Genomic DNA, 115,343 nt, shown 5'->3' with positions numbered 1-115,343 from the left:
GCTTCCTCTTACCCGTAGTGCAGCCGAAAACGGCAGGGTTACAAAGGGTGCTGCGCTTGCTCTAAAAGCCCGGGTAGAACTTTTTGTAAAAGATTACGCCAATGCAGCAAAAGATGCCAAGGCCATTATCGATCTCAAACAATACGACCTGTATAATAACTATGAAGGCCTGTTCTGGGAAAAGAACCAGGACGACCCGTTACGAAACAAAGAGGTGATCCTCGAAGTGGTTTACAACCCGCCCACCTGGGGCTCCTGGATCGACGCGCTGTATACCGTAGCCGAGGGTGGATGGAACTCGGTAAACCCCACGCAAAGCATCGTTGATGCATATGAAACAAAGAACGGACGGGCCATCACCAATGATCCTTCCTATAATGCAGACGCTCCGTATACCAACCGTGACCCAAGATTTTACGCATCGATCATCTATCCCGGCCAAACCTGGAATGACCGTATCTTCAATAGCCTGGAACCTGTAGGGCCTGATGAATACTACAACTCTTCAAAAGGTAACCGTTCCAGAACCGGGTATTGCCTGCGCAAGTATTGTGCCCCCACGGACTATCTTACCAATAATTCACCGGAGGAAGCCCAGGGATTGAACTTTATCGTATTCCGGTATGCCGAGGTGTTATTAACTTATGCAGAAGCATTGATTGAGCAGGGCACCAACCTGGATCAGGCGGCTGCCGCCATCAATGAAGTGCGGGCAAGAGTAAATATGCCGCCCGTAACAGATTTAAGCCAACAGAGCCTGCGGCAAAGAGTGCGTAACGAACGGAGAGTAGAACTTGCTTTTGAAGGGTTGCGGTGGTATGATATCAAGCGCTGGAAGATCGGCGGACAGGTGATGAACGGCCCGGTCTATGGCGTACGGCCCGGCAAAGTGAATATGACTACCGGTGCCATTACCTTTTCGAGCCCCAACCATATCACTGTTGGAGATGTACGCGTCTTTAACGAAGGCAGGGACTATTATTTCCCGATTCCGCAGGAAGACATTGATGTAAATCCTGCGCTTCAGGGACATCAGAATCCAGGCTGGTAAAATCCGGCTGCAGTATATACTTAAAGGCCCCGGATCAATGATCCGGGGCCTTTTTTATAAGTGCGCCAATCTTAAAAAATCAAGATGACTCGTGCGTTATTTTTTGCTTAGAATTTATACCCCACAGAAAGTCCGAATTGCATATTCTTAAGCCGTTCGCCGGTATCGATTCCATCCATCTTGTAGGCAATGTTCATGAGTCCCATCTGGCCATTCAACTGGATGGAAAACTTATTGGAAAACTCATAGCCGATCAGCAGTGCACCTCCTACATCGAAGGGCTTTGCATAAGGGATGGTTTTAAGGTTATTAAAATCAAGGTAGCTGCTGTCGGTGGATGAAACATCGCTCTTAAATTCCATATCACCGGTTTTGCTGATCGTTGTACCGCTCGAAGTTCCTTTAGCCTTCCATCTTCCGCTGATGCCATAGGCCAGGTAAGGGCCAACGCCCAATAAAAGGCGGCCGTTGCCCAGCTCCGGCTTATACATAAAATTGATGGGCAATTCAAGGTAATAAGGATGCTGGTTCAGCGTTACAGCAACGCCGCTAACCGACTCCTTGTATTGATAGCCCTTGGTATTGAACAACAGACCCGGGCTTATAGAAAACGCATCCCCCACCGGCAGGTCGGCGGTTACGCCCACATGAAACCCCGTCAACAGGTTGGTCGGCATTTTGTTGTCGTCAGCATCTTTAACAACCGCATTTGAAAAGTTTACACCGGCGCGCACACCAAACTGAACCTGTGCAAAAGCCGCACTACAGGAACCCGCTACAAAAAATAAGAGAAAAAACCGTTTTAACATAAGCATTGTTTTTAATAAGTAATAATAAATAGGTCACAAAGGTAACGACTACCGCGCAATACATTATAAGGAAATCCACCCCGGTGTATTCTGTTGTATTTATGGAACGCCTCTACGCACAAAGAATAAAAGCTTGCAGGTATTTTCCGGAGCCACCGTTGGGGTTACCCCACTTTCTCCCTGTGCCAATTGCTGCGCTCAATAAAGAAGGACATCTATGCCTGCTTCAGCAACCGGATGGCTTCAACAGGATCTGCCGCATTGAATACGGTACTCCCGGCCACCAGGGCATCGGCGCCTGCTGCAACAATTTCCGCAGCATTTTCAAGGGTTACGCCCCCATCGATGTTGATCACCGCATGAGAACCTTTTTCTACAATCAATTTTTTAATTTCCCTTATTTTGTTCAGTGTATTGGGGATAAATTTTTGCCCTCCAAAACCCGGGTTCACGCTCATCACCAAAACTATATCCACATCAGCAATAATATCACTCAACAGGCTGGCGGGGTTATGAGGGTTAATGGCCACACCGGCTTTTAAACCCATTGCCTTTAATTGCCTGATGTCCTGGTGCAGCCGCGGACAGGTTTCAATATGAATGCTGATATGATCTGCACCTGCTTTTTTAAACTGCTCAAAATACCGTGAGGGCTCTTCAATCATCAGGTGCACATCACAGATCTTTGTGGTTACTTTTTTTACAAACTCAATGATCATTGGCCCGAAGCTGATGTTGGGAACAAACATCCCGTCCATTACATCCAGGTGCAGCCAATCTGCCTCGCTCTTATTGACCATTTCAACCTCCCGTTGCAAGTGGAGAAAATCTGCTGCTAATAATGAAGGCGCGATAATTGCCATATAAAAAACTTTGGGGGCAAAATAACATTATTTATTCGGATTGAGAATCGAGATCCGAGAATTCAGATTCGGAGGTCAGTAACGGGAAAGACAAACAGAACAAGATTTAATCCCATATCCGTTGCCCAGGTTTACCGCATCTCATTTCTCGAATCTGAATTCTCGCGTCACAAATCTCATGCTCTAAAACTTTTTAACAAAATACACACCCTGTGCATAAAATAAATTCAGTACTTTACGGAGTGTTGTATAAATTTGAGAAGAAGGATTTTTAACTAAAAACAAGGAAAACATTGACAGAAGCAATTATTAACCTGGAAACAGTGAACCCCATCGATTTTTTTGGGGTTAACAACGGAAAACTGGATATCCTGAAGAAAAAATTCCCGCTACTTAAAATACTTTCCCGCGGTACACAAATAAAATTAAGCGGCGCCCCTGAACAGATTGCAGAAGCAAAAGAAAAGATCAACCTGATCGTATCCTATATCGAACGCAATGGTCATTTGAGCGAAAACTATTTTGACCAGATCCTGGGCGGTGATGATATTGAAACGATCGATCATTTCCAGGAGCGCAACCCCAACGAAGTATTGGTATTTGGTCCTAACGGAAAATCGGTTCGCGCGCGTACCGCCAACCAGAAAAAGCTCGTACAGGAAGCGGAAAAGAACGATATCCTTTTTGCCATCGGGCCTGCCGGTACGGGTAAAACCTATACCGCTGTTGCCCTTGCCGTAAGAGCTCTAAAGAATAAACAGGTAAAAAAGATCATTCTTACAAGGCCCGCGGTGGAAGCGGGTGAAAGCCTGGGCTTTTTACCGGGAGACCTGAAAGAAAAGATCGACCCGTATTTAAGACCGCTTTACGATGCCCTGGATGATATGATCCCGGCTGATAAACTGGGCTATTATATGACCACCCGGACAATCGAGATTGCTCCGCTCGCGTATATGCGCGGCCGTACGCTGGACAATGCCTTTATTATCCTGGATGAAGCACAGAACGCTACCGACCTGCAGTTAAAAATGTTTTTAACGCGTATTGGTGCCAATGCAAAGGCGATCATTACAGGCGACATGACACAGGTGGATCTTCCCCGTAACCAGAAAAGCGGTCTCCAAACCGCGTCAAGGATCCTGCGGAACATTCCCGGTATCAGTCATATTGAACTGGATGAAGAAGATGTAGTGCGGCACCGCTTGGTTAAGGCCATCATTAAAGCGTATCATCAGGAACATGAAGAGCAGGAACAGCGCTTTAACAGGGAGCACACAAAGTAACAGGGGTAGAATATTCCATTTTACCTTTAAAGGGTGGCCTTGGGGCCGCCTTTTTCTTTTGCTGCTCCTTACCGGCTGCCAGGCCAAACCAGCTCCGCCGGCCTATTACCCCCTCGCTGTGCAACACGAGCTCAACCGGCTGAAGCCGCTCTTACATCCCGGAGACCTGGTCCTCCGGAACGGAACGGATGCTACCAGCCAGGCCACCCGTAGATTCAACCGGAGGGACACTTCGTTCTCGCATTGCGGCATCATCGATGTGGCCGATGACACGGTATGGGTATATCATGCCATCGGCGGCAGCTATAATCCCGGCCAGACTTTAAAAAAGGAGCTGCTCGACAGTTTTTCCAAACCGGGCGAAACCGACCGGATCGCCGTTTACCGCTACGCGCTTGCCCGGAAAGAACAGGAGCTGCTGATGACCACTGTGCAGGAGCATTATAAAAACGGGCTGCCCTTTGATCTGTTTTTTAATTTCGATACCGATGACCGGATGTATTGCTCGGAATTTGTGTTCAAATGCGTAAATAAAAGCATGCATGGCCGCCTTTCTCCAGTGATCCTGCGGCAAAGACCACCGGTTTACATTTCCATTGACGACCTTTTTTTAAATGAATGGACTTCCCCGGTAAAAAAAATCAACTATAAGGCGCTACAATAGCTCTCTGTGTTTTTAGGGTAAACGTCCCTTATATTGGTGATCCGGCACACGGTGGCTGATAAGTACCTACATTTGCACTTTAAAACCAATTTACATTATGAAAAAAATTATTCAGTTGTTACCTATTTTCGTCCTGCTGGTAGCGGGTATCACAGGATGTCAATCGAGCAGTGACCCCAAGGCCGTCCTGGTTCATTTCTTTGAGCTGCTTGCAAAAAAAGATATCGATGGTGCCGCAAAGCTGGCTACGAAAGACAGCAAATCTACACTGGACATGATCAAAAAGGGAATGGATATGGCCCAGAAAATGGATACGGCTGCCGAAAAAACAGATCCCACAAAAGAATTTAAAGACGTGGAATTCGGCGATCCCCGGATTTCCGGTGACACGGCCTATGTGAAAGTAAGCAGCAAAAGCAAAAAACAGGACCCTTCTGAAATATCCCTGGTTAAAGAAGATGGCCAGTGGAAGGTAGATTTTTCTATGGCAGCACTCATGAAAATGGGCATGAGCAAAATGCAGGAAAACGGCGGCGCCGAAGGCCTGGAGCATCCTAATGTTTCGCCGGAGCAGGTAGAGCAGGCACAGAAAATGGCGGACAGCGTTTTAAAGAATATGGATCCCCAAAAGTTAAAGGAGATCGAAGGAATGGTGAACTCGGAACAGGCGCAAAAAATGGCGGACAGCGTGCTGAAACATGTGGATCCTAAAAAAGTGGAAGAGATCCGGAAAAGTCTCGAAAAGACAAAATAAGCAGTAAGAGAGCATAAAGTTGTTTATCTTGCAGGAATGAAAAGAACTGGTTTTTACTTTTTGTTCCTGCTTTTTTTATTGCCCGCCTGTTTGCCCGATAAGTCGGATAAAAACGAGCCCGGTGATTCGGATATTGACGCCGCCCGCAGTTTTATACAGGCTGCTCTGAGAGGCAATTTTAAAAGTGCGGCCAGCTATATGCTGCATGATTCGGCAAATGATGAACGCCTGGATGCCGTAGCCCGCATGCCACGCAGCCCGGATGAAAAACAGGGACTCTGGGATGCCTCCATCAATATCCACCAGCGCAAACTGCTGAACGATTCCGTAAGCATTATCGTTTATTCCAACTCCTATTATAAAGACAATAAGGATACACTGAAAGTAGTAAAAAAAGACGGAGCCTGGCTGGTAGACTTTAAATACCTGTTCGACCCCAACAAATAAACCCTTTACAATAAATAGCGGTTTAAAAACATTCCGATTAAAAAACTTGTTATTTTTGATTGAATCGATGACCAGGAAGTGACGATTCCTTATTGACTAAAAAACATGAATACGATGGCAACAATCACACACCCCTGGCACGGGGTTAGTTATGGAGCAGGCGCACCGGAAATTGTAAATGCAATCATTGAAATACCGGAGGGATCCCGTGCTAAATACGAAATTGATAAAGAAACGGGATTGTTAAAGCTGGACCGGGTCATCTATTCTTCCTTTCACTACCCGGTTAACTATGGGTTTATTCCCAAAACCCTGGGACAGGATCATGATCCGCTGGATATACTGGTACTTTGCTCTCAAACCATCCGTTCTTTTTGTTTGGTGCGGGCCAAGGTGATCGGCAATATGCAGATGATCGACAGCGGTGAGCGTGATGACAAGATCATTGCCGTAGCCATTGATGATCCCTCTGTAAACCATTACGAAAATATTGATGAGCTGCCTCATCACTTCCTGCTGGAAATGCGCAACTTCTTCGAGCAGTATAAAGTACTTGAGAGCAAGAAAGTAGAAATTGACACCTTCCAGGACAAGGAGACTGCGTTGTCTATTATTTCGGAAGCCATCGACTATTACAAGAAAAAGTTCAAAGAAATGCCTTAATTCCTGTTTTTTTTAAATGAAACACCTGCTTACCTTCCTGTTTTTTTTGGGGATTGCGGCGCCGGCTTCCGCACAGGACCAGTTCTATAAAGTAGTGAAAGAGTATTTCAGGGTAAATCCGTTTACAGGGCGGTTTTCAGACTTTGTGAACGCTGTTAAAACAGATCCGCAATTAACCGTTACGGAGGATACAGATAAAACAGATACCAGCCTTTTTAACATACAGGGCGATTACAAAACCTTTAACCCGTTTGCCATCCGTGCCCGGAGAGTTGAAATGCTGCTGGGGGAAAAAGAACTGGTGATCCGGCGCCGGGACCGAATACTGGATACCTTTGTTTTTTACCAGATCACCGGTTTTTTTGACAGCACCGCCCAAACGGTAAAAGCAGTACAAAGAGAATACAAAAGGATCTGCAAGAAAATAAAAAGAGATCTTCCGAATGGCGAAGAAATTTTACTGAACACGATCAAGGGCATCCGCGAAGGCGCCCTTACCAATCTTACCTCCAGCGGGTCTGCGTCACCGCCGATATCGATCGGATGGTATGTAAAAGAGGATGGAGAACTGGCCTTGCTGGTGGCACTGCGCATGAATTACGTCAATAACCGGGCAGTGCCCAGAGGTGGTTACTTTTCAATCAGACAATATATTAACTGGTCTGCGCTTCCTGTGGACTAAACTGAGGCATCCGTTTGATCAGTTTCAACTGGTGGGTACGCTTTCCGGTATCCTGACGGATGATGCCCTTTTTATCAATTGTATCGATCCGCACATTTCCCGAAGAATGAATGATCTGATCTGGTCCTAAAAGAATGCCCACGTGTACAATTTCCTGGCGGTCGTCAAAAAACGCGAGGTCTCCCGGTTGTGCATCCTGCAGCTTTTTTACCACCGTACCTTCCTGTGCCTGTTGCCAGGCATCCCGCAGCAATGCAATGCCCGCCATTTTAAAAATCGTTTGGGCGAAACCGCTGCAGTCTACCCCCAGTATGGTTTTTCCACCCCATAAATAAGGCGCGTTCAACCATTGGCGGGCATATTTTTCAATAGCCGTCCGATATGTTTCGGGGTTCGTGGCAGGTGCGGCAACTGCTCCGTTGTAATGGTACTCCCAGTGCCCAATCATGCCCCTCCCCTGTACAGGCTGCCATATACTGGCGCCCATGGGTATATGCATGGGCAACCCGTTCACCTCGATGGTATTTAAGAGATCGCCTGCCAATACAGGCAGTAACGGGCTCCGGGCCGTTTCCTTGTCAATTTCATGCAGCATGTGATGGGTAACCCAACCCTTATATCCGTCGTACAGGCTTTTTACCTTGTACCAGCCTTTTTCCTTAAAAGAAAGGATCGCCACCTTTTCACCAAACAGCAGCTGGTTCACCATTTCATACTTATGATGCGGCTTCTTACGAACCGGTGCCACCGGCATCACCACGATCCCATATTTCATAGCTCTATTTTTTTTAAGAAAGATAAAGATAGGTTCCTTTGGAATTTAAAATATCCAATGTAGCATATTAAATATAAAAGTAAAGAGGCCATTACTGTTTCGCAATCTTTCCGGAAAATGTGAATGTTCAACAGATCTCCGGGTACGAAACCGGAACTGTTTCGCCATCAGCGGTCAGCCATCGGCTATCAGCTATCAGTTATCAGCTTTCAGTATCCGGATCCGGATACTGCCCCATAATTCTGATCCCGCGCGTAAAATCATCGCTTCTTCATGTTAGTTTCAATAGCCGATATTTAATTTTTTTAATCGGATATGGAATCGCTGCATTCTTGCATCTTATAAATAGTTTAAATACCTTTATTTGTGTGAATCAAAGCCGTTATGACCATATAGGCGATCAGGACTTGCTCCACCGCTATCTGCAGGACCGCGATAACGCGTGGCTGGGGGTGCTCCTGGAGCGGTATACGTTGCTGCTTTTTGGCGTATGCATGAAATACCTGAAGGATGAAACCCAGGCGCAGGATGCCGTTCAGCAGATCTTCCTGAAGGTAATACAGGAAGTGCATAAGTACAAGATCGACTATTTTAAATCCTGGCTATACACGGTGGCCAAAAATCATTGCCTTACGGTACTGCGCGATAAAAAGCGGAACATTCCGGTAGCACTGACGGAGAACGATCAGCTGGCGGATCAGCCGGAGGAAGCGCCGGAAAAAGAAGCGATCAGTCCCGAACTTTTAAAAGATGCCCTGGATGCATTGAGCGAAGAGCAGCGGCAATCAGTAATTTTGTTCTATCTGAAGAAAAAAAGTTACCAGGAAATCAGCGCATCGGAAGGATATAGCCTGTTACAGGTAAAGAGTTATATTCAGAATGGCAAACGGAATCTGAAATTGCTGATCCAAAAAATGCTTAAAAAAGCAAAAAAAGAGAATGGCTGAAGATTTAAAAGACATATTATCCCATTTGAATAAAGAGGTAAGCCAGGAAACCCTGTTGCAGTATCTGAAAAAAGAGCTGGGCAGGGAAGATGTGCATGAAGTAGAGCGGCAACTGCTGGAGGACCCGTTCTATAATGATGCGGTAGAGGGTTTACAGGAGGTGGAAAACCCGGAACGGTTGCTGCTGATCGCAGATGCCCTCAACAGGGATCTGAAAAAACGCACAGAAAAGAAAAGAAAGGAACGGAATAAACGCTATTTGAAACCGCAATGGTGGCTTTACTTCTCCATACTCATCCTTTTACTCCTGCTGGTACTGGTATACCTGCTCCTTCATGGCAGGATGGCAGGGTGATAATGAACGTTTTACACCACAATTGTCACTTTTGTGCGTTGAATGTGCAAAAAATGACCCCAACATTAAGTTTGTATTAAGTTTACATTAATTCTTATTAACAGTGCCCGATACCGTTGCCCCCGGTTGTACCTTTGCAGCATAAATTTTTTGTTATGCAATGGAAGACTATTACATCCAGCCTTGGTAGTACCGGATTTGGATTGTGGTACAATGGTCAAAAAATGCTAACCCTCGCCTACAAACCGAAATCCGATTCGGTTTATCTGGAGTCAAAAGACGGGGAGAAAAGATTATTTCATTATAAAAAGAAAGGTCTTTTCAAGAATAAGCAGGTTTTAGAGAATGAGTACGGTGCAGAACTGGGGAAAATATCCCGGGAAGGGCGTCAGAAATATATTGAAGTAGATGATAAACGGTTTTACCTGAATTTCAAAAATGACGATAACAACGTTATTGAAATCATTGATGAAGCGGGTCAAAAACCGGTAGCCGTTTGCTCTGTAGAAGGTGAAAACCCGAGTGATGCTACCAACTATAGCCTGCTCATGGTAATGTGTTTTTACCTGTTTCAGCCGAAAAATTACAATCAGATTGCAGCAGCAAGAGCTGCCGTTTAAAGTTCGCTGTAAATCTTTTTAGCAAATTGTTCCAGCGATGGGTCGCGCGCGCCCATCAATAACAGGGTGGTGCCTGGTTGCAGATGGCTTCCCGCTGTAGTCAGCAGCTCGTCCCTGTTTTCTACAAAGTATGCTTTTTTTCCCAATGCTTTCAGGTCATTGATCAGATCGCCGGCGGAAATATCCTTGGTGGTGGTGCCACCCGCATAAAAGATCTCGCTCATCCAGATTTCATCCTGGGCTCTGAGGGCATTACCGATCTCCTCCACAAACTCTTTACGTAAAAATTTGGTAGGCGTATACCCATGAGGTTGAAACCATGCCACTACTTTATCCGAAACCGGCTGACAGGAGCGGATAGCTGCCGCACATTTAACCGGGTTGTGTGCAAAATCATCCACGACCCACACCCCGTTCTTTTGCCCAAGCACCTGTGCCCTGCGGTAAATACCTTCGTACTGTTTTAATGCAATGGCCGCGGTTTCCAGGGATACACCCGCAAGTGCAGCGGCAGTAGCTGCCGCCACCGCATTCTCCATATTATGACGCCCCAGCAGCTTCAGTTCAAATGGCTGGCCATTGAGTGCAAAGGATATCTGAAACCCGTTCTGTTCAAAACCAGTGGCCCGAAACCCGGCGCCGGTGCAGTTTTCATCTACGCAAAAATCGTTTGCCGCATCCGCCGATAATTTCCGGGAATGCTCGTTGGACCGGTTTACGCAAAACCGGTTGCTGTTATTCCTGAACGTTTCAAACACCTGCATCAACTCGTCCAGCTCTTTATGATCTTTTTCAATATTCAGCAGCAGTCCTACTTCCGGATGATATTGTACAATGGAGCCATCACTTTCATCTGCCTCAATCACCAGCCATTCCCCGGCTCCCACAAATGCATTGCCTATTTTTCCTTTTTTTATCAGCGTAACCAGCCCGGCACCGCTGATCACTGAAGGCTGCAGGCCGCCCTGCTGCAGGATATCGAATAACATACCCGTAGTAGTGCTTTTGCCGCTGGTGCCGCCTACCGCTATGGTCTTTTTGCTTGCGGCTATGAGCGCCAGCAGCTCCGACCGGCGGATCACCGGAATATTCAGTGCTTTTGCCTTCCGGATCTCTTCCACTGTATCTTCAATAGCCGTAGAGGCCACTACCAGGTCTGTATCCGGTGTAATGCCGTCCCCGTTCTGTAAAAAACAACGGATCCCTTCGGCCTCCAGTTTTTCTTTTATATCTCCAGCCTTTCCTTCGTTAAAAAACCGGTCGCTTCCGGACACGTTTTTTCCAACACCCTGTAAGTACTGTGCAATTGCGCTCATGCCGGCACCGGCAACCCCAATAAAAAAGGGGTTTCTGATCTGTTCCAAACTGGTTACCATAGATGGCAAATGTCGGTAAAGGATTAAATCTGTCAAAACAGAATTATAAAATCATTGCGGCCCTGGTTACTGCGTTGTATTCCAACCGCCACCCACGCAGAGGTCAGCCGTTGTCCTACTCACTTTCCCAAGGGCGCTTGCCGCTTGAGTAACCCGGAGACCAGACCCTAAATGTCCTACTTTAAACCGAAGCCATTGATGTATGTATTAATTGATCACCAGCGGCCGTAAATGACCTACCGCAAAGGTATCCACGGTATACTGACCGGTCGTATTTCCCAGTATGCCGATGGTAACCCTGCGGGAACCGGGAGCTGCAGCATTGAGCATTTTTACATAGATGGTATCTTTTGCCTGTTTTGCTTTTGGAAAGGTAATGGAAAAGCGACCGCCGGCATCGGGCTGAAGCGTATTGCCGTTCCGGTCTGTGATTTCAAAATCGGTGCCCCGTACCGCACGGTTGGAGATGCGGGCCGTATCTGCAATATAATAGGCTACCGCATCATAATCACGGGTAAAGGCCGAGTAAAACTGTACCGGCAGCTTTAATAAAGCCGTTTGGCTGCGCTGTACTTTAACCGTGTCATTGGTATTGGGGTAAAATACCAGGTAATAGTGGTGTGCATACTCTTCCACGCCCTTCGGATAATCTTTGTCTTCACAGGATGCCAGTATTGCTAACAGGCTAAAAGCAACGGTTATATTTTTGATCACTTTCATTGCTGAAAAAATTTAAGTCTTAAAATAAGGTTACTGCCAGTTGGGGTTTTGCACCACATTGTTATTGCTCAGGTTGATTTCATTTTGCGGCACGGGATACAGATAATCCCTGTTTGTTTTAAAAGTGCGCGCGTTTGCCGGCTCTACCACCAATACCTGGTCGCTGTTCAGTGTAAGTACGCTGGGGTCTTTTGTGGTGGTCCACTCGCTTTGGATGTATTTGGCCCCTAAAAGTGCCTGGGGCAATACTGTCTCTGCGGTTTTCCAGCGCATCAGGTCGTCGTAACGAAACCCTTCCAGTGCCAGCTCCACGGTGCGTTCTCTTCTTATTTCCTCCCGCATGCTGAGGTTGTGGGCATTCACAAAGCTGTTGCTGAGTTTTACATTCAAACCAGCGCGGGTCCGCAGCAGGTTAATCGTCTTGTCGAGGTCATCATCGGAGATGGCTTCCGCAAGTTCATATTTTGCCTCCGCGTAGGTGAGCAATACCTCGGCATAGCGGATCAGGATCCGGTCGCCGGTACAAATACTCCCCTGCCCGTTCTCCTTATAAAATCCTTTCTTGGTTCCGTATGCCGTGCGGCCGGCCTGGTTGATCTCCGGTATCCAGGGCCGGTCGAAGGAGGGCTCTTTATACAGATAAACGGTTTGGGCCAGCCGGGGATCCCGGTTTTCCAGCACCGTATTATAGGAGGTTTCATTGCCTTCAGATACAAAATAAGAGGAACGCACTGCAGAAGCATTGTTATCGGTATTAAAAGCCGGCAAACCGTCGGCGTACAGGTACATCCGGATGAGATTGCGGGTAACAGCAAGCGCCCCGTTGGAAAGCTCACTGGAATGGTTGTGCGTAAGGATCGGGTTGGTAGAACTGACCCCGTATACTTTTACAAAAATATTTTCCTTATTGGCTGCACCATCCCCTTCCAGACGGAACAGGTTTCCGTAATCGGAAAACAATGCATGTCCTTGTTTCATAGCGTTATCAGCGGCTTCTACCGCTTTTTGCAGATGCTGCTGCCAGCCCTCCTGCCCTCCGTGAAACTTTAATCTTGTGCCCTCATACAGTGCTACCCGGGCCTTTAAGGCCAGCGCTGCACTTTTGGTAATGCGCCCGTAGTCTGCCGCTGCCAGCTGTGTGAAGGAAGGCAACCAGGTTGCCGCAAAATCCAGGTCATCATAGATTTGTGTAATGACCTGCGCTCTCGGGGTCCGTGGCATATACAATTCCGGCGATCCAAAATCCAGCAACTTCAGCAACAGCGGTACATCCCCGTATTTCTGAAGGAGCTGAAAAAAGTTATACGCCCTGAAGAAGCGCGCTTCACCAAAATAGCGGTTCTTAACCGCATCGGAAACACCGGCCTTACCGCCCTTTGTTAAAATATTATTGGCCGTAAAAATAATGGTATACGGGCCAGACCAGTCGGTGCTGGTGGCTGGTATGCCCCGGGTACCGTTACTGATATCGTTAAACGTGGTTGCCCGTGCATCATCTGCCCGTACATCGTTCCAGTTGGGCAGCAGTTGCTGATACAGGCGGTTGGCGGCTCCTTTAAGATCGGCTTCCGTATTCCAGAATTCGTCATCAGGGAACAGCGACTCCGGTTTGCGGTCGATGGAGCAGGCGCTAAAACAGGTGGTAAAAAGTACAGCAGCCATTAAGGCAACAATGCTTTTTTTCATATAAATATTTTTATCGTTATTCAATTTCATTTCTATCTGAACTGTACAGTTACAGCGTCATGTTCAGGCCAACAGATACGCTCCGGTAGAACGGATAGGCCGTGGTTCGTACATCGTTGGGCACTTCCGGATCAAATATCTTCAACACCTTGGTATGCTCCCAAAGATCCTGGCCGGAAGCATATACCCGGAGGTCTTTGATTGCACCGCGCTTCATGGGTACCTTATAACCGATCTGCAGGTTCTTCAGCCGGAGGTAATTTCCATTCTGCGTCCAGCGGTCGGAGGTCAGGTAGTTAAAGCTTGCCTGCTGGTACATCCGGGCAAAATATGCATTGGGATTATCCGGCGTCCAGCGGTCCATATGTATGGTGGAAGCCTGTTCGGCCGTACCGATATAGGGTACCATGGCAGTGGGGTTTACCACAAACTTGCGGTCGAGCACCCCCTGGAAGAACACCGAAAAATCGACCCCTTTCCAGTTCAGTCCCAGGTTAAAACCATATGCATACCGGGGATTTGTGGTACCCAGGTATACCAGGTCGCCGCGATCCTGTGGCGTAGCGCTGCCGAAGTTGATCCTGTTATCTCCGTTGAGATCTACGTACCGGATATCACCGGGTGCCGATTTCACCGGGAAGCTGGCATTGGGTGGTACCTGTATGCGACTTCTGTAATCATCGGCTTCCTGCTGCGTCTGGAAAAAGCCGTCGGTCCGGTATCCCCACACCGTATTCAACGGGTATCCTTCCAGCAACGGTGTAATGCCGCCCTGGGCATTAGCGTCGAGGTTAATCACATTCAGTCCGTTGTACTTCACCAGCTTATTCTGCATATCAGAAATATTAAAGCCGATATTATAATTTACAGCCCCCCATTTATCATTCCATTTTACATCCAGCTCCGTACCCCAGCTTTTCAGCTCGCCGGTATTGTAAAAAGGTGTGGCTACCCCGATAATACTGGGCAGGTTTACTTTCGCCAGCATGTCTTTATTACGTTTCACATAATAATCGGCCGTTAACTGGAGCCGGTTCCGGAACAGTGCCAGATCCAGACCGATATTCATCTGCTGCAATGTTTCCCAGGTTACAAAGGGTGATGCCAGTACCTCCTGGTAATAATACTGGGCTCTTGCATTATTAAACACCAGGTTGTTGCCGGAGGTAAGCGTAGCCAGGTAGGGATAATAGCCCAGCGGGGAGCCGTTGCCCAGTTCACCCCAGGAGCCCCGCAGCTTCAGATCATTTACAAAAGAAAGATGATCCCTAATAAATGGTTCATCACCTAAGCGCCATGCGGCCGAAAAGGACGGGAACAACTGCCAGCGATTTTCCGGTGCCAGCCGCGAGCTGCCATCATACCGGTAGGAAGCTTCCAGGAAATAACGGCCTTTATAATCGTAATTCACTCTTCCAAACGCGGAAGCCAGCGCCCAGGTGCCGATATCCTGCCGCGATTGAAGCGTGGTAGGATCGCCAAAGTTTACATTGAACACCTCGTTGTTAAACATCCGCTGCACGCTGGTGGTCAGTGAATCGGCCCGGTATTCTTCATAAGATCCGCCCTGCATCAGTTTGATATGATGATCACCGCCAACATTCAGCTGGTAGGTGAGGTATCCCTGCAGATTGTTTTGAAAACTTTTTGCCTTGATCACCGAAATCGAGTTGGGATCGTTGATCACGCCTCTTACGGTATTCTTTGAACGGCCATACCAGAAGATGCTCCGGTTATGAGCCTCGGAGGTCAGGAAGCCCTGGTTTCTCCAGCCGATCACATCCAGCGTAAGTCCTTTTACCACATTCTTTACCTGGAAACCAAGCCTTGCCGTAAGGTTTTCCAGGTTCGACCGTTTGAGCCCTGCATTATTTTCAATATCCACGGGATTGAGCATCAGGTCGCCATTATAGCGCTGCCCTGTGGTATCCTCGTCCGGCACATAGAGGGGCTGGCGGGTGCGCCCCCGGTAAATCAGGTTGATGATGCCATCCGTACCATATGAATTTTCATCGATCACCGAGCTGATATACCCCAGGTTTACTTTCAGGCTGATATACTTATTAAGTTCTGCATTGATATTACTTCTCAGGTTATAGCGGTCGTTGTTATCCGGGCCATACCGCAACACCCCGTCCCTGTTATAAAAGCTTCCCATTACCAGGTAGTTCAGCTTATCCGTACCCCCGCTTACAGACAACGAATAGTTCTGCATATGATTGACCTTATCCATCCCCTCCTTGATCCAGTTGGTATTGGCGAAGTACTCCCAGCGATCGGTTGCGGGGTTGGGGCGGTACCATAAATTGGGATTGCGGATCCATTCCCGCTGCTCGGCATTATACTCCGGCGATCCGGTAGCATTGGCGCGCGCTTCATCAATCAGGATCTGTTCATCCCAGGAATTGAGCCGTTCCGGCATCCGGGCGTTGATGTTCCATCCGTAGTATCCGTTAAACGTTACCCGCGTTTTACCCAGCGCTGCTTTTTTAGTAGTAATGAGCACTACTCCGGCCGCCGCCCTTGCTCCATATATGGCAGAGGCCGATGCATCTTTAAGTACGGAGATTGTTTCTACTTCATTCGGATCGATCAGGTTGATATTCTGTTCAATTCCATCCACCAGCACCAGGGCACTGGCGCCGTTTGAGGAAGTGGCACCCCTGATCTGGAAGCTAATGCCTTCAGCACCCGGCTTACCGCTGGACCGGGTAACCGTTACACCGGGTACCACACCCTGCAAAGCCGCGGTAACATTCGGTACCGGCCGGTTCACCAGATCCTTACCCCCTACCTGTGCTACGGCACCGCTAAGGTTGATCTTCTTTTGGGTTCCATACCCGATCACCACTACTTCCGCCGATTCCTGCTGCTTTTCTTTTAAAACGATACTGATACTTTGAGGGGTTGTAACCGGTACTTCCACATCCTCGTATCCCACATGGGAAAATACCAGTATGCTTCCGCCTGCCGGAACGCGGATCGAGAAACGGCCGTCGCCGTCAGTAGCAATGCCGGTAGCGCTTCCTTTGATCTTTACAGAAGCCCCGATCAGTGGTTCACCCTGCTCATTTTTAACCGTTCCGGTAATGGTAATATCCTCCTGACGGGAGATGGTCACCAGTGAGGTGCCGGTTACCGAAAAACCCAGGTTGGTACCCCGGAGCAATTGCGTAAGCACCTCGTTTATCGAAGCATTTTTTACAGAAATGCTGATATTTTTTTCAACCGGTACATAGGAAGAGCTGTACACAAACCGGTAACTGGTTTGCTGTTCAATCATCTTCAGCACATTGGCAAGGTTTTCCTTCTGGATGTGAAGGGAAACCTTGTCCTGGGAAAACACATTCGCCGAAACATTCAACGCAATACAGGCGAAAAGAATCGTTAGTTTCATGAATACAATCCATTTAAAGACATTCCTGTACCGGGAATGCCGCAGAAGCAAATAATAGTTCATATTTTTGTATTTTGATCGTAATAATTGATTGAATGGCGTATGTTGGAGCATGGGCCACCAATCTCTTTCAAGTCAAAAAAGTACGGGCGGTGCGCAAACACCGTCCTTTTTTTATTTTGTTATTGTTATTTTATTTCCCTGTATGCTGTATTTAAAGCTCTTTGCCTGTTGCAAAGCAGTTAAAGCCTGTTCAATGGTTTCATTTATAAAAACGGCTGTAAAACGGTAAGACCCGATGTCCGGATCATCGAAAACAATCTCCACTCCATACCATTTTTCCAGGAGTTCCTTTACATCCTTCAGCTCCTGATCCTGGATCACAATACGGTTTTGGGTCCACGCCGTTTCTAAAATGGTGCTGTCCTTGGTAAGCGTATATGGATACAATGTCATCTCAGGAAGATTATCTCCGGTACCGGTCCTGGCGGTTTCCGTATTTTTACCGGAGCGTTTCCGGTTATAAACGATCTTCTGTCCCGGCTTAAGGGAGATGGCGGCATTACCGGTTTGGGTTGTTTCCATGGTAACCGCCCCTTTCAGCAACGTCACCTCCGATGAGGCGTCATTGTCATAGGCCTTTACATTAAACTCCGTACCCAGTACTTTTACTTTTAGGTCCCCGGTATATACATTGAAGGGCTTGTTGCGGTTGTGCGCCACACTAAAAAAGCCCTCCCCATTCAGCAATACATCCCGGTTGGTACCGTTAAATGCTTTGCGCACCGATAACCGGCTTTGCGCATTCAGTAATACAACCGTACCATCCGGTAATACGATCTTTTTCCGTTCCCCGCTGCTGGTGGTATAAACGGCCATGGGGGCTTCGTTATATACATCTGGTGCCTGGTGGCGCATCCCCAGGTACCACCCCATACCCGATGCCAGGATCAGGAATACCGCTGCCGCCCTGAACCAGGTATTGCCCAGGAGCCGCATCCCGGCACGCCGGTCCATTTTCTTTTCAACTGCAGCCAGGCGGGCATTCATCTCCGGTTTGTTGCCGCTCAGGATCCGGTACAGGCGCCGGGCTTCCTCAATAACCGCTTTCTGCTCCGGATGTGCCGCGATGTATTGCTCCCAGTAACGAATGCTCAACGCATCGGTTCCGGCACAATACTGCTGAAAACTGCTGTCGATTAAAAAGTCCTCTGCATTAAAATCTGTTCGATCAATCGTCATAACGGTTCAAAAATGGCAATAGCACCCTTTATAATATAACAGTGCCCGTATCTATTCCTTTTTCCTAAGAAAAATCAAACTTTTTTTTATTTTTTTTTTGAAAAGGTCCGCATCAGCTCCTGAAAGTACGCGGGGCCGGCTTTTAGCGGGTGGGATAAAGACCGCTGTGCGCAGATATAGATGCCGATCTTTGTCGGATGCAGGCAGCCTGCTGATAACTGCTGGCTGGCTAAGCTGCGCCCAGTTCCTTCCTTAGTATTTTCAGCGCATCATAAATGGTGTTATAGGCTGTTTTAATGGTTTGATTGGTTTGCGCAGCGATCTGTTCATAGGAAAGCCCGTCGAAGAACTTCAGACAGATTAACTGTTTTTGCCGGTAAGTGAGCTTCTCCAGGGCAGCTTTTAATTGTTCCTTTACCAGTTCGTCCGTTTGAACCCGTACAATGAACTCCTCGTAACTCATCTCCACCCACTCGTCTTCTTTAAAGGAATTTGCCAGGGCATCGTTTATTTTGCGTTTGCGCTCCAGCAGGCGAAAGATCTTACGCTTCACAAACGTGCGCAGGTAGGATTCAACCTGTTCTACGCGACCGAATGAGCGGTGCTTTTGCCACAGCGTAATAAATACCTCATCAGCCGCCTCTGCCGCTACCGCAGCATCCGCACATATGGTTATTCCAAAATTTACCAGCGGGTAATACAGTTCTTTGTACAGATCAAAAAAAGCGTCTTTGTCTCCGTTAATGATCCGTTCCCACAACAATTGACGCTTTAAATGCTGATCCCTTCCCATGTATCGTTTTAATGAGGCATTATAAATACCGGAGCCCCGGTATGGCACAAATATCGGTTTATTATTTATCCGGACGTCTAAAGACAGCTATCATTCTTTTTGCGTCCGCTTCTTTTACGGGAAACAATATCGGCTACTGGTTTTTATGCAGTTCAGAACAGGCGACCCGTCCTTCTGTTTAAATCAGCCCTCCTTATTCTTATAGAACCGGATCATCTGGCCATAATTCCATTTCCGCTGCAACCCATGTACACACCGGGCAATGCGGGTAACCTTTGTGCCATCTGTTTTTGCAGCATCTACCCATTTGCTGAAATAGTTTTGGTGCGAGGGCGCCAGGGAACGGAAGTAGGCAAGCGCCTCCGGTTCCTCCGCCAAACAATCCAGCAGTTCCTTATTGAGCTCGTATTTTTTGGTTTCCAGTTGCAGCTGCACTTCCACCATTGCCCCTTCTTTTTTACGGATGCCCTTTCGCATGGTGGCATTTACCGGCAGGATAAAATTGCCTCCGCCCATGGGCAACAGCGAAGCCCCGGCTATTTTATGATGGTCGAGAGCCCCCTTCACCTGGAAGCTCTTTTTATTACCGGGCAGCAACTCCTGCGCCAGGTCGGCCGGAATCTCAATATAGGTCCACCCGGTTTTATCGCCATTTTCCGCAAACTTCAGCAATCGCGCGGTTAAGGAAACGGTCACCTGCTTTTTCATGATGATAAAGTTCCGGTATCTGCCGTGAAATTTTCATTTCTTTGTAAAAATTTTCCGGATAAAAATCGGACATATGCAGCAAACCATCACGCTTCGCGTAAAGCCTGAAGAGGCGGAAGACGCAGTACAGCTTCTTCCTTATATTACCCGTACATTGGGTAAAAACCCGGGGACCGTCTCGGGGTATACAATTTTAAAAAGTTCAATCGACGCCCGTGGACGTCAGCCCATGATCCAGCTATCCCTGCTGGTGTATGTAGATGAGCCGGCAAAGGAACGGGAGCTGATCCAGCCTGTTTACCAAGACGTGCATAAGGCCACCCGCGAAGTGATCATTGTGGGCGCCGGACCGGCCGGGCTTTTTGCCGCCCTGCAGCTCCTTGAAAAAGGGATCCGGCCCATTGTGCTAGAGCGCGGGAAGGATGTGCGTACCCGCCGGCGCGACCTGGCGGCGATCAATAAACAGGGCGTTATGAATCCCGAAAGCAATTATTGCTTCGGGGAAGGCGGCGCCGGTACCTATAGCGACGGCAAACTCTACACCCGCAGCAATAAACGGGGCGATATTAACAAAATCCTGAACACGTTTGTACGCTTCGGAGCCGAGGAAAAAATACTGTACCAGGCGCATCCCCATATCGGCACCAATAAACTGCCCCAGATCATTACGGCCATGCGCGAACAGATTGAGGCCAGCGGCGGAACTGTTCATTTCAACAAAAAAGTAACCGGTTTTATTACCGACAAAGGCGTTCTTAAGGGTGTAAAAACGGCCGACGGCGATGCATTTACCGCGGCAGCGGTGATCCTGGCCACCGGTCATTCTGCACGTGATGTATTTCACCTGCTGCATAACGAAGGCCTGCAGATCGAAGCCAAGCCTTTTGCCCTGGGTGTACGGGCAGAGCATCCGCAAACACTGATCGACCGGGCCCAATACAAATGCGATTCCCGCGGCGAATGGCTGCCTCCTGCCTCCTACAGCCTGGTGCAACAGGTAGGCGACCGGGGCGTATTTTCCTTCTGTATGTGTCCCGGTGGTATCATTGCCCCTGCTGCCACAGATCAGGATGAGATCGTCGTAAACGGGTGGTCGCCCTCCAAGCGCAATAATCCCTATGCCAACTCGGGCATTGTGGTACAGGTGGAAGAAAAAGATGTACATGCAGTTCCCGCATTCAAAAAAGCATATGGTGCAGCGTTAAATAGTCCGCTGTTCCTGCTTTACTTTCAGCAATGGGTAGAACAATTAGCTTTTAAGGCAGGTGGCGGTCACCTGGTGGCACCCGCCCAGCGTATGGTTGATTTTTGTGAAGGCAGGCTTTCGCAATCACTGCCGGACTGCTCTTATTTACCGGGGCTTCATTCCGCTCCTTTATGGGAGGTACTGCCTCCTTTTGTAACCACAGCCCTGCAACGCGGCTTTCAGCTGTTTGGTAATAAGATCAGGGGCTACTATTCCAATGACGCCGTTATCGTAGCTACCGAATCGCGCACCTCATCACCGGTACGCATTCCGAGAGACACGGACACCCTGGAGCATCCTCAACTTGCCAATTTCTATCCCTGCGGCGAAGGCGCCGGGTATGCCGGAGGTATTGTAAGCGCCGCCATGGATGGTGAACGGGTTGCGAAGATGATTTGTTTGAAGCTGGAGAGTTGAGATTCGAGATTTGAGATTTGAGATTTGAGACTTGAGACTTGAGAATCGAGAGTTGAGAATCGAGACTTAGCATTTAGAATTTGAGATTTAGGATTTCTCCCCTAGTCTCTCGTTCTGAAATTATTACTGATCAGCCATCCCTTTTCGATCAACCGGTTTTTCCGGTAAGCCTTGCGTTCCTTACGGAACTGCTTCTTTTTATATGGTTGTGCTACCAGGCTGCCCAGATCGGGCCGGCCGGCATTTACCCAGGCGGTGTACCAGAAATCCGATAAGGCATTGGCACTGCGGATCAGCTGTTCGTCAACAGATCCTTTTAATGCTTTATGAAACGCTGTAGCAAATTCTTTAGAATAGAACCGGCGGTTCTTTCCCCAGCGGAATTCCCAGCGGTATTTCCGTGCCGTATCGGAAAAATTTTTTGACACTTCCTGCTCCGTAGCAAACATTACCGGCAGCTGGGAATGAGTATGCTTCAGGATATCCCAGATGGCATTTTCAACAGAGGGCAGGTACTGCGCCTTATGCCGGCTTTTGATTGCAAACCCTGCCAGTTCCGTTTCGGGAATGGTGGTTTCCCAAAGATCATGCAATCCCTGTTGATTGGTCAGCTGCCCGTCGTAATTGATGGATGTGTGCAGCGGCACGTGCGCATCACCAATATAATGCCCCAGGTCCGTGGCATAGAAAATAATGCTGTCCCTGTTTCTTTTGCGAAAGGCTTCCGTCAGCTTCTGCTGGGTTTCCACCACCACATAGGGCAGGGTGCCATATTTCTTCAGGGTGTCTGCCGTATATTTTGCCACGGCATCTTCCCATTTATGCGGAATGATATCAAAGGCATTATCGCCGTAATATTCTCCATCCAGGAAATGTTTATTGCCCTCCGCAGGATCTACATTTCGCCGCTGATCCGGCCGGGGTGCGTTATACACCAGGCTATCCATATGAGTATAGAAAAAGGCCTGCATTTTTTTGGGCAGTCCGTAAACAGCCAGCTGGTTAACCGTACGGTGTACAAGGAAGCCCCAGCTGCTCAGGCCTGCTACCAGTGCCATTAACAGTATTCCGATCTGTATGTTTTTCTTCATATTTTAAAATAATGCTGCAAAGGTGCGGTAAAATCTTCAAAGCAAAAACCAGCGCATACCGGTACCCGTCCTCTTATCAATTAATTAATGGGGGAAGTTACCGGTTTGCTATATTTACACTCTTAAATCACTTATATGGACTTGCTGCAGGTTGCTCATCTAAAAAAATATTTTGCCACCCAAAAGGCGGTAGATGACATCAGTTTCTCCATTTCAGAAGGACAGATCTTTGGACTGCTGGGCCCCAATGGCGCCGGGAAAACAACGCTGATCCGTATGATTACCGGAATTTTTTATCCCGATGCCGGAACCATTACACTCGAGGGCCATCCTTTTGATCCCGTTAACGATATCGGCAAGATCGGGTATATGCCGGAAGAGCGGGGACTGTACAAAAAAATGAAGATCGGGGAACAGGCATTGTATCTTGCCCAGTTGAAGGGATTGAAGAAAAGGGATGCCATCGAAAGTTTAAAGACCTGGTTTTCCAGACTGCAAATGGACTCCTGGTGGAATAAAAAGGTGGAGGACCTTTCCAAGGGTATGCAGCAAAAGCTGCAGTTTGTAACGACTGTGCTGCACCAGCCACGGCTGATCATCCTGGACGAACCATTCAGCGGACTGGATCCGGTTAACAGCAACCTGATCAAGGATGAGATCTTTAACCTTGCACGCAACGGTGCCACTATTATTTTCAGTACACACCGGATGGAACAGGTGGAGGAGATCTGTGATCATATCATCCTGGTGAATAAGGGCCAGAAAATCCTCGACGGCACGGTTCAGGGAATCAAACAGGATTTTAAAGAACATCTTTATAAGATTTCCTTTGCCGGCACACCGCCGCAAACAGCAGCCCCGGAATTGTTTACGGTAAAACAGGCTTCATCCGATGCCCTGGTGATCCAGAAACATCCTGAAGTGAGCAATAACCAGGTACTGGCACATTTTCTAAATGCCGGCAGTGCCATCGAATCCTTTAATGAGCTGTTGCCGTCGTTAAACGATATTTTTATCCGCCAGGTGGAGGGCACACCGCTGGCGCGTCAATTCCAAACGCTTCAAGACTGATTTCTATGAATAAGATCTCCTTAATTATACAACGCGAATACCTGAGCAGGGTTCGTAAACGCACGTTCATCATCACTACCCTGTTGTTTCCGCTGCTTTACCTGGCCCTGATCTTCGGTACGTCTTATCTCTCTGAAAAAGCAGGTACAAAGCTGAAGATCGCAATTATTGACTCCTCCGGAAGCTTTACACAGCAACGCATCGACAAGGCCAACAAGGATTTCCCTAACAGTACCTTCACACTGGTACAGGAAATGCCTGCCACGCTCGACAAGCAATTTGAGCAAAAAGGATTTGACGGCTACCTGGTGATCCCCGCCAATACGATGGTGAGCCACTCCCCTGACCAGCTGGTAGTAAAATCAAAAAAAACACTGGGTGCGGTATCCGATGTACAAACCAAACTGAATACGATCTGGAATGAGATCAAATACGAGAACCTGGGCATCGATACCCTCAAGCAACAATTGCTTAATGAAAGCCAGCTGAAGGTAAAATCGGAGAACATGGAACACAAAACAACGGATGCATCCGTGGCCTATGGTATCGGTTTTGTATCCGGTTTCCTGATATATTTTATCCTGATTATTTACGGCGCCCAGGTGATGATGGGCGTGATGGAAGAAAAAACCAACCGGATCGCGGAGATCATCGTGTCTTCCGTAAAGCCCTTCCAGCTGATGATTGGTAAGATCATCGGCATTGCCTGTGTGGCGCTTACCCAGTTCCTGCTTTGGATTGCCTTTATTTTTATTATTTACAATGCTACCCGGGCCGGATCCGGTATGCTGAACAACAGCGCGCTTACCGGCGCCGTGGGCGGGGTACAGCAATTGTTCACCAGCACCAATGTACCCGTCATCCTTGCCCTTTTTGTTTTCTATTTCCTGGGCGGATTTTTCTTTTATGCCTCTATTTATGCAGCCGTTGGAAGCACTGTAAATGAGGACATGCGTGAGGCGCAATCGCTTAGCTTTCCCATTACGATGATCATTATTTTCGCCTTCTTCATTATGATGACGGCTGCAAAGGATCCGGGTAGTCCGCTGGCTGTATGGGGCAGTATCATTCCTTTTACCTCCCCCCTGGTGATGATGGCCCGTGTACCATATGGGATGCCCGGCACTGTTCCCTACTGGCAACTGGCATTGAGCATGTTTGTGCTGATGGCCTCCTTCCTGTTCGTTACCTGGTTTGCCGGAAAAATTTACCGGACGGGTATTTTAATGTATGGTAAAAAACCCACCTGGAAAGAAATGATCCGCTGGGCGATGCGGAAGTGATGTTACGGGTTTGAAGTTCAAGGTTTAAGGTTCACAGCGTTCCTGTTCGATGTGATGCACCAGCTCCTGGTTCAGGAGACCGTATCTCCATTTTCAAATTTCCACATTCACAAATTTTCAAATTAAAAAATGTGCAATTGACCGCCGTTTGAGTCCCGCTTACCGATATCGGTTTTCCAAACAGCCCCGGAGTTTAGTAGATTTGTTCTATGAACGTGCAGGCATTCCTTTTAAAATACGGCGAAACGATCACCTGGAGTGCGGTATTGATCCTGTTGTTTTTTATGAACACAGCAAGCAGTTTTTCGCTTTGTCCGTTCAGGGCCCTCGGTATCAGCTGGTGTCCTGGATGCGGCATCGGGCATGCCATGCACCACACGCTTCATCTTCATTTTGGCACGGCCTGGCAGGAGCATAAATTGGGCATTCCCGCCACTGCAGTGCTGATCTGGCAAACGATCAAATCACTACCTATAACCAACAAAAACAATAATTATGAACCAGGAACAAGTATTACGGGCCATCCCGGATATTGAATACGATGAATTAGTAACAATCCTCAACATCACCCGCGATATGAGCGTACCGCAACAGGAACAGTTCCTGATGCTTTATCAGCGGAGAAGAAAATCACGCCAGGAGCTCCTGTTATTATCGCTGCTGGGATTTGTAGGCGTGGCGGGTATTCACCGGCTCATTACCGGCGATATTGCACTGGGTATTATTTACCTGCTAACAGGCGGGCTCTGCCTGATCGGGACCATCGTGGACATCATTAATATTAATGCACTTACCACCCGTTATAACGCCAAACAGGCTTACGAAGTAGCCGCATTGATTGCTGCGGCCTTTAACCAGCCCCGTAACTTTTAATGCCTGCGTAGTCCTATTGCGGCACCCAGGTAGTAATTCCTGAGCGGTGCCGCATTATAATAGCGGCCTCCGGCAGCATTGATATCATTTCCCAGACTATAGGTTTCATTGAACAGGTTATCTACACCGGCATACACATTTATATCAACCGCCTTTACCGGTTTCCGGTATCCCAGTTTTATTCCCAGGAGGTGATAGGCCGGTGCTTGCGCCGCATTGGCATCATTTAAAAAAATTGCAGCGGCGGTATAATAGTTCACATCGGTATAAATGCCGGGCTTCAGGGCCAGGCCCAGTTGAGTGTTCAGCGTATTCATGGGTACGCCCGGCACCCATTTGCCGGAATAGTCCTGGCCTGTTTTCATAAAATCGCTGTACTTAAAATGGCTGTGTGCATAATTGGCGGTAATATTCAGATAATTCAGCAGGCCTGTGGGAAAGAAATGTATATAATTCGCATACAGCTCCGCTCCTTTCTGACGGATATTTCCGGCATTGGTAAAATAATCGGCACCGGAGGAATCGCGGCGCTGCACCAGTGCCTGGCTCAGGTTAAAATAAAAGCCGGTGGCTTCCAGGTGCAACTGCCCCTTCCATAATGATTTTCTTGCCGTAAGCTCATAATTCCATCCATGCTCTGCCTTCAGATCCGGGTTAATAATGGTGGTAGAGGGTAATACCTCTGCCACGGTTGGCGGCGAAAAGCCACGGGATACGGTGCCCAGCAGGTCTACCGGTCCAAACTTTTTCAGTACGGTGAACCGTGGCGCCACTTCGTTATTATAGCGGAATACCTGTTCGGTAACCGGATAGGCGTTCAAACGGGTAAACTGCAGCCGGCTCCGGTTCAGGCTAACACCAGCGGTATAGCTCCAGCTCTTCCATGAAAGGATGCCCTGGGTAAAAATGCTGTACGTGCTGATGGTGACATCATCATCTGTTTGCAGGGTATCCGGCCGGCCGTTCCTATTATCGGACACACGGATGGTGGAATAGCCCTGTTGGGCTTCCAGGCCCGTACTCCACTGAAGACCGGTGCTGCCCCATTTCCTGTCAAAATCAAATACCGTACGGCCTCCGAAATGCGGTTCTTTCCGTTGCTCAAAGTTGCGGACCGCGCTGTTTTTAACCAGTGCGTAGGCTCCATACCCCGTTGTAGTATTGCTCCAGTAAGGCCCGAACTTTTGTTTATGGGTTACCCCTGCCGTAAGCGTTTTTTGCCAGATAGCGGCATTGATCTGTTCTGCACCCGGAAAAGCTCCTGCTTTTGGGCGTGCTGCCTGCGGATTTTGCTGATATTCCTGTAATGTAAGAGCTCCCGGTGTTTGATAATACAGATCTGAAAAAAGCACAGAGGCGATCAGTTCCTGGTTCTTCCATTTCATCCGCGTATTCCAGCTGAAATTATTGCGCTGCATAGCCGATTGCGCGCGGTACCCATCGGACTGATCGTGCGCGTAGGTAACGGTATTGATGTAGTTATCTTTAGTCAAGGTGCCTTCCGCCAGGAGATGGTGTGCATTGTACGTGCCGGTAAAATATTCCACGCCCCCACCACTCTTTGTTGCTGCGGGAGGATCGATCAGGATCAGTCCGCCGGTGCCGGCGCCATACATACTCGAAGCCGGACCTTTAAAAATAGTAATCGCATTAAAATTATTAAACGCCAGCTGGTTGAAGTAGGTATTACCACCCGGATCAGTAAGCGGAATCCCGCCCCAATACACTTTTACATTTCTTACGCCAAAAGGTGAGCGCAGCGAGCTGCCCCGGATATTGATCCGGTAGCTTCCGGGCGAACGCTCTTCCATGCGCACACCTGCTATCGTATTCATAGCCGTAACCAATGCACTTTTGCTGGAAGGCACTGCATATTCCACCCGGCGCACCACGGCTGTTGTAATATCCTCCTTTTGCTGAAAGGCCCTTACAGTAACCGTAACGGGATCGATGGTTTTAACGGAATCGGTTTCCTGCGCAGCGATTACCTGCGTGTTTAGAAGAAAAAAGAAAAGAATTAAGTACCTCACGCTATAAAAATGCAACTTTTCAGGCAAACAAAAAAGATTCCGGGCTGATATCCAGCGCGCTGCAGCTCTGCCCATATTTCAGTATCTTCACCGTAAGCACATTTACTATTCGATAAAGCGTTTACATGGGTCGATTTGTTACCATAAAGGATATTGCCAAAAAGCTGAATATTTCCGTATCAACGGTTTCCCGTGCATTAAGAGACACGTATGATGTAAACCAGGAAACCCGGGAAAAAGTACTGGCCATGGCCAGCGAACTCAATTACCGCCCCAATTTCAATGCCACCGGGCTGGTAAACCGCAGTTCGCACAACCTGGCAGTGATCCTGCCCTTTGTAACCAATTATTATTTTTCAACGGTGATCACCGGAATCCAGGAAGTGGCTTATGAGCAGGACTACAATATCATCCTGCATATCACCAACGATGATCCGGAACGGGAGCTGTCCATCGTTAAAAATCTCGCCGTATCGAACCTGGATGGGTTGCTGATCGCTGTTTCTTCTGATTCAGACGCCTACAGTCATTTCCAGCAGGTGATCGATACCGGAGTACCCATCGTGTTTTTTGACCGGGTGCCGGATGCCATCCACACTTCCAAGGTCATGCAGGATGATTACAATGGCGCTTTTGAAGCAGTGGAGCACCTGATAGCAAAGGGGTACCGGAAAATTGCCCATATTGCGGGACCCGAAGGATTGGGTTTTACCCAGAAACGAAAAAAAGGATACCTGGACGCCCTGCAAAAACACGGCTTGCCCGTAAAAGAGCAATGGATCATTCATTCGGGCTTTTCACAGGAAAACGGGCAGTCGGATGCGGCTAAACTTTTCAGCCTGAAACAGCGGCCTGACGCCATTTTTGCTGCAAACGACCGCAAGGCAATCGGTGCCATGATCGCCCTGAAAGAACAGGGCATTCAAATCGGCAAACAGGTAGGTATTATCGGTTTTACCAACGACCCCGCTGCTACCATTGTTTCTCCCACGCTTTCCACCATTGCCGAACCGGCATTTGAGATCGGTAAAAAAAGTTGTGAGCTCCTTTTAAAACATATCGGTAAACGGAATTTCATCCCCGAGGAAGTAACCCTTCCGGGCACGCTGATCGAGCGGGAATCTACCCGGCGTTAACGGCATCCCTGCTATAAACAACGCGTCCTCCGATGATCGTTTTATGGATATGCACCTGCGCATCAAAAAGCACCAGGTCGGCATCCTTACCGGCAACCAGTGCTCCCTTTTGCCCATCGATGCCCATAATACGGGCCGGTGTAGCGGTTATCATCCGCACTGCATCCGCCAGCGGAACGTCTGCCAGGTTCACCATATTCCGTACAAGACGGTCGGCAGTGGCCACACTACCGGCAAACGAACTGCGGTCCGGGAGCCAGGCCACGCCTTTATCTACAATGACCTTTAACCCGTTTGTTTTGCCCCCCAGCACACTCTCGCCCTCCGGCATACCGGCAGCGCGCATGGCATCGGTGATCAGCGCAATCCGGTCGGCGCCCTTGATCTTTACGATCAATTTTAATAACGGTGCCGGCAGATGAATGCCATCGGCGATCACTTCCACATCCATTGCGTCGATCAGGTAGCCGCTTTCAATAACGCCCGCATACCGGTAGCCGTTCCTTCTTGAAACTCCGGACATTCCCGAATAAAAGTGCGTGGCGAGTGTATACCCGTTTTCAAAAGCGGTAACCACTTCATCATATACCGCGTCCGTATGTGCAATAGCAGGAAGTACGTTCTTCGACAGGAGAAATTGCCCCAATTCGATGGCCCCTTCCAGCTCCGGTGCGGCGCTCCAGCGTTTAATAGCACGGGAGTACCCGATCACTTCTTTATACTCTTCGGGATCGGGGTTACGGATATAACGCGGATCCTGTGCTCCGCGCTGGTTCATCGCAAAATAAGGCCCTTCCAGGTGCATGCCTAAAAGCTGTGCTCCATGTGTGTTCCGTTGTTGCGCACTTTCAAAAACATCCAGTGTATCCAGCAGGCGCTGCTTTTCGCTGGTAAGGGTGGTAGGATATAATGCTGTGGTGCCATACTGTGCGTGCGTTGCCGCTATTTGAAGAAATGCCTCTTCGGTGCCATCCATAAAATCATATCCGCCGCCGCCGTGTACATGCAGGTCAATAAATCCGGGAGCCAGGAAACGGCCTTCCGCATCGATTTCCAGGGCGCCGGGCAGTTCCTGGTTTTGCTCCCCCACATACACAATGCGCCCTTCTGCGGCTATTAATGTACCCTCGTTAATGATCCGCCGGGGCGTAAGAATCCGGGCATTGATAATTTTCAGATAACGTTCCATCTGTTTGAATTTACGACCATTTTTTTATACGGTGTCCATAGAATGCATAAAAAACCAGGTAGGCATAGCAGGGCACTAATACCCAGTACGCCTCACGGGTACCATGCAGGTCTGCCAGGTGGCCGTATACCAGCGGCAGGATACCGTTACCGCACAATCCCATGATCATCACCGAAGCCCCCAGTTTGGTAAACCGTCCCAATCCGTTTATAGCCAACGGCCAGATGCCGGCCCATATAAGTGAATTGGCCAGGCCCAGCAGCGCTATAAACCAGATGGAGGCATCGATGGTATGCCCCAGGAATGTACTGCTGCCTTTAATAAGAAGGATCAGTAATGAAAACAGAGTGCCCAGCAAGGTACATACCTGCAACGCCCGTTTCTGGCTGATGAACCGGGGTATGAGGATCACGCCCAGCAGGTACCCGCAGATGGTTGCAAACAACGTATAGGAAGGAAAAACCTTTGCCTCCAGCAAGGGCATGTGCATGGAAGTGGCATAGCCGATGATCGTATCAATGGAGATTACCTGTGTACCCACATGCAGGAAGATGGCAACGGCCCCCAGGATCAGGTAGGGAAAATCGAAAATGCTTTTTTTATCCGCATTTGCCCTGGACACCTCCGGATCTTCCTTTTCCGTATTGATCTCCGGCAATGGCGATTTCAGAATCAGCAGCCCCAGCAACAACAGCACAACGCCCACCACGAAATAAGGGACCATTACCCGCTGAATGAGTTCATCCAGCACCAGCGCTCTTTCGCCGGGTTGCATCAACGGAATCCTGTTGAACAGTTCCGTATCCGTTTTACGCAAAATAACGGCTGCAAAAATCAGCGGGGCCAGTATCCCTGCGCCTTTGTTACACACCCCCAGGATGCTGATGCGTTGTGCGGCCCGGTCGATGGGCCCCAGGATGGTAATGTACGGGTTGGCCGCGGTTTGCAGCACAGACAGCCCCACTCCCAGCGCAAACAAGCCGGTTAAGAACAGGCCATAAGTACGAACGGCGGCGGCGGGTATAAACAGAAAGGCTCCGATGGCCATCACCCCAAACCCAATGGCCATTCCCTTTTTAAATCCGGTTCGCTTTAAGAGATAAGAAGCAGGCACCGAAATAATCAGGTAGGAAATATAAAAAGCGAATGTAACAAAGTACGACTCAAAGGTAGTGAGCTCACAGGCGATCTTGAAATAGGGGATCAGGATAGAGTTTACCCAGGAGATAAAGCCGATCACAAAAAATACCACGGCAATGATGCCTATGGAAACCCCCACCTGTTTGTTTGTAAGTGCAGCAGCAGATACGTTTGTATTTTTCTCTTTCATATTTATCGTCGGGATCAGCCGGTTGATGGCTTTTGATCGTTTTTGCTAAGGTATTGATTATTGATGTGCTACTTCTTTTTAGCGCCCACAAATATCCGGTAACGTTACCGGGATCCTTGCCGATAACGTTACCGTTGTTTTATTCGCCGCCCGGCTTTCATTCCTCTTGGTTAATTGATACTTTTGATCATGCGATGTATGCATCGCTTCACCTTTTAAATTAAGTTTATTGCTATGGAATTGATCATACAAAACGATAAGTATGCCCTTGGAAATGCCGCCGGAACACAAACCGCCATCCTCATCCGCCGGGCTATTGAGCAAACCGGAAAAGCAAACATCATCCTTGCCACCGGCACCAGCCAGTTTCAGACAATTGAACAACTGATCCGGGAAGACATTGACTGGAGCAAGGTAGTGATGTTTCACCTTGACGAATACATCGGGCTTCCCGTTACCCATCCTGCGAGCTTCAGAAAATATCTCAAAGAACGTTTCCTGGATAAGGTAGGCCCGCTAAAAGCCTATTATCTCATAAACGGAGAAAACGACGCCGAAGCAGAGCGCCAGCGTTTAAACGGGCTGATCCGGCAATACCCTATTGATGTTGCCCTGGTGGGCATCGGGGAAAACGGGCACCTGGCGTTTAATGATCCTCCCGCCGATTTCCATACCGAAGATCCTTACCTGATTGTAAACCTGGATGAAAAATGCCGGCTGCAACAAATGGGCGAAGGATGGTTTGCCACCATAAACGATGTGCCGGCGCAGGCCATCAGCATGTCTGTAAAACAGATCATGAAATCTGCGCATATCATTTGCTCTGTACCGGACAGCCGTAAGGCGCAGGCCATTAAGAATAGCGTGGAGCAGCCGGTAAACCCGCTCTTCCCCGCAAGTATTTTACAGGAGCACCCCTCCTGCAGCTTGTATCTGGATGAAACCTCTGCCGCTTTGCTGGCGCCCGCCTTTAAATAAAACAGATGCCGGGCCGGATCCGCCATATCCTACTGTTACTGGCTATTGCATCGACCATAGTATCGGTGCATGCGCAACCCGCCGCCAACCGGCCGTTGGGGGCCATTCCTGCCGACGGATTGCCGCTGGCGCAGATCTTTGACGGAGGTGTTCCGGATCCATCGGTATATCTTCAGCATCGTAACAAGGTATACTTTATCTGGGGCTCCGGTCATCCAAAACAACCCGGTAACATTGTGGCCAGCCGGTACTTTCCTTCAGTACGCAACCCTGACCGCAAGCGCGATATCGAATGGTATAAAAAAAATCATCCGGACTGGATCCTTTACCAGGCAGACCAAACAACACCGGCCTATGGTTATATTTATGACTTTGGCGGACTCGTTCCCCTGGATGTTTCCAACCCGGCTGTAAGGCAATATTATCTCAGCGAATTTATACTACCGGCGGTGCAAAAGGGCTACCGCGTAGTAGCAATGGACAATGTAGACCTGGGCAACTGGCCGGGAGCCGCCGGCCGTTTTGTAAATGGAAAATGGGAGCAGCTTTATACCGGTAAAAAAAATGATACGGCATTCCAGCAAAGCATGATCAGCTGGATTCAGTTTCTTGCCGACCAGCTGCATCCCCTGGGAGTAGCTGTTGCCGCCAATATTAAGGCCTCCAGCGCGCCAATGGATGTGGTGCTGCGCATGATGCAGGGCGCCGACATCTGGCTGGACGAAAATGGTTTTACGCATACCGGCAAAAACATAACGGGCAAGGCCTGGGAATGGCAGCGTACTATTTTAGAACGGATAGTGCCTTCAAAAGGATATATATCCATTAACCAGATCCGTGGCACGATGGACCAGGCAGATCCCGCGCAAATTGAATGGGTGATCGCCAACTTCCTGTTGCTGCGCGGACCACAAAGTTTGCTGGCCGTAACCGGCTTTGAAAAGAAAGCCATTTACCAGGAGTTTCATTACCGGCCGGAGCTGGATATTAGTATAGGTGCTCCGGTTGAGCAAGCGCATCCGGTACAGCAGGTATGGACCCGGCGGTATCAAAATGGAATCGTTTACGTGAACCCTTCTCCGCAGGATACAGCGCGCATTGCTGTTCCCGGGGGCCACTGGAAAACCTTAAACGGTTCCTTAAAACAAAAAACATTGCAGCTGCAACCCGGATCGGGTATGATCCTTATAAAGGAATAAGGGCAGCGGTTACTTTATTTGCCGCAGTGTTCACCGATAAAATATATGCTCCGTCAGGCCGGAGCTCCTTGATAAAAAATTACAGGCATATGAAACAACGATTGAGGCTGGTTTGTACAGCAGTCGGAATATTATTATCGTTTAAAGCCCTCACGCAGTCATCGCCACCGGTGCAAAAGGCCGAGCCCAAATGGGCCGATGACTTCCCGGTGATCATGATCGGCAACTGGGATGTAAAACCAACCTTCCGTCGGCGGGTGGGTGCCAATCCCGTATGGATGGATAGCGTGTACCAAAAGGCCTCCACCGAAGTTCAGGTAAAAAAATACAAGGAAATGGGCGCCACGATGGTGATGGCTTTTTTTTACAAAGGGTTTGGACTCGATGCCGAAAAAGAGGAGATAGATGCATCACGGAAGCTGGCAGCGCTTTGCAAAAAATACGGGCTGAAAGTGGGTGTATATGTAGGCGCCACCATGCCTTATGAAACCTTTCTGCCCGAAGTACCGGAAGCAGCCAACTGGATTGTACCCCCTTATATGGGACAGGCCGTCACCTATGGCAGCCAAACCTTCCGCAAACTGGTATACTTTCAGCATGAGGGGTATAAGGCCTATATTAAACGGGTTTTAAAAATTGCCATTGAGGACCTGAAAGCAGACCTGATCCATTTCGACAATTCGTCTATACAGGCTATCGCCCCGGTTTTTTATCATCCGCTGGCGGTGGAACAGTTCCGGGAATTTTTACGCAAAAAATATACGCCCGAGCAACGCAAACAACGGCTCGGTTTTAGTAATGTAGATTATGTAGAGCCGCCTGCTTATTCAAAAAATATCAGCATCCTGCATGATCCGCTGGCACAGGAGTGGACTGATTTCCGTTGCCAGCGGTTGGCCGATTACTACGGGGAAATGGCCCAATACATCCGGAGCCTGAATCCTGAAGTGGCTGTAGAATGCAATCCGCACGGACTCGATGGGCGTAATGCGATGTGGAATGAGAGTGTTGATTTTCCGCGCATCCTGGCGCATACCAATTATTTCTGGACGGAAGGGGAACATACGGAACTCACGGCAGACGGTACGTTGCTTTCCAAGATCCGGACCTTTAAAATGGCGCGCACCCTGGATAACCGGGTGTTTACCAATACCAGCGACAGTAAATTAAAAATGGCAGAGATACTGGCTTATAACCGTGATGGCATCGGCCTGATCGGAGGCCAGGAAGAAATGGAAGGTGGTAACCACCGGTTGCCTTTGGAACTATCAGCCGATCAAAAAGATTATATACAGTTTTTCCGTGAGCATGTGGGGTATTATAGTCATACCAAGAACATTGCCGATGTGGCCGTGCTGCATACCTTTCATACAATGGCTTTTAACAACGACCGTCCTTATCAAAGTACCTTTCTTTTTGAACAAAGCCTTATCCAGGGCAGGATCCCGTTTGATATTATTTTTGATGAACAGTTAAAAAACCTGGAGCGCTATAAGGTACTGGTACTGGCAGACCAGGAATGTCTTACCGATGAACAGCAGGAACGCATCCGCGATTTTGTGCGTAAAGGCGGCGGCCTTATTGCCACCGAGCATACTTCCTTATACACCAGCTGGCATCAACGGAAAGACAACTTCGGTCTTTACGATCTTTTTGGCGTACAGGCACCGGAATGGCACAACCGTAGTACACCGGAGACTGTTTTAGCCGTAAAAGAACAACGGCGGGCAGTTGGCAAAGGCAGGGTTTGCTACCTGCCGGAAGTCATTCCCTCCCAACCGAAACCCGCCATGGCAGCAATGTCCGGGAAATTGTTCCGGCTTGCCAAAAACCATCAACAGCTGATAGCAGCAGTTCAATGGGCCTCCGGTGATGACCTGTCATTACAGGTAGAAGCTCCTGAAACGGTGACCATGGAATTGGTCAAACAGGAACAGCAGAACCGCCTGCTGCTGCATCTGGTGAACTTCAATTACAAAAACACGGGCGTGGAAAACATCAAGGTTATATTAAAAATACCGATTGGGAAAAAGATACAGCAGGTAACGGTATTAAGTCCCGACGGCAAAACCACCAACACACCGGCTTTCCGGCAGGAAAAAGGAATGCTTTATTTTACCGTGCCGCGGCTGGCGCTGTATGATCTGGTGGTGATGCGGTTTAAATAACGGTGCCGCCATCTGTTTAGATTGCTCACAGATGGCACAGATTTACACAGAAGGGTTTTGTACCGGCAATACATCGCTGAAGATTTCCCATGTGAACTGTGCGTACAAAATTTATCGCCTGCGCGGCCCCAAAAAGTCTTTGTGTTTCTTAGCTACCTGGTGTCTTCGTGGCGCTCAACAGAGCTCACAGATGACACAGTTTTATACAGAAGGTTTAGTTACCAGAAACCTATTCATGAAGATCGTCCATGTGAACTGTGCATACAAAATTCAGCGCCTCCGCGACCGCTTAAAAATCTTCGTGCTTCTTAGCGACCTGGTGCCTTCGTGGCCCTCAACAGAGCTCACAGATGACACAGTTTTATACAGAAGGTTTAGTACCAGAAACCTATTCATGAAGATCGTCCATGTGAACTGTGCATACAAAATTCAGCGCCTCTGTGGCCCGAAAAAGCCTTTGTGTTTCTTTTCGGCTTTGTGCCTTTGTGGCCCATCACCGCTCGCTTATTTCAGGTACTTTGCTACCGGTAGCTTCAATTCTTTCAAACCCGCCTTTGCCAGGCCTGCAATTTCAGTGGCTCCCTCGCCGGAGAGATGTGTATCGTCCTTCCGCCCCTTCGGCAGCTTGGTAAACTTTCCCGGCTCAATATACAGATACAGTTTCTTTGAATCTTCGGGACCGTATTGTTGCACCAGCGCCTTCGATTTTACATTCAGGTCAACCAACGGCACTTTCATCTCTGCTGCAATTTTCCGTACCTCCGCCGCATACGGTTCAAACGTATCGGGCAACACCTTCCCCTCTTTATCAAACTTTCTGCGGGTAATAGAAGTAAACAACACCGGTATTCCGCCCTTTGCTCTCGTTTCTTTAATATAACCTACCAGGTATTGGCGATAGGTGGTCTGTGGATCCGTGTGTCGCAGCGTGTCTGGTTTTTCATCATTGGGCCCGAACATAATAAACATATAGTCACCCGGTTTTACCGCATCAATTACTTTTTGCCACCAGCCCTCATCTTTAAAACTCTTTGAGCTTCTACCGCTCCGGGCCATATTGTGAATGGTTACCTGGTCTGTAAAGAATTGCGGCATCATCTGCATCCAGCCACGGATGGGATACCCTTCACCGCCAAAGCCATCCAGGTACCGCTGGTCATAATCACACATCGTAGAATCTCCGATGGAATAGATGGTGATCTTTTTTTGTTCCTTAAATGCGAACAGCAATACAACAAGGCATAACGCAAGGATTCTTTTTTTCATACGAGAAGATTTTGTGATCAATGATTGCAGAAATATAAGCCAATGTAGTTCTTTATATACCAAATCTGAAAGGAACACCCAAAAATATCACCGGTATCGTTATCGATAACGATACCATTAATTTTTAGCAGCACTGTGTTGCCGATCTGAAACAAAAAGATCTATCTTGTCTCTGAATAGAACGCATTGCTCCGGTCAACGGGTTTTATTTAAAATTGAGCGAGCCATTAACCAGGAACGTGGTTGCCAGTCGGGTAATCATCCCAACGTCCTTACCGGGTTATTCATTTATCAAAATATACCATGAATGAAAAGAATCGTAGTACTGCTTTTAATAAGTTTTAGTTTTTTATTTGCCCAGGCACAGGACAACCGGAGCATCAGCGGCGTTATATCGGATTCTGCCGGTAATACCCCGCTTGTAGGAGCCACTGTTCTGCTAAAAGGAACGGCGATGGGTACGCAAACGAATACCCACGGAAAATTCGTTCTCCAGATTCCGGCCGGTCACTCGGAACCCTTATTGCTGATAGAACATGTGGGATATGCCGCCCAGGAGGTGCCGGTGGGCAACGAGCGCACGCTCCAGGTTAAACTTTCCAGAAACATCGCCGAGATGGATGAGGTGGTCATGATCGGCTATGCTGCCGTAAAAAAGCGAGACCTTACCGGATCCGTATCCTCCATTACCAGCAAGGACCTGAAAGATATACCCGTAAACTCACTCGCTGAAGCGCTTACCGGCAAACTTGCAGGGGTGCAGGTCATCACTTCGGAAGGCGCGCCCGGTGCCGATGTGCAGATCAAAATAAGAGGCAACGGATCCATTACCCAGGACGCTTCACCGCTTTATATTGTAGACGGTGTGCAGGTGGAGGGTGGTCTCTCTGGCTTGTCGCCCCAGGACATCGAATCCGTGGATGTGCTGAAGGACGCCTCTGCCACCTCCATTTACGGAGCCAGGGGAGCAAACGGCGTTGTCATCATTACCACAAAAGGCGGCAAGGAAACCAAACCGGTGGTGAGTTATAACGGGTTTATCGGGCTCAAAAAACTGGCCAGTGAGCTGCCCGTATTGCAGCCATATGATTTCGTGATGCTTCAGTACGAGAAAAGCAGGGCTACCGATGAAGCCCAGCAATCGTTCCGCAATATCTATGGGAACTGGGACAGCCTGGGCGTGTATCAATCCGTTCCCTTCATCAACTGGCAGGAACGCACTTTTGGCAATGATGCGCTGATGCAAACCCACAACGTAGGTATTTCCGGAGGCACCAAGGCCACACAATACAACCTGAGTTTGACCAGCAATGGCGAAGACGGTGTAATGCTGAATTCCGGCTTCAACCGGAAGCTGGTTACCTTCCGGATGGATACGCGGGTAAGCAACGCCTTAAAAGTAGGATTCAATGTACGGTACACCAATCAGCGTATTGATGGCGCCGGCACTTCCGATGCGGGGGCTTCCACGTACAACCTGCTACGGCACACGGTAAAATACCGGCCCTTCATGCTCAACAACCTGTCGCCGGAAGACCTGGACGAAGCCTATTATGATGAAACCAACGCAGGAAATGCATTAGGTATCATTAACCCCATCCAGCTCAGCAATGCCCAATACAGTCAGAAGCTCAATACCATCACCAACCTGAACGGGTATGCCAATTATATCTTCAACAAACAGTTCTCTTTTAAGTCCACGCTGGGTGTAAATTATAATACCCAAACCTACAATACCTTCTACGATTATATTACCTCAAAAGCCCGTGTACAGGGGGCCAGCATGCCTATGACAGGGGTACTCAACAATAATGTTTACAATCTTTCCAATTCAAATGTGCTTACGTTCACCAATTCCCGTTCATCCGATCATCGCATTGATGCGTTGCTGGGGAATGAATTTTACAATGTAAAAGCCAGGAGTACTGATCTGCAACTGAAAAACTTCCCGGTAGGCATCTCCGCCGAAAAAGCCCTGAATCAGCAGGGCATCGGCACCATTGTGCCTACTTACCCGCAATCCGGCAGTTATGAAAGCCACCTTGTTTCCTTTTTTACCAGGATCAACTACGCTTATAAAGATAAATTCCTCGCCAACTTCAGCCTGCGGGCAGATGGTTCCTCCAAATTTGCACCCGGTCGTCAATGGGGTTACTTCCCCGCAGGCGCGCTTGCCTGGCGGATTTCGAAGGAAGCATTCCTGGAGAACAGTACGGTCATTTCAGACTTAAAACTCCGCGTGAGTTACGGGGCCACCGGTAATAACCGGATCGACGATTATCTTTATATGAATATTTTCAGTCCTTCCGCAAAATATGCGCTCAATGAACAGGTGGTACCAGCCTACAGGGTAGAAAATCTTCCCAACAAGAACCTGTCCTGGGAAACCACCGTATCGCGCAATATCGGGCTGGATCTTTCACTCTTTAAAAACAGGCTGCAGCTGACCGCCGATGTTTATAAGAACACGGTGAACAACCTGCTCATCGATGTGCCCATTGCTTCCTCATCGGGATATGTTACACAACTGCAAAATGTGGGCAATATCTCCAATCGCGGTATTGAACTGCAACTGAGCGGCAGTCCCATACAAAAGCCCGACTTTACCTGGAATGCGGCATTTAATATCGCCTTCAACCGGAACCGGATCGAACGCCTGGCCACCGGACTGGATCACCAGTTCTACAATTCGGGTTTTGGCATATCCGGCCAGCCCGCAGACTATATTGTACAAGTGGGCCAACCGCTGGGAACCATGTACGGCTATGTATCCGACGGATTTTATACGGTGAACGATTTTAATTATGATGCGGCATCCGGCGTGTATACATTGAAAGACGGGGTTACCAATGTATCAGGCGTCATTGGTACGGCCCAGCCGGGATGGATGAAACTGAAAGACCTGGATGGCAACCATGTTATTGATGAAAATGATAAAACAGTCATCGGCGATGCCAATCCCAAATTTTCCGGGGGCATGAACCAGCGGTTTACCTATAAACAATTTGACCTGGGTATATTTGTGAACTTTGTATATGGCAATAAGATCTATAACGCTAATAAGATCGAATTCACCAACGGCTATGGGTCGCATACCAATTCCCTGGCCATTATGAAAGACCGCTGGCGCACTGTAGACGCTAATGGCAACGTGATCCAACAGGTGGTGACCGAATCCGGTCAACAGGTTGTAAAAGGTATTGCGCCCGACCAGCTGGCAGCCATCAACCAGAACGCCAAACTCTGGATCCCTATCAGCGGTTCCGGTGCATGGTATCCTACTTCATGGGCAATGGAGGACGGCTCATTCCTCCGGATCAATAACATCACCCTTGGCTATACGCTTCCGGAAACGGTGGCCCGCCGGATCCGGCTAAAAAGCCTGCGGATTTATACCACGGTCAACAACCTGGCCGTGCTCACAGGTTACTCCGGTTATGATCCGGAAGTAAATACCCGGCGGGCAACACCTGTAACGCCGGGTGTGGACTATTCGGCCTATCCCCGGAGTAAAGTTTATATTGTTGGCGTAAATGTTTCACTGTAATACATGTTGATTATGACAAAACAACGTTCTTTCATATTGTTCTTTGGTGTTGCAGCACTGCTGCTGGCCTCCTGCAAAAAGTACCTGACGCTGGAACCCCAATCGGCATTTGGTGAAAAATATATTTTCAGTACCGTAGTAAACGCCCGCAGTGCCGTTCTTGGTGCATATGACCAGCTGGCGGGAGACCAGGGCTATGGCAGCCGGCTGAGCATGATGTATCCTTATGACAACGATGAGATGATCGGTGTTACCAACGCTTCTGCGCCGGACAATAGCTCCCGCGATCTTTCGCGGTACAACCTTCAGCCCACCAACGCACAGTTGCTGCAACCATTCAACCAGCTTTATTCGGGCATTGAACGCGCGAATATCTGTATTAAAAATATTCCGGCCATGGAACTGTACAACACCGGAACGGATGCCGAAAAAACGGAGCTTAGAAGACTGCATGGGGAAGCACTCACCCTGCGGGCACAGTTTTACTTTGAACTGATCCGTAACTGGGGCGATGTACCGGCACCCTTTATTCCCTCTATTGACCAGGCCGACCTTTTCCTGGGTAAAACAGACCGGGATATTATTTACGATACCCTGCTGGCCAATCTGAAACAGGCCGAGGAGCTGGTACCCTGGCGCAAGGCCGTAGCCGCTGATGAACGCATTACCAAGGGCACCGTTAAAGCCCTGCGCGCGCGGCTGGCATTATTCCGCGGCGGTTATGCCCTGCGCCGGTCCGGAACGATGGAACGAAAGCCCGATTACCTCGATTACTATAAAATTGCGCGGGATGAATGTTATGACCTCCTGCAGCACAGAGACCAGCATACGCTAAACCCCAGCTTTCAATCGGTGTTTAAAGACGGTATCGATGCGTATAAAATTGATCCGTTTGGAGAAGTGCTGTTTGAAGTGGCCATGGCCCGTGAAGTAGACAGCAAGCTGGGATACTATGATGGGCCGCGCTTTTACATCCCGGGAAATACGGCGTTATTGGGCAACGGATCCGTACGGGTGATTCCGGTATATTTTTATTCATTTGATTCTACCGACACCCGCCGTGATGTAACCTGCGCTCCATACTACAACAACGCGGACAATTCAAAAACGGTGCAAACCCTGGTAAATATGACCAGTGGAAAATTCCGTTCCGACTGGATCACGCCGGCATTGACATCTGCGATACAGGCCACCGGTATTAACTGGCCGATCCTGCGTTTTTCAGATGTATTGCTGATGTTTGCCGAAGCCGAAAACGAACTCAATAACGGTCCTACGGCCGATGCCATACAGGCATTTGAGGAGGTACGGAAAAGAGGGTTCAAAGGAAATGAAAGCCGCATCGGTACCACTCCTTCCGATAAACAGGGATTCTTTGATGCGCTGGTGAGAGAGCGTTCCTTTGAATTTGGAGGCGAGGGCGTCCGCAAATATGACCTGATCCGCTGGAACCTGCTGGCCCAAAAAATAAGCGATGTGCGAGATAACTACACCAAGCTGATGAACTTCCAGGCCCCTTATGATAAAATACCGCAATATATGTATTACCTGCCGGGATCGCAGCAGGTAGTATTTGCCAATTCATTATACCGGCCTTCCCCTTCCAGTGCTACGGGATACACCCGGGTTAACTGGACACGATCCATCACTGCGGCCTGGGTCACCAACGTAGCCCAACTGTACAAAGCCAATCACAGTGAGCTGTTACCCATCCCGCAACCGGTGATCGACGCAAATCCGAAGATCACGCAGGACTATGGGTATTGACCGGTAACGGAACTTTTTATTTCTTCTTTTTAAATGAGGCCGGGTGCCTCATTTTTTTTTGGAGAGTTATTGGCACAGATACGCTGATACAGCAAACCGGCCATCTTCGGTACCGTCTGCACCGCTGTGGCCACAGCGAAAAAGTGCCCGATTTATTTCCTGCGATTAATACGCCTGATGTTTTAATTTTGCGTTTGGTTTCTACTAAACGAAAGACGCATGAAAAAAATATCCTTCCTCTTCCTCGCTGTGCTGACCCTGTGCTTCAGTTGTAAGCATACCGATAAAAAAAGTGATAATTCTTCGGGCAGCGACTCGTTGGCCTTGGCGCCAGCTCCGGACAACTACTACCTCCAATATGAAGGCACCATTGGCGATCAGCCGGCGGTGATGCATGTGGTTAAGTTCGGAAACACATACGATGTAAACTATACATTAAATAACGAGGGGCAAACCATAGACCTGCTCTTTCAAAAAGACAGCCTGCTCAAAAACGACAGTTTATCCTTTATCGAATTTGCACCACGCGCGCTGCAGGATGATTCGGCCGGCACCGATGCTGCATTGCACCTGCTGATCCGGACGGATGGCATCACCGGTTTTAAATTCGGCAGCAAAACGGAGCGGGTCCAGTTTCGCCCAACGGAAGGTGGTAGCGCCTTTGTGCCGGTGGGTTATATCGATTCGATCCGGATCACCGGTTTTAAAAAAGATACGCCCACAGCCTTTACCAGCCTGGTATTGCTGGAACCCGGAAAAGCAACGGATACCTGGTTTACCGGGCTGCTGAAAAAAAATATCCTGGGTGCCCAAACAACGGATACCGCATCACTGCAAACCGCGCTGACGCAATTCGGAAGGAGCTTTATTGAAAACTTCCGCGACGATATCGATACCATGAAGGCCGCAGGCAATGAAGATGAAGCACCTTTTTCAATGATGCATTATGATCAGCAGATCAGTTCAAACCTTATCTACAACAATAATGGCTATGCCATTCTCAGTGTGGGCAATTATGCTTATACCGGCGGCGCACATGGCATGTACGGTCAAACCATGCTTTGCCTGGATATGCAACAGCAAAAAGAACTGGCACTCAGTGATGTACTGCACATCGATTCTGCAACCCTTCAGCCCATCCTCGAACAGCATCTCCGGACACGCTATAAGATAGCGCAAAATAAACCGCTTACCGATATTCTTTTTGATGAGCGGCTGGCCCTTACAGACAATTTCTATTTTACTCCCAAAGGCATCGGGTTTATTTACCAGCCTTATGAAGTAGCCGCCTATGCATTTGGCCTGATTGATATATGGGTCCCCTATACGGAGCTCAGACCTTATCTGCAAACGGCGTTCATACAACGGATGGGTATCTAAAATTAGTTTTCTTTAACAAATGACGAAGAACGCACTAACTTATTTGATAGTATCTTAGCGCAAATGGTAAAACTGCTTACACTGTGTAGCTGTCTGCTGTTTGCGCTGAAGGTTTCAGCGCAGTCTGACAGTGCTGCTTACAAGCCTGCTTCCGCACAAACAGCCATCCATAAAATGAGCGATTATATTTCTGTCCGCAAAAAAAACGGCATTACCGTCCGGAACTTTTATGCCGGCATGGATATCCATTTTTTGGGAACAGATGGCTTCTCCTATGATGGTCCGATTGACGCCATTGCCCGGGATACTGTTTTTATTGCATCCTATAAAACCACGCGGTATCAGAATATACTGGGTTATGTGGTTACAGATACCTTACGGAAAGATATCATTCCCTTCCACTACAAAGAGATCAAAACCATTTATGTACCCCGGAACAGAGGAAGGAAAACCGTATGGGTGCCGCTGGGCGGATTGATGGCCCTGGGAGGTTTTGGATACGATGTATTGAATATTATCAATGGCATCCGTGCAAACGAACCTGTTTTTAAGGGCAAGAACCTGGCGGGCCTCGGTATTGCTACGGCCACCTCGGTTGCGGGCATCTGGTTACTGAAAAAAACAACCAGTACAAAGAACCGGTACCGGATCGTATATGTGGATATGCAATGATCATTGGGGTACCACGCCTAATGTGCGGAACCGCCCATCATCTTAACCCGGCATGTAACTCCGGAACTTTCAATTTGAAGATTTGGAAATGTGGGAATGACGATTCGTTGCTGTGGCACAAACGTTAAGGCATCTGCTATTAATTTTCCTACGACCTTTAATAAACCGGGATCAAAATTATTTTTATCTCTTGGCGGGGCAGTGAGGAATAATACCAGTACCTCTTATTCCTGTTGCTGCCTTTGCGGGTAGTTTGCCCTTCGCGGTTAAATTTTAAACGCAAGGGGCGACAGGATTATGCTAAGAACGAAAAGGATTTTTCCATGGCCCCTGTTTCCGGCTGCTTTGCGACCATTGCGTTTAAAAAACAAACGGCTATTCCGCCTTAATTCTGAATTTTGCTGAAGAAATCGGCCGGCCGCAACCGGATACCGAAATTATAGGGCGTATGATCCAGGCCGCGTTTGTACATACTTTTAAACGCATAGGATCCGTATAACGTAACCACTCCCAGTGTAAGATCGCCCACATAAGACAACTTCCAGGGGTCGAGCTCAAAATTATCCTTAGCCTTCAGTTTTCCCTCATCAGAAGTAATGGTCTTATTCCTGGCGGCATATAAGTACCCCACGCTAACGCCCGCACTCAGCTCAAAGGGATACAAACGGTCCGGGGTAAAATTAAAATTCAGCATCAGCGGTATGGTAATATAATCGGCCGCAAGTTTATTTTTCCGGTAGCTCCGGCCGGGCGTTTCATCCATTGAAACCACCGGAGGGTTTACCACATCTGTTGCCGGACGCGGATTAAACCGTACCGGGTTTTTAAACCGGTAATTGTTCAGTTCAAGCCCCAGCCCGTATTTCAGGTTTAAAAAATGATGGATCAAATTATACCGCTGGGTAACGATCCACACATTGATATTCCTCGATTTGAAATACTTCGTAGTAAACCATTGTTCATTACTTCCGGGGGCATAGGCCTGTGCCGCTTCACCTGCATAAGCAGTACCATCCACAAAATTCGACATGCCAATATCTACCATTCCCCACTCGGTTGTTATATTCCTCAGGCTCTTTTTTGTGTTGATGCTTTTTAAAAAACCCTTCTTGGGTTCCCGCTCCACCGGCTTATTATCGCGGATGATGGTTACGCCGTTTATCACAAGGGTGTCCGGTGTATCCTGGGCTCCGGCAACGGCTGCCCACGCAATCAAAAAAGCTAGCAGTAATGTTCGTTTCATCTTTATACAAATCAATGGCATTACAAATCTGTTTGCTGCAAAATCTGGTTTATTCAATAAATAAAGATAGGAAAGAACTTGTTTATAAAATTATAAACCTACACGTACGCCAACGGTATACGGCGTAAGGTCCAAGCCACGTTTAAACATGCTCTTGGTGGCAAAAGATCCGTACACCCCCAGGTAACCCAGGTTTACCTCGCCTACATAAGAGATCTTCCAGGGATTTAAACTGAAATCGTCTTTGAACTTATGTTTCCCTTCATCCGAATTGATGTATTTGTTACGGGCCGAGTAAAGATACCCGGCACTGATACCGGCACTGAATCCAAATTCTTTGCTGGCCTTTATCCGTACGTTTTTACGGTTCACCTCTACCACTTTACGGTTCTTAACAGGGAAGGATACATTCAACATCACCGGCAGTGTAAGATAATCCGCTGCAAGCTTGCTTTTTTTGTAGGTACGCCCGGGGGCTTCATCCAGGTATACCACTGCAGGAATGGCGGCATCCGTAGCCGGGCGGGGGTTTAACCGTACCGGGTTCTTGAACCGGTAGTTGTTCAGCTCCAATCCTAACGAGTACTTCAGGTTCAGCACATGGCGTACCATATTGATTTTTTGCGACAGCAGCCAGATGTTTACGTTCACCGACTTTCCGCTCCTCAGGTCCAGCCAGGAATCGGTCGCTCCCGGGGCAAATGCCTGTGTGGCTGCATCCGTATACAGGGTATTGTCTACAAAATTTGCAAACCCCAGGTCGATGCTGAACCAGCTGGTGGTTACATTTTTTACCCGGCTGGCTTTTACCCAGGGCTGGCCGTTTCCGGTGATGATTACCGAGTCCTTTTTACTCGTAATTATCTTTACACTGATTTCGGTTGTATCCGCACCTTTTTTATCCTGCGCCTGCAGGCAAAAGGGTGCCATTAAAATGGTCCATACAATGATCCTGATCGTTTTCATTTTTTCTATTTTACGTTCACTGCAAAGCCTGCAATGGTTACCTGGCCGTCACCGTCTGTCAGCGCTCCCGATACCCGCTCCTCAATGCGTTGCGTTAACTTTTTGAATAAGGATTTTTTTTCTTTCGGTTGTTTTTCTTCGTTAGTTACAACGGCCTGATGTACGGAAGGATCCTGTTTCAGTACAGCCGGCGGGGTGTTTTCCATGTTGTTGATGGCTACGTCTGCATCCGGGCGGGAAACCACATCGGTACTGCGCAATACCGGTGCGGGTGGCCCTGAAACAGCGGGGGTTGATTTCGCCGGCGCTACCGTTGCAACGACAGCTGCGGTTGTGTTGCCCTCTTTTTTGGGCCTCCGGCTTTCATTTCCAGACTCATCCGGCGCTTTGTAAACGGCAATTGCGGTTTCCCTGCCAGGCGGTGGCACCGTATCGGCTGCAGCACTGTCCTCCCCAGGAAGGCTGGTCCTGTTGTTTCCGGGTACACTGTCCTGCGGCCGCTGAGGTTTCCCTTCCGCCAGGGTTGCACGATTGTGTTGCTGCTGCATCCATAAAGCAGCGCCCACCGCCATCATCACCAGGGCTGCTGCCGCAGCTACCCTCCACATGTTGAGGGATATCCGCTTGGAGCTCCTGTACAGACGGGCCTTATCCGGAAATACAACGCTCAGGTCCGGCTCAGCGATGGTTTGCTCAAATGCCTGCAGCCGCTGGGCCAGTTCCGGAGACGGATGCTGCAGCGCTTCCGAAACAGCTGCCGGAACAACCTCTTTATCCAGGTAAGACAGCAGCGCTTCATCGGTAATGGCTGCTGCGCCGAAAAGCAATTTCGATTTACCGGGAAATACCATTTCAGGATCCGCAACCTGCCGGGTCCGGAGCAATTCGTCCAACAGCGGCTGGGTTTCCGGGTGCTGTTGCAGAAATGTTTCCACCTCGGTCCGTTCATTTCCGCTCAGTTCATCATCCACATACAGGAGGAAATACGTTTCATAATTGGTCGGATTAATTTTTCCTTGCATGGTTATAATACGTTTTCAATTTTAACCAAATACGCTTTCAGCTGCAGGCGCGCCCGGTGCAGGTAAACCCTTACCTGGCTGGCCGAAAGCCCGGTAATACCCCCAATCTCCTCGTAACTATACCCTTCATAGTCTTTCAGCAACACCAGCGACCGTTTGGTATCATCCAAACGCTCCAGCGCCCGGTTCAATACCTCTTTTAGATTCCGGCTCCCTTCTTCGGTATACCGGTCATAAGCGCCCATAGACTCCTCATAAATCATCCGCTTATGTTTACGGATGTGATCGATCATTTTCCGGTAGGCGATGGTAAAAAGCAATGATTTCGACTTTTCAGCCTGCACTTCGCTCCGCTGCTCCCAAAGCGCCTGGAATGCAGATTGTACCACGTCTTCCGCATTTGCGGCATGTTTCAGGTTTTTTACAATAAACCGGTACACATTGTCCGCATACATTGTTACACATTCGTTATATTCCTTATCCGTCATAGATCCAGTAGCAGGGTTGTAGTTATATCTTTTAAAACCGGTTTATAAGTAATACGGGCGATGCAGTTAAAAAGTTACAGGAAAATTATTTTTTTGAAAAATTTGAAAATTGACAACGTGGAAATGTGAAAATCAGTGAATGAGGCAGGGATGCATCGTATATGGACACCTTTAGCGGTCAGCCTTTAGCTATCAGCCTTTAGCGGCCAGCTATCAGTATTGCACATCAAGGCAGGTACAAAAACGAACGTGGAACTTTAAACTCTGAACGTTAAACCTGGAACCGCTCCTACCGCAGCACCATCTGGCGGTCGGCATCAAGCCGGATGAGGATAAACAGCAGGATGGTAAAGGTAAGCAGCGAGGTACCGCCATAGCTGATAAGTGGCAGGGGAATACCGATAACCGGAGCCAGCCCGATGGTCATGGCAACATTTACGGCAATATGAAAGAAGAATACCGAGGCCACACCATAGGCATAACAGCGGCTGAACGTACTTCGTTGCCGTTCCGCGATCCGTATGACCCGGAACAGCAGCAATATATAAAGCCCCAGCAGGGTAACACTTCCCACAAATCCAAATCCCTCCCCGATGGTATCAAAAATAAAATCCGTACGCTGCTCCGGCACAAAGCCATAACGGGTTTGGGTGCCGCTCAGCAACCCCTTTCCTGTTAATCCACCGCTTCCTACCGCAATTTTAGACTGCTTTACGTTGTAATCAGCCGTGTTGTTCTGCTTGCCGGTCTTTGCATCAATTTCGCCCATATTGCCCTTCAGGTATTCCTGTGGAATTTCCTTACCGATCGTGCTGTAGATCCGTTCTACCTGGTGTTTTCCCAGTACATGTTCAAAAAGGAAGGGCACTCCGAAGCGCTGGATGCCTACGCACAGTGCCCACACAAGAATGATCTTAACCAGCAGTGTTTTATCCCGTTTGATCTGGCGTAAACTGAATAATACAACCACGCCGGCGATGAGGGTAAGAATGACGGCCAGTACATTTTTATCAAGCAGCAAGGTAGCTACCACCAGGGCCGCTATTGCAAAACCGATCACCAGCACCATCGCGGGCAATCCCTCACGATACATTACAAAAAAGAAGGAGCAAAATACAAGGGCCAAACCGGTTTCTTTTTGAAAAATCGTTAATATGGCAGGCGCCATCACAATAGCGGTTGCAATCAGCTGAGACCGGGTTTTGGTAAAATCGAGCTCCGGATCCGAAAGATACTTGGCCAGGGCCAGCGCCACCGTTACTTTACAGAACTCTGCCGGCTGAAACTGAAATGCCCCCAGCCGGATGATGGATTCGGTTCCCTTTACAGAAGAGTGAAACGGAAATACCAGTAACAGCAGCAACATACCACCTGCATACCAGAGATTGGCTGTGGCCGGGAAAAACTTACTATCCGTTAAAAGAATAAACAGCCCCAGCAACAGCGAAACACCGGCAAAATAAAACTGCCGGCTATAGTCGGTTTTAAAGCCCAGGAAACTCTGCACCACCGGTTCGCCTTCCGTATAGGTTACTCCAAAGATGGCCATCAGCCCAATGGCTACCAGCAACAGGTATACAATTACAAGTATATAGTCTACCCCTTTGGATATTTCGGCTTTTTTCTGGCTCATATAATTTCTTCGGCAACGGTAACGGGTCTGCGGTATTTTCTATCTTCTGTTAAAAAGGTGATCAGCGCCGGAGTTTTTTTCTGCGCTGGTTTTTCTGCTGGTTTTGGTTGGGTTCCTGTATGCACCGTATCCTTTTTGGGTGCCGCCTTCAGCCCTCCCCTCAGGTACCGCCGCAGCTGGGTACTATCTCTCCGGATCTTGGCCCACTGCTCGGCTCTGGAGGAATCGGTTATATACTGTAAGCGGTCGTAATAAGACGGCATCAGGTTGGTGTTGGAAATCCGCTCCAGGTCTGCCTTGCTTTTATTGGTCAAACTGTCCAGCAAATATTTTTCCATCAGGATACGGGCGATCGGCCCCGCCCAGGTAGCACCATACCCCGCGTTTTCAACAGCTACGGCAATGGCGATTTTAGGATTGTCCTTCGGCGCAAAACATACAAACATGGAGTTGTCTTTCAGCTTGATCCTTCTCCGGTCCAGGATGGTATAGTTTTCTGCGGTACCGGTTTTTGCGCAAACATCAATACCGGGGATCATGGCCACCCTTGCTGTTCCGCGGGTTACCACATCATTCATCCCGTTGATAATGGCATTGTAGGCAGTGTCCGAAATATGCGTCAGCACCTCATGTTTTTCCCGGTATCTTGCCAGGAAGGGGGCATCCGCAGCTGTTTCGCCATCGATGCTGTCCACAAAGTGGGGCGTATAATAATACCCTTTATTTGCAATGATGCACATGGCATTTGCCAGCTGGAGGGGCGTAGCCAGCATTTTATCCTGGCCAATGCCCAGGGTAAGATTGGTACAGGAGTTCCAGGAGCCTCTGTATTCTTTATCGTATACAGCTACCGTTGGAATATTTCCTTTGTCCTCGCTGGGCAGGTCTACCCCCAGGCGCACGCCCAGGCCAAACTTATGCATATAATCCTCCCAGCCTTCATACCCTTTGCGCATATTGCCAACCCTGGGGTTATCTACCGCCATCCGGTACACCTGTACAAAATAGGAGTTACAGGAATTGGCAATTGCCAGGCGCAGGTTGGCAGCATGACCGCCGCCGGAGTGTGTACATGCAGGCTTGCCCGCGCCGCAGCCATAGTACCGGCCCGGACAGGGATAGCCATAAGACGGTGTGATCACGCCCTCATCCAATGCCACCAGTCCACCCAGTGGTTTAAAGGTGGAACCGGGAGGATACCGTCCTTTAATGCCCCGGTTTAATAAAGGAGCGCGCACATTCAACACCATTTTGGCATAGTTGGCATTTTTTTCAGGACCGGTCAAATCATTGGGGTTAAAGACCGGACCGGAAGCCATGGCCAGGATGCCACCGGTTTTGGGATCCAGTGCTACTACGGAACCCACTTTATTGGTCAGCAATTTTTCTGCCAGCACCTGCAGGTCTACATCCAGGTGGGTTTTCAGCCCCCGGCCGGCAACTGCCGTGGTATCGAATTCACCATTTTCATAATGGCCCACCAGCCGGTTTTTGTTATCCTTGATCATGTACTGTACCCCCCGCTGGCCCATCAGTACTTTTTCATAAGCGTATTCCAGGCCGTTCTTGCCCACGTAATCGCCCATACGGTAAAAGTTACCGGAGCGTTCTATGTCTTTTCCGTCCACCTCGCTGATATATCCAAGGATATGGGCACCTACATTATATGGATAGGTGCGTACCGGACGTTGCTGCAGTACAAAACCCGGAAAGCGCCAGCTGTTCTCTTCAAAGCGGGCCTGCATTTCGGGCGTCAGCAGCGAATGAAAAATCGATGGCCGTACTCTTGAATTTTTGACAATGGCGTTTACGATCCGTGCACGGAATTCAGCCGTATCAATCTGCATCAGGTTGCAAAATGCAGCGGTATCCAGGTTCCGCACCTCGGCCGGTGTTACCATCAGGTCGAACATTATGGTATTATTCAGCACGGCCTTTCCGTTGCGGTCGAAAATAATCCCTCTTTCGGGGTAAACGATTTTTTGAAATACGGCGTTGTTCTTTGCAAGTTCCAGGTACTTATTGCTGACCAGTTGCAGGTTGGCCAGCTGTGCAATAATGACGATAAATACGGATAGAAAAATGATCCGTATAATATAACTTCTCGACTTATTAAACACCGACATACTTAACTGCTGGAAACTTTTATAAGAAAAGTCAAAAATAGTGCAAAACTGTTTACGATGCCAGATTTGGGAATTGAGAATGCAGATTTCAGAATCCAGCTTTGGGAATCGGGTTGTCAGCGGTCAGCTATCAGCCTTCAGCAATCAGTGGCTGCGCCAAAAGGTTGCGTCAATCACCCCCTTCAACAAAATCCTACCCGGGCTGAAAGCCCCTGATCCACAATGGCCAACGGCACTCCTGCGCAATTCCGGACCCCCAACGCCCGATTCTCAAATCTGAAATCTGGATACTCCGATCTGGATTCCCGGCTCTCGACGCTTAAATCTGAAATCAAGGTCCTCGCCCCTACGCTGTATTTGTACGGTACCGCTGTTTGCGGAAAAAGAGCAGCTCGGTAATAAAGATCAGCAACATGCTAATGGCGGTGGTGGTAAGTACTTTCATCAGGAAGTTGATAAAGGCACCAAAAGACAACCATTCTAAAAACAGCAGGTAAAAATTATGTGCAAAGGACAGCAGCAGCGCGTAAAGACTATAAGCGCTCCACCCCATGGCCCTGGGCGAAGGTTCCTGGTAGGTATATCCCACGGCGTCCTTGGGGGAAAGGAGGTGAAGGATGAATGGCCGCAAAAACGCTACCAGCACACAGGCGGCGGCATGCAAACCCGGCGTCATGGTGAAATAGTCAACGGTCATGCCCAGTAAAAAGCCCAGCAGCAACAGCCAGCCGCGTTTTATGGAAAACGGCAGCCAGAGCAGGTACAAAAAGTACAGATAGGGCGTAATCAGTTCATGTAAGTGGGGCATGATGTCAAACACATATACCTGTACAAACACGAACAGCGAAAAACGGATGATATTTTTTACAAGATCGCTCACTTATTTCCAGATTTTGCTTCAACCTTCCGGCCGGTTTCCGCACTCAGCTGCTGCAGCGCGGCATAGTTCAGATTTTCTACCACAAATACCTGTTGCAGGGTTCCGAAATTAGCCGCAGGTTTTATTTTCAGAATGAGAAAATTGGTGGCCTCATCTTTCAATATCCGGGCCACGGTACCCACCATTTTTCCCGGGGGAAAGCTCAATGAATAGTTGCCGGTAAGGATGGTATCCCCAATGCGAACGGAATCGGTTTTCGAAATGCCGTTCAGCGTAAGCTCTGTAGGCGTTCGTCCATCCCAGGAAATGATGCCGGAGTTACCGGTCTTTTTAAGCTGTACGCTGAGCTTGTTCATCACATGCAGCAGCGTCATTACTTCACTAAAATCCTTTCCGGCGTTTACCACCTTTCCTACCAGGCCCCCGTTGGAGCTAAAAACGCCCATATCACTTTCCACGCCGGAGCTGGTGCCCCGGTTGATCTGCAGGTAATTTTTATCACTGTTCACCGTAGTGTACAGCACCTGGGCGGTTCGCCAGATATAGCGTCGTGCCTTACCGGTGGTGTCTACCGATGCCGTGTCGTGTACCAGGATGGCATTGGTGTCGATCTGCACAAAATTCTCCTTCATCAGGTTCATGAGAGAATCATTCAGCTGGTGTACCCGCTTATTTTCCGCCTTCATGCGGAAAAAATCTTCCAGTGCATTGTATTTGGAGTTGAAATAACTGGTAACCTTTCCGGCGGTTTCCATCCCTTTAACCCGGTGTAAACGATTGTACGTAAAAAGGTTATACAAGCAGATCCCCTGTAGGATAAGAAAACCTATGAAAACCGAGAATCGCCTGATGAACAAAAATATATTACGCACCGGGTGTTAAATTAAACGCCTGTGTTGCCAGGCCAAACAAAACGGTTAAAGAATTAACGCATTACAAAAGGATAACGGTCGTAGTTTTTCAACGCAATCCCGGTTCCTCTTACCACACTTTTCAGCGGATCATCTGCAATATGAACCGGCAGTTTGATTTTTTGGCTGAGCCGTTTATCAAGGCCCCGCAGTAAAGCCCCGCCACCGGTGAGGTACAACCCTCTCCGGTAAATATCACCTGCCAGCTCGGGCGGCGTTTGTTCCAGGGCCTTCAGGATGGCTTCTTCTATTTTAAAAATGCTTTTATCCAGGGCTTCGGCAATTTCCTGGAAACTTACCATGATCTGTTTCGGAATACCTGTAACCAGGTCGCGCCCGTTTACCGGGATATCATCCGGGGGATTTTCCAGGTCCTTCATGGCTGCTCCTACCTGTATCTTGATCTGCTCTGCAGTACGTTCTCCAATCAGCAGGCTATGGTAACGGCGGAGCGCTTCCATGATATCCGCCGTAAATTCATCACCCGCAATGCGGATGCTCTGGTCACACACAATACCGGCCAGCGCAATAACGGTAATACCGGTGGTACCGCCGCCGATATCGATGATCATATTGCCCACCGGCTCTTCCACATCGATACCAATACCCAATGCTGCAGCCATCGGCTCATGAATGAGATATACCTCCTTGGCCCCGGCCTGCTCGGCACTGTCTCTTACCGCACGTTTTTCTACCTCGGTAATGGAAGAAGGAATGCAGATCATCATCCGCCAGCTGGGGGGAAACAACGGTTTTTTTGGATAAACCAGCTTAATAAGCTCCCGGATCATCAATTCCGCCGCATTAAAATCGGCGATCACTCCATCTTTCAAAGGCCGCACGGTACGGATACTTTCATGCGTTTTTTCATGCATCATCAATGCACGCTTTCCAACGGCCAGCACCTCTTTGGGATTATTGCGGTTCAGCGCCACAATACTTGGCTCATTTACAGCCACTTCGTCGTTATGTATAATGAGGGTATTTGCGGTACCCAAATCCATTGCTATTTCTTGCGTAAACCAGTTGAAGAGTCCCATTCCTTAATTAAATAAATTTCTTGTGTTTTCGTGAGGAGCAAAGGTGAAGTAAATAATCCAAACTAACAAAGCAAAACTCCAAGTACAGCAAGGATTTTTAAGCTTATCGATTCATTAACAAAAAGCCCTTCAGACCCGGGTCTGCAAATTGCTCCGGCAGACGATGTAATTTCTTCAAATATAAATCAATCTGCCCTAAAACTTATGCAAGATTCTTTAGCAGAAACATTACTTTTGTAACCTCAAAAATAAATTATGGCGTTAAAGGATATTCAATCTACAGGAAAAAAAGATACCCGCAGCGGTTTCGGTGACGGTATTGTGGAAGCAGCCCGCAAAAATGATAAAATTGTGGCGCTGACAGCCGACCTGCTTGGCTCGATGAAGCTGAACCAGTTTATTAAGGAGTTTCCCGACCGTTTTGTACAATGCGGTATTGGGGAAGCCAATATGATGGGCGTGGCAGCTGGTTTAACCATCGGCGGACATATTCCTTTTACGACCACTTTTGCCAACTTCAGTACCGGCCGTGTATATGACCAGATCCGCCAGTCGATTGCCTACAGCGGTAAAAACGTAAAGATCTGTGCGTCCCACGCCGGCGTTACATTGGGTGAAGATGGTGCTACCCACCAGATCCTGGAAGATATCGGTATGATGAAAATGCTGCCGGGCATGTCGGTGGTAGTCCCCTGCGACTATACGCAAACCAAGGCAGCCACCATGGCGATTGCCGAAATCGACGGACCGGTGTACCTGCGTTTCGGACGCCCGTCCTGGCCGATCTTCACCAACGAATCCGATTTCGTTTTCGGAAAAGCCCAGCAGCTTTCTGAGGGAACGGATGTCAGCATTTTTGCCTGCGGACACCTGGTATGGAATGCAATCCAGGCAGGTATTATCCTCGAAGAAAAAGGCATCAGCGTGGAAGTGATCAATATCCACACCATCAAGCCACTGGATGAAGCGGCCGTAATTGCCTCTATCCAAAAAACCAAATGCGCGGTTACCGCGGAAGAACATAATATCATCGGTGGTTTGGGAGATGTTATTGCCCAGTGCGCAGCCCGCAACTTCCCCATCCCGATCGAATACGTAGGTACCATGGATACGTTTGGCGAAAGCGGTACGCCCGACCAGCTGTTGAAGAAGTACCACCTGGATGTGCCGGATATTGTGGCAGCAGCAGAAAAAGTGATCGCCAGGAAGAACGGTTGATTTTTTTAAACATATTATTGAAGAAGACTGTCAGTGGCAACTGGCAGTCTTTTTTTGTGCGCAGTGGACATGCAGGAGATCGCTCACCGGTCAGGAAAGGGAGCACGACCAGGAACCGTTCTGCCCTCCGTTGTCAGCTATCCGTTTTCAGTAATGCTTCCTGCAAAGCGTAATCAAAACCAGGAGCAGCGGGCATTTCATCGAACAGGAACGCCGTCAACCTGGAACTTTAAACCTGGAACGTTAAACTTTTACCTATCTTACCGGTCAAAGAATACCGGACGTCTGAATGGAACAGTTTCAAAGTGATGAGTCGTTGCTGGCACTTTTTCGCAATCCCAATACGAAAGAGCAGGCATTTACCGCTATTGTAAATAAATATAAAGAGCGGCTTTACTGGCATATACGGCGTATGGTGATCATACACGAGGATGCAGATGACGTGCTGCAGAATGTATTTATAAAAGCCTGGAAGGGCCTGGATCGCTTCCGTGAGGAAAGCGGGCTCTATACCTGGCTGTACCGTATCAGCACCAATGAAAGCATCACGCACCTGCAAAATCAAAAAAAGAAAAAAGCGATCGTTGCTTTTGGAAATGAACAGGACCTGACGGAGCAGATCCGCGCTGATCCACATTTTGATCCCAATAAAATAGAATGGAAATTACAGCTGGCCATCCAGCAGTTACCGGAACAGCAGCGGCTGATTTTCAACCTCCGGTATTTTGATGAAATGCCTTACCAGAAAATGAGTACGATTCTGGGGGTTACAGAGGGCGCTTTAAAAGCCAGCTATCATCACGCAGCAAAAAAAGTTGAAAATTATTTACGGAACAGTTAAACAAAACAGCAAAATTTCCGTCTTAAAATTAAGAGAAATGAAACAGGATGCCTCATACGATATCTTGAACGGGATCCGGGAAACGCAGCAACGGAGTCCGGCATTTACCCTTCCGGACGCCTATTTTGAATCCTTTACAAACCGGCTGATGGAAACCGTACGGGCACAGGAAAATGATACTGATGCCTTGAATGTTGCGCTGGATACCGCTTCCAGGGAAATGCCCTACAGTATTCCGCGTGACTATTTTGCCCGCTTCAGGGTAAACAAGGGCGAGCGGGTAATTCCCTTTAAAAAAGGACTGGCTATTGCTGCCAGTTTTATCCTGCTGGCGACGACGTCCATCTTCCTGTTTACGCAAAAATTACAGACCACCGCTACCTCCCAGGCCTCGGTTACTGCTACCGTAAACCAACTGACCGATGAGCAGCTGGAACGCTTTATTCAACCGGACGAGGCGCTTTTACGGGATCAGCCGGTGCCCGCACAGGCAGCCGGTACTCCAAAAGCAGATATTACCACCCTGTTTAAAAATGTTCCCGATGCAGAACTCTCCAGCTTTTTAAAAGAAACTGCAGAAGGAAATGAAGATATATTCTTAAACTGATGAAACGGATTCTTATTCTCCTGTTAACACTGATCACACTTCAGGGACCGGCGCAAACCCAGCCCGCTCCAAAGTCCAACCGCGTACATGATGTATTCCTGGGTTACCTCACGGAAAAATTCAATCTGACGCCTGCAGAAAAAAAACAGCTGCGGCCCATAGTGATCCAGTACCTGGCCGATTCAAAAAAAATCAGCAAAACAGAGCAGGATCCCCTGCTTCGTGAACAGGAACGTATTGCATTGAAGATCAATTACCGTAAGCGTTTTACACCGGTTATCGGAGAGCCCCGTGCCACCCGCTTTTTTTCCGAAGAACAGGTTTTCCGCAAAAAGATCCGCGAAGAGCTGAATAAAAGAAATGTTAAAGAAAACTAAAAATTAACTAAAACCAATGTTTAAACAATTATTTATGTACAAATATTTGTTTTTTAACAAAGCTGTATATATATTTGCATTGGTGTTTTTCATAGGTTAGCAACGGCCAGCTCTTTTTAGGGCAGGCCTTTTTTTATGGCCTGCATTTAAGATTCGTTTTCAGGATTTGCTACCGGCCGGCGGGTATCATGATAAAACAAAAACTGCCATCCCTCCTGTCTTCCCTTTTCCCACCATTGGGTACGCAGCTCCATCGCTTTTTTACCATCGTAATCATATTTCGCTGCAAACCGGTGCTTCATCTGCTGGTACTGCGGTGCATCATCGGCCCCAAAAAACAAGCGCTCATTCCCCTCTCCAATCCAAAACACCTGGTGGTATCGTGAGTGAGCACCGGTTACCTGGTAACGGATATAATCATCAATAACGCCCTCATCCGCTTTAAGCAGTACCACATTGCCTGCCAGTACCGGTTCAAATTTAGCGGTATCATAAGATGCGCCGGCATGCTCCCGTGCAAACTCTACTTCCCGCTCCTGGATATAATACACCGCATTTTCAAACGTGGGCTTACCCGTAGCAGGGTTCACCATTCCCCCGGTATGGTCTTTATGCAAATGACTCATCAATACTTTTGTAATATCCCCCGTCTGAATTCCCTGCTCCGCAAGATGTGTTACGATCTGCATCTGGTCTCCGGAATGATGTGACATGCCCAGCCCTGTATCCAGCAGCAGGATATCTTTTGAGGTAATGATCAAAAACGGTTGTATTTCTACCAGCAGGCTCCCGTGCGTACGGGCGCTCATTTCGTCTTCTGACAACCGGAAGGGAATAAATTTTTTTGTAGCATCTACGGTGAAGCTTCCTTCTGATAACGGGATTATTTTCATACTTAAAATTTCTGGCTGCTAAATTAGAACAAATAAACCCGTTGTGCAACCTTATGCGTGTTGAAACCCGCGCGCGCCCTCGCTATTCAAGTTTAGCCGCGTTGAAGATCAGCGGCATCCATGTTTGAAACGTAGAGGCTGCAGCACCGTTACCGGCAGTGGCATAATCACAAAGAGTAACCACAACCGGCGGATCCTTTTGCTCTTTATAGTTCTCTGCCTGAAACATGGCCTCAACCTGTAACCAGCTGTCATCCGCTTTAATGGCAACCTTTTTAAGATCGATGAACGGTTCGTTTTCTTTTAGCGGAGTTATCACTGTTCCCAGGTTAGTACCGGTAAAACGTGTATCCCTTGATAACACCAAGGGGCCGGTAAGCACCGCAAAATACTGAGACTGTTTGCCCATTACTTTTACGCGGCCGCGCATATCCAGTTCCAGGAGCATCATATCCCCGGTGTTCCATTTCCTTTTTAGATTTACATAAATACCCGATACTACATCCTTATAAAGCACACCATTTACCTGCAGTATTGTTTGCCGGCTCCATTCCGGTATGCGGAGCTGCAGCACCATGTCTTCGGGCGCCTGCATCTCCAGCCGGATCGCAATTTTACCGGATGCCGGGTAGTTGGTGGTTTGCACCAGTTTTACCGGCTTCCCTGCCGGAGATGTTAACGCTGTTGTTCCTTCTGCAAAAAAGTTAACGGCAATACCTTCCCTGCTGCGCATTGCAACGAGACCCGGCATGGCAAACAACCCCCTTGGCCCGTTGGCGCTGCAGCAGTTCAGCTCCATGCCGCACTGGCCACTGCCGGGCAGCCGCTCACCATTCAGTGGTGTGTATTTTGCCCAGGTGAATCCGTCGCTTTTCAATGCTGCCATCAATGCGTTGTAATACGTGGTTTCGATGGCATGGGCATATATTGCTTCACCGGTTAATTTTAATAAGGCCATGCAAAGCTGCATCCAGGTTACGGTTACGCAGGTTTCCTGGTAATGGAATACCGGCGTGGTTTGCCGTTCCCTGCCGCCAAACCACATTTCTGCAGAGGCGCCGGAACCGGCAATATTGATCTCTGTATCCTGTATGTTTTTAAAAACATGCACTACAGCCTGCTTATAGGTTTCGTTACCCGTTAGTCGGTACAATGCGAGGAGCCCTTCGTAACAGGACATCATTTCGTAGGCCTTTTGGCCCTGTTCCGGGCTGTACCATTCCTTGGGCCGCGGAAAACGCTCCGCTACATTTACAGCAGCCTTACTGATCAGTTGCGGACCGCCAGGTGTTTCCCATTGCTTTACGATCGTTTCGGCAAAGCTGCGGTATTTCCGGTTACCCGTTGCCACGCTTAACCGTACCATGGGCAACAATACAGAAGAGGCGGCCATGCCCCTGTAATTGCCCTTGTTAACAATAATACCGCCCTGCCGGTCGATTTGCGCCATCAGATAGTCGGCCAGTTTTACCGCTGCATAAAGACTTTTTTTATCGCCGGTGAGATCATGATAGTCCAGCAACCCCAGCAGGCAGTATTTCATACCCCAGATATCCCATTGCTTCAACCTGCTTTCTGCGTTGTAATTTCCAATATACCCATCCGGTGTTTGCGTAGCAATGAGGCCGGTTACTGCTGCATCCATTTTTGCTTTTAGCCGCGGATCGGGTTTGTATTGATACGCCAGTACAGATGCCATCATGCATTTCCCCCAAAACTCCGACTGCCAGCGATGTGTTTCCGTTCGATGCCGGAAAGGCCCGATAAGATGATCAAAATTTTTGGTGAGGATATCATTTTGAAAACACTGGTCCAGCCTGCTGCCCATATATCCCTGCAACAGGGCTGTACCGGCCGTTTCAAACCGGTTGGCAATCAGGTAGCCGCCGGTGCTGCCTGCCTGCCGGGCAACCAAGCCGGGTGCCAGTACACCGGCAACTGCAGTCATACCTGTTTGCTTTACAAAGGTTCTTCTTGAAAGCAGGCGCAGCGAGGGCATTTCTTTTTTACTCATTCATTTTATTTTTCTACCTGAATGCTCACCGGCCCTAACAGTCCGTTGTTTGTTAATGCGGCCGCTGAAGAAGGCCCGCTGATCGTCCATGTTTTCCGCTTGTCTTCCGGCTGACCGGCATCATATACCAACCGGTTAAACCAGGTGCTGGTCACTTCGATCTTCAACGTATTTGTTCCGGGCCGGAGGGCCTTTGTAATATCCAGCTTGTAGGGACTGGTCCATAATGCAGGAAAGTGCACTCCGTTTAACGATACGGAAGCGATCATATTCACCTGCCCCAGGTCCATCACATATGTTGCTTTCTGTTGAATGGTATCCATCCGGAAGCTGGTTGTATAAACGGCGGTACCTGAAAAAGCTTTTCCTTCACCGGAAAGCTCCAGCTCCGGCCAGGGTTTTAGTTCCCCCACCTCAACAGCGGCTGGTGCACCCCAGCCTTCCGGAAAATGAATGGTCCAGGGCTTTGTAAATGCAATGGATGTAAGCGGTGGCGGTGATACAGGAAATTTATTTTCTTTTAGTGCCGCTTTATGATTAAAAACTACAAAACCGGCGCCGGCCTCGGGAAGATCTAGTGTAACAACGGTGCGGTCTCCCTGCCTTTTTGCGGCCAGCGGCAACACCTTACCTGACACAGGGTCCCATAACGCAACATCTCCAGTATTGCGGAAACTGAGGGTGCCTGCAAATGTTCCGCCCCTGGGTGCACACACAAAATACCAGTCTGCATCTTCTGCACGGCGGTGCAACCACTGTACCGGCCCGCCGGAAACATCGGGCGCTATCTGCAGTTGCTGAAGCGCGTCTGAGAGGGTCATGCCCGAAACAATTTGTCCTTTGCCTATGTTGCGGATACCGCGTTTTGCTGCATTACCCCAAATGGCGGTCACAATCGTATTCAGTTGCTCCTGGGCAGCGATGCCGCCGCTAAGGGTGGCAATGCCGGAAGGAGCATCTCCAACCACGGTAGCACCCGCCTTAATGAGTGAGGCAATTTTCGCTGCTGTTTTTGGCAGCATCCGGATGCTGGCCGGCAGCCACAGTACCCGGTACCGGATCCCTTCGGGTGTGGTAATGTAGCCATCCTTTACGGCTAGCCGGTTCCATAAAACATCCGTATTACAATAGTCATACTTAAATCCTTCGGGGAACGGCGCGTTCTGATCCGGTTTATGATCAATCTCATCACCCAGATACCATAATACGTCCGATACGGGTTTGCCTCTTTCCAGCAAATAATTGCAGCGCGCAAAGTAATCTGTAAATGCCGGCATCGCCTTCCACCAGGTTTGTCCCCTTAAAAACGGCGTGCCGATGCCTGCACCAAAAGAAGTGCCCGGCTGCGGAAAATCTGTTTGAGGGTTGTGGGTATACGTATGAAACACCAGGTGCGTGATGCCTTCGATCATATTCACATTTGCCACTTCCTTCAGCATCTGCCATTGTTCGTTCCAGGTAAGTGCAAAAGAGGTAAACGCTTCTGCCGACACACGGGGTTTGCCGTATAACCGGGCCGCAGAAACGGTTGGCTTCACCGGTTTAAAATTCAGCGATCCCACATAACCTTCTGTAAAGGGCTGCCAGAACTCGCACATGGGTACATCGGCATACTTGTAATACTCCATGATATCTGCAGGAAATACATCACCGGCAGCTGTTTCATAGGTAATGGATAAATTACGGGCTTTCGCCAGTTCCGACATCTGTCCGTAAAACTGATGAGTAAACAAATCGTTGATGGTAGCCCGCCAGTCCCTGAGAAAACGGAACGTGGTTGCCTCATCCTTTATGACATATCCAAAAACAGCCGGGAGCCATTTGCGGAGCGGATAGGAAGTAACCCGTTCAAACTCCGGCTCCATATCCTCCGTCCAGGTTTGTGTTTCACATTCCCAGCTGTCTAAAAGCATTCCGTTAAGCAATCCGTTTACAGGACCCTTGCTGCCCGAGAGCCGGCCGATATATCCCTGAAAATGGGCCTGTGCCCCTTTCACCGATAGTTTGTTGCATTCCCAGCCGGTGCCTGCCGGAGGCGCCGGACCGTTTTTGCGACCGGTATTTACATGCCCGATCCGCAGGATCGTCCAGTTGCCCGCGGGTGCTTTCCACTGCAGTTCCCCGTTGCGATCCATAAGCGCAGTGAGGTCCTGTATCTGATCCGGGTTGACATAAGTATCTATCGGGTGGGAATACGCATCCCCCGATCGCTCAATGGTCCGTAAGGTCCACCCAGCCTCCGATTCCCAGTTATTTTTCCGGGCGGCAGTAAACAGTTTTATGAAACCCAGCTGCATATCGTGCAGGTTCACGATCTCAAACCGGTATCTTTTTGCCCCCGGTGTTTCCTGACAGGCCAGGGTCATCGGTGCCCGGTCCTGCCAGTTGCTCTGGGGCAGCACTGCGTTCAGGATCTCCTTTGCCTGGCCGTTTTCAAGAACAGCAACCGCCCTGATGGTAACGCCGGGCTCGTAACACCAGGCATGATTAAAACTATTAATGCTGGGGAGGGTAATAGAGCGGATGGTAACGGGGGTATTAAAATCGATCGTTATCCGATAAGGATCAGATGGACCGGAAGGCGCAAGCTGAACAGGTTTGTTTCCGTTCGTTGAAAAAAGACCGCTCCACAATACATCCGAACTGCCGGTTACCGATGCCGGTACCAGCGGGTCGCCGGTATCATCCTTTGGCGTAGGAAACGCCAGTACGGCCACCTCCCGGTAGTCGCGCCAGGACTCATTGATCCCGTCTGGTTTTGCTAAAGCGATCTTTTTAGCCACCCCTGTTCCCTGCACATCCTGACGCTTCCACACCAGGTGGCGCATCGCATTCTCCGGCTTGATCCACGGTCCGCCGGCCATGGCCCAGCCAGGACAATTTTGCAGGGTGAAGCGGAGGCCCAACCGTTTGCATTCTTTAGCCGTAAAGTGTAACGCATCCTCCCAGGCAGGACTCAGGCAGATGATCTCCGGACCAACGCCCGGCCATTTACCTCCAAACTGGCCATGAAAAAGCTGAACACCTGAAATACCTGCTTTAGCAATGGCTTCCAGATCTGCAGTAATGCCCTCCTTTGAAATATTTCCCCCGATAAAATGAAACCAGGTTTCCGGATGATAGCCTGGTGACGGCGCCTGGAATACCGTCCGGTCATGCGCGCCGAAACGGCCATTGAGTTCCCGTACCTGCGGCGCAACAGGAGCTACCTGTGCCGTTGCCGGCAAGACATTTGCAATCATCCATACATTAAAAAGCAATCCGCTTATTAACCGCTGCATCATTTAAAAATATGCTGTTATGGCTCAAACAGGGCGCTTATTAAATATAGGCCGGGTTTTTAACAGAACCATCCTGTACTATCCTGAAAATAATTTCACGTAACTTTTCCGGCTATTTTGCAGGTACAAATACTATTTTGTTCTGATAATATTGCGCATATGACTTACAAACAGGCCCTTCTGTTGTTATTGGTTTTAGCCGTGGTTCCGCTGTGGGTCCATGCTCAGCAAGTTACCGATCTCCGGTGCGAACACCTGGAAAACCCGCTGGGCATTGATAATAAAACACCTCGTTTTAGCTGGACCCTTGATGATCCGCAGGCGGGCGCGGCACAAACCAGTTACAGGATCATCGTTTCCAGGGGAACCGGTGAAGAAGTATGGAACTCGGGGATTATGGCCGCTTCCGATAACCTGGTTACCTATAAAGGTAAAGCCCTGGAACCTTTTACAAAGTATACCTGGAAAGTGCTGCTTACCGGTAAAAACAACCGCTCCTACGATGTATCACCGGCTGCCTTTTTTGAAACGGGCATGATGCAGCAACAGCATTGGAAAGGCGGATGGATCAGTGATGGCAATGATACCCGGCTAAAACCCGCGCCCTATTTCCGCAAATCGTTTATCCTGAAAAAAACAGTTCGGTCTGCAAGAGCTTATATCGCTGCAGCGGGCCTTTATGAGCTTTCCCTCAATGCTTCGTCCGTAGGAGATCACCGGCTCGATCCCATGTATACCCGCTATGACCGGCGCAACCTGTATGTAACCTACGATGTAACTAAAGCGCTGCAGCCCGGTGAAAACGTGATCGGCGTACTGCTGGGAAACGGCTGGTACAACCATCAGTCTACGGCGGTATGGTATTTCGACAAAGCGCCCTGGCGTAACCGACCGGCATTTTGCCTCGACCTGCGTATCACGTATACCGATGGTTCTACAGAAACCATTACCACCGACCGGAGCTGGAAAACAACACTAAGCCCTGTGATCTTTAACAGTATTTATACTGCCGAACACTATGATGCCCGGCTGGAGATAGCAGGCTGGAACAAACCCGGTTTTAACGATTCAAAATGGGCAGCGGCTACTGACCGGGCGGCACCCGCGCCGCTAATCACCGCACAGGTACTGCACCCGGTGCGTGATGTGGTTACCATCAGCCCGGTAGCCTTAAAAAAATTCAGCGATACCAACTATGTGTTTAACCTGGGACGGAATATTTCCGGTGTCAGTGAGATCCGTGTTTCGGGTACCGCAGGAACCGTGATCCGGCTCATTCATGCCGAACGCATTCATCCATCCGGCCACGCCGATCTTTCCAATATTGATGTGCATTATAGGCCCACCGATGACAGCGATCCCTTTCAAACCGATATTTTTATACTAAAAGGGGGCGGCACGGAAACCTTTAAACCACGATTCAATTATAAGGGCTTTCAGTACGTAGAGATAGTGAGCAGTAAACCCGTGCAGCTCAGCAAGTCAAATCTCCAGGGATATTTTATGCACAGTGATGTGCCGCAGGCCGGCACCATTGAAGCCGGCAACCCGCTTGTCAACAAGATCTGGCAGGCTACCAATAACTCCTATCTTTCCAACCTTTTCGGGTATCCTACAGATTGCCCCCAACGGGAAAAGAACGGCTGGACGGGTGATGCAGTCATTGCGCTGGAAACAGGGTTGTACAATTTCGACGGCATTACCGTATATGAAAAATGGCTGGCCGATCACCGGGATGAGCAGCAACCCAACGGTGTGTTACCGGCCATCATCCCCACCAGCGGTTGGGGATATCAATGGGCCAACGGGCCCGACTGGACCAGCACCATTGCGATAATTCCATGGACGCTTTACCAGTTTTACGGGGATCCCAAACCCCTGGCAGATAACTATGAGAACATAAAGCGTTATATTGATCATATTGCGGAACTGTATCCCACCGGGTTAACCACCTGGGGATTGGGCGATTGGGTGCCTGTAAAATCCAAATCGCCGGTGGAATTAACTTCTTCGCTTTATTACTACAAGGACGTAATGATCCTTGCCAAAGCCGCGGCGCTTTTTAACCGGAAAGAAGATGCCGGTTACTACGCGGCATTAGCAGAGCAGATTAAAAAAGCCATCAATGATAAATACCTGAACACAATAACCGGCATCTATGGCTCGGGCCTGCAAACAGAACTAAGCACTCCGGTATACTGGGGCGTTGTTCCGGATGATGTGAAGGCCAAAGTGGTGGCCAACCTGGCAAAAAAAGTGCAGGCAGACGGTGTACAACTGGATGTGGGCATCCTGGGTGCCAAGGCCGTATTGAATATATTGAGCGAAAACGGCTATGCAGACCTGGCCTATCAGCTGGCAACGCGCAAAACCTATCCCTCCTGGGGCTGGTGGATTGAAAACGGGGCTACTACGCTTTATGAAAACTGGAAGGTAGATGCAGAACGGGATGCCTCACTGAACCACATCATGTTTGGTGACATCGGTGCCTGGTTTTATAAGGGGCTCGGCGGCATTTTTCCCGATCCGGAGCAGCCAGGCTTCCGGAACATCCTTCTTAAACCCAATTTTGTAACCGGGCTGCCGGTCTTTAAAGCCACGTATAACGGAGCGCAGGGGGAGATCCGTTCGTCCTGGGAAAGAAAGGGCAACCGCCTTCGCTACACCTGCCGCATACCCGCCAATAGTACCGCTACCTTTTTTATACCGGCCTCCTGGCAACCGCAAAAAGGCCGGCGCATGCCGGGCATTAAAAATACAGATGGCAGCTATGCATTGCCTTCCGGAACGTATACTTTTTTATTACATGCAAAATAGTAAATGGAGCGGTAAGGATCCCAACGCAGCAGCAGGACTGTCTGCATGCGATTTTATACTCCGGCAGATTGCGGTGCTCTGTTAACGCATCCATACAGAATTGAGTGCAACGTTGCATGGCCCTATATCTTCACATTTGCGGCATTCCCATATTTAATACTCCACACCGGGTGTTGACGCCGGTCTTTTCAATGATCCATACAAAATTTGAATCAGTGCAGCGCGGCAGCACATCCATATCTGTGCAGCTGCGGCAATCCTGTAAATGCAGTGGCTAATAACCGGATTACCGTAAGAAACAGGATGGCAGCGCCATAACGAATGTTTCTTTCACATTCGAAGTCCTTTATTGGATATTTTAAATTCCCGAAGCGCTAAGCCGAATTGCGGCCGGCATTAATGATACCAAAAGAGCAGCGCATCACCAGTTTTCCATAGGCATCGCGCAATGCCTCATCCAGGTCATCGCCGCCTTCACGCAATTTTACCAGGGCATATTGCTGTATCGTAACCAATGGTTTTACAATACGCTCCCGCATGCGGATGGAAAGCTTATCCACCGGGTAGGAAGCCATCAGCGTATCGTGACCGGAGAGTTTATATAAGTATTCTTTAGTGAGTATATACTCATCATAGATCATTTTCCAGATGCCACCAAACTGCTCATCCTTTTCCATGTAGGCGGTAATGGGAAAATAAGATTTGGACATGGCCATTTCGCAGTTATCCAGCAGGGTCTTAAAATACAGCGATTCTTTATAAAGACTTTTCAGCTCTTCAAAACGGCCGATGTATTCCATTTTTTTCAGCGCGGTACCTACACCGTAAAAGCCCGGCACATTTTGCTTTAGCTGGCTCCATGCTCCGGCAAATGGAATGGCCCGCAGATCATTCAGCGAAAAAGAAGATTGCGATCCTCCTCTTTTTGCCGGACGGCTGCCGATATTGGTTTCATTATAAAAACGAAGCGGACTCATTTCATACAGGTAGTTGGCCAGTTGCGGATGCTCCTTTAATTGCTTGTATGCATCAAAGCCATAAGAAGCCAGTTCCTGCATCAGCTCTTCCTTTTTGCCGCTTAAAGGCGGATACCGGTCTGTAAACAATGAATTGGATACCCCCGCGTTAATGAGTTGTTCCAGGTTGAACTGTGCCGATTCAATGATGCCGAAATTGGCGCTTACCGTTTGCCCCTGTATCGTCAGCTGAATTTCTTTATTGGAAATATGACTACCCATGGAAGCATAGAACTTATGGGTTTTACCGCCACCTCTTGAGGGAGGACCTCCCCTGCCGTCAAAAAAGATCACATCAAACCCATACTGGCGGGTAATGCGTGTAAGCTCTTCCTTTGCCCGGTAGATGCTCCAGTTGGCCATCAGGTAGCCGCCATCCTTGGTACCATCCGAAAAGCCCAGCATGATGGTTTGCGTTTTACCACGCCGGTTCAGGTGCTCTTTATAGGATGGAATCGAATACAGATCCTTCATGATGGCGCCTGCATTCTGCAGGTCTTCAATCGTTTCAAACAGCGGTACTACATCCACTTTAAAATCTTCACCGCCGATACCACTGAGCCTGAACAAACCTACCACTTCAATAATATTCAATACGCTAGTGCAATGGCTGATGATATAGCGGTTACACCCTTCTTCTCCATTCGCCTTTTGTATCGCGCAAACGGCGTCTACCACCTGCACGGTGTCCTTTACCACATCATCTTTTACAAGGGCCGTTACATCTGCCTGCTGCAGTTCCAGCAATAATGCCACTTTTTGTTTTTCGGTCAGTGCATTATAGTTGGCCGGCAATATACCGGAAGCCGCCAGCTGTGCATACAGTTTCTCATGTATGGAGCTATCCTGACGGATATCCAACGATGCAAAATGCAAACCGAAGATCTCGATCTTATTAATGAGGTTCTGGATCTTTGTTACAAAGAGTCCGTTATGTTTCTCATTCACCACATCCCTAACCGCCTCCAGCGTACCAATGATTTCCTGCGTTTGTATCTTCGATTCATACCCCGGCACAAAAACCTCATCGTATAATTGCTGCTCCAGTCCGGCCAGCTCTTCTTCCACACCCTGGAATGTAAGCCTGCGGCGCAACCGGCGCACATCCATGTAGTAACATTTCAGGATGGCACCCCTCAATGCACCCGCCACCTGGAGGGTGGTATCGGTGGTTACAAAAGGATTCCCGTCCCGGTCGCCTCCCGGCCAAAAGCCCATTTTCACCAGTGCATGCTTGCCGGTATCGATCTGTGGAAACTGGTTCTTCAATGCACTTATAATGCGGCCCGCCGCCGGGTAAAATACATTTTCCAGGTACCAGATCAGGCTCACGGCCTCATCATAAGGTGTGGGTTTTTTCTTTTTCAGGAACGGCGTTTTACCCAGCTGTTGCAACAACATGTTGATCTCGCTGGCGTCATTCCGGATCAGCGCGCTGCTCAGGTCCCGGATAATACCCAGTACGGATCCGGGATAAAACTGTGTAGGATGAGCTGTAAGTACCAGGCGTACACAAAAATCCTTGAGCACCTGTTCAAACCCTTCTTCCCGGTTATTTTGTACCACTTCAGACATCAGCTGCTTCAGGGTACCCGTACCGTTCAGATCGTTGATTTCTTTATAGGAGGCATCTTCCAGGGCATCAAATAACACCACCTGCCGTTCAATATATTGCACCAGGCGAAACAACAGGTCTACCTGCGTTTTTACTTCGGAATAAGAAGTATGCCGGTTAAAAAAATCGTCTACAATTTCAACAGGACTTAACGCCTTTTCATAGCCCTCTTCACACATGCTGGACAATAACGACAGCAAGATCCCGGTCTTCTCAATACGGTTGAACGGTAACGAAGTAAATAAACTATTATACAACTGAAATCTGATCCCCACATCATTTTTGAAGTGCTGAACCGATTGGCTGCTTACCACATCCATATGTTTCCTGTTTGACTTTTAGAATTGCCTCCGTACTTCTGAACTTTATAGAAAAGCACCGGTACCGTTGGCATTTAAACAGCGTTGAAGATACTATTTTTCCACAATAACGTTTGCAATTATCTAGTATTTAATCATTTCTTTATACAACGTTTAAGAATTATACAGGATTCTTAAACATTCTCAAACAGGCCTCCGGGTTTCCGGATCAATTCTAAAATAATCACCAACAAAAAGCCCCGCCCAGGAGTACCAGGGCGGGGCTTTTATTGCTTTAAAAGAATTATGCTTCTTTGTTTTCGTCTTTTGCTTCTGCTTCTGTAGCGGGAGCTTCTTCAGCTGCAGCAGGCGCAACAGCATCTTTTACTTCCTCAACAGGTGCCGCTTCGGCAACGGTAGTAGCTTCATCTTTTTTCTTTCCGCTACCTCCACGACGACGGGTGCGTTTACCAGCAGCTTTTTCATCAGATCCTTTACCGTAAACTTCGTTAAAGTCTACCAGCTCGATCATCGCTTTTTCAGCAGCATCACCGGGACGGATCCCTAATTTAATGATGCGGGTATAACCACCGGGGCGGCCGCCAACCTTTGTTGCAACAGCATCGAACAGTTCTTTAACCGCTTCTTTGTCCTGTAAATGACTGAACACAATACGACGCTGGTGTGTGGTATTTTCCTTGCTTTTAGTGATCAGGGGTTCTACATACACCCTTAAAGCCTTTGCTTTTGCAATAGTAGTTACAATACGCTTGTGCTCGATCAGCTGGCAGGAAAGATTACGCAACAACGCATCTCTGTGTGCTTTGGTACGGCTTAAATTTTTGATTTTGTCTCCGTGACGCATGACATTTGATTTTGAGATTTGAGGCCTGATATTTCAGACACACAAACCGGTTAAAAAATTCGGTTACACCGTGTCAAGGATATGTAACCTACTATACAAATTTGAAAATTTGGCGATTTGAAAATTTGAAAATATGGTGGTTAGAGCTGCAACGCCGACCCATTAATACATTCTCAAATTTTCAAATCTTCAAATTATTTAATAATCGTCTTTATCGATTCCCAGTTTCTGAAGATCCATACCAAAGCCCAATCCTCTTTCGATGAGCACCTGCTCAATTTCAGAAAGGGATTTCTGACCAAAGTTCCGGAACTTCATCAGGTCTTCCTGCTCGTACTGAACCAGCTCGCTCAGTGAGTTGATCTTGGCGGCTTTTAAGCAGTTGAACGCACGTACGGAAAGATCCAGGTCTTCCAGAGGAGTCTTCAGCACTTTACGCAGTTGCAATGTCTGCTCATCTACCATATCCTCTTTCTTCTCTTCCTTGTTGTCAAACGTGATGTTTTCATCCGTAATGATCATCAGGTGTTGAATCAGGATCCGGCTGGCTTGCTTTACAGCCTCTTCCGGATGAATGGTACCATCTGTGTTCACTTCCATCAACAGCTTTTCATAGTCCGTACGTTGTTCCACACGGGTATTTTCAATGCTGTATTTTACATTTTTAATGGGTGTGAAGATTGAGTCGATAGCGATGTAGCCAACCGGCGCATCTTTTACCTTGTTATCTTCAGCAGGTACATAACCACGGCCTTTACCAATGGTCAGTTCGATATCCAGTTTGGAAGAAGAATCCATCGTGCAGATCAGCAGATCCGGGTTCATGATCTGGAAGGATTGTGTTCCATCGGCGATCATACCTGCGGTGAACTCTGTCTGGTTTTTTACAGAAATGGAAATTTTTTCATTGGCCACTTCATGATCAACGATTCTTTTGAAGCGTACCTGTTTTAAATTCAGGATGATTTCAACCACATCTTCGCTGATCCCTTTCATGGTAGCAAATTCATGATCTACACCCTCTATCTTAATACCTACAATCGCATATCCCTCAAGAGAGTTCAATAAAACACGGCGCAGCGCATTACCAATGGTAACACCATACCCCGGCTCTAATGGACGAAACTCAAACTGAGCTTCGAAATCTGAAGCCTTTTGCAAAATGATTTTGTCAGGCTGGTGGAAATTTAAAATTGCCATTTTTTAGGTTTGTATTTTAAGAGTAAAGTGATGGCTGGCCGCCATCACTTAAAAAATTACTTACTGTACAATTCAACAATCAGTTGCTCCTTAATGTTCTCAGGAACACTTTCCCTTTCGGGATAGGTGATGAAAGTACCCTTGATTTCAGTTTCATTGAAATCGATCCAGCCAAATTTTGGATTCTTAGGACGGATCACGCTTGTAATAGAAGAACGGTTCTTGCTGTTTTCTTTCAGGGTGATGATATCACCGGCTTTCAGCTGGTAAGAAGGAATGTTTACCACTTCGCCATTTACTTCAATGTGCTTGTGGCTCACCAGCTGGCGTGCAGCAGGACGGCTGGGTGCAATACCCATACGGAATACCGTGTTGTCTAAACGCGCTTCAAGTAATTTAATAAGGTTTTCACCGGTAATACCTTTACGACGGTTGGCTTCCTCAAATGTTTTGCGGAATTGTTTTTCCAACACACCGTAGGTGTATTTTGCTTTTTGTTTTTCGCGCAGCTGCAATGCATACTCCCCTAAGGTTTTACGCTTGCGCTTTTCGCCATGCATACCGGGAGGGTTACTGTTTTTACCCAACCATTTACCATTACCTAAAATAGGCTCTCCGAAAATACGGGAGATCTTGGTCTTAGGACCGTTGTAACGTGCCATAATTATACTTTCATTTAAGCTTTTTTAGAAACCGGTACAGCAATCAGTAAAAAGCTTTGGAAAAAATTAATTGTGTACCCTTTTTATAAAATGAAAAGCCAACTGGCTATCAATCATGCTTCGGCTTTCAGCATTAAGCTTTTAGCCTTCAGCAAAATTTTAAAGAACTTCATCTTTGTCTGATGATACCATCAAACAAGAAACTAAAAACCCAAAAAAGGTTTTATACTCTTCTCTTCTTGGGAGGACGGCATCCGTTGTGAGGCAAAGGCGTAACGTCTTTGATCATTACTACTTCGATGCCAGACTGGGAAAGCGAGCGGATCGCTCCTTCACGGCCGGATCCGGGGCCTTTTACGTATACATCTACTCTTTTCAAACCAGCATCCAGCGCTACTTTAGCAGCGTCTGCAGAAGCCATCTGGGCGGCATAAGGCGTGTTCTTTTTAGAACCGCGGAAGCCCATTTTACCGGCACTGCTCCAGGAAATAACCTGGCCGGATTTGTTGGTTAAGCTGATGATGATGTTGTTGAATGTTGCAGAAATGTGCGCATCTCCGTACGCATCCACTTTTACAATCCTTTTTTTCGCAGCGGCTTTTGCGCTGTTTTGTGATTTTGCCATTGTACTTAAAGGTGATCTTTAAAAATAAAAACGTTCTGCGGAGCAAAACGCCCAGTCAACCCTATTCCTGCACCGGGGTGTCCGAAATTGATCTGGTAGTAACGGGTGCATATAAAAAAGCAGTCAGCTATCAGGTATCAGTAATCAGCAACTGCTGACAACCAACAACTAAAAGCTGACTCCTAATTATTTCTTAGCGGCCTTCTTCTTACCGGCAACCGTCTTACGTTTACCTTTACGGGTACGGCTGTTGGTTTTTGTACGCTGACCACGCACCGGAAGTCCTTTCCTGTGACGCAGACCACGGTAGCAGGCGATATCCAGCAGGCGCTTAATGTTCATTTGCACCTCGCTTCTCAGCTGACCTTCTACTTTCAGCTCTTCAGTAATGGTTGAACGGATCGCGTTCAGATCCTCATCGTTCCACTCATTTACTTTTTTGCTGCGGTCAATGCTATTCTTGTCCAGAATATATTTTGCTGTAGAAGGGCCAATACCATAAATATAGGTAAGGCCAATTTCGCCCCTTTTGTTCTTTGGTAAGTCTACACCGGCAATACGTGCCATATTTTATCTAAATTTTAAATGCTGAATCTAAAGCACAAGCCCCTTCCGGTTCTTGCATCTTGATTGTTGTTTTTTAATAAATTATCCTTGTCTTTGTTTAAAACGGGGATTCTTTTTGTTAATTACATAAAGCTTCCCTTTGCGACGTACAATTTTGCAGTCGGCGCTACGTTTTTTAATGGATGCTCTTACTCTCATCTTTTTTAATTTAAGGTTTTTAGCCAATTATTTATAGCGGAAATTTATCCTGCCTCTTGTTAAGTCATAAGGAGACATTTCCAATCCCACCTTATCACCAGGCAAAATACGAATGTAATGCATCCGCATCTTACCGGAAATTGTTGCCAAAACCTCATGGCCGTTTTCCAGCTTTACCCTGAACATCGCATTAGACAAGGCTTCCAGGATGACTCCGTCTTGTTTTATTAAAGGTTGTTTTGACATACAAATTTTAGGGCTGCAAAGATAGGTAATATTTTATAATAAAAAAGCCTTATTCTGTCTAAATTTCAGAATAAAGCTGTATCGTTCGGGCCTCCAGAAGGCCTAAAACCGGGTCTTTAATGCAGTAGCGGAACTTTAGTCATTTGTAAATGAATATTTTGCAGCTCGCTAACCGTAATCGGGCGATCAAAAAGGCGGCGGTCTTCGCGGTACCAAACTTCACTTCTTGAAAAGTTGTCGGAGGCCGGCACCAGCACCCGGAAGGGCCCTTTCCCATATTTTGTGCCATTGCCTGCCGGGTTGTCCATTTTTTCAAACCCCAGCCGCATCAGCTGTGCCTCATTCAGCGGAATGCCCTGTACCTGGTCCAGCGGATACCAGAATTCCTGGATGCCGTTGTCTACACAAACCTCCCGCTCCTCATTACTTACCCTTACAACAGATCCTTCACGTGATACGCCATCATCCGTAACAATTACCCAGTCGCCCGGTTTTAACTCATTTAATTTCATACGAATAAAAATTTATGCAAACAAAAGATCCTATTTACTATTCTAAGATAGAAAAAATAATGACAAATGCCATATTTAATTGGTAGCCGCGGTAAACGATCTGTAAACGCTAAAAATAAATTCATTTTCAGCTGTTTATACATAAACCCGGTTTATCCTGGCCGGATTGGCAGCTCATAGCTGTCAAAAACCGCCTTACCGGAAGGAAAACCGTTTGAACCAACCGGCATTGGTGTTTAAACGCATATACATTTATAAACGGCCCTTATTGCGGCCAGGATACAAAAAAGCGGAACCAAGGTTTCCAAAAAAGGAATACCAGGCTCCGCTTAAAAGGATCGGGTCAAAAAGTTGCAGGAACGTTCAGCGCTGTCAAACGTAGGATTATCAGCGCCTCCGGCTCTGCCGTTTGTCTCCGTCCAACACCCCCTGCATAGGGCTATCTTACTACCGGTTATTGGCCGGCTTCAACAAGTTTAATGGTTTTGAGGGCGTTAAAACAGGCGTGCATTGCGCTGCTACCAGCGCCGCCGGCAACCGGAACTGCCGGCTCAGGGTAGCTGCATCGGAGGCATTCCCCAGTTTCACCTCATACGTACCTGCTGCTGCCACCCAGGCCGATCGCTTTTCATCAAAGGAAGCCAGGCTGCCGGCATCCAGTACCAATTGGAGTATTTGGGTCTCACCCGGTTGCAATAAACGCGTTTTGGCAAACGCCTTCAATTCAGACCGGGGTTTATTCATACCGCCTGCGGGTGCCGCCAGGTACAGCTGCACCACCTCCCTGCCCGCTGCCTTGCCGGTATTGGTCACTGTTACCGAAACAGTAATTTCTTTATCAAATGTTTCGCTGCTCAATTCCAGCCTGGTGAAGGAAAAGCTGGTGTAGCTCAGTCCGAAACCAAAAGCGTAGGCTGGTTTTATACCAAACGTTTGGTAATAGCGGTATCCAACATAAATATCTTCTTCGTAGTCGGCTTCAGCCGGAATTAACTTCATTCCAAACAAACCGGTGCGCGACTGCTCAGGAAATGCCCTGCCCGGGAAGCCGTTGGCGCCAGGCACATCTGCATAACGCACCGGGAAGCTCACCGCCAGTTTACCCGAAGGATTTACGGCTCCGCTGAGTATATCGGCGATGGCATTACCGCCCTCCTGGCCCGGCTGCCAGGCCAGCAACAGCGCATCGGCATCGGCCGACCAGCTGGCTGTTTCCATTACGCCTCCCGTATTGAGCACCACAACCACCTTTTTATTCCGTGCATGAAAAGCCGCTGCAATATTCTTGAGCAGGAGGCGCTCCCCTGGACTCAGATCAAAATCGCCCTCAATATGCCGGTCGTTGTTTTCACCCGCCTGCCGGCCAATGGTGAGTACCGCGATATCGCAAGTTGCTGCTTTCGCAGCAATCAGTGCGGCATCCATTTCCGGTTCCGGGATGGGTGGTGTAGGATTGATAAATTCTTCGATAAAGCTTTTCTTCGGCCGTTTTGCTGATTCTGTTTTTATATACGCAGAATAGAGATCCTGCAATGCCTGATCCGTTTTATACCTTGCGCGTTGCAGTCCTTCGTGCAGTGATACGGTATAGGCCTTATTAACATCACCGCTGCCAGTGCCTCCGGCAATCAGGCTATACGCTGCATTTCCAAAAAGGGCCACGGTGTTACCAGAGGTTAGTGGTAATGCAGCCTGTTCATTTTTAAGCAATACCATTCCATCAGCTGCGGCGGCCCTGGAAATGGCTGCATGCGCCTTCAGATCCGGTGCGTCCGAATAAGGCAACTTTTTAAACGAGGGTGCCTGCAGCAATACCTGCAGGATGCGCACCACATTTTCATCCAGCACCTTCATGGGAAGGCTGCCATTTTTTACAGCGGCTAAAAGTGCTTGCGTCTGGTCCGGTGTTCCGGGCATCAGCAAATCATTACCGGCCTTCATCTGTGCGGCGGCATCCTGCCCCCCGAACCAGTCGGTCATCACCAGGCCTTCAAACCCCCATTCCTTACGTAACACGGTGGTCAGCAGGTCATAGCTCTCCGAGGCATAGGTTCCGTTTATTTTATTGTACGAGCTCATCACCGTCCAGGGCCGGGCCGTTTTTACAGCAATTTCAAATCCTTTCAGGTAAAGCTCCCGCAATGCCCGCTCGCTGATGTGCTCATTAACCGTCATTCGGTTAAACTCCTGGTTATTGGCTGCAAAATGTTTGATAGAAGTACCCACGCCGCGCGACTGGATACCATTGACCATGGCTGCCGCGATCCTGCCGCTTACCAGCGGGTCTTCGGAGTAATATTCAAAATTCCTTCCGCCCAGGGGATTCCGCTGCAGGTTCATCGCTGGTGCCAGGAGGATGTCGATCCCGTAATCCCGGGCCTCACTGCCAAAGGCAGCGCCCAGTTTTTCGATCAGCTCCGTATCCCAGGTAGAGGCCAGCAGGGAACCGATAGGAAAAGCGGTTGCATAATAGGTTTTTGATGCATCTCCGTTGCGTACCGGGTCGATCCGCACACCTGCAGGCCCATCTGCCAGCACCAGGGTAGGAATCCCCAGCCGGGGAATGGCATAGGTAATCCCCGCAGCCCCCGGAACCTTGTCCTTTGTAACCCCTATATTCGCACCTGCTGATTGCTGGCCGGGCATTTTAAAGCCCTGTCCGCGTACGAGGTTCACCTTTTCTTCCAGGGTCATTCTTGATGCCAGGGCTTTTGCCTTTTCAATATGATCGGTTTGTGCGTACCCCATTGTTGAAAAAAGCGAACAAAAAATTACGATATATTTTTTCATTTGCTAAAATAATTTTAAAAGCGGCGCATACACGGTTACTGTTCCTTCGGATCACACAGCGCGTCTTAGAACCACACAATCGTCGATGCCGTTGCTACGTTACAGATTTTCCGGATGCACCGCCGACGTAAAGAATCAGTGTTTTTCAATCTGCTGTCCCGCTTCCACATATTGCATATCCCCCACAGACAGGATCTGAAATTTTCCGTCTTCAAATACAACCATACTTACAGATGCATTGCCCAGTGGCTTGCCGACGAAGGGCTTTTCCGACAGCGCGGTGAGCAGGGCATTAATGGCAATGCCATGTGATACAACCAGTACATTTCCCCCTCCGGCTTTTGCCTGCTCGTTGGCCGTTTTCACCAGCCAGCCATGCATCCGCCGTTTTACTGCGTCAAAGTCCTCGGCCAGCCGCAGCGTATCCAGCGCTTTTACAGCAGCCAGCACTTCGGGTATTTTATTGTTCCGTTGCATATCGGCAAACAGGGCCGCCGCAGAAGTATAGTGCAGGTAAAGCGCGGCATCCGTCCACATCCGTTTATTATATTCTCCTTCATAGCAACCAAAGGCAGTTTCACGCAGCTCCGCAGATTCCTGTAAAACCGGTGTGACTCCGCCTTTTGCGGCTACCACCACCCGTGCCGTTTCCCTGGCCCGGCCGAGATCGCTTGCATATACTGCGTTAAACACCGTTCCTTTCAACCCCAATCCTAATGCGTGCGCCACAGCTTTTCCCTCCGGCGTCAGCGGTGCATCCGCCCAGCCTTGTACCCGGTTGAGTGCATTTAATACCGTTTCTCCGTGACGGGTGATATAAAAAGTTACTTTGGTACGTTTTACCTGCTGTGCTGTAAGCATCATTGCAAAAACAGGAAGCGCCGCTGCTGTCAGCAGCGCTCTCCGTAATAATGGATTCATGATGATGTATTAAAATGAAAAACTAATGGAGGCCCAAAGACTGCGGGGAAGAATGGCCCGGCCAATCATCAGCTGCCCTTCCTTAAGCGTGTTTACATCAATAAACTGTTCCCCACGCACATTGCCCTCTGTTAATCCGCGGGCATTGAGCAGGTTGTTCACCCAGGCGCGCAGCTCCAGTTTTTTACCAAACGAATATCCCGCACCTGCATTTACTTCTGTATAGCCATCCAGCCTGTAGGTATTGGCATTGGTAGACCAGCGACTGCCGATGGCCGCCGCATTGGCATAAAGATTAAAGCCTTTGTAATCGTATGTTGCAGACAATTGCAGATTGGTCTTGGGCAGCCGTTCCGGCCGGTTCCCTTTCCAGCTGAGTGGTTTGCCGGCTATAGAAGGATCCGCATCCGCACTTACAACAATATCATAGCTGGTAAACTTGGCGTCTTCAATAGTAGCCAGTCCGCGCAGATTAAGCCCTTTCAACAGTTCATAGGAAATCTCTGTTTCCCAGCTGTAGGTGCGGGAAGAGCCAAAGGTAGACTGGGTGATTACCGAACCGGTGGCCGCACCCGGAACTCCGATAGTAAGGGGAAAATTGCTTACACTGGAATAACTAACAGAGGAAAAGAAGGCCAGTTTGCTATGTGCATAACGTACGCCCAGTTCACCCAGGTAGATCTGGCGTTTTTTTAACTCACTGGGACGCGCATCCACCGCTGAAAAGTTATCGATGGTAAAAGCGTTATAGGTACGGGTAGCGCGTCCGAATATACCGGTGTAATCGTTCACCTTGTAGTTGATCCCCAGGGATGCCGACCAGTAACTGAAATTTTCGGTGTATGGATCCAGGTGATCGATCACAAAGCCCTGCCCGCCGGAGGATACCGAAGACCCGGTATACACGGCCCGGTGCCCGTTCAGCTTGTTATAATCAAAACGGAGTCCTGCATCAAACGTCCAATGCGCACCCGCTTTGATCAGGTCAGACAGATAACCGGAGTACATACCGGATACCCCATCGAATTTGGTATGACCGCTTTTGCTGGTATTGGCCACCGGTGTTAATGGTGCTGCCGATGCATTATTGACCAGAATAATGGATGGCTTGTCCTTGATTTCCGTACTGGCGGTGAACGTAGCAGCCTCGCTGGTAAAATCATAAAGGTATAAACCGGTGCCGATGGTGATATTATGGATCCCTGCCTTCTTGGTAAAATCGAGGTAATCGATTACCTGCTTGTCATTCCGCTGCGTGGTGGAGATCTGCTGCGCGGTATAATAGCCGGTGGGATTCTGAAGCTGTGTTCCGTTCATATAATAGTAGTTAACACCTGTTTTGAAAGTCTGGGGCGCGGTGATCATACTGGAATTGGCCGTCATCTTGCTGGATTGATACCGGAAATTATTATTGATCGTCCAGTTGTTGTTGGTTTTGTAATGAAACAACATTCCTCCATAAGCAATCTTCGTATAAAACCCGTCGGAAAGATCAATGTTAAAGGTCTGATCGCCCGGAACCTTCACATTGAATTGATACGTATTGGGCATTAAGGTTTCTGTAAAATTGTCGAAATACGGAAGGGCATTGCTCAGGTGCGTTCCTTTTTTGTAGCCATAGTAGCCCGGCAGCAACCACTGTACCCGGTCGTTCAGGTACTTCCCATAAAAACGCAGGTATCCCTGATCGTTACGCCCCAGCTTTCGGGTCAGATTCAATTTTAGCTGTCCGCCTTTATTGGCAGTAAAATCGGGTTGTTTGATTCCCTTGTCCGTTCTGTAAAACCCACCGATATTGTACTGCCATTTATCATTCAGCTGTCCCCCCGTATTTCCGTCAACACGATATAAACCTTGTGACAATCCCGATGTAAACTTAAATGTGCCATAAGGCAGCGGGCCACCGGTATAAGATAAATTATTGATTACTGCCCCTGGAGTGTTGGATGTAATAATAGCGGCGTTACCACCCCGGATGGCTTCAATATTCTTGATCGTAAGATCATATTTAAAATACTGATCAGCGGAGGGAAGAGAAGAATAACCCGTGGGCAATACCGGCAGTCCGTCTTCCATAATACCCAGGTAAATGTATCCGCCTCCCGGCAATCCCCTTACCCGGATACTTCCAGGTCCATCGCCACCGCTGCTTTCAGCCGAAAGGCCCGGAACGGTTTTCAGCATATCCGAGCTGTTGAGCGGCGCCTGCAGGGCCAGCTGCCTCGATGTGCGTGATGTAATCGCCACACTGCTTTCGATCTTTTTCTGCGGATTGCCCGTGCTGGTCACCACTACATCATCCAGCCGCAGCAGGTCTTCCGAAAGCTGGGCATTTGCCGTCAGGTTTCCCCCGGCCACCACGATCTTCTGGGAGTAACTCATATAGCCCACATAGGTAAACACAATGGTATACTCACCTTCCGGCACACCGGCCAGTGTATATTTACCAGCGCCGTCCGTCATAGTAGCATACGCTGTATTTTCCAGTGATACGGTAACCCGCTGCAGACTCTCTCCTTTTACATTCTTTACCACTCCTGTAATATTATAGCTGGCGCGTACCTGCTGCACTGCCGCGCCCTCTGCATCGGAAAACAGCAGGATTTTATTATCGATCACTTTTGTTTTTACCTGCAGGGGTGCCAGCACTTCTGTTATAAATTGCTCGATGGTTTTGCCGTTACCGGAAAAGGTCACCTTACGCTGCGCCTGTATGGCGGCAGAGCTGTAAATAAATGAAACTCCGGTCTGATGCTGGATCCGGCCAATCGCCTCTTTCAACGTTTGATTGGCAATACTTACCTGGATCGTTTTTTTCAGCACCAGCTGTCCGCTTACATTGTTGGCAAACGATGTAAAGACCATGGTAAGGATCAGGAAAAGCGGCAGTACGGTTGACTTCATGATGAATAATAATAAGGCTTTTGTTCGCTTATTTTTCATACTTTTAATTGGTTTTTGTTTGTTAACAGGATTGACTTACAGAAACTTTCCTTGCTAAAAGGAGCATACAACCGGCAGTGTTCGCAGCATTGCCGGTTTTTCTTTTAACAATAACATTAATGATGGGTCCCGTATTAATCGGGAGCAGGCAACAATCGTTTCATCCTTTTATTTTTTTAAATTAAACAAGCAAGCTTTTTCACATCCCTGCAGCCGGCTACTGGCAGCCGCTGCCGCTGATGATGATATTAGTGCCGTTTATTTCATAGGACGCATTCAATACCCTGCAAACGACGTCCAGTTGCTGATACAGGCCCATGCCGGTAATATTACCCGTGAACGGGCATTTCAGCAACGCATCCGACTTTACAGACAAGGCTACACCGTACGCCTGATGCAGCCGGTTCAACACCTGCTCCAACGGTACTTCCTCAAACTCAAATACCGGCAGGGCAGCTGTTTGAAGCAATTGGGGTTCATCCACGATCGTGGTAAAAAAGCGATTTTTTTCGCTGTTGTATTCAACTTTCTCATTGGGCGTTAACACCAGGTTTTCTTTTTTTGCCCGCATGTACGCCTGCCGTTTGTCCTTTTTGTATACACTCACCTTTCCGGTAACCACTTCCACGTTCAGTGTATGTTTAGCGGTATTCTGCAGGATGTAAAAACTGGTACCCAACACTTCCGTAACCAGGTCGTTAGGCGCGTAGATCACAAACCGCCGCAATGTATCCCGATGAATATCAAAAAATGCATTACCGCTAAAATATACTTCCCTTGTATTTTTTGTAAACTGCTCCGGGTAAAACAGTACACTGTTTTTCTGAAGTGTAATGACGGATCCGTCCGGCAATGTAATGTTCTTAAGACTGTTTCCGCTGTTTTCAGCCATCAGATAAGAAGCCGGCACACCTTTTAAACCTGCAATACGCTCCTGCTGCTGAGCCGGCTTTTCGCCCCGGAACATATAAAAGCCAAGTGCTACGGCCAGCATTACACTGGCGGCTGCCACATACCATACCAACCGGCGGGATCTTGCTGCACCGGAAACAGGCTCCTGTAACCGGGGCTCCTCCGTTATTGCGGCCGGTTTCAGATGTGCCCAGATCCGTTCTTCAATGCTGTTTTTTTCGGCCTCCGACAGTTTTACTGAACTTTCGGAAATAAGCCGGTTATACCAGATCAATACCTGTTGCTCTTCTTCGGGCGTACAATTCCCCGAAATATATTTTTCCAGCAAAAAGTCAAACTCGTATAAACTCATCCGGTTCCCGTTTATACTCTATTGACGGAAAAAAAAGGGGGACCCCTAAAAATGCTGTCTATTTTTTTAAAAATTCTTTGATGTGCCGGATCGATTTGGTGATATGATATTCCACGGCCTTCTCTGTAAGCTCCATTTCTGCTGCAATTTGCCGTACGGTCTTCTGTTCGTACCGGCTTTTTTGAAATACGACCCGGGTTTTATCCGGTAATGTGCCAATGGCGGCATCGATCCGCTGCTGCAACTGGGTGTACGCGATCCGGTCGGGCAGCTCTTCTGCTGTATCGGGAAGGTGCTCGGTATCATAAACAATTGCCTGCCCCTTTTTTCGGCGCAGGATATCCATGGCTGCATGATAAGCACATGCCGCCAGGTAGGGGCCCATTTTTTTGATCTGTAAGGTTTGCCGCTCGCGCCATATTTTTTCAAACAATGCCTGGATCACTTCCTCCGCATCCTGCCGCGATTCCAGGTACCGGTGAGCGATTTTATACAGCGCCCACCAGTGCGTCCGGTAAAGCACCTCAAACGCTCCTGCGTTGCCTTCCCGCAATGCGAAAAGAAGGGACGCTTCATCTGGCCATTCAGCATTCATTAAAAAAAATAAAACAAGTTTATATGCATTCTAAAAATAGCTAAATTATTTTTCCTGCCAAATTCTGCGTACGGTTCCGGAACAGAATCCGCAACCGCTGCCGGCCTTTCATCCCGGTGGCCGAACCGGTATTATATGCGGCATTATCGGTCGCTACCCCAAAAAACGATACGCCGCCGCATTTGCCGGGCTGTTCTTTTATAGCTATTTTTAACGCAAAAAAATATTGAAACGGATCGGCTTATTATCAGACACCCATGGCTTTTTGGATGAAGCGGTATTTGACTATTTTAAAGATTGCGATGCAATTTGGCATGCCGGGGACTTTGGCACCCTGGAGCTGGCAGACCGGCTCCGGCAGTTCAAACCACTGGAGGGTGTTTTTGGCAATATCGACGGGCAGGAGCTGCGCGCTGTATTTCCCGAAACGCTGGTTTTTATGTGCGAGGATGTAAAGGTAATGATCCGTCATATCGGCGGCTACCCGCCCCGTTATAATAAAGAAACCAAGCCCCTGCTTTTAAAAGAATCCCCGCAGCTTTTTATCAGTGGCCATTCGCATATCCTGAAAATCATGTACGATGACAAATTACAATGCCTGCATATGAATCCCGGTGCCGCCGGAAAACAGGGTTGGCAAAAGGTGCGCACGCTGATCCGGTTTACGATCGATGGAAAAAACATCAGGGATTGTGAAGTTATTGAACTGAAATAATACGTTACCGCTGCCGGCGGATTGCATAAAAAAAGGGCGTATCCGTTTGATACAGCCCTTTATCTTTTTACCCAAAATCGATACAGCAATCAACCGTTCCTGACCAATTTCATAGCCCGTTTATTGCTCTTATTTCAGCTTCAGCTGAAGCGATTTTGAAAAGGTAGGCGACATGTCTTTTACCACTTTTTGTGTTCCCTGCTCAATGGGCGTTCCATTTACTTCTATTTTCCAAGTTACCGTAAATGGCGTAATACTGCCTTCAAACCCGCCGAAAAAAACATCGCCTCCAAAAAAATCGCTTGCCGATTCAATGGTGATGGTCTTGCCGTTATTAAAATCATCATCGCCTACCGTTACATTGGTTCCGGTTTTCCGGGCTCCGTTCACGATCCAATCAATAAAATTGCTTTTTGTATCAGCTCCGGAAACCGTTACTTCAAAATGATCACCCTCTACTTTGTGAAATTCACTGGAAACCGTAAAGGTCAGTTTTGCCTTTTTATCGTTCGAAGGAAATCCGGGTTTATCACTTTTGGAACAGGCGCTTAATACCACCAGGAACAGGCTGGAGAACAGCAATACTTTAAACATTTTCATAGTTTATTTTTATAGATGTTATGCCTACTCTTTACGCAGTTTTCGGCATCCCTGTCTCATAAGCGGGGCAAAAATATTCAGCGGTAGAACGGCAGCCAATACCGGTAAACCAGTATTTTTAAAACAACCGGGATAGATCTACATAAAAAAGCTGTTCCGATACAGGACCGGAACAGCAGAAAAGGTTCTTATTGAATCATTGAGCGTTGCTGAACTATTGACTCAGCCAGCCTGGATTTTGGGTTAATGATTTATTGAGTACCAGGTCTTCTATAGGAATGGGAAAGTAATACTGGCGCGCATCAAATTTACGGTTGGGTGTTGGCAGGGTCTTTTGATAAGGTTCTATATAACCTGCCGCATTCAAATAAATATCCTTGCCGGGAACAAGCTTGGGAAACTCAGTTTGTACAAATTTCATCCCCAGCACCGGTATCTCAAGGAACCGGCCCGCCTTCCAGCGCATCAAATCGTCCCAACGAAAGCCTTCAAAAGCCAGCTCCACCCTTCGTTCCCTCCTGATCTCCCGCAGCAATGGCTGTGGCACATAACCACAATAGGTGCTGTATGCCTGGTCCAGCTCCGCATCTGCCGGTATCATACTCACATCCAGGTGCGGCATACCCACCCGGTCTCTTAATGTATTAATGGTTTGATCGATCACAGTTTGATCACATTCTCCCAATTCAAATTTAGCTTCTGCATAATTTAACAATGTTTCTGCATACCGGAACATAATAGCAGCCTGCATACCATTGGTAACCCGGTCCCAATCTTTGGGATCATTCAGGAACCATTTGGCAAGCCGGTATCCGGTGGGACATTTGTTACCAGACAGACCCGGGATGTTGGGATAAGGGGCATTACTGGTACCCTGTACGCCGGTCTGGTTCTCATATTTTCCATATTGTGCTACTGTTTGCGCCAATCGCGGATCCCGGTTCGTAAACTCCTTTGTCATAAAGCCCCGGTCTGCCGCGTTGAACACTGTGCTGTTGCTAACAGGCTTTCCGTCTGTGCACAGGTATTCATCCACCAAATTCCGGGTCACGCCAAACTGGTGCCGCAGGTTCTGTGCAAAATACCGGCTGAATGCCGCGCCCAACTGCAGGGTTTCTGAATATTCTTTCCATAGTATGATTTCCGGGTTGCCGGCATAACTGTACTGGGCAAAGAGCTGGTTGTACGGATCTGCTACATTGGGTATTTTATAGATGGCATATCCGCCGGCCATGAGTTTTTCCGCTGCGGATACGGCAGCTCTCAAGAATTTTTCACCCCCGGCAATACCATGATACTTTCTGAAAGTGCCTTCATGCAACCCGATCCTTGTTTTCAAATGTAGCGCCACATCCTTATTGATACGGCCGGCTTTTTGCGTACCCTTTACCGGAAGCCAGCTAATGGCGGAATCCAGCAACCGCATTACGGAATCCATTACCTGAGCCCTCGGTGTGCGGGCCCCAAAAAGTTCAGGAGCGGTTTCATTCAACGTTTTATCCAGCCAGGGCACATCCCCAAACAATTTTACCTTTTCAAAATAATCCCAGGCCTTAAAGAAGTAAATCTCACCCGCATATACATGCTGCACATCCTCCGGCAGGTTGGTTCTTTTATAATTTTCCAGGAAAAAATTCAGCTTCCGGATATTATCAAAATTCCAGCCGTTCGACCCGCTGCCCCCACTTGTATAACCAATAAATTCGTTATTGGACACCCGGGAATACGTATTGGGGGCCGCATTATCCGTGATCACATCCCCGTACACCACTTTTGCAGCATTCACGCCCCAGGGTTGCAGGGTACCGTCCGCAAAACCCGTGGTATAACCGGTAATATAAAGAGGATAGACGGCATTGTTATACAGCTGAAGATCCTGTTCCGTTTTCCAGTAGGACTGGTCGGTAATCTGGTCGAGTGGATACCGGTCCATAAATTTATCATTGCAGGAAGCCACTACGGTTACAATCAGTAACAAGCGTATCAATATATTTTTATTCATAAAAAATCGTAGTATTAAATTTAAAAAGTTACCTGTACCCCTACTGCTACAGATTTCAACATGGGATAATTTGCAGAAAGTACTTCCGGATCAAAATAGGCCGGCACTTTTGAATACTGCCAGATATTATACGCGGAAGCGCTGACACGGATCTTCTTCATCCATATGCGTTCCGAAAACACAGCAGGTACTGTATAACCGATGGTAAGGTTCTTTAACCGCAGGTAGGCTGCATTTTGAAGATACCTTGTTTGTGTAGTGATGTTGCTTGCCCTGTTCTTATACGCCGGATAAAAACCATCGGGGTTAGAAAGCGACCAGGAGTTCTGGTATACTTCATAGGTACCGATGCCGCCATTTATTGCTCCCCAGAAAAGGTTATCGGTTATATATACGTCGCGTTTCCCGATGCCCTGGAAGAAGACATTCATATCAAAATGCTTCCATGCCAGAAAGGTATTTAAGCCAAAGGAGAAACGGGGGGTACTGTTACCGATCACCTTCAGGTCGCCGTGATTGGTCAGCGTATTTTGTCCGCTGCTGATGGTATCATTGCCCGAAAGATCTTTGAACCGTACATCACCGGGATAAATAATACCGGAATGAACGAGGTTATGCCGGGGAGCCCCGGCGATCTCCGCCGAGTCCCGGAAAATACCGTAGGTTTCATAACCCCAGATCTCACCGGCGGTTTGACTGGCATAAAGGTTGTTCAATAACAGGTTGGGATTACCGTCGAATTTGGTGATCCGTGTTTTGTAATCGGATAGTACAAAAGACACACTGTATTGTAACCCACCTTTTGTTACATCTTTCCAGGTTGCCTGCAGATCGAAACCCTTTGTTTTTAAAGTACCTGAATTCTTTGTAGGAACACTGGTGCCCAATACCGCAGGCAGCTTATCACCGTCTACCAGGATATCTGTAGTGGTGCGGTCGTACCTGGAAAAGTTCAGATCCAGCTTCCGGAATAAGGTCATGTCAAAGCCCCAATCCAGTGTGGTGGCCGTTTCCCAGGTAATATTCTGGTCTACCAGCCCTGGCGAGGTAACGCCAACAGGTCTGATGCCACCGAATATCTGATCCACTTTTTGAATCGTTCCGTAAAAAGGAACATAAATGTAATTTCGTACATTCTGGTTTCCCAAACTTCCATAACTCGCCCGCAATTTCAGGTCGGTAACCACATCTCTAACCCCCCGGGCAAATGCTTCCTCGGATATGCGCCATCCGGCAGAGATGGTCGGAAACATTTTAAACCGGCGATCTGCAGGAAATTTGGATGTACCATCATATCGACCGTTTGAACCAAGAAGGTATTTACCTTTATAATCATAGGTAAACCGGTAAAACGCCCCCCGTATGGCCCAATGGCTTTCAGCATCCGTTGCGTTTTTCTCCCCCGAGGTTTGCGAAATCACCGGTACACTGGGGGTTAAAATATCATTGCCACGGCCATACAGGTAGTCGCTTTTTTCAAGCTCCTGGTTAAACCCAACCAATCCGTAAAGATGATGATTCCCTGCAATGTTCAATGTATAATCAGTATAGGCATTGATCGTGTAATGATTCAGGTTGGTTTGATCCTTGGCAATAAAAGTTGGACTGGTATACACTGTTGTAGGATTGGTCCAGGTAAACTCGATCCTCGACAACAACGGTACAAAAGTCTTTGTATTGTATGCTTCATCCCGGTAAGAAATATCAGCTTTGATGTTCCAGTTTTTTACCGGGGTAATTGTGGGGGATACCGTTAGTAAAAAGATTTCGGAGTTTTCATCTTTCCGGGATCCATAATCCATGAACGAAAGAATATTATCCGTATAGGCATTGGGAACCGGCGCATTTGCGGGGGTTTTTAATGGCATAAAAACATTGCGCCCCGGTTCCTGCGACATAGCCCTCCACCATCCGCCTTTGCCATCGGGGTTCACCGGCGCGGAATAAAGGCTCCGGTTATAACTTGATTTAAAATCAACCGTAAACCAGTCGGTCACTTTGGAAGATACATTCAACATGAAATTATAACGATGAAACTTGTCGGTATTCAGCTTATACATTCCCTGCTGGCCGAAATACCCAAGCGATGCATAGTAGGTGGTTTTGTTGGAGCCTCCGGAAAGACTCAAATTATGCTTTTGAAGCGGCGCCCAATTCCGCACAGCTTCTTCGTAGGGACTGGTGTTGGCATTCCAAATAATATTGCTCCCGTTCATATAATAGGGATTATGATGAAGCGGATCGGCGGCATAAGCCTTTATACTGTCCAGCAGGGTAAGCGCATCCGCAGGGGCGTTTTGCCGGGTGAGTGCATATGCGTCTACCACGGCTTGCTGGATATCCACCGCATTCAGCAGGTCCGGTACCGCGCTGGGTTTGTTCCACTGAAACATATTGGAATAGGTAACATTTGTCCGATCTCCCTTTTTCCCTTTTTTTGTGGTAACCAGGATCACGCCATAGGCGGCTCTGGCACCGTAAATAGCAGCCGAGGCCGCGTCTTTTAAAACGGAGATGCTTTCAATGTCTTCGGGGTTCAGGGAATTGATGTCCATTTCTACTCCATCCACCAGCGTGAACGGCGCTCCTGAAGAAAACTTCATTTTCCCTCCGTCATTTACATCCTTAAAAAAGGAGGTGCCGCCCCGTATATTAAGCGCCGGAGCAGCATTGGGACTTCCATTTGAATTGGTTACATTCAGGTTAGGAACCAGTCCCTGAAGTGCCTGGCCAATATTATTTACAGGCCGGTTCTCCATTTCTTTTGCAGAAACCTGTGAGATGGATCCCGTGAGATAGCTTTTCCGCTGGGTACCAAAGCCCACCACCACTACTTCATTCAGCTCCCTGGTTTCTTCGGCAAGACTCATATGGATCACCGACTGCGTACCAACCTTTACCGACCGGGTTCGATATCCAATGGATCTGAATTCCAATACCGCCTCTTCATTTTGTACGGTAATGACATACGCGCCCTTTTCATTACTCATCGTAGCATTGCCGGTACCCCGTTCCTCAACGGTTACACCAGCCAACGGTTTTTGAGTGGCAGAATCGGTAATCACGCCGCTGATGGTTTGTAGCAGTACCCGGTCTGCCGGACTTTCGCTTGCCGGTTTTATCACAATGGTTGTATTGTTTACCACACGGTATGTAAGCGCCTGCTCCTTAAGAAGCAAACGCATCACTGCATCGATGGATGCATTGCTTACATGGATATTTATTTTTTTTTCGAGATCAACCTGGTCAGTCCTGTAAAATACCGAGTAACCACTGCTTTTTTCAATTTCCCGGATGGCCTTTTTTACCGTAATACCATCCGCATTGATCGTAAAATGCTCCTGCCCGTAGCCGGTGGCATGGACCTGTGTAAAAGCCACAAAAAGCAGCAGTGCACATAATTTCATAACTCTGAATAATTTTCCATAACGGCTTAATGCATAAAGCCGCAAACGCTTTTTTTTCATACCTTTGGTTCGTTGTTTTTTTGATAATTCTTTAAGCAACAATCTTAAAAACCGGGAGATGTTGCACCATCAACCGGTTTACTCATTTTTACAATAATCGTTTCGCCTTTTTTCTCATAATTGATCGGGGTTGTTTCTTTAATAACGTCAAGGATCGTTTCTATATTCATTTGACTGTTAAACCGTCCTGTATACCGGTACCTGGCCAGTTCATCTGCCTGAAACAGGATGTCGATGTTGTACTTTTCGCTTAACAGGCGGAGTATTTCCGGCAACCCTTTCTCTTCAAAGGCCAGGGCTGTTTCCTTCCACTGTAAATGTTCATTTACATCCTTCATTTCCTGGATATCCGCGTTGGAAACAGCGACCATATTTTCAGATGAACCTCGTTGTTTTTGCAGCGCAATATGATTAATCTTGAGGATCTGGTTACGGGTCAGGTACACCACAGGTGCTCCTTTTCGGGCGTCATTGGCATCCGTGATCGCAATTTTTCCATCAACCACAAAGGCTTCAAACAAGGAATCGGAAGCAAATGCTTTTATATTAAAAACCGTACCGATATCCCGGATCTCGAAGCGCGCCGCTTTTACAATAAACGGAATGGCAGACTGCCGGTTATTGATGGTAAAATTCCCCTCCCCGTCGAGGTATACCGTTCTGTTTGTTTTTCCAAAGTCCTTGTTCCAGCGGATCTTGCTGCCGGCGTTGATCCATACAACTGTACTATCGGGTAATAATACCTGTTTGCTAAGTTCACGGGCACTGGCCACCATTGTATTTCCCATTTTCCTGTTACCGGAAAAAAACCAGCGATATCCTGTAAGCGACAGTATTAATAAGGCTGCAGCGGCCCAATAGATACGTTTTTTTTTGAAGCTCCGGAGCCGCAGAACCGGCCGTTCCGCTTTCAGATGGTTCCGGATCAAAAATTGCTCATAGGCAGCCTTACTGTCTGCAAAATCCCCGGGAACAGCAGCCCGGGTCAGGTGCCACAGGTCGTAGATCTTCGCATAATAAGCCGCATTATCAGGGGAAGCCGCAATCCATTGCTCTGCCTGCAGCTTTTCCGAAGCATCCGCCACACCGCTGATATATTTAGCCAAAAGGATATGAATGGTTTCTGTCATATGATGACTATATGACAATTAAACGGAGGGCATCCCCCAACGGCTTAGCAAAAAAATATCCAAAAAGACAAAAACCGGTTAAGCGACTGCTTCAATTTTGAAAGGGCGATCCCCATCTGGTTTTCCACGGTTTTAGGACTGAGGGCCAGTTTCTGGGCAATTTCCTTATAACTCAGGTGCTCAAACCGGCTTAGCCTGAAAATCTCCTGGCAACGATCGGGTAGCTGTCCGATTGCTTCATTGATCTTTTGTGCCAGCTCCTTACTATAGTAAACATCGGTTATCTTTTCCTGGTAAGCACGATCATTTATAAGCCCGGTACGCATTACAAAATCGACATATTTATTTTCGATCTTCTTTTTCTTTAACAGGTTCAGGCAGCGGTTCTGAACGGATCGGTGCAAATAGGATCGCAGGGAAATGGTAACCGTTATCGTTTCCCGTTTCTCCCACAAATAAGAAAACAGGTCCGAAACACATTCTTTGGACAGTTCCGTGTCATTTAAGAAACGGTTAGCAAACAAACACAGGGGCTGGTAGTAATGATGAAAAAGCCATTCAAATGCTTTTACATCTGACGCATGTATTCTTTTTATTATGTCGATGTCATCGAGATCCATCTATCGGTAAAAATCATGGCGGCCTTGCTTACCACCCCGGAATTCTTCGGATTATTCAACTTGCTACAAAAAAAGCAGCCAATGGCTGCTTTCATAGATCTGTTACGTCTGAATCAGGTAATGATTCCTAAAACCATCCTCTTCCCATACCTACTTCGCGGAAAGGCCAGGGAATGGCGGCCAGGATAATGATCAGCGCCAACACATAAAACAACACCGTTTTCCGGTGCTTTTTACGGTCGGATATATTTTTCTTTGCAAATGATTTACCGATATGGATCAATACTACAGCGATGAGCATCATGGTAATATGCTCTACCGCAAAAAAACGAAGAGTAGCATTTTGCATTACGGCCGACATCCCCTGATCCTGTATCACTTTTAACCCATGCGCCCCTGTTATCCATTGAATAACACCTATTAAAAATTCAATATCCACGGCAATCATTAAAAACAGGCCGGCCTTGCGATGCCCATTGGTAAAGGGCCGGCTTCCGACGCCGATACTTTTAAAAATAGCGATCAGTAATAATAACAAAATAACCCAACGTAAGAAACTGTGTAGATGCAGCAAACCCGTTTCCATATTTATTTTTTTTGATAGTGAATCCAGCGAAATTAAGAAAATATTACATACTGCGTCTGTATTGGCCGCCTACTTCATATAAAGCATGCGTTATTTGACCGAGCGTACAGGTCTTTACGCAGTCCATCAGCACGTCAAAAAGATTCACGCCCGAAACGGCGGCATGCTTCAACCGCGAAAGGGCCGCCGCGCTTGCTGCGGTATTCAATTCCCGGAAGGCCTGTACATTTTTGATCTGCTGTTCTTTCTCGCCTGCCGTGCTCCGGATCACTTCATCCGGAAGAATCGTGGGACTTCCTTGTTTATTCAAAAAGGTATTTACGCCTACCAGGGGTAAACTTCCGTCGTTCTTTTTCATTTCATAATACAGGCTTTCTTCCTGGATCTTATTACGCTGGTACATGCGTTCCATCGCACCCAATACCCCGCCTCGCTCATTGATCCGGTCAAATTCTATCAATACCGCCTCTTCTACCAGGTCTGTCAGTTCCTCGATAGCAAAGCTACCCTGTATGAAATTCTCAGTTTTTACGGTTCCCTGCTCCCGGTTAATGATCAGCTGAATGGCCATGGCGCGGCGCACGCTTTCCTCTGTAGGTGTGGTAATAGCCTCATCATAGGCGTTTGTATGCAGCGAATTACAGTTATCGTAAATGGCATACAGTGCCTGAAGTGTGGTACGGATATCATTAAAATCGATCTCCTGGGCATGTAAACTGCGGCCCGAGGTCTGGATATGGTACTTTAGCTTTTGCGAGCGTTCGTTCCCTTTGTACACATTCCGGATGGCCTTTGCCCAGATACGGCGGGCCACCCGGCCAATCACACTGTACTCCGGATCCATCCCGTTGCTGAAAAAGAAGGAGAGGTTAGGTGCAAAATCATCAATATGCATACCCCGGCTCAGGTAATACTCTACATAGGTGAACCCGTTTGCCAGCGTAAATGCCAGTTGTGTAACCGGGTTGGCTCCGGCCTCTGCTATATGATACCCGCTGATGCTGACACTATAAAAATTTTTTACCGCATGCGCTATAAAATATTCCTGCACATCCCCCATAAGCTTTAGCGCAAACTCCGTAGAAAAAATACAGGTGTTCTGTGCCTGGTCCTCTTTTAAGATGTCTGCCTGTACCGTTCCCCGCACTTTTGTGAGGGCCTCTGCTTTAATGGCGGCATACACGTCTGCTTCCAGCACTTCATCGCCGCTGATGCCCAGTAATTGAAGCCCCAGGCCATTATGCCCCTCCGGCAACCCCTGCGATGTCAGCGGATTGTAATATTCCGGCGCCTCCAGCTTGCTGAATTTCCGGCTGCGCACCGCATGCACCTGATCCCATAAATCGTGCGCCGTTATATACTGCTCGCATTGCTGGTCAATGGCTGCATTCAGAAAAAAAGCAAGCAATACCGGTGCCGGACCATTAATCGTCATGGACACAGAGGTTGCCGGATTGCAAAGATCAAAACCGCTGTATAACTTTTTTGCATCATTTACCGTAGCGATACTGACACCGCTATTGCCGATCTTTCCATAAATATCCGGCCGGTGTTCCGGATCTTCTCCATAAAGGGTAACACTGTCAAATGCGGTGCTCAGTCGCTTTGCCGGAGCATCTGCGCTTACATAATGAAATCGTTTGTTGGTACGCTCGGGGCTGCCTTCTCCTGCAAACATCCGTGTAGGGTCTTCTCCTTCCCTTTTAAGATCGAACACACCCGCCGTAAAAGGGAACCGGCCCGGAACATTCTCCTGGAGCTGCCATTTCAAAAGGTCTCCCCAATCCTTATACCGGGGTAATATAATTTTACGGATGGTGGTGCCGCTCAGGGAAGTAGTGGTAAGTGGTAAACGGATCGTACGGTTGCGGACGGTGAATTCGAACAGATCTTTTTCATATTTTTCCTGAAGCTCCGGCCATTCGTCCAGGAGCTGCCGGTGCGCCGGATCCAGCTGCTGTTGCAGGGCCTGACATGCTTCTTCTAATGCTTCTTTTATGGATGGATGCTCCAACATTCGATTTACTTTGCGGTTTTTAATTTCTTATAAAACACTTTTACTTCATACTGCAATTGCGCGGCTGTGGGTAATTTATTTTTCAGTTTCGCGGGTAACGCTTTACTAAATGTGTATTCCGTTGCTCCCCAACCTTCCACATCACTTTTTTGCACAATTTGTTTGCCCAAAAACCAATTGTGCAACAGCATATTGGTGTTTACAGTAACGGAAGACTGTAACCGGCTTCGCTGTATTTGTTCTTTCAGAGCGCCCAGCCATTTCTTATATAATCGGGTAATGGCCATCAGGGTTCATACATTTTCAAAACGCCCTTTAGCTGATACAACCGGGTGGCAATCTCCGCCTGCTCATTGGCATGGCTATTATAATTCCGGATCGATTCGGCTATATCAGCAAGATACCTTGCCCGCTTGCCCGGAATAATTGCCCGCTCCAGCTGCGCCGTATATTCAAAGGAAATGGCTTCATTAAACGCAGTACCGCATCGCTGATTCAAGGTACGGATCACCTGCAAAAACAAATCATTTACCCCCGGATCGTTAAACTTGGCAGCAATGGTGCCGGTTACCGGCAGGTCTTCATCCTTTGCGTTCCATAACTGATGATTTCTCCTGTACTGTTTTTTCACCTCCATGAGTGCATCTGCAGCGCCTGCTTTATCAAACTTATTAATACAGATCAGATCTGCATAATCCAGCATATTGATCTTTTCCAGTTGAGAGGCCGCACCATATTCCGGCGTCATTACATACATACTTACATCCACATAATCCACAATAGAAGCATCGCTTTGGCCAACCCCTGCACTTTCCAGGATGATCAGATCAAATATGGCCTGCTTACATACATCCAATGCCTTCTGTATAGCTCCGCTCAGGGCCACATGATCGTCGCGTGTAGCCATCGAACGCATATAGGCCCGGGGATGGGCGATGGCATTCATCCGGATACGGTCGCCCAGTAAGGCGCCGCCTGTTTTTTTCCGGGAAGGATCTACCGAAATCACCGCAATGGTTTTATCCGGATACTCATTTAAAAAACGGCGTACAAGTTCGTCTGTTACGGATGATTTACCGGCACCACCCGTTCCGGTTATGCCCAATACCGGCACCTGCACATCCGGCCCCGGTGCCGGCAGGGTTTCATCCGAACCTGCTTCAGCCCGTGTAATGGCCCGGGCTATCCGCCGGATTTCCTTTTGCTCTCCCAATGGAGGTGCTCCCTTCCAGTTATCCGGAGCGTTATTGAACGCCGCAATGGAAGCGTCTGAACGCACGATGCTGATCAGGTCTTCGATCATTCCTTCCAGCCCCAATCTACGCCCGTCATCCGGACTATAGATCTTTGCGATACCGCAGCTATGCAGTTCTTCAATTTCCTGCGGCAGAATGGTGCCGCCACCACCGCCAAAAACCTTTATATGGCTGCATCCTGCCTGATCCAGCAGGTCTTTCATGTATTTAAAAAACTCGATATGACCACCCTGGTAGCTGGTAATAGCAATGGCATGTGCATCTTCCTCAATAGCACATTCCACGATCTCCTGCACACCCCGGTTATGCCCCAGGTGAATGATCTCGACACCTTTTGACTGTAAAATCCGGCGCATAATATTAATTGCTGCATCATGCCCGTCAAACAGGGATGCAGCCGTCACCATGCGCAATGTATTCTTTTCCATTTTCACCGAACAATTGTTAGCAAAAATAAGGGTTAAGTTTTACGTTTGAGATCTGGCGTTTAAAGTTTAAGGTTAAACGCGTTTCATGCTCAATGGACTATCGTTTTTAATTTTGGGAGATGGAGAGACAAATGAGACAGAGGAATGTTGCAGATCGGATAGCCATTACCCACAGCTATTGATTGTTCACCATTCACTATTAACCATTGACCATTGCCTATTTCCACATTCCCGGATTTTCAAATTATAATCCGTGTAATTTTGCCCCAATGAATCAGCGGGAACTTTTTTTACAACATGTAGGGCAAACTTCAACGGCGCCGTTAGCGCTGGAAATTGCGAAGGCTAAGGACTGTAGTCTTTTTGATATTAACGGGAAAGCATATATCGATCTGATTGGCGGCATCAGTGTTGCCAATACCGGCCATGGCCATCCGGAGGTGATTGCCGCTATAAAAAAACAGTTAGACGACTACCTGCATGTGATGGTTTACGGGGAAGTGGTCCAAAGCCCGCAGGTACAGTACGCCAAATTGCTGGCCGATCATCTGCCGGCCGGACTCAATTCAGTTTACTTTACCAATTCCGGCGCAGAGGCTGTCGAAGGCGCCATGAAACTGGCCAAACGATATACGGGCCGCACGCGGATCATCGCCGCAAAAAATTCTTATCACGGTTCCACACAGGGCGCATTGAGTATTTTGGGCGACGAATACTGGAGGAACGCCTACCGGCCATTACTGCCCGACATTTTGCATATCGATTATAACAATCCCAACTGGCTGCACCAGATCGACACCGCTACAGCCTGTGTGATTCTGGAAACCATACAGGCGGAAGGCGGGGTTATCGCCCCGGATAAAGCCTGGCTGCAGGCGGTGCGGAAGCAATGTACGGAAACGGGCACGCTTTTGATACTGGACGAGATACAGGCCGGGTTTGGAAGAACGGGCACCTTGTGGGGCTTTGAGCATTTTGATATTGTACCGGATATTCTTTTACTGGGGAAGGCCCTGGGCGGAGGCATGCCGCTGGGGGCGTTTATCAGCGACCGGAAGATCATGATGTGCCTTACGGAAAACCCCGTGCTGGGCCACATTACTACGTTTGGCGGTCATCCGGTGTCCTGTGCGGCGGGCCATGCCGCACTACAGGTATTACTCAAAGAGCAACTCGCTGAAACCGTTCATGCCAAGGAACAACTATTCCTTTCATTGCTGAACCATCCCCAAATTAAACAGATCCGCTCGTTTGGACTGTGGATGGCCGTAACCTTTGATTCTTTTGAAACCAATAAAAAGGTAATTGACCGGTTGCTGGAGCAGGGTGTATTTACCGATTGGTTTTTGTTTGCGGCCTCCAGCTTTCGCATTTGCCCGCCGTTAACCATCACAGAAGCGGAAATAAAAAAAGCATGTGAGCGAATCTGTGCGGTTTTAGAAACCCTGTAAGATCGATAAGGCGTATCCAAGCCCTGCCGGCTTTACACAAATTTAAAAACAGAAGATATGAACGAACAGGAAAAGATAAATGCAGCACTAAAAGCGGTTTCATTTGTAAAACCCGGACAGGTAGTGGGTTTGGGTACCGGGTCTACCGCCTATTTTGCTATACAGGAAATCGGGAAGATGGTTCGCGAGGGACTAGAGATCCGTGCGATACCTACTTCTGAAGCAACCCGGCAACTGGCCGAGAAGTGGAACATTCCGCTGACTGATATCAATGATATCAGCACCATCGATGTTACAATCGACGGTGCCGATGAGTTCAATAGCCGTCTGCAGCTGATCAAGGGCGGCGGCGGGGCATTGCTGCGCGAAAAGATCGTGGCATCCATCACCGGAACACAGGTCATTATTGCGGACGCGTCCAAACAAGTTGAAAAGCTGGGCGCCTTTAGGGTACCCATTGAAGTAATTCCCTTTGCAGCCAACGTTGTTACCCGAAAATTAAGTGCACTGAATGGGGAGGCCTCCCTCCGGGCGAAGAACGACAGCACTTATATAACCGATCAGGGGAATAATATCCTCGATGTTGATTTTGGTCTCATTGACGATCCTGCAGCTCTGGCAAAAGCACTGGATCATATTACCGGTATTGTTGAACATGGATTGTTTATCGACCTGGCCGATTATGTGATTGTAGGAAAGGGGGACCAGGTAGAAATCATTGCCGCGAAGAATTAATGGTTAAGCATTACAGTTCTCCGGAAACATAAGTTAAAGCAGCGCTGGGACGCTAATAAACCCTATGTGGTTAAATATGCGTTTATCATTAGCGCCTTAGTCGTTAGCATTTAGAGCCGCTGTGAAATACGCTTTCACAACCAGGTTCGTTGCCTTACTTTGCCAAAGCAACACCGGGCAGCGGACATTGATTAGAGAATCAGGATTAAGAAAACAGCATCGGATATCAACCGGGATAGAACCTAACCAGAAACGCTTCCTGAACTATAAATTTAACCGGATGCTTCCGAACACACCGAACTTTTCCGTAGAGCTCCGGAGTGCATCTTTGGGCAGCAGTCTCCAGATAAAATCCACGCGAAGAAAACGCAGGATATTATCGATCCCCGTTCCTACTTCAAGATAGGTTTTTCCGTCCAGCGATTGAAAAGTATGCCCCTCTTTAAAATTCAGCGCTTTATTGGCTTCCGACAATGATCCCCAAAGCGCTTTCACCGTATAAAACTGGCGGAACTTCAATGCCGGGATCGCCTTAAAAATACCGTTGCCGATGTTGTGCTCAAAGTTAATCCCCAGGAACTGGTCATGAATGAACTCATACCGGTTCATCATATTAAATGCATACTTATTATAATAATACAATTCGTTACCGGGCGCCACATTCAGGAATGTATACGGCAACGTACCAAAGGTTTTGCCTCCATATGCCTGGTAAGAAATGATCCCGAAAGGAGGGGTTTTAATATTATCGGACACACTGCCCTGCACCTTTGTGTAATTGTACCGGCCGTTTAGCAGGCCGGAAACACCTTTTGAAATGGTAGCTTCTACAATGGGGTACGGGCTGCCGAGACTGCTCCGGTAAAAATGCGATTCAATAAATTTTTCCTGGAAGGCATACCGAAGCCGCAGTGAGATTTCCGTTGCCCGCAACGGATCATTACCGGTGCCGAACGAATCAGCCGGCACCAGGTTTTTTAAAGGCGTGTATGCACGTGCATTCAGTCCCAGCAGGGTGGAAAAACCTCCGCGTGTTTCATTAAAAAACTCCAATTGCCATTTTTCAAGACTGATAAACTTAAGCGGTATGTTCGGCTTCCGTATGGCAAAGGCAAAAATGTTGTCGGAAGTGATTTCTCCAAAATATACCTGTCCAAAGTCCAGATCCTTTTTATATCCCAGGTACCAATACCTGCGCGGATCCTTCTTCGGCAGGTAGAACAACTCACCCTCCCCTTTTAATTTTTTGTCGCCAAAACCATAGGCCAGATAGGTGTGCCAACGGAACTTCTTATTAAAATGCTTGTTGCTGGCAATATCAAAACGGGTCCGGAACCCTTCCCACGAATTTCCGGTAAACCAGTTATAGGCAGATCCCAGCTCCACGTTTCCGATATTGATATAGCCTGTAGCAAGGAAACCTACCTGCCGGGTTATTTTGCGAAATGGGGCCGCATTCACAATGGTGTCCATCATTTTTATGATTCCCAGCTCTGTGGTCGTCAGCCCTTCGTGCCGGGCGCTGTCCCAGTACAGCCGGTCTTTTTCACCGGATCCCGACTTTACAATGATCTCTTCCTGGGTTTTATTTTGCAGCAGCCGGTTTCGTACGGTAGTATCGTTTACGAGCACATGCTGATAGGTGCTGGTCTTACGCCCTATCACTCCCGGCACCCGGTTATTAAAGGGTGAAAAGTCCACAACCAGTTTATCCTTCGAAATAAACCAGGTGCTGTCATTGATCTTTTTATATTCCTGTATCAGGCTCAACCGGTCCAGGAAATTGATATCGGCCTTTTTGTCGAGCCGCAGGTTCATTTTCTGAACGGCAAAACTGCCGCCTTCCACCCAGCAATCCCCCTCAAACGTATTCATACCCTGCCGCCGCGGTATAAACACCAGGTGATAATATTTTATTCCGCCGATACGCTGGGTATCGCTGACATTGTATTTATAATAAAAATCACCGTTACTGCTTACCGGGCTAATAAACTCTTTATTGAACACATTGATGAAATCATTATAAATGTTAATTACCTGGTCCATACCACCCAGGAATTTCACCATGCTTTCATTTTTGATACCATTGGTATTCACACCTTTGATTTCCTCCCGTCTGCGCAGCGGCCGTTTTTGAAAATAGTAGTCGGAAAGCGATTCTGTAAGATAGGTAGGCAGTACTTTTACCCCTTCTGAACTATCCAGGTTCTTTTTGATCAGGTCGTTCATCGGCCGGAAGGGCTTAATATTGGCAATTTTCTGGATGCTCCGGATATTTTTAAGATCCATCTCCATTTTATTATACAATTCATAATAAAAATTGTCAAACCGCCGGAAACGGTCGTTTTCCGGTTTGTGCTTTACGATATTCTTCCAAAGCCAAAGCCCCAGATCTATTTTGGCCTTTACCACTACTCCGTCATCATAGGTTCTCGGTTCCAGATAAATGATCATTTCCTTTTTTAAGGCACTTACCGGTACCAGCTGGGTTTCATACCCCACATTGGAGATCTCCAGCGTATCCGAAGGCCACTGTGCCGTCTCGAAATGAAAATTGCCTGCAGAATCAGCAATAAAACCCGTATTGGTATTTTTAAACTGAAACGAAACAAAGGGAACCAGCTCCTCGCTATGTTTATCTCTTATAACACCGGAAACACCGTTTTGCGCCCTTAGGCTCACCTGCAGCAGTACGATCCAGCACAATAAAACCAATCTCATCATTCTCATTCTGTCATAGGGTTTTCAAACTTTCAGTTATGTCATCCGTATATTTGCTCGTTCTAAAACGGCCGTTTTTTCCGGAAAAGCAGTGCCGGCCTGCATGGGATGCATTATTGCTGTACCAATTGCAGAAAGATCCGGAACGTTTCATGGCCTAAAAGTAAAATAAAGATTTGTTATGTTATCGATTCATCGTTTTGTCTTTAATCCCTTCCAGGAAAACACGTATATCCTTTACAATGAAACCGGGAAATGTATCATCATCGACCCGGGATTTTCCAACGAAGCGGAGCGCAACGAATTCCTCCGGTTTATTGACGAAAAAAAGCTGCAGCCGGTTTACCTGATCAACACGCATTGTCATATTGACCATATCCTGGGTAACCAGTTTGTATACGATACCTGGAAATTGCCCCTGCACATCCACAAGGGGGAGCATGCAGTACTGCAATCGGGACCCAAAGTGGCTGAAATGTATGGATTTTCCTTTGCGCCCTATACCGGTCCCCTGGCTTTCCTTGATATTACCGACACTATTTCCCTGGGCGATGATATGCTAACCCTGCTTTTTACACCCGGCCACTCGCCCGCCAGCCTGTCATTTTATAATAAAGAAAGTGGCATCCTGATCAGTGGTGATACGCTGTTCAGTGGCAGCATCGGGCGTACTGATTTGCCCGGCGGAGACTTTGCTACCCTGGAACATTCGATCCGGACCCAGCTCTATACATTACCGGATGCCACAAAGGTCTATTCCGGCCATGGACCCGGCACCAGTATCGGTTATGAGAAAAAAAACAACCCCTTTATCCAGGAGTTATAATCCGGTAAAGGGGTCTGATTTTTTTTATTTATCGCACTTAATAACGACGGATCTGTTCTTTCAGCAGCTTACGGGCAAAGTGAATGCGGCTTTTGATCGTTCCGAGCGGTTCTTTTAAATACTCGGCAATTTCCTGGTATTTATACCCCTCAAAATACAAGCGGAACGGAACCTTAAATGTTTCCGGAAGCCCTTCGATAGCGGCATTGATCTCCTTTTCCCGCAGCGAACTCTCTGCCGTATTGGCCACGGAAACCTGGCTCATATTGATCAGGTAATCTTCCGGGGTGCTGTCTAAAATAGTTTTACGTTTTACATTCCTGCGGTAATCATTGATAAAGATATTCCGCATAATGGTAAAAAGCCATGCCTTTATGTTCGTACCCGAATTATACTTTTCGGAGTTTGCCAGCGCCTTATAAAGCGTTTCCTGGTAAAGGTCATTCGCTGATTCTGAGTTCTTTGTAAGATTTACAGCAAAGGGTTTCAGAAAATCCGCATTGTCCACCAACAGTTCATTAAATTCTTTATTTGCCATAACCCGCCTTTTTTGAAATTTGTCTAAATTAAAACTTTACCCGGTAAGCGCAAAGCCGCTCGTCCAATTATAACAAAAAGTTTACCGTTTGAAGGTTCCTGACATTTTGCCGGATTGGGGAAAAAGTGGGTGGCCAGGTTTAATGTTTCCGTTCTGCGTTGAGTTACGTCTAATGCCCGTGATTCTGAAATCTGGAATCTCGACCCTCGATTCTCGATCCTGAATTTATGACGACGTTGGCTGAAAACTGAAGACTGACACAGCTAAAGACTGCTGTTCAGTATACGACCGTTTGTAAGTAATTCCTGGAGTTTTGCGGGTATCTCCAGTGTTTTCAGCCGGGTCATATGGCCTTCATGATGCAGATCCGTACCTACAAAGGAATAAAAATCGTGATCAAGCAGGTATTGGGCAATTTCCTGTACACGGGAGCCATAGCCGCCCGTTACCGAAAGAAGGTTTAATTGAAACAGTATTCCATTATCCTTTATTTCATGAAACAGGTCCCATTTTTTGTACAGGTAGATATAACGTTCGGGGTGTGCCAGCACCGGCTGGTATCCGGCCATCAGCACGTCAAACAACACATTTTTCATGGACATCGACTGATGCATCGTGGAAAATTCCGTTAGCACCAGATTATCTTTAATGGTCAGCAGCGGTTCCTTTTTTTGCAGCAGCTCCAGTATATGATCATCCAGGAAATATTCGGCCGCCGCAGCAATCTCTATATCAATCTGGTTTTCCCTCAATGCATTCCGGAGCAGGTCCAGTCCTCTTTCAATGGTTTCCGGTGTATTTTTATACAGATCCCAGAGTATATGCGGCGTAGTGATCAGTTTGGAATAGCCCAGTTCCTTAAAGTTCCGGATCAGCGCCACCGAGGTTTCCAGGTCCGGCGATCCATCGTCAACCCCCGGGATCAAATGAGAATGCATATCGGTTCCTATTAAGGAATAGTCCATCTTTTGCATCCTGTTTTTCCTCGAAAAAAGCCCGAACATTTTTAAGAAATTGTGCGCAAAGATAGCTGTTAATTCCGGATCAGGCGCTGCGGCCTATCCGCTTATACAGGCGACGCTGCTTTTTCAAAAGGTTATAAAAAACGGGACCCACTTTGCTGACGCAGGGAAAACTCCTGCCGCTTTTGCGAAAAAGCCGGAGGCATATCCCTATCCAGCTGTATTTTCCCCTCCAATAAGGAATAATACAATGCCCTGAAGTCCGAGGCCAGTCTTTTTACGCCAAATCGTCCGGTAACAAAACGGACTCCCGCTTCTCCCATACATTTCCTTAACATATTATCCTCAACCAGAGATAGTAACTGGCTGAAGAATCCCTGTTTGTCCGCTAAATTCGCTAAAAAGGCAGTCTCTTTTTCTATGACTGTATCTTTTACGCCTCCAACATTTGTGGCAATAATGGGTCTTCCCGCCGCTTGAGCTTCGATCAGGCTTACAGGAGTTCCTTCATTAAATGAGGTGAGGCAGACGATATCAAGACCGGCGTTGATTACATCCATATCCGATCGCCAGGATGTAAATATAATCGACCGATCTTGGCGTGCATCCCCGCTTAAACTATAAGAAATATTAAGCGCCGTCGCTTTTGCCTGAATATGCGCACTGGATACTCCATCGCCCACAATAAATGCCCTTACTTTTTTTGTAGTATTCTTCAACACAAAGGCTAGTGCTTCGAGAAACAGGTCATGATTTTTTACTGGAACCAATCGCCCGGTAATACCAATTGCTATTTCATCATCCCCCAAACCGAACTCGGTACGGAAGGCCTTTCTTTTTTCCTCCTGGTTTTCCATAAACTGTTCCAATTCAAAACCTAGGGGAACAACGTGAAATTTGCTTTCTTTTGCCACACGGTACTGATGAGCCAGCTCCATTTTCTGTTCCGGACTAATGGCGACCAATGCTGTGCTTTTTCTTGCAAGGTAGCGTTCAATATTCAAAAAAACCTGGGTTTTTGCCTTACCAAAGTAGGAATGAAACACATGGCCATGGTAGGTGTGCAGTACCACCGGCACCTTCATGTGGTATGCTGCCAGCCGTCCTACGGCTCCCGGTTTTGCGGCATGCGTATGTACAATATCCGGCTTAAACCGTTTAATGACCTCAGTGATCTTGTGATATGCTTTATAATCCTTCACAGGATGCAGAGATCGTCCCATTTCTGGTATCAGAAGCGGCTGAATACCCATTTTTTCTGCAATAAAACCAGCGTCTTGCTCATGATATTCCTTTTCCCCTACAACCAGTAAGGTTTCAAAGTCCGGCTCCAGGAACTTGGTAAGATTTAATACATATAAAAGAGGCCCCCCAACGATGAGCCGATTATGGATTTGCAGTACTTTTGGCATTTTTAAAAAAATTTACGCCTGTACGGTATAAAATAGCGGTTTTCATTAAACAAAAAACAGCCCTGTTCTTTTATACTTAACAGGGCTCTTGAATGCAAGGTAAGAAAGTTTTATGAAAAGACGGTGAAAATTGCAACCAGTGAATCCATTGTCATTTTATAATTCAATATCATAATTACGCTTATAACCCCTTCGCCCTGAGTATAAATTGTCCTTAATGCAAAAGCGTTCAAACAGAATGATATCAAAACTCCTTAGTTACTACTTAAAAACTCTTTGGTAGGCGGTGCCACTCATTTTCTGGAAGGTTTTTGAAGTAATTGTATGTTTTCCCCAACCCCTCTTTTCGTGAAACGATTGGTGCCCAATCCAGCAATTGTTTAGCCAGCGAGATATCCGGTTGCCGTTGTTTTGGGTCATCAGCGGGAAGCGGCTTGTTAACTATTTTTACTTTGTTACCGGTTAATGCCAGCACTTCTTCCGCAAAGCTTCTTAGCGAAATTTCATTGGGATTTCCAATATTCACTGGACCGGTATAATCGCTTAACAGCAGCCGGTAGATACCCTCTACCAGGTCCGATACATAGCAGAAACTACGTGTTTGCGTCCCTTCACCAAATACCGTAATATCCTCCCCCCTCAACGCCTGGCCTATAAATGCCGGCAAGGCCCTACCATCATTGAGGCGCATCCGTGGACCGTAGGTGTTAAAGATGCGGACTATCCGCGTATCAACCTTATGAAAACTATGATAGGCCATGGCAATGGACTCCATATAGCGTTTGGCCTCATCATAAACCCCGCGGGGGCCAATGGGATTGACATTTCCCCAATATGTTTCTGGTTGCGGGTGCACCAGGGGATCGCCATATACTTCGCTGGTGGAAGCTACCAGGATCCGCGCTTTTTTGTCTTTTGCCAGCCCCAGACAATTATGTGTTCCCATTGCACCCACTTTTAGAGTCTGGATCGGGATCTTCAAATAATCTATTGGACTGGCGGGTGATGCAAAGTGCAGGATATAATCTAACGGGCCGGAAATATGAATATATTTAGTAACATCGTGATGATAAAATTCAAAATCCGGAAGTGGAAACAAATGCTCCAGGTTTCTTAAGTCGCCGGTAATCAGGTTGTCCATCCCGATCACCCGGTATCCCTCTGCGATAAACTTATCGCAAAGATGTGATCCGAGGAAACCTGCAGCACCGGTAATTAAAACCCTTTTTTTCATGTTGAAAATCCTAAGAACCACAAAACTAAATCATTGAAAGGACTTTTGACAAGTACAAGGCCGGATTTTCCCTACAGCGGTAACAAAGAAAATCGTTGGGAAGCCAATGAAGCCATGAGAATACTTTATTTTTACCAACTATTTAATATCCCTGCAAATGGTTCCTAATATAACGCTCCTGGATTACGCAATTCTTCCATTTGTGTTGTTCCTGATCTATTTTATTGCATTTCGATATCGGAATAAGTATTACCCTCATACACATCCCTATCGTGCTTTTTTTATCACCAGCCTAACGCTGAAAATTGTTGGGGCGGTGTTTATCGGTATGGTATATGAGTACTACTATCAGGGAGGGGATACGATGAATTTTTTTCATGATGCCCGGATCATTAACAGTGCTTTTGCCGACTCCCCGGTAAAATGGCTAAACCTTTTATTTCACCTTCCGAATGAGAACGCTATTGGTTACTATAACTATATCAGTCAGCTTTACTGGTACCAGGACCCGTCAAGTTACAGTGTGGCCTCGCTTGTAGCTATTCTCGGATTACTCCTTGGCACAACCTATCTCCCCACTGCTATTATTTTCGCGGCAATTTCTTTTATCGGCATCTGGGCCCTGTTCCGGACTTTTGCCAAGCTTTACTCGGATTTTGTAAAACCCGTGGCCATCGCTGTTCTTTTTATTCCAAGTGTGATCGTATGGGGCTCAGGGATTTTCAAAGATACCATTTGTATTTTTGGATTGGGATGGTTGACGTACGGCATTTTCCAGATGTTGATCCAAAAGAACTTCAGGCTCGGAAATATCTTTTTTACTTTGTTAAGCATCTGGCTCGTGGCGCGTGTAAAGATCTATATCCTGGTAGCTTTTTTACCGGCATTGCTGATTTGGGTATTATCACTTTACACCAGCCGGATGCAGAATGCGGCAGCAAGATTCCTGGTAAAATTGACCGTTCTGTCAATTGCAATAGCAGGTTCTCTTTATGTAATGACCTCGCTTGGGGAAGACGTGTTGGGCCGGTACTCATTGAGCAAGCTGGAAGAAACCGCCCAGCTTACCCGGAGCTGGATCATGTATACCTCAGGAGACGACGGTTCTGCCTACGATTTAGGGCCAATGGAAAATATCAACGATATGTTACTGAAATTTCCGCTGGCTGTAAATGTTACGCTGTTCAGACCTTACTTCTGGGAATCGCGAAAACTCATCATTTTGGCATCCGCTTTAGAAGCCTTTTTATTTTTAATGCTCACCCTCAAACTGATTGTCACAATTGGCATCCGTAAGTGCTGGCACACCATCTCTACCGATCCCACAATCCAGTTCTGCCTGATTTTTGCGATTATTTTTGCTTTTGCGGTCGGACTTTCCACGGGCAACTTTGGAGCGTTGTCGCGCTATAAAATTCCTTGTCTGCCTTTTTATGTTTTATCAATACTGATCATATATTACAAAAATGCACCACCCGGAAAGAAACTGTTAAAAATTTTCAATATTTGAGGGCCATATCTTACATTACGAAACGCTTTATAACATATTGAAACGAAAAGCATCTTCTGCGCAACGTTATATCGCTCATACGCTCTCAGTTTTTAGATTTTGTAAGCTTAGCAATATATTGAACCACATCCTTGATACCCATAGATGTATTACCACGGAAACCATCCTTTATTGCCTTCCGCGCCAGTTTGAACTTCAGCTTTTTATCATTTTTTTGGTAGCGCATAATTGTATAGAAAAAGCCTAAAACAAAATAGTAGGCCTTTACATGTGCGATAAAAGCCGATGTGTACCTGCTCTGATATACAAAGGGCTTATTACGGATATAAAAATACACCTTCCAGCCTGTTTTCAGATCCCATTCTTTAAGATAGAACAGGGTGTATTGAGCCGGGTGATAATGATGGCTTTGAGAAACGAGATACGCATGGAATTGATGCCTATACAAGATCCTGTTCCAGTATTCGGACTCATCTCCCCAAATCACCAGCTCTTTTCTGGGAAGGCCGGCTTTTTCAACAACAGCCCTATGAAGCATTGTGCCGTTAAACGGATATCCCACATTGTCAATAAGGGGTTCCTTCAAATCCATGTAGGTTTTAAAGTTTCCGGTTTTAAACACAATGGTTTTCCGGTCCTCAATGTCTAGAACCACCGGGCTTAAAACACAAGGCTTTTTATCTTGATGTTTTAATAACAACATCAACGCATCAGTGGCAGGCTGGCCGTCATCATCCATGCACCAGATCCATTCTGCACCATCTTCAAAAGCAGTTTTTATACCGGTATAAAATCCAAAAGCGCCCCCCTTATTTTCCTGGCTAATAACTTTTAGCCCCTCCTGCGTCGCCAGCCATTCAGTAGTTCCATCAGTACTATTATTATTGACCACCAGGATATTCGGAGTGACTCCTCTCTGATTTTTTATGGCATCCAGGCATCTTTCCAATAACTGTCTTCTATTAAATGTAACAACAACTACCGTTACATTGCTTTGTCCATATATCATAAATCACAAACTATTATTATCTAAAAAAACAGGAATTGCCCGATCATCCCGTAGTGCATCAATGACAAGCGATGCAAAAGTAAGCGCCTCATAAATAACCTGATGCATATCCATATATTTATAGGTACCTAGCCTTCCAACAAAGGACGTTTTGCTTTGTACACCTGCCTTTTCTTTATATGCTTTTAACTTTAACAGGTCACTCTGTAACCTTTTTGGATAGTAGGGAATGTCGTTGTGCTCCGTTTCCTTGCTGTATTCTTTAAAATAAATGGTCTTATCGTATTTTTCCCAGGGTGTAAAATGTTTGTGCTCGGTTATTCGGGTAAATGGAACATCCAGATCAGAATAATTGATTACGGCATTGCCCTGATGGTCTCCGTCAGAAACCATTTTTTCAAAAAAAACGGTCCGGTAACTCAATCTTCCGTATTCATATTCAAAATAGGCATCGATAGGGCCGCTAAAAAAAACATGATCGTATTTCGTATAATCCGTTAAAGGATCAAACTTTTTGTTTAGTTCCAATTGAATTTTCGGATGGGCCAGCAATTGCTCAAACATCGGTGTATAGCCATCTCTGGGGATACCTTGCAAAGGGCTGTTATAATAATTATCATTATAATTAAACCGAACCGGCAATCGCTTTAATATAGAAGCCGGTAATTCTTTAGGTTCACATCCCCATTGCTTTTTTGTATAGCCTAAAAAGAAAGCCTCGTACAGATCCTTCCCAATAAACCTTAGTGCCTGTTCCTCAAATGTCTGGGGTTCTTTTATTGAATGATCAGCAATTTCCTTTATGAAATCCTCTGCCTCCTTTGGATTTAAATTTTTACGAAAAAACTGATTGATCGTATGCAGGTTAACAGGCAATGAATATACGGTGCCTTTGTAGATACACTTTACCCTGTTTACAAAAGGCACCAGCTCAATAAACCGGGATACATAATCCCACACCTCTTGCTTGTCCGTATGAAAAATGTGAGGGCCATATACATGCTCCATAATACTCGTTTCCTCATCCCGCTTTGTATAACAGTTCCCGCCAATATGATCCCGCTCATCGATTACGTGTACAGTACAATGATCATATTTGGTGGCCAGTTCATTGGCAATTATTGCTCCGGAAAAACCTGCGCCTACGATTAAAAAATTTTTAGTTCCCATTTACATTAAGTACTTTTTTGTATAAACCAACATATTTGTTTATGCCATCCTCCAGTGAAAAATAGTTCAGGGCTCCTTTACGGATATCTTCCGGAGAATTTTTGAAAACTAAAAGTTCCTCTATCCCCTCCGAATAAGCTTTTTCAGAAAATTCATTAATTAATATACCCGAGTGATATTTGCGAACAATCATATCTGTATCTCCCACACCTTCATTACATATTACCGGTATCCCCATTGCCATGATCTCTCCCTGTTTTGTTGGACTGCTACTGAGTTTACTATAACACGGCCGTATAAAAAAAACACTGGCATGACTTATTGATAGAAACACCGGTACTTCCCGTCGCTGTGCCCCCCTAAGGATAATTGATTCTATTGCAATTCCACGTTTACCAGCAGCATCCAATATGCCTTTATGCTGATCAAATGTTAAAAACAAAAATTTCGAATTTGGAAAGCGTTTTTGAAAACAGTAAAAAAAGTCCAGCATTTCCTCCAACATATACCAGGAGCCAATGCTGCCCAGGTATGTTAGTATTGTATCATTTGCTCCTATATTAAGCTCTTTGCGAAACGCGGTTTTTTCCGACTCTGTTATATTATTTTGAGCGAATAAATTTGTGTCCACACAACAGGGAATTACCGTAATATTTGTCAACTCTTTTGCAAAGGGCCAGGTTTCAATCTCTTTTTGCGCCTTATAAGTCAAACAAATTTGCTGACTGGCTTTGACAATCAAATCCCTCTCAACTTTTTTGAAATATTTGTACACCCGGTTATAAACCGGATTTGACCGGTTCCACGCTCCTGCATCCACTTTTTCATCTGCCCAAAAGCCTCTTATATCATTAATAATCGGTATTCCAAATTTCTTGTTTAAATAGAGGCCTATGGTACCACCCATGTGTGCCCTACAATGCACCGCACTGAAGCCAACTTTCTTTTGAAGTTTTACCGCCAGTTGCCTCATAGACCTCAGGTCCCAGAGAGTGGCAATAATGGGCGGTCTTTTATGATATGGAACCGGGAACCACTCTACTCCGTTCTCTCTACAAATCGTCTCTATCCGTTCTTTTTGCTGTTTAAACCGGTCCGGCTTTTCACAACTGATCAGATAAAAGCTGCATTTTATTTTTTTTGCAATTCCAAATATATAAGGCAATACCTGCGATTGCCCTAGCGGATCGGTCATTCCATCATGAGAAACATATAATATTTTTATATTCATCTAAATTTCATTTTATTCCCCGTACTCGAACTTTTGTAAGCTAGTGATATTGGGTATATTTTTAAAGCCCCATTGGGAATGGCCAAAATCAGCCTCCCATACTTTTCCCCGATAGGCCAGAGCAACAGGAACCTTGTAAATATTTTTCACATCCGTTATTTGTCTTTTTTGCATCGTTCCATCCGGCGCAACCAAGTACCCACGATCGTTTTCACCTTCCCGCTCCTTGTCGTAAAAAACTATTTCACTTGTTTCTTTAGGTACATAAAAATACTGTACCGGATACTGGTAGTTATCAAAATCCTGTTCGCCTGGATTTTTAAACAACACGATGCCTTCGCTTTTTACAACAACTCTGCTGAATCCGTATCGGGTCTGCAACCAATATTTTTTCCCCTTTTCTATAGGGAATTTAAATCGTTTCATATTCCAACCCCTGTCCAAAACAAGTTCCTTATAATCACAATTTGATTTTGCCACGTTCATCCTGACAAATTCTTTTGATTCCGAGAAAAAAGAAAAAACCGTCTCAGATTCGGCTCCAACATCCAAATTAAGCTGGCCGGTATAAGGAGCATAAAAATAGAAGGGCGTATTATATCCTCCAAAGCGCCACGCGGTATTAGCAATCGGCTCAATATATTTTACTTTATTATAATCAAAAACAAAGTCAGATAAATGGTACGTCTGCGAAGCACTTCTTAGATCCTGTTGAAACTGCCGCTCTATATCACTTTCTGACAAAGGCCTTATTCCATTGCTTCCGGGCACTACATTTCCATTGACAAGAGGCTGAATATAGGCCTGTCCAACAAAGGCAGCTGTCTGCACCATCATTAAATGATGGATGCTGTATAAATAGCGATATAGAGCATCTTTACTTTGTTGTGTTCCATTTTGCTCATAATACATTTTCATAAAATGTACATATGCCTTTAAATCCAAAATGCGTTTCCACGCCAAACTTCCTTTTTCCACAGCAGCGGAAGCTTTTTTCAGGTCTGCCAGGCTAAACGCAACTTCTGCCGTGCCCTGATAGTTTTTACTCCACCTGTCAAACATTTTTTTCATATAGGCCGCTGCCCCATCAAAACAATCGTTCAAATACTGTTTATACAAAGCATCAAAATTGCTGTTCAGATCCCACTGAAGCTGTCCCGCCAGCCATAAGGCATGCCCCATCGGGCCTGCTGCATCGGTTGTTTCCAGATAAATTCCATCAACCTTATTGCTCTTCCAAAATCTGAGTTTTGGCACGATACTATAAATATTGAACTGAGGCAGACCCACACTCCATTGCGTAATATTCCAGTAATCATACAATCCCATATTTCCTGTAACCCACTTTGACCATACGCGGACCATTTCGTCTGGCTGATATGCCGTTTGAAATGCATAGGGAATAATTACCGGATATACATTTTTTCTTAATGGAAAGGAAGGCGCCAATGCATTGGTAGAACCATCTCCATATGCATACGCAGTGATTACAATATGTTTATCATTTTCAGGATATTCCCTGGCAACCTCATTAGCCAGCCACCACCATTTATCTGCATGATTTTTAATCCCGGGCATTTTTGCCGGCAAAGGGTCGTCTACTCCACCGCGACCATCTTCTGGTTCAACGCCCAGCGCAATAAATTCACCGGTAGTCGCATTATATATTTTTCGTATCCAGTCTTTATAAGCACGTACCGCGGCTGCCTGATCGATACGAATACGCCCATTCACTTTCCCGCTTTCACCGGTAAACCATTCAGGATGCGCATCCAATAAATTCTTGTTTGCAAGATAAAATGCCTGGCCTGTATGACCCACACTCGAAAAATCTGCATTGAACCGATTACGCCGCTTCCAGTCGTACCATTTCTGCATATATGTATTCTTGGGATCATAGAGTTGAGGCTGATTAAAATAAAGTCCTCCCGTACCAAAAAAAGAACGATTTCTGAAGCTGGGCTCCATCCATTGCCCACTAAGCTGCGGCCTTCTTAAGGCGGATGGTTTAACAAACCAGTTATCGCCAGGTCCATACCAATGAAAACCTAACAAATCCAGGAAAGTATATATCGCATTCTCAAGGCTATTTTGTGTTGTATATTTTATCGTCGTCTCATTTTTATCCACAGACAGATAAAACGCTTGCCCGGTTCTCTCATCTAAAGAGACTTTTTCAATATGAATTAAGCCGGCGTTATATCCGGTCAATGCATCCCGGAGATCTCTTATTGCAGCGTTCTCCGCCTCCCGGAATTGAATCATCGTTCTTCTAAAATCCGATTGGCCGTAATGAGGATACGGAAACAATAGTAAAGACGACAAACAAAGAATACCAATATTACGAATCATGTTTTTAATAGCAGGGATATAACAAAATGCTTTAAATCCATTTTTTATACCACATCTGAAACATCAGCAGATACCATATTCTTAAATGCAGATCTTTTCTTCCCGAATAGAACTTTTCTTTTAGCTGTTTTACAGCTACCTCATCAAACAGTCCTTGCTTCCTTAAAAATACCGGATCAAAGTACTCTTCTACCAATGGTCTCAATACACCCAGCAGCCAGTCTGTGATGGGAATACCAAATCCAGCCTTAGGACGGTCCATCATCTCCCGAGGTAGATATTTGTAAACGATTTCTTTCAGAATGTACTTTTTTATACCTTTATAATACTTGTATTCCGGAGGCAGCTGGGCTGCAAATTCAATAATGTCCTGATCCAGAAACGGCTCCCGTCCTTCAAGACTAGCGCTCATTGAAGCGCGGTCTACTTTTTGGAGAATATCGTCTGCCAGATAGGTTTGGTAGTCCACGGCCATCATAAAGGATAACGCATCGTCTTTACCGGCCAGTAATTCCGTGCTGCTATGACCGGTTACAAGCGAGGCGGGCTTGTGAAGAAACAATTGGTCGATGTCTGCTTCTGTATATGCAATACTCAGGTTTTTCAGCAAGATCACAGGTGAAGGATCCATGAGTAAATTCTTTAACTTATCATACTGACCAAAAAACTCCGGGCGATTTCTTAAACCAGGAATCTTTTCCGGCTTGACTTGGTTCATTCCACCCGCCAGCAGCTTACGCAGCGGAACTGGAATCCTGCTTATCTTGTTGAGATAACGGCGGATATAGTCATAACGAGTATAGCCTGCAAAGATTTCATCACCCGCATCCGCAGAAAGCGCAACAGTCACCTGTTCACGAGCCATCCGACTCACGAGGATCGTGGGAATAGCGCTGCTGTCAGCAAAAGGCTCGTCATAATAAAACGGCAGCTCCGGGATGATCTGCAGTGCTTCTTTCTCTGTGCAATAATATTCTGTATGATCTGTTCCAAGGTGTTCTGCAATTTGCTTTGCAAATGGGGCTTCGTCCATCTGGTGATCAGTAGTGCCGATGGTGAAGGTTTTTATTCTTGTATTACTATTTTTTTGAAGCAGGGCTGTAACACAACTACTATCAAAACCTCCACTCAGAAACACACCCACCGGCACGTCCGCCACCATGCGGTATTGAAAGGCCTTTTCAAGAATCTGTTCTGTTGCTTCGATTGCATCAGGCAGACTGATCCTGAGTTTAGGCTTATTGTAGTAATCGTAAACATTCCAGTACTGCTCGGTTATGAATGTCTGTTTTTTCATGTCAACGCGCAGTAGATAACCCGGTTGCAACTTACATGTATTTTTAAAAATAGCATGCGGGGCCGGCACATACCCATACTCCAGGAAAGAAGCTATCGCCGCAAGATCCAGCTCTTTTCTAAAACCGGGGTGCGCCATCAGCGTTTTTAATTCTGACCCAAACAGCAGTAAACCATTGTAAAACGAATAATAAAGAGGCTTCACCCCTGCACGGTCTCGGATCCCAATCAGTTCTTCCTTCACTTTATCATACAGTACTATGGCGAACATCCCGTGCCATTTATAAATAGCCGACGCCCCCCATTCCTTCCAGCTATGCAGGATCACTTCCGTATCTGAAGAAGTTATAAATCGGTGCCCCTTCTCTTCGAGCTCCTTTTTTATCTCCTTGTAGTTATAGATTTCTCCATTGAAGACTACTACAAGGTTTTCATAGCGCATGGGCTGATCAGCTGCATGGCTCAGATCAATCACCGACAAGCGGCGATGTCCCAATCCCAGCTGAAAAGCATCCTGCTCATCGAAGTATTCAGCCTGACCATCCGGCCCCCGATGAGTCATGGATGCCGTCATCCGCCAAAGAACCTCAGCAGAACTATTACGATTGAAATCGGCAAAGCCGGCAATACCACACACTTGTAAAATTTAAAACTTAATATAAACAGACACTCCGCAACATCTGCGATGTCCTCAATTTATTTTAATTACTCTCTTTGCAATTTCTCTGACCCTTGTCTTCCATCAAATAACGATCTCAATATAACATTTCGCATACTTCTTCGTATGTAGGTAAAAGACGAAAGGCATCATTCATGTTTTCAATAATGAATAAATATCAATGACTCTCTATCGTTTTAAAGCCACTAACACCATAATATCTTTTTCGATACATATATCCAAAAAATTTTTCTCGGCTACTCG

General features: G+C 47.3%; 94 protein-coding genes (2 of these 94 cut by a window edge). 33 read left to right on the top strand and 61 right to left on the bottom strand.

Annotated features, from left to right (window positions below; genetic code table 11):
• Positions 1-1,051 carry the 3' portion of a RagB/SusD family nutrient uptake outer membrane protein gene (locus LQ567_RS21035; RefSeq protein ID WP_231007734.1) on the top strand. It extends 575 nt beyond the left edge of the window, so 1,051 of the gene's 1,626 nt are visible here — the last part of the coding sequence; its start codon lies off the left edge, out of view; it ends in the stop codon at positions 1,049-1,051.
• A gap of 107 nt (positions 1,052-1,158) precedes the next feature.
• Here LQ567_RS21035 and LQ567_RS21030 read toward each other — a convergent pair whose 3' ends face one another.
• Positions 1,159-1,860: a porin family protein gene (locus tag LQ567_RS21030; protein WP_231007733.1), complete on the bottom strand. Its 702-nt coding sequence runs from the start codon at positions 1,858-1,860 to the stop codon at positions 1,159-1,161.
• 215 nt (positions 1,861-2,075) lie between these two features.
• The gene (gene rpe, locus LQ567_RS21025) at positions 2,076-2,723 is read right to left on the bottom strand and encodes a ribulose-phosphate 3-epimerase (RefSeq protein WP_231007731.1); all 648 of its coding nucleotides are present in this window, start codon (positions 2,721-2,723) and stop codon (positions 2,076-2,078) included.
• Positions 2,724-3,016: 293 nt separating this feature from the next.
• On the opposite strand from rpe, the gene LQ567_RS21020 reads away from it, so the two are divergent.
• The 6 genes from LQ567_RS21020 to LQ567_RS20995 all read left to right on the top strand — a co-directional run bounded on the left by LQ567_RS21020 (position 3,017) and on the right by LQ567_RS20995 (position 7,216).
• Positions 3,017-4,006: a PhoH family protein gene (locus tag LQ567_RS21020; protein WP_231007730.1), complete on the top strand. Its 990-nt coding sequence runs from the start codon at positions 3,017-3,019 to the stop codon at positions 4,004-4,006.
• A 118-nt stretch (positions 4,007-4,124) separates the two neighbouring features.
• Positions 4,125-4,670, top strand: coding sequence for a YiiX/YebB-like N1pC/P60 family cysteine hydrolase (locus LQ567_RS21015; protein WP_231007728.1), 546 nt, complete (start codon positions 4,125-4,127; stop codon positions 4,668-4,670).
• Positions 4,671-4,767: 97 nt separating this feature from the next.
• On the top strand, positions 4,768-5,424 hold the full coding sequence (locus tag LQ567_RS21010; RefSeq protein ID WP_231007727.1) for a DUF4878 domain-containing protein: 657 nt from the start codon (positions 4,768-4,770) through the stop codon (positions 5,422-5,424).
• Between the two features lie 36 nt (positions 5,425-5,460).
• Positions 5,461-5,871: a hypothetical protein gene (locus tag LQ567_RS21005; RefSeq protein WP_231007726.1), complete on the top strand. Its 411-nt coding sequence runs from the start codon at positions 5,461-5,463 to the stop codon at positions 5,869-5,871.
• Between the two features lie 114 nt (positions 5,872-5,985).
• Positions 5,986-6,534, top strand: a complete 549-nt coding sequence (locus LQ567_RS21000) for an inorganic diphosphatase (RefSeq protein ID WP_231007725.1) — start codon at positions 5,986-5,988, stop codon at positions 6,532-6,534.
• Between the two features lie 16 nt (positions 6,535-6,550).
• Positions 6,551-7,216 (top strand): hypothetical protein, encoded by a 666-nt coding sequence (locus LQ567_RS20995; RefSeq protein WP_231007724.1) that lies wholly within the window; start codon positions 6,551-6,553, stop codon positions 7,214-7,216.
• Here the strand turns inward: LQ567_RS20995 and LQ567_RS20990 are convergent.
• Positions 7,188-7,991 carry a C40 family peptidase gene (locus LQ567_RS20990; RefSeq protein WP_231007723.1) on the bottom strand — a complete coding sequence of 268 codons (804 nt, stop codon included), beginning with the start codon at positions 7,989-7,991 and terminating at the stop codon, positions 7,188-7,190. The genes LQ567_RS20995 and LQ567_RS20990 overlap by 29 nt on opposite strands.
• Before the next feature lie 368 nt (positions 7,992-8,359).
• On the opposite strand from LQ567_RS20990, the gene LQ567_RS20985 reads away from it, so the two are divergent.
• From LQ567_RS20985 to LQ567_RS20975, 3 genes are all read left to right on the top strand, one after another.
• Positions 8,360-8,938: an RNA polymerase sigma factor gene (locus LQ567_RS20985; protein ID WP_231007722.1), complete on the top strand. Its 579-nt coding sequence runs from the start codon at positions 8,360-8,362 to the stop codon at positions 8,936-8,938.
• The gene (locus LQ567_RS20980; protein WP_231007721.1) at positions 8,931-9,293 is read left to right on the top strand and encodes a hypothetical protein; all 363 of its coding nucleotides are present in this window, start codon (positions 8,931-8,933) and stop codon (positions 9,291-9,293) included. Before LQ567_RS20985 ends, LQ567_RS20980 begins: the two co-directional genes overlap by 8 nt.
• Before the next feature lie 155 nt (positions 9,294-9,448).
• Positions 9,449-9,913, top strand: a complete 465-nt coding sequence (locus LQ567_RS20975; protein WP_231007720.1) for a hypothetical protein — start codon at positions 9,449-9,451, stop codon at positions 9,911-9,913.
• Here LQ567_RS20975 and LQ567_RS20970 read toward each other — a convergent pair.
• From LQ567_RS20970 to LQ567_RS20940, 7 genes are all read right to left on the bottom strand, one after another.
• Positions 9,910-11,289, bottom strand: a complete 1,380-nt coding sequence (locus tag LQ567_RS20970; protein WP_231007718.1) for a UDP-N-acetylmuramate--L-alanine ligase — start codon at positions 11,287-11,289, stop codon at positions 9,910-9,912. The two genes, LQ567_RS20975 and LQ567_RS20970, sit on opposite strands and share 4 nt — an antisense overlap.
• A 207-nt stretch (positions 11,290-11,496) precedes the next feature.
• Positions 11,497-12,009 carry a hypothetical protein gene (locus tag LQ567_RS20965; protein ID WP_231007716.1) on the bottom strand — a complete coding sequence of 171 codons (513 nt, stop codon included), beginning with the start codon at positions 12,007-12,009 and terminating at the stop codon, positions 11,497-11,499.
• A 30-nt stretch (positions 12,010-12,039) separates the two neighbouring features.
• Positions 12,040-13,695, bottom strand: a complete 1,656-nt coding sequence (locus LQ567_RS20960; protein ID WP_231007714.1) for a RagB/SusD family nutrient uptake outer membrane protein — start codon at positions 13,693-13,695, stop codon at positions 12,040-12,042.
• A 49-nt stretch (positions 13,696-13,744) separates the two neighbouring features.
• The gene (locus LQ567_RS20955) at positions 13,745-17,092 is read right to left on the bottom strand and encodes a TonB-dependent receptor (RefSeq protein ID WP_231007713.1); all 3,348 of its coding nucleotides are present in this window, start codon (positions 17,090-17,092) and stop codon (positions 13,745-13,747) included.
• Between the two features lie 174 nt (positions 17,093-17,266).
• The gene (locus LQ567_RS20950; RefSeq protein WP_231007712.1) at positions 17,267-18,334 is read right to left on the bottom strand and encodes a FecR family protein; all 1,068 of its coding nucleotides are present in this window, start codon (positions 18,332-18,334) and stop codon (positions 17,267-17,269) included.
• Positions 18,335-18,563: 229 nt separating this feature from the next.
• Positions 18,564-19,175 (bottom strand): RNA polymerase sigma factor, encoded by a 612-nt coding sequence (locus tag LQ567_RS20945; protein ID WP_231007711.1) that lies wholly within the window; start codon positions 19,173-19,175, stop codon positions 18,564-18,566.
• Between the two features lie 135 nt (positions 19,176-19,310).
• Complete coding sequence (locus LQ567_RS20940) at positions 19,311-19,835, bottom strand: DUF1905 domain-containing protein (protein WP_231007710.1); 525 nt, start codon at positions 19,833-19,835, stop codon at positions 19,311-19,313.
• A 73-nt stretch (positions 19,836-19,908) separates the two neighbouring features.
• Between LQ567_RS20940 and LQ567_RS20935 the strand changes: the two genes are divergently transcribed.
• Positions 19,909-21,498 carry an NAD(P)/FAD-dependent oxidoreductase gene (locus tag LQ567_RS20935; protein WP_231007709.1) on the top strand — a complete coding sequence of 530 codons (1,590 nt, stop codon included), beginning with the start codon at positions 19,909-19,911 and terminating at the stop codon, positions 21,496-21,498.
• Between the two features lie 101 nt (positions 21,499-21,599).
• Here the strand turns inward: LQ567_RS20935 and LQ567_RS20930 are convergent, their stop codons facing one another.
• On the bottom strand, positions 21,600-22,589 hold the full coding sequence (locus LQ567_RS20930; protein ID WP_231007708.1) for a zinc dependent phospholipase C family protein: 990 nt from the start codon (positions 22,587-22,589) through the stop codon (positions 21,600-21,602).
• A gap of 135 nt (positions 22,590-22,724) precedes the next feature.
• On the opposite strand from LQ567_RS20930, the gene LQ567_RS20925 reads away from it, so the two are divergent.
• From LQ567_RS20925 to LQ567_RS20910, 4 genes are all read left to right on the top strand, one after another.
• Entirely contained in the window at positions 22,725-23,660 is a 936-nt protein-coding gene (locus LQ567_RS20925) for an ABC transporter ATP-binding protein (protein WP_231007707.1), read from the top strand.
• Positions 23,661-23,665: 5 nt separating this feature from the next.
• The gene (locus LQ567_RS20920) at positions 23,666-24,943 is read left to right on the top strand and encodes an ABC transporter permease (RefSeq protein WP_231007706.1); all 1,278 of its coding nucleotides are present in this window, start codon (positions 23,666-23,668) and stop codon (positions 24,941-24,943) included.
• A 209-nt stretch (positions 24,944-25,152) separates the two neighbouring features.
• Positions 25,153-25,479, top strand: a complete 327-nt coding sequence (locus tag LQ567_RS20915) for a DUF2752 domain-containing protein (RefSeq protein ID WP_231007704.1) — start codon at positions 25,153-25,155, stop codon at positions 25,477-25,479.
• Positions 25,439-25,816: a TM2 domain-containing protein gene (locus LQ567_RS20910; protein WP_231007703.1), complete on the top strand. Its 378-nt coding sequence runs from the start codon at positions 25,439-25,441 to the stop codon at positions 25,814-25,816. Before LQ567_RS20915 ends, LQ567_RS20910 begins: the two co-directional genes overlap by 41 nt.
• On the opposite strand, the gene LQ567_RS20905 is transcribed toward LQ567_RS20910, so the two are convergent.
• Positions 25,813-27,846 (bottom strand): TonB-dependent receptor family protein, encoded by a 2,034-nt coding sequence (locus LQ567_RS20905; protein WP_231007702.1) that lies wholly within the window; start codon positions 27,844-27,846, stop codon positions 25,813-25,815. The genes LQ567_RS20910 and LQ567_RS20905 overlap by 4 nt on opposite strands.
• Before the next feature lie 125 nt (positions 27,847-27,971).
• Between LQ567_RS20905 and LQ567_RS20900 the strand changes: the two genes are divergently transcribed.
• Positions 27,972-28,982 (top strand): LacI family DNA-binding transcriptional regulator, encoded by a 1,011-nt coding sequence (locus LQ567_RS20900; protein ID WP_231007701.1) that lies wholly within the window; start codon positions 27,972-27,974, stop codon positions 28,980-28,982.
• Here the strand turns inward: LQ567_RS20900 and nagA are convergent.
• Both nagA and LQ567_RS20890 read right to left on the bottom strand, forming a co-directional pair.
• Positions 28,969-30,171: an N-acetylglucosamine-6-phosphate deacetylase gene (nagA, locus tag LQ567_RS20895; protein ID WP_231007700.1), complete on the bottom strand. Its 1,203-nt coding sequence runs from the start codon at positions 30,169-30,171 to the stop codon at positions 28,969-28,971. The genes LQ567_RS20900 and nagA overlap by 14 nt on opposite strands.
• 10 nt (positions 30,172-30,181) lie before the next feature.
• On the bottom strand, positions 30,182-31,501 hold the full coding sequence (locus LQ567_RS20890) for a sugar MFS transporter (protein WP_231007699.1): 1,320 nt from the start codon (positions 31,499-31,501) through the stop codon (positions 30,182-30,184).
• Between the two features lie 234 nt (positions 31,502-31,735).
• Between LQ567_RS20890 and LQ567_RS20885 the strand changes: the two genes are divergently transcribed.
• The 3 genes from LQ567_RS20885 (at position 31,736) to LQ567_RS20875 (ending at position 35,846) form a co-directional block, all read left to right on the top strand.
• The gene (locus LQ567_RS20885; RefSeq protein ID WP_231007698.1) at positions 31,736-32,479 is read left to right on the top strand and encodes a glucosamine-6-phosphate deaminase; all 744 of its coding nucleotides are present in this window, start codon (positions 31,736-31,738) and stop codon (positions 32,477-32,479) included.
• A 5-nt stretch (positions 32,480-32,484) separates the two neighbouring features.
• Positions 32,485-33,678, top strand: a complete 1,194-nt coding sequence (locus LQ567_RS20880) for a putative glycoside hydrolase (protein WP_231007697.1) — start codon at positions 32,485-32,487, stop codon at positions 33,676-33,678.
• Between the two features lie 89 nt (positions 33,679-33,767).
• Positions 33,768-35,846 carry a beta-galactosidase trimerization domain-containing protein gene (locus LQ567_RS20875; protein WP_231007696.1) on the top strand — a complete coding sequence of 693 codons (2,079 nt, stop codon included), beginning with the start codon at positions 33,768-33,770 and terminating at the stop codon, positions 35,844-35,846.
• A gap of 504 nt (positions 35,847-36,350) precedes the next feature.
• Here LQ567_RS20875 and LQ567_RS20870 read toward each other — a convergent pair.
• Complete coding sequence (locus LQ567_RS20870; protein ID WP_231007695.1) at positions 36,351-37,112, bottom strand: rhamnogalacturonan acetylesterase; 762 nt, start codon at positions 37,110-37,112, stop codon at positions 36,351-36,353.
• A 307-nt stretch (positions 37,113-37,419) separates the two neighbouring features.
• Between LQ567_RS20870 and LQ567_RS20865 the strand changes: the two genes are divergently transcribed.
• The 4 genes from LQ567_RS20865 (at position 37,420) to LQ567_RS20850 (ending at position 44,478) form a co-directional block, all read left to right on the top strand.
• Entirely contained in the window at positions 37,420-40,659 is a 3,240-nt protein-coding gene (locus tag LQ567_RS20865; RefSeq protein WP_231007693.1) for a SusC/RagA family TonB-linked outer membrane protein, read from the top strand.
• Positions 40,660-40,671: 12 nt separating this feature from the next.
• Positions 40,672-42,426: a RagB/SusD family nutrient uptake outer membrane protein gene (locus LQ567_RS20860; RefSeq protein WP_231007691.1), complete on the top strand. Its 1,755-nt coding sequence runs from the start codon at positions 40,672-40,674 to the stop codon at positions 42,424-42,426.
• Positions 42,427-42,645: 219 nt separating this feature from the next.
• Complete coding sequence (locus LQ567_RS20855; protein WP_231007689.1) at positions 42,646-43,806, top strand: DUF3298 and DUF4163 domain-containing protein; 1,161 nt, start codon at positions 42,646-42,648, stop codon at positions 43,804-43,806.
• Positions 43,807-43,869: 63 nt separating this feature from the next.
• Positions 43,870-44,478: a hypothetical protein gene (locus LQ567_RS20850; protein ID WP_231007687.1), complete on the top strand. Its 609-nt coding sequence runs from the start codon at positions 43,870-43,872 to the stop codon at positions 44,476-44,478.
• A gap of 385 nt (positions 44,479-44,863) precedes the next feature.
• Here LQ567_RS20850 and LQ567_RS20845 read toward each other — a convergent pair whose 3' ends face one another.
• From LQ567_RS20845 to LQ567_RS20805, 9 genes are all read right to left on the bottom strand, one after another.
• Positions 44,864-45,721 carry an outer membrane beta-barrel protein gene (locus LQ567_RS20845; protein WP_231007686.1) on the bottom strand — a complete coding sequence of 286 codons (858 nt, stop codon included), beginning with the start codon at positions 45,719-45,721 and terminating at the stop codon, positions 44,864-44,866.
• 90 nt (positions 45,722-45,811) lie between these two features.
• Positions 45,812-46,687, bottom strand: coding sequence for a PorT family protein (locus LQ567_RS20840; RefSeq protein ID WP_231007684.1), 876 nt, complete (start codon positions 46,685-46,687; stop codon positions 45,812-45,814).
• Positions 46,688-46,692: 5 nt separating this feature from the next.
• Positions 46,693-47,709, bottom strand: coding sequence for an anti-sigma factor family protein (locus tag LQ567_RS20835; protein WP_231007683.1), 1,017 nt, complete (start codon positions 47,707-47,709; stop codon positions 46,693-46,695).
• Positions 47,710-47,711: 2 nt separating this feature from the next.
• The gene (locus LQ567_RS20830; protein ID WP_231007682.1) at positions 47,712-48,197 is read right to left on the bottom strand and encodes an RNA polymerase sigma factor; all 486 of its coding nucleotides are present in this window, start codon (positions 48,195-48,197) and stop codon (positions 47,712-47,714) included.
• Between the two features lie 289 nt (positions 48,198-48,486).
• The gene (gene rodA, locus LQ567_RS20825; protein WP_231007681.1) at positions 48,487-49,830 is read right to left on the bottom strand and encodes a rod shape-determining protein RodA; all 1,344 of its coding nucleotides are present in this window, start codon (positions 49,828-49,830) and stop codon (positions 48,487-48,489) included.
• Positions 49,827-51,956, bottom strand: a complete 2,130-nt coding sequence (gene mrdA / locus LQ567_RS20820; protein ID WP_231007680.1) for a penicillin-binding protein 2 — start codon at positions 51,954-51,956, stop codon at positions 49,827-49,829. Before mrdA ends, rodA begins: the two co-directional genes overlap by 4 nt.
• A 346-nt stretch (positions 51,957-52,302) precedes the next feature.
• Positions 52,303-52,836, bottom strand: a complete 534-nt coding sequence (locus LQ567_RS20815) for a rod shape-determining protein MreD (protein ID WP_231007679.1) — start codon at positions 52,834-52,836, stop codon at positions 52,303-52,305.
• A complete protein-coding gene (gene mreC / locus LQ567_RS20810; RefSeq protein ID WP_231007678.1) occupies positions 52,833-53,591 on the bottom strand; it encodes a rod shape-determining protein MreC in 759 nt (252 codons plus the stop codon). Before mreC ends, LQ567_RS20815 begins: the two co-directional genes overlap by 4 nt.
• A 170-nt stretch (positions 53,592-53,761) precedes the next feature.
• Positions 53,762-54,787 carry a rod shape-determining protein gene (locus LQ567_RS20805; RefSeq protein ID WP_090389562.1) on the bottom strand — a complete coding sequence of 342 codons (1,026 nt, stop codon included), beginning with the start codon at positions 54,785-54,787 and terminating at the stop codon, positions 53,762-53,764.
• 255 nt (positions 54,788-55,042) lie between these two features.
• Between LQ567_RS20805 and LQ567_RS20800 the strand changes: the two genes are divergently transcribed.
• From LQ567_RS20800 to LQ567_RS20785, 4 genes are all read left to right on the top strand, one after another.
• The gene (locus LQ567_RS20800) at positions 55,043-56,005 is read left to right on the top strand and encodes a transketolase family protein (protein WP_231007677.1); all 963 of its coding nucleotides are present in this window, start codon (positions 55,043-55,045) and stop codon (positions 56,003-56,005) included.
• Positions 56,006-56,294: 289 nt separating this feature from the next.
• A complete protein-coding gene (locus LQ567_RS20795; protein WP_231007676.1) occupies positions 56,295-56,846 on the top strand; it encodes an RNA polymerase sigma factor in 552 nt (183 codons plus the stop codon).
• Positions 56,847-56,883: 37 nt separating this feature from the next.
• Positions 56,884-57,453: a hypothetical protein gene (locus LQ567_RS20790; RefSeq protein WP_231007675.1), complete on the top strand. Its 570-nt coding sequence runs from the start codon at positions 56,884-56,886 to the stop codon at positions 57,451-57,453.
• Positions 57,453-57,830, top strand: a complete 378-nt coding sequence (locus LQ567_RS20785; protein WP_231007674.1) for a hypothetical protein — start codon at positions 57,453-57,455, stop codon at positions 57,828-57,830. The genes LQ567_RS20790 and LQ567_RS20785 overlap by 1 nt, the downstream gene beginning before the upstream one ends.
• A 146-nt stretch (positions 57,831-57,976) precedes the next feature.
• On the opposite strand, the gene LQ567_RS20780 is transcribed toward LQ567_RS20785, so the two are convergent.
• The 3 genes from LQ567_RS20780 to LQ567_RS20770 all read right to left on the bottom strand — a co-directional run bounded on the left by LQ567_RS20780 (position 57,977) and on the right by LQ567_RS20770 (position 64,021).
• Positions 57,977-58,723, bottom strand: coding sequence for an MBL fold metallo-hydrolase (locus tag LQ567_RS20780; protein ID WP_231007673.1), 747 nt, complete (start codon positions 58,721-58,723; stop codon positions 57,977-57,979).
• A gap of 82 nt (positions 58,724-58,805) precedes the next feature.
• A complete protein-coding gene (locus LQ567_RS20775) occupies positions 58,806-60,737 on the bottom strand; it encodes a beta-L-arabinofuranosidase domain-containing protein (protein ID WP_231007672.1) in 1,932 nt (643 codons plus the stop codon).
• 5 nt (positions 60,738-60,742) lie between these two features.
• A complete protein-coding gene (locus LQ567_RS20770; protein ID WP_231007671.1) occupies positions 60,743-64,021 on the bottom strand; it encodes a glycosyl hydrolase in 3,279 nt (1,092 codons plus the stop codon).
• Between the two features lie 156 nt (positions 64,022-64,177).
• Here LQ567_RS20770 and LQ567_RS20765 point away from each other — a divergent pair, with 156 nt between their 5' ends.
• The gene (locus tag LQ567_RS20765) at positions 64,178-66,835 is read left to right on the top strand and encodes an alpha-L-rhamnosidase (RefSeq protein WP_231007670.1); all 2,658 of its coding nucleotides are present in this window, start codon (positions 64,178-64,180) and stop codon (positions 66,833-66,835) included.
• A gap of 374 nt (positions 66,836-67,209) precedes the next feature.
• Here the strand turns inward: LQ567_RS20765 and LQ567_RS20760 are convergent, their stop codons facing one another.
• From LQ567_RS20760 to LQ567_RS20695, 14 genes are all read right to left on the bottom strand, one after another.
• Positions 67,210-69,786, bottom strand: coding sequence for a phosphoenolpyruvate carboxylase (locus LQ567_RS20760; protein ID WP_231007668.1), 2,577 nt, complete (start codon positions 69,784-69,786; stop codon positions 67,210-67,212).
• Positions 69,787-70,069: 283 nt separating this feature from the next.
• The gene (rplQ, locus tag LQ567_RS26330) at positions 70,070-70,630 is read right to left on the bottom strand and encodes a 50S ribosomal protein L17 (RefSeq protein ID WP_231007666.1); all 561 of its coding nucleotides are present in this window, start codon (positions 70,628-70,630) and stop codon (positions 70,070-70,072) included.
• A gap of 198 nt (positions 70,631-70,828) precedes the next feature.
• Entirely contained in the window at positions 70,829-71,830 is a 1,002-nt protein-coding gene (locus LQ567_RS20750) for a DNA-directed RNA polymerase subunit alpha (protein ID WP_231007665.1), read from the bottom strand.
• Positions 71,831-71,886: 56 nt separating this feature from the next.
• The gene (gene rpsD, locus LQ567_RS20745) at positions 71,887-72,492 is read right to left on the bottom strand and encodes a 30S ribosomal protein S4 (RefSeq protein ID WP_231007664.1); all 606 of its coding nucleotides are present in this window, start codon (positions 72,490-72,492) and stop codon (positions 71,887-71,889) included.
• A gap of 223 nt (positions 72,493-72,715) precedes the next feature.
• Complete coding sequence (gene rpsK, locus LQ567_RS20740; RefSeq protein ID WP_231007663.1) at positions 72,716-73,117, bottom strand: 30S ribosomal protein S11; 402 nt, start codon at positions 73,115-73,117, stop codon at positions 72,716-72,718.
• Between the two features lie 186 nt (positions 73,118-73,303).
• Positions 73,304-73,684, bottom strand: a complete 381-nt coding sequence (gene rpsM / locus LQ567_RS20735) for a 30S ribosomal protein S13 (RefSeq protein WP_090389550.1) — start codon at positions 73,682-73,684, stop codon at positions 73,304-73,306.
• A gap of 81 nt (positions 73,685-73,765) precedes the next feature.
• On the bottom strand, positions 73,766-73,882 hold the full coding sequence (ykgO, locus tag LQ567_RS20730; protein WP_071597075.1) for a type B 50S ribosomal protein L36: 117 nt from the start codon (positions 73,880-73,882) through the stop codon (positions 73,766-73,768).
• 27 nt (positions 73,883-73,909) lie between these two features.
• Positions 73,910-74,128 (bottom strand): translation initiation factor IF-1, encoded by a 219-nt coding sequence (gene infA / locus LQ567_RS20725; protein WP_223710630.1) that lies wholly within the window; start codon positions 74,126-74,128, stop codon positions 73,910-73,912.
• 116 nt (positions 74,129-74,244) lie between these two features.
• A complete protein-coding gene (locus LQ567_RS20720) occupies positions 74,245-74,640 on the bottom strand; it encodes a hypothetical protein (RefSeq protein ID WP_231007662.1) in 396 nt (131 codons plus the stop codon).
• Between the two features lie 447 nt (positions 74,641-75,087).
• The gene (locus LQ567_RS20715; protein ID WP_231007661.1) at positions 75,088-77,430 is read right to left on the bottom strand and encodes a glycoside hydrolase family 3 C-terminal domain-containing protein; all 2,343 of its coding nucleotides are present in this window, start codon (positions 77,428-77,430) and stop codon (positions 75,088-75,090) included.
• Between the two features lie 135 nt (positions 77,431-77,565).
• Complete coding sequence (locus tag LQ567_RS20710; protein ID WP_231007660.1) at positions 77,566-78,351, bottom strand: histidine phosphatase family protein; 786 nt, start codon at positions 78,349-78,351, stop codon at positions 77,566-77,568.
• A 9-nt stretch (positions 78,352-78,360) separates the two neighbouring features.
• Positions 78,361-81,294 carry a TonB-dependent receptor gene (locus LQ567_RS20705; RefSeq protein ID WP_231007659.1) on the bottom strand — a complete coding sequence of 978 codons (2,934 nt, stop codon included), beginning with the start codon at positions 81,292-81,294 and terminating at the stop codon, positions 78,361-78,363.
• A gap of 217 nt (positions 81,295-81,511) precedes the next feature.
• On the bottom strand, positions 81,512-82,558 hold the full coding sequence (locus LQ567_RS20700; RefSeq protein ID WP_231007658.1) for a FecR family protein: 1,047 nt from the start codon (positions 82,556-82,558) through the stop codon (positions 81,512-81,514).
• Positions 82,559-82,616: 58 nt separating this feature from the next.
• A complete protein-coding gene (locus LQ567_RS20695; protein ID WP_231007656.1) occupies positions 82,617-83,153 on the bottom strand; it encodes an RNA polymerase sigma factor in 537 nt (178 codons plus the stop codon).
• A 226-nt stretch (positions 83,154-83,379) separates the two neighbouring features.
• On the opposite strand from LQ567_RS20695, the gene LQ567_RS20690 reads away from it, so the two are divergent.
• Complete coding sequence (locus LQ567_RS20690) at positions 83,380-83,868, top strand: metallophosphoesterase family protein (RefSeq protein WP_231007655.1); 489 nt, start codon at positions 83,380-83,382, stop codon at positions 83,866-83,868.
• A 129-nt stretch (positions 83,869-83,997) separates the two neighbouring features.
• Here LQ567_RS20690 and LQ567_RS20685 read toward each other — a convergent pair whose 3' ends face one another.
• From LQ567_RS20685 to LQ567_RS20645, 9 genes are all read right to left on the bottom strand, one after another.
• A complete protein-coding gene (locus LQ567_RS20685; protein ID WP_231007653.1) occupies positions 83,998-84,468 on the bottom strand; it encodes a hypothetical protein in 471 nt (156 codons plus the stop codon).
• A gap of 214 nt (positions 84,469-84,682) precedes the next feature.
• Positions 84,683-86,470, bottom strand: coding sequence for a RagB/SusD family nutrient uptake outer membrane protein (locus LQ567_RS20680; protein WP_231007652.1), 1,788 nt, complete (start codon positions 86,468-86,470; stop codon positions 84,683-84,685).
• A 20-nt stretch (positions 86,471-86,490) separates the two neighbouring features.
• Complete coding sequence (locus LQ567_RS20675; RefSeq protein ID WP_231007651.1) at positions 86,491-89,937, bottom strand: TonB-dependent receptor; 3,447 nt, start codon at positions 89,935-89,937, stop codon at positions 86,491-86,493.
• A gap of 44 nt (positions 89,938-89,981) precedes the next feature.
• Positions 89,982-91,067 (bottom strand): FecR family protein, encoded by a 1,086-nt coding sequence (locus tag LQ567_RS20670; RefSeq protein WP_231007650.1) that lies wholly within the window; start codon positions 91,065-91,067, stop codon positions 89,982-89,984.
• 44 nt (positions 91,068-91,111) lie between these two features.
• A complete protein-coding gene (locus LQ567_RS20665) occupies positions 91,112-91,687 on the bottom strand; it encodes an RNA polymerase sigma-70 factor (RefSeq protein WP_231007649.1) in 576 nt (191 codons plus the stop codon).
• A gap of 127 nt (positions 91,688-91,814) precedes the next feature.
• Positions 91,815-92,273 carry a hypothetical protein gene (locus LQ567_RS20660; protein WP_231007648.1) on the bottom strand — a complete coding sequence of 153 codons (459 nt, stop codon included), beginning with the start codon at positions 92,271-92,273 and terminating at the stop codon, positions 91,815-91,817.
• A gap of 43 nt (positions 92,274-92,316) precedes the next feature.
• Complete coding sequence (locus LQ567_RS20655; RefSeq protein ID WP_231007647.1) at positions 92,317-94,290, bottom strand: methylmalonyl-CoA mutase family protein; 1,974 nt, start codon at positions 94,288-94,290, stop codon at positions 92,317-92,319.
• Positions 94,291-94,295: 5 nt separating this feature from the next.
• Positions 94,296-94,577 carry a DUF1016 N-terminal domain-containing protein gene (locus LQ567_RS20650; protein ID WP_231007646.1) on the bottom strand — a complete coding sequence of 94 codons (282 nt, stop codon included), beginning with the start codon at positions 94,575-94,577 and terminating at the stop codon, positions 94,296-94,298.
• Positions 94,577-95,974, bottom strand: coding sequence for a cobalamin-dependent protein (locus LQ567_RS20645; protein WP_231007645.1), 1,398 nt, complete (start codon positions 95,972-95,974; stop codon positions 94,577-94,579). Before LQ567_RS20645 ends, LQ567_RS20650 begins: the two co-directional genes overlap by 1 nt.
• A gap of 269 nt (positions 95,975-96,243) precedes the next feature.
• On the opposite strand from LQ567_RS20645, the gene LQ567_RS20640 reads away from it, so the two are divergent.
• Together LQ567_RS20640 and rpiA are read left to right on the top strand one after the other, a co-directional pair.
• Positions 96,244-97,425 (top strand): aspartate aminotransferase family protein, encoded by a 1,182-nt coding sequence (locus LQ567_RS20640; protein ID WP_231007644.1) that lies wholly within the window; start codon positions 96,244-96,246, stop codon positions 97,423-97,425.
• A 57-nt stretch (positions 97,426-97,482) separates the two neighbouring features.
• Complete coding sequence (gene rpiA, locus LQ567_RS20635) at positions 97,483-98,160, top strand: ribose-5-phosphate isomerase RpiA (RefSeq protein WP_231007643.1); 678 nt, start codon at positions 97,483-97,485, stop codon at positions 98,158-98,160.
• 264 nt (positions 98,161-98,424) lie between these two features.
• Here the strand turns inward: rpiA and LQ567_RS20630 are convergent, their stop codons facing one another.
• Positions 98,425-100,890, bottom strand: coding sequence for a DUF5686 family protein (locus LQ567_RS20630; RefSeq protein ID WP_231007641.1), 2,466 nt, complete (start codon positions 100,888-100,890; stop codon positions 98,425-98,427).
• A gap of 172 nt (positions 100,891-101,062) precedes the next feature.
• Between LQ567_RS20630 and LQ567_RS20625 the strand changes: the two genes are divergently transcribed.
• The gene (locus tag LQ567_RS20625; protein WP_231007639.1) at positions 101,063-101,707 is read left to right on the top strand and encodes an MBL fold metallo-hydrolase; all 645 of its coding nucleotides are present in this window, start codon (positions 101,063-101,065) and stop codon (positions 101,705-101,707) included.
• Between the two features lie 37 nt (positions 101,708-101,744).
• Here the strand turns inward: LQ567_RS20625 and LQ567_RS20620 are convergent, their stop codons facing one another.
• From LQ567_RS20620 to LQ567_RS20605, 4 genes are all read right to left on the bottom strand, one after another.
• A complete protein-coding gene (locus LQ567_RS20620) occupies positions 101,745-102,245 on the bottom strand; it encodes an RNA polymerase sigma factor (protein WP_231007637.1) in 501 nt (166 codons plus the stop codon).
• Between the two features lie 263 nt (positions 102,246-102,508).
• A complete protein-coding gene (locus LQ567_RS20615; protein ID WP_231007636.1) occupies positions 102,509-103,210 on the bottom strand; it encodes a tyrosine-protein phosphatase in 702 nt (233 codons plus the stop codon).
• A 131-nt stretch (positions 103,211-103,341) separates the two neighbouring features.
• Positions 103,342-104,619: a glycosyltransferase gene (locus LQ567_RS20610; RefSeq protein ID WP_231007635.1), complete on the bottom strand. Its 1,278-nt coding sequence runs from the start codon at positions 104,617-104,619 to the stop codon at positions 103,342-103,344.
• Between the two features lie 265 nt (positions 104,620-104,884).
• Positions 104,885-105,853: a UDP-glucuronic acid decarboxylase family protein gene (locus LQ567_RS20605; protein WP_231007634.1), complete on the bottom strand. Its 969-nt coding sequence runs from the start codon at positions 105,851-105,853 to the stop codon at positions 104,885-104,887.
• A 157-nt stretch (positions 105,854-106,010) separates the two neighbouring features.
• Between LQ567_RS20605 and LQ567_RS20600 the strand changes: the two genes are divergently transcribed.
• Positions 106,011-107,363 (top strand): hypothetical protein, encoded by a 1,353-nt coding sequence (locus LQ567_RS20600; RefSeq protein ID WP_231007633.1) that lies wholly within the window; start codon positions 106,011-106,013, stop codon positions 107,361-107,363.
• Positions 107,364-107,448: 85 nt separating this feature from the next.
• Here the strand turns inward: LQ567_RS20600 and LQ567_RS20595 are convergent, their stop codons facing one another.
• The 6 genes from LQ567_RS20595 to LQ567_RS20570 form a co-directional block, all read right to left on the bottom strand.
• Positions 107,449-108,372, bottom strand: a complete 924-nt coding sequence (locus LQ567_RS20595; protein ID WP_231007632.1) for a glycosyltransferase — start codon at positions 108,370-108,372, stop codon at positions 107,449-107,451.
• Positions 108,373-108,375: 3 nt separating this feature from the next.
• The gene (glf, locus tag LQ567_RS20590; RefSeq protein ID WP_231007631.1) at positions 108,376-109,542 is read right to left on the bottom strand and encodes a UDP-galactopyranose mutase; all 1,167 of its coding nucleotides are present in this window, start codon (positions 109,540-109,542) and stop codon (positions 108,376-108,378) included.
• Positions 109,532-110,773 carry a glycosyltransferase gene (locus LQ567_RS20585; RefSeq protein ID WP_231007630.1) on the bottom strand — a complete coding sequence of 414 codons (1,242 nt, stop codon included), beginning with the start codon at positions 110,771-110,773 and terminating at the stop codon, positions 109,532-109,534. The genes glf and LQ567_RS20585 overlap by 11 nt, the downstream gene beginning before the upstream one ends.
• Positions 110,774-110,785: 12 nt before the next feature.
• Positions 110,786-113,125 carry a DUF4838 domain-containing protein gene (locus LQ567_RS20580; RefSeq protein WP_231007629.1) on the bottom strand — a complete coding sequence of 780 codons (2,340 nt, stop codon included), beginning with the start codon at positions 113,123-113,125 and terminating at the stop codon, positions 110,786-110,788.
• A 31-nt stretch (positions 113,126-113,156) separates the two neighbouring features.
• A complete protein-coding gene (asnB, locus tag LQ567_RS20575) occupies positions 113,157-115,058 on the bottom strand; it encodes an asparagine synthase (glutamine-hydrolyzing) (protein ID WP_231007628.1) in 1,902 nt (633 codons plus the stop codon).
• A gap of 210 nt (positions 115,059-115,268) precedes the next feature.
• Positions 115,269-115,343 carry the final stretch of a hypothetical protein gene (locus tag LQ567_RS20570; RefSeq protein ID WP_231007627.1) on the bottom strand. It continues 639 nt past the right edge of the window, so 75 of the gene's 714 nt are visible here — the last part of the coding sequence; the start codon falls outside the window, past its right edge — the gene reads right to left on this strand; it ends in the stop codon at positions 115,269-115,271.

Origin of the sequence: Niabella pedocola (assembly GCF_021044425.1) — a bacterium.
GTDB lineage: Bacteria > Bacteroidota > Bacteroidia > Chitinophagales > Chitinophagaceae > Niabella > Niabella pedocola.
Note: the sequence above shows the minus strand (reverse complement) of the source record. Positions and strands in the feature narration are given on the sequence as shown.

Bases quoted from the DNA above. Each gene is read 5' to 3' on its own strand.
- LQ567_RS21030 (WP_231007733.1), bottom strand. From the start codon at position 1,860: ATGTTAAAACGGTTTTTTCTCTTATTTTTTGTAGCGGGTTCCTGTAGT.
- rpe (WP_231007731.1), bottom strand. From the start codon at position 2,723: ATGGCAATTATCGCGCCTTCATTATTAGCAGCAGATTTTCTCCACTTG.
- LQ567_RS21010 (WP_231007727.1), top strand. From the start codon at position 4,768: ATGAAAAAAATTATTCAGTTGTTACCTATTTTCGTCCTGCTGGTAGCG.
- LQ567_RS21005 (WP_231007726.1), top strand. From the start codon at position 5,461: ATGAAAAGAACTGGTTTTTACTTTTTGTTCCTGCTTTTTTTATTGCCC.
- LQ567_RS21000 (WP_231007725.1), top strand. From the start codon at position 5,986: ATGGCAACAATCACACACCCCTGGCACGGGGTTAGTTATGGAGCAGGC.
- LQ567_RS20995 (WP_231007724.1), top strand. From the start codon at position 6,551: ATGAAACACCTGCTTACCTTCCTGTTTTTTTTGGGGATTGCGGCGCCG.
- LQ567_RS20990 (WP_231007723.1), bottom strand. From the start codon at position 7,991: ATGAAATATGGGATCGTGGTGATGCCGGTGGCACCGGTTCGTAAGAAG.
- LQ567_RS20980 (WP_231007721.1), top strand. From the start codon at position 8,931: ATGGCTGAAGATTTAAAAGACATATTATCCCATTTGAATAAAGAGGTA.
- LQ567_RS20975 (WP_231007720.1), top strand. From the start codon at position 9,449: ATGCAATGGAAGACTATTACATCCAGCCTTGGTAGTACCGGATTTGGA.
- LQ567_RS20970 (WP_231007718.1), bottom strand. From the start codon at position 11,289: ATGGTAACCAGTTTGGAACAGATCAGAAACCCCTTTTTTATTGGGGTT.
- LQ567_RS20965 (WP_231007716.1), bottom strand. From the start codon at position 12,009: ATGAAAGTGATCAAAAATATAACCGTTGCTTTTAGCCTGTTAGCAATA.
- LQ567_RS20960 (WP_231007714.1), bottom strand. From the start codon at position 13,695: ATGAAAAAAAGCATTGTTGCCTTAATGGCTGCTGTACTTTTTACCACC.
- LQ567_RS20955 (WP_231007713.1), bottom strand. From the start codon at position 17,092: ATGAAACTAACGATTCTTTTCGCCTGTATTGCGTTGAATGTTTCGGCG.
- LQ567_RS20950 (WP_231007712.1), bottom strand. From the start codon at position 18,334: ATGACGATTGATCGAACAGATTTTAATGCAGAGGACTTTTTAATCGAC.
- LQ567_RS20940 (WP_231007710.1), bottom strand. From the start codon at position 19,835: ATGAAAAAGCAGGTGACCGTTTCCTTAACCGCGCGATTGCTGAAGTTT.
- LQ567_RS20935 (WP_231007709.1), top strand. From the start codon at position 19,909: ATGCAGCAAACCATCACGCTTCGCGTAAAGCCTGAAGAGGCGGAAGAC.
- LQ567_RS20930 (WP_231007708.1), bottom strand. From the start codon at position 22,589: ATGAAGAAAAACATACAGATCGGAATACTGTTAATGGCACTGGTAGCA.
- LQ567_RS20925 (WP_231007707.1), top strand. From the start codon at position 22,725: ATGGACTTGCTGCAGGTTGCTCATCTAAAAAAATATTTTGCCACCCAA.
- LQ567_RS20920 (WP_231007706.1), top strand. From the start codon at position 23,666: ATGAATAAGATCTCCTTAATTATACAACGCGAATACCTGAGCAGGGTT.
- LQ567_RS20915 (WP_231007704.1), top strand. From the start codon at position 25,153: ATGAACGTGCAGGCATTCCTTTTAAAATACGGCGAAACGATCACCTGG.
- LQ567_RS20910 (WP_231007703.1), top strand. From the start codon at position 25,439: ATGAACCAGGAACAAGTATTACGGGCCATCCCGGATATTGAATACGAT.
- LQ567_RS20900 (WP_231007701.1), top strand. From the start codon at position 27,972: ATGGGTCGATTTGTTACCATAAAGGATATTGCCAAAAAGCTGAATATT.
- nagA (WP_231007700.1), bottom strand. From the start codon at position 30,171: ATGGAACGTTATCTGAAAATTATCAATGCCCGGATTCTTACGCCCCGG.
- LQ567_RS20890 (WP_231007699.1), bottom strand. From the start codon at position 31,501: ATGAAAGAGAAAAATACAAACGTATCTGCTGCTGCACTTACAAACAAA.
- LQ567_RS20885 (WP_231007698.1), top strand. From the start codon at position 31,736: ATGGAATTGATCATACAAAACGATAAGTATGCCCTTGGAAATGCCGCC.
- LQ567_RS20880 (WP_231007697.1), top strand. From the start codon at position 32,485: ATGCCGGGCCGGATCCGCCATATCCTACTGTTACTGGCTATTGCATCG.
- LQ567_RS20875 (WP_231007696.1), top strand. From the start codon at position 33,768: ATGAAACAACGATTGAGGCTGGTTTGTACAGCAGTCGGAATATTATTA.
- LQ567_RS20870 (WP_231007695.1), bottom strand. From the start codon at position 37,112: ATGAAAAAAAGAATCCTTGCGTTATGCCTTGTTGTATTGCTGTTCGCA.
- LQ567_RS20865 (WP_231007693.1), top strand. From the start codon at position 37,420: ATGAAAAGAATCGTAGTACTGCTTTTAATAAGTTTTAGTTTTTTATTT.
- LQ567_RS20860 (WP_231007691.1), top strand. From the start codon at position 40,672: ATGACAAAACAACGTTCTTTCATATTGTTCTTTGGTGTTGCAGCACTG.
- LQ567_RS20855 (WP_231007689.1), top strand. From the start codon at position 42,646: ATGAAAAAAATATCCTTCCTCTTCCTCGCTGTGCTGACCCTGTGCTTC.
- LQ567_RS20850 (WP_231007687.1), top strand. From the start codon at position 43,870: ATGGTAAAACTGCTTACACTGTGTAGCTGTCTGCTGTTTGCGCTGAAG.
- LQ567_RS20845 (WP_231007686.1), bottom strand. From the start codon at position 45,721: ATGAAACGAACATTACTGCTAGCTTTTTTGATTGCGTGGGCAGCCGTT.
- LQ567_RS20840 (WP_231007684.1), bottom strand. From the start codon at position 46,687: ATGAAAACGATCAGGATCATTGTATGGACCATTTTAATGGCACCCTTT.
- LQ567_RS20835 (WP_231007683.1), bottom strand. From the start codon at position 47,709: ATGCAAGGAAAAATTAATCCGACCAATTATGAAACGTATTTCCTCCTG.
- LQ567_RS20830 (WP_231007682.1), bottom strand. From the start codon at position 48,197: ATGACGGATAAGGAATATAACGAATGTGTAACAATGTATGCGGACAAT.
- rodA (WP_231007681.1), bottom strand. From the start codon at position 49,830: ATGAGCCAGAAAAAAGCCGAAATATCCAAAGGGGTAGACTATATACTT.
- mrdA (WP_231007680.1), bottom strand. From the start codon at position 51,956: ATGTCGGTGTTTAATAAGTCGAGAAGTTATATTATACGGATCATTTTT.
- mreC (WP_231007678.1), bottom strand. From the start codon at position 53,591: ATGGAAACCGCCGGAAAGGTTACCAGTTATTTCAACTCCAAATACAAT.
- LQ567_RS20805 (WP_090389562.1), bottom strand. From the start codon at position 54,787: ATGGGACTCTTCAACTGGTTTACGCAAGAAATAGCAATGGATTTGGGT.
- LQ567_RS20800 (WP_231007677.1), top strand. From the start codon at position 55,043: ATGGCGTTAAAGGATATTCAATCTACAGGAAAAAAAGATACCCGCAGC.
- LQ567_RS20795 (WP_231007676.1), top strand. From the start codon at position 56,295: ATGGAACAGTTTCAAAGTGATGAGTCGTTGCTGGCACTTTTTCGCAAT.
- LQ567_RS20790 (WP_231007675.1), top strand. From the start codon at position 56,884: ATGAAACAGGATGCCTCATACGATATCTTGAACGGGATCCGGGAAACG.
- LQ567_RS20785 (WP_231007674.1), top strand. From the start codon at position 57,453: ATGAAACGGATTCTTATTCTCCTGTTAACACTGATCACACTTCAGGGA.
- LQ567_RS20780 (WP_231007673.1), bottom strand. From the start codon at position 58,723: ATGAAAATAATCCCGTTATCAGAAGGAAGCTTCACCGTAGATGCTACA.
- LQ567_RS20775 (WP_231007672.1), bottom strand. From the start codon at position 60,737: ATGAGTAAAAAAGAAATGCCCTCGCTGCGCCTGCTTTCAAGAAGAACC.
- LQ567_RS20770 (WP_231007671.1), bottom strand. From the start codon at position 64,021: ATGATGCAGCGGTTAATAAGCGGATTGCTTTTTAATGTATGGATGATT.
- LQ567_RS20765 (WP_231007670.1), top strand. From the start codon at position 64,178: ATGACTTACAAACAGGCCCTTCTGTTGTTATTGGTTTTAGCCGTGGTT.
- LQ567_RS20760 (WP_231007668.1), bottom strand. From the start codon at position 69,786: ATGGATGTGGTAAGCAGCCAATCGGTTCAGCACTTCAAAAATGATGTG.
- rplQ (WP_231007666.1), bottom strand. From the start codon at position 70,630: ATGCGTCACGGAGACAAAATCAAAAATTTAAGCCGTACCAAAGCACAC.
- LQ567_RS20750 (WP_231007665.1), bottom strand. From the start codon at position 71,830: ATGGCAATTTTAAATTTCCACCAGCCTGACAAAATCATTTTGCAAAAG.
- rpsD (WP_231007664.1), bottom strand. From the start codon at position 72,492: ATGGCACGTTACAACGGTCCTAAGACCAAGATCTCCCGTATTTTCGGA.
- rpsK (WP_231007663.1), bottom strand. From the start codon at position 73,117: ATGGCAAAATCACAAAACAGCGCAAAAGCCGCTGCGAAAAAAAGGATT.
- rpsM (WP_090389550.1), bottom strand. From the start codon at position 73,684: ATGGCACGTATTGCCGGTGTAGACTTACCAAAGAACAAAAGGGGCGAA.
- ykgO (WP_071597075.1), bottom strand. From the start codon at position 73,882: ATGAGAGTAAGAGCATCCATTAAAAAACGTAGCGCCGACTGCAAAATT.
- infA (WP_223710630.1), bottom strand. From the start codon at position 74,128: ATGTCAAAACAACCTTTAATAAAACAAGACGGAGTCATCCTGGAAGCC.
- LQ567_RS20720 (WP_231007662.1), bottom strand. From the start codon at position 74,640: ATGAAATTAAATGAGTTAAAACCGGGCGACTGGGTAATTGTTACGGAT.
- LQ567_RS20715 (WP_231007661.1), bottom strand. From the start codon at position 77,430: ATGAAAAAATATATCGTAATTTTTTGTTCGCTTTTTTCAACAATGGGG.
- LQ567_RS20710 (WP_231007660.1), bottom strand. From the start codon at position 78,351: ATGAATCCATTATTACGGAGAGCGCTGCTGACAGCAGCGGCGCTTCCT.
- LQ567_RS20705 (WP_231007659.1), bottom strand. From the start codon at position 81,294: ATGAAAAATAAGCGAACAAAAGCCTTATTATTATTCATCATGAAGTCA.
- LQ567_RS20700 (WP_231007658.1), bottom strand. From the start codon at position 82,558: ATGAGTTTATACGAGTTTGACTTTTTGCTGGAAAAATATATTTCGGGG.
- LQ567_RS20695 (WP_231007656.1), bottom strand. From the start codon at position 83,153: ATGAATGCTGAATGGCCAGATGAAGCGTCCCTTCTTTTCGCATTGCGG.
- LQ567_RS20685 (WP_231007653.1), bottom strand. From the start codon at position 84,468: ATGAAAATGTTTAAAGTATTGCTGTTCTCCAGCCTGTTCCTGGTGGTA.
- LQ567_RS20680 (WP_231007652.1), bottom strand. From the start codon at position 86,470: ATGAATAAAAATATATTGATACGCTTGTTACTGATTGTAACCGTAGTG.
- LQ567_RS20675 (WP_231007651.1), bottom strand. From the start codon at position 89,937: ATGAAAAAAAAGCGTTTGCGGCTTTATGCATTAAGCCGTTATGGAAAA.
- LQ567_RS20670 (WP_231007650.1), bottom strand. From the start codon at position 91,067: ATGACAGAAACCATTCATATCCTTTTGGCTAAATATATCAGCGGTGTG.
- LQ567_RS20665 (WP_231007649.1), bottom strand. From the start codon at position 91,687: ATGGATCTCGATGACATCGACATAATAAAAAGAATACATGCGTCAGAT.
- LQ567_RS20660 (WP_231007648.1), bottom strand. From the start codon at position 92,273: ATGGAAACGGGTTTGCTGCATCTACACAGTTTCTTACGTTGGGTTATT.
- LQ567_RS20655 (WP_231007647.1), bottom strand. From the start codon at position 94,290: ATGTTGGAGCATCCATCCATAAAAGAAGCATTAGAAGAAGCATGTCAG.
- LQ567_RS20650 (WP_231007646.1), bottom strand. From the start codon at position 94,577: ATGGCCATTACCCGATTATATAAGAAATGGCTGGGCGCTCTGAAAGAA.
- LQ567_RS20645 (WP_231007645.1), bottom strand. From the start codon at position 95,974: ATGGAAAAGAATACATTGCGCATGGTGACGGCTGCATCCCTGTTTGAC.
- LQ567_RS20640 (WP_231007644.1), top strand. From the start codon at position 96,244: ATGAATCAGCGGGAACTTTTTTTACAACATGTAGGGCAAACTTCAACG.
- rpiA (WP_231007643.1), top strand. From the start codon at position 97,483: ATGAACGAACAGGAAAAGATAAATGCAGCACTAAAAGCGGTTTCATTT.
- LQ567_RS20630 (WP_231007641.1), bottom strand. From the start codon at position 100,890: ATGAGAATGATGAGATTGGTTTTATTGTGCTGGATCGTACTGCTGCAG.
- LQ567_RS20625 (WP_231007639.1), top strand. From the start codon at position 101,063: ATGTTATCGATTCATCGTTTTGTCTTTAATCCCTTCCAGGAAAACACG.
- LQ567_RS20620 (WP_231007637.1), bottom strand. From the start codon at position 102,245: ATGGCAAATAAAGAATTTAATGAACTGTTGGTGGACAATGCGGATTTT.
- LQ567_RS20615 (WP_231007636.1), bottom strand. From the start codon at position 103,210: ATGGACTATTCCTTAATAGGAACCGATATGCATTCTCATTTGATCCCG.
- LQ567_RS20610 (WP_231007635.1), bottom strand. From the start codon at position 104,619: ATGCCAAAAGTACTGCAAATCCATAATCGGCTCATCGTTGGGGGGCCT.
- LQ567_RS20605 (WP_231007634.1), bottom strand. From the start codon at position 105,853: ATGAAAAAAAGGGTTTTAATTACCGGTGCTGCAGGTTTCCTCGGATCA.
- LQ567_RS20600 (WP_231007633.1), top strand. From the start codon at position 106,011: ATGGTTCCTAATATAACGCTCCTGGATTACGCAATTCTTCCATTTGTG.
- LQ567_RS20595 (WP_231007632.1), bottom strand. From the start codon at position 108,372: ATGATATATGGACAAAGCAATGTAACGGTAGTTGTTGTTACATTTAAT.
- glf (WP_231007631.1), bottom strand. From the start codon at position 109,542: ATGGGAACTAAAAATTTTTTAATCGTAGGCGCAGGTTTTTCCGGAGCA.
- LQ567_RS20585 (WP_231007630.1), bottom strand. From the start codon at position 110,773: ATGAATATAAAAATATTATATGTTTCTCATGATGGAATGACCGATCCG.
- LQ567_RS20580 (WP_231007629.1), bottom strand. From the start codon at position 113,125: ATGATTCGTAATATTGGTATTCTTTGTTTGTCGTCTTTACTATTGTTT.